The 115,343-nt window shown below is 69.4% G+C and carries 93 protein-coding genes and 7 pseudogenes (1 of these 100 running past the window's edge); 52 read left to right on the top strand and 48 right to left on the bottom strand.

The genetic code is table 11. The features are described 5' to 3' along the window. The 4 genes from ACFY0T_RS19785 to ACFY0T_RS19770 form a co-directional block, all read right to left on the bottom strand. On the bottom strand, positions 1-213 hold the beginning of the coding sequence (locus ACFY0T_RS19785; protein ID WP_388871822.1) for a family 43 glycosylhydrolase. Its footprint begins 1,269 nt before the window's first position; the window shows 213 of its 1,482 coding nt (coding positions 1-213); the start codon lies at positions 211-213; its stop codon lies beyond the left edge, outside the window. Between the two features lie 161 nt (positions 214-374). Further along, positions 375-1,097: an FAD:protein FMN transferase gene (locus ACFY0T_RS19780; protein ID WP_388871819.1), complete on the bottom strand. Its 723-nt coding sequence runs from the start codon at positions 1,095-1,097 to the stop codon at positions 375-377. A 1-nt stretch (position 1,098) separates the two neighbouring features. Continuing rightward, on the bottom strand, positions 1,099-1,527 hold the full coding sequence (locus ACFY0T_RS19775) for an FMN-binding protein (RefSeq protein ID WP_388871815.1): 429 nt from the start codon (positions 1,525-1,527) through the stop codon (positions 1,099-1,101). Positions 1,528-1,537: 10 nt separating this feature from the next. Next, positions 1,538-2,875, bottom strand: a complete 1,338-nt coding sequence (locus ACFY0T_RS19770; protein WP_388871812.1) for a ferric reductase-like transmembrane domain-containing protein — start codon at positions 2,873-2,875, stop codon at positions 1,538-1,540. Between the two features lie 91 nt (positions 2,876-2,966). On the opposite strand from ACFY0T_RS19770, the gene ACFY0T_RS19765 reads away from it, so the two are divergent. Both ACFY0T_RS19765 and ACFY0T_RS19760 read left to right on the top strand, forming a co-directional pair. Further along, positions 2,967-3,725: a response regulator transcription factor gene (locus ACFY0T_RS19765; protein WP_388871809.1), complete on the top strand. Its 759-nt coding sequence runs from the start codon at positions 2,967-2,969 to the stop codon at positions 3,723-3,725. Next, positions 3,722-5,203, top strand: a complete 1,482-nt coding sequence (locus ACFY0T_RS19760; RefSeq protein ID WP_388871806.1) for an ATP-binding protein — start codon at positions 3,722-3,724, stop codon at positions 5,201-5,203. The genes ACFY0T_RS19765 and ACFY0T_RS19760 overlap by 4 nt, the downstream gene beginning before the upstream one ends. Here ACFY0T_RS19760 and ACFY0T_RS19755 read toward each other — a convergent pair. Next, positions 5,190-5,726 (bottom strand): Rieske (2Fe-2S) protein, encoded by a 537-nt coding sequence (locus ACFY0T_RS19755; protein WP_388871803.1) that lies wholly within the window; start codon positions 5,724-5,726, stop codon positions 5,190-5,192. The two genes, ACFY0T_RS19760 and ACFY0T_RS19755, sit on opposite strands and share 14 nt — an antisense overlap. Before the next feature lie 286 nt (positions 5,727-6,012). Between ACFY0T_RS19755 and ACFY0T_RS19750 the strand changes: the two genes are divergently transcribed. The 5 genes from ACFY0T_RS19750 to ACFY0T_RS19730 all read left to right on the top strand — a co-directional run bounded on the left by ACFY0T_RS19750 (position 6,013) and on the right by ACFY0T_RS19730 (position 11,476). After that, positions 6,013-7,266: a sensor histidine kinase gene (locus ACFY0T_RS19750; protein ID WP_388871800.1), complete on the top strand. Its 1,254-nt coding sequence runs from the start codon at positions 6,013-6,015 to the stop codon at positions 7,264-7,266. 23 nt (positions 7,267-7,289) lie between these two features. Then, positions 7,290-7,991: a response regulator gene (locus ACFY0T_RS19745; RefSeq protein WP_388871797.1), complete on the top strand. Its 702-nt coding sequence runs from the start codon at positions 7,290-7,292 to the stop codon at positions 7,989-7,991. A gap of 208 nt (positions 7,992-8,199) precedes the next feature. Then, entirely contained in the window at positions 8,200-9,153 is a 954-nt protein-coding gene (locus ACFY0T_RS19740; RefSeq protein ID WP_388871794.1) for an ATP-binding cassette domain-containing protein, read from the top strand. Next, complete coding sequence (locus ACFY0T_RS19735) at positions 9,150-10,703, top strand: ABC transporter permease subunit (RefSeq protein WP_388871792.1); 1,554 nt, start codon at positions 9,150-9,152, stop codon at positions 10,701-10,703. Before ACFY0T_RS19740 ends, ACFY0T_RS19735 begins: the two co-directional genes overlap by 4 nt. Then, positions 10,700-11,476, top strand: a complete 777-nt coding sequence (locus tag ACFY0T_RS19730) for an ABC transporter permease (RefSeq protein WP_388871790.1) — start codon at positions 10,700-10,702, stop codon at positions 11,474-11,476. The genes ACFY0T_RS19735 and ACFY0T_RS19730 overlap by 4 nt, the downstream gene beginning before the upstream one ends. A gap of 22 nt (positions 11,477-11,498) precedes the next feature. Here ACFY0T_RS19730 and ACFY0T_RS19725 read toward each other — a convergent pair. Next, positions 11,499-11,849, bottom strand: a pseudogene (locus ACFY0T_RS19725) (hypothetical protein); the annotation flags it as partial. On the opposite strand from ACFY0T_RS19725, the pseudogene ACFY0T_RS19720 reads away from it, so the two are divergent. Next, positions 11,780-12,338, top strand: a pseudogene (locus ACFY0T_RS19720) (FAD-dependent monooxygenase); the annotation flags it as partial. The pseudogenes ACFY0T_RS19725 and ACFY0T_RS19720 sit on opposite strands and share 70 nt — an antisense overlap. 141 nt (positions 12,339-12,479) lie before the next feature. Here ACFY0T_RS19720 and ACFY0T_RS19715 read toward each other — a convergent pair. The 5 genes from ACFY0T_RS19715 to ACFY0T_RS19695 form a co-directional block, all read right to left on the bottom strand. After that, entirely contained in the window at positions 12,480-12,671 is a 192-nt protein-coding gene (locus ACFY0T_RS19715; RefSeq protein ID WP_388871787.1) for a hypothetical protein, read from the bottom strand. A 134-nt stretch (positions 12,672-12,805) separates the two neighbouring features. After that, on the bottom strand, positions 12,806-17,188 hold the full coding sequence (locus ACFY0T_RS19710) for a hypothetical protein (RefSeq protein ID WP_388871784.1): 4,383 nt from the start codon (positions 17,186-17,188) through the stop codon (positions 12,806-12,808). A gap of 134 nt (positions 17,189-17,322) precedes the next feature. Next, positions 17,323-17,490, bottom strand: a complete 168-nt coding sequence (locus tag ACFY0T_RS19705; RefSeq protein ID WP_388871781.1) for a hypothetical protein — start codon at positions 17,488-17,490, stop codon at positions 17,323-17,325. A gap of 733 nt (positions 17,491-18,223) precedes the next feature. Next, positions 18,224-19,075 (bottom strand): RNA polymerase sigma-70 factor, encoded by an 852-nt coding sequence (locus ACFY0T_RS19700; protein ID WP_388871778.1) that lies wholly within the window; start codon positions 19,073-19,075, stop codon positions 18,224-18,226. Further along, positions 19,072-19,650, bottom strand: coding sequence for a carboxymuconolactone decarboxylase family protein (locus ACFY0T_RS19695; RefSeq protein WP_388871775.1), 579 nt, complete (start codon positions 19,648-19,650; stop codon positions 19,072-19,074). The genes ACFY0T_RS19700 and ACFY0T_RS19695 overlap by 4 nt, the downstream gene beginning before the upstream one ends. A 293-nt stretch (positions 19,651-19,943) precedes the next feature. Here ACFY0T_RS19695 and ACFY0T_RS19690 point away from each other — a divergent pair, with 293 nt between their 5' ends. From ACFY0T_RS19690 to ACFY0T_RS19675, 4 genes are all read left to right on the top strand, one after another. Beyond that, positions 19,944-20,378 carry a Zn-ribbon domain-containing OB-fold protein gene (locus tag ACFY0T_RS19690; protein ID WP_388871773.1) on the top strand — a complete coding sequence of 145 codons (435 nt, stop codon included), beginning with the start codon at positions 19,944-19,946 and terminating at the stop codon, positions 20,376-20,378. A 59-nt stretch (positions 20,379-20,437) separates the two neighbouring features. After that, positions 20,438-21,679: a CaiB/BaiF CoA transferase family protein gene (locus tag ACFY0T_RS19685; RefSeq protein ID WP_388871770.1), complete on the top strand. Its 1,242-nt coding sequence runs from the start codon at positions 20,438-20,440 to the stop codon at positions 21,677-21,679. A 59-nt stretch (positions 21,680-21,738) separates the two neighbouring features. After that, entirely contained in the window at positions 21,739-22,914 is a 1,176-nt protein-coding gene (locus ACFY0T_RS19680; protein WP_388871767.1) for an acyl-CoA dehydrogenase family protein, read from the top strand. 78 nt (positions 22,915-22,992) lie between these two features. Then, the gene (locus ACFY0T_RS19675; RefSeq protein ID WP_388872447.1) at positions 22,993-23,493 is read left to right on the top strand and encodes an electron transfer flavoprotein subunit beta/FixA family protein; all 501 of its coding nucleotides are present in this window, start codon (positions 22,993-22,995) and stop codon (positions 23,491-23,493) included. 438 nt (positions 23,494-23,931) lie between these two features. Here ACFY0T_RS19675 and ACFY0T_RS19670 read toward each other — a convergent pair whose 3' ends face one another. From ACFY0T_RS19670 to eno, 6 genes are all read right to left on the bottom strand, one after another. Continuing rightward, positions 23,932-24,798 (bottom strand): 3-hydroxybutyryl-CoA dehydrogenase, encoded by an 867-nt coding sequence (locus ACFY0T_RS19670; protein WP_388871764.1) that lies wholly within the window; start codon positions 24,796-24,798, stop codon positions 23,932-23,934. A 291-nt stretch (positions 24,799-25,089) separates the two neighbouring features. Beyond that, positions 25,090-25,998: a LysR substrate-binding domain-containing protein gene (locus ACFY0T_RS19665; RefSeq protein WP_388871761.1), complete on the bottom strand. Its 909-nt coding sequence runs from the start codon at positions 25,996-25,998 to the stop codon at positions 25,090-25,092. 121 nt (positions 25,999-26,119) lie between these two features. After that, the gene (locus ACFY0T_RS19660; RefSeq protein ID WP_388871758.1) at positions 26,120-27,226 is read right to left on the bottom strand and encodes an alcohol dehydrogenase catalytic domain-containing protein; all 1,107 of its coding nucleotides are present in this window, start codon (positions 27,224-27,226) and stop codon (positions 26,120-26,122) included. Positions 27,227-27,355: 129 nt separating this feature from the next. Continuing rightward, a complete protein-coding gene (locus ACFY0T_RS19655) occupies positions 27,356-27,907 on the bottom strand; it encodes a carboxymuconolactone decarboxylase family protein (protein WP_388871756.1) in 552 nt (183 codons plus the stop codon). A 23-nt stretch (positions 27,908-27,930) separates the two neighbouring features. Next, positions 27,931-28,935: a VOC family protein gene (locus ACFY0T_RS19650; RefSeq protein ID WP_388871753.1), complete on the bottom strand. Its 1,005-nt coding sequence runs from the start codon at positions 28,933-28,935 to the stop codon at positions 27,931-27,933. A 60-nt stretch (positions 28,936-28,995) separates the two neighbouring features. Continuing rightward, positions 28,996-30,306 carry a phosphopyruvate hydratase gene (gene eno, locus ACFY0T_RS19645; RefSeq protein ID WP_388871751.1) on the bottom strand — a complete coding sequence of 437 codons (1,311 nt, stop codon included), beginning with the start codon at positions 30,304-30,306 and terminating at the stop codon, positions 28,996-28,998. 503 nt (positions 30,307-30,809) lie between these two features. Here eno and ACFY0T_RS19640 point away from each other — a divergent pair. After that, the gene (locus tag ACFY0T_RS19640) at positions 30,810-31,376 is read left to right on the top strand and encodes an NADPH-dependent FMN reductase (protein WP_388871749.1); all 567 of its coding nucleotides are present in this window, start codon (positions 30,810-30,812) and stop codon (positions 31,374-31,376) included. Positions 31,377-31,456: 80 nt separating this feature from the next. Here ACFY0T_RS19640 and ACFY0T_RS19635 read toward each other — a convergent pair whose 3' ends face one another. Continuing rightward, a complete protein-coding gene (locus tag ACFY0T_RS19635; RefSeq protein WP_388871746.1) occupies positions 31,457-32,488 on the bottom strand; it encodes a LacI family DNA-binding transcriptional regulator in 1,032 nt (343 codons plus the stop codon). A gap of 184 nt (positions 32,489-32,672) precedes the next feature. On the opposite strand from ACFY0T_RS19635, the gene ACFY0T_RS19630 reads away from it, so the two are divergent. Next, positions 32,673-33,452, top strand: coding sequence for a fumarylacetoacetate hydrolase family protein (locus ACFY0T_RS19630; protein ID WP_388871743.1), 780 nt, complete (start codon positions 32,673-32,675; stop codon positions 33,450-33,452). Positions 33,453-33,531: 79 nt separating this feature from the next. On the opposite strand, the gene ACFY0T_RS19625 is transcribed toward ACFY0T_RS19630, so the two are convergent. Then, positions 33,532-34,800 (bottom strand): MFS transporter, encoded by a 1,269-nt coding sequence (locus tag ACFY0T_RS19625; protein ID WP_388871740.1) that lies wholly within the window; start codon positions 34,798-34,800, stop codon positions 33,532-33,534. A 743-nt stretch (positions 34,801-35,543) separates the two neighbouring features. Between ACFY0T_RS19625 and ACFY0T_RS19620 the strand changes: the two genes are divergently transcribed. The 3 genes from ACFY0T_RS19620 to ACFY0T_RS19610 all read left to right on the top strand — a co-directional run bounded on the left by ACFY0T_RS19620 (position 35,544) and on the right by ACFY0T_RS19610 (position 38,239). Further along, entirely contained in the window at positions 35,544-36,548 is a 1,005-nt protein-coding gene (locus ACFY0T_RS19620; protein ID WP_388871737.1) for a C-terminal binding protein, read from the top strand. Continuing rightward, positions 36,545-37,609 carry a phosphotransferase family protein gene (locus ACFY0T_RS19615; protein ID WP_388871735.1) on the top strand — a complete coding sequence of 355 codons (1,065 nt, stop codon included), beginning with the start codon at positions 36,545-36,547 and terminating at the stop codon, positions 37,607-37,609. Before ACFY0T_RS19620 ends, ACFY0T_RS19615 begins: the two co-directional genes overlap by 4 nt. Before the next feature lie 99 nt (positions 37,610-37,708). Next, a complete protein-coding gene (locus ACFY0T_RS19610; protein WP_388871732.1) occupies positions 37,709-38,239 on the top strand; it encodes a cupin domain-containing protein in 531 nt (176 codons plus the stop codon). Between the two features lie 1,082 nt (positions 38,240-39,321). Here ACFY0T_RS19610 and ACFY0T_RS19605 read toward each other — a convergent pair. Genes ACFY0T_RS19605 through ACFY0T_RS19585 form a run of 5 tightly spaced genes read right to left on the bottom strand, consistent with a single transcriptional unit; the run spans position 39,322 to position 43,935 of the window. Beyond that, on the bottom strand, positions 39,322-40,500 hold the full coding sequence (locus ACFY0T_RS19605) for a NosD domain-containing protein (protein WP_388871730.1): 1,179 nt from the start codon (positions 40,498-40,500) through the stop codon (positions 39,322-39,324). 28 nt (positions 40,501-40,528) lie between these two features. Beyond that, positions 40,529-40,729 (bottom strand): hypothetical protein, encoded by a 201-nt coding sequence (locus ACFY0T_RS19600; RefSeq protein WP_388871727.1) that lies wholly within the window; start codon positions 40,727-40,729, stop codon positions 40,529-40,531. A 34-nt stretch (positions 40,730-40,763) separates the two neighbouring features. Further along, positions 40,764-41,675 carry a carbohydrate ABC transporter permease gene (locus ACFY0T_RS19595; RefSeq protein ID WP_388871724.1) on the bottom strand — a complete coding sequence of 304 codons (912 nt, stop codon included), beginning with the start codon at positions 41,673-41,675 and terminating at the stop codon, positions 40,764-40,766. Continuing rightward, a complete protein-coding gene (locus ACFY0T_RS19590; protein ID WP_388871721.1) occupies positions 41,672-42,547 on the bottom strand; it encodes a carbohydrate ABC transporter permease in 876 nt (291 codons plus the stop codon). The genes ACFY0T_RS19595 and ACFY0T_RS19590 overlap by 4 nt, the downstream gene beginning before the upstream one ends. A 47-nt stretch (positions 42,548-42,594) precedes the next feature. Beyond that, on the bottom strand, positions 42,595-43,935 hold the full coding sequence (locus ACFY0T_RS19585; protein WP_388871718.1) for an ABC transporter substrate-binding protein: 1,341 nt from the start codon (positions 43,933-43,935) through the stop codon (positions 42,595-42,597). A gap of 441 nt (positions 43,936-44,376) precedes the next feature. Here ACFY0T_RS19585 and ACFY0T_RS19580 point away from each other — a divergent pair, with 441 nt between their 5' ends. From ACFY0T_RS19580 to ACFY0T_RS19570, 3 genes are all read left to right on the top strand, one after another. Beyond that, a complete protein-coding gene (locus ACFY0T_RS19580; RefSeq protein ID WP_388871715.1) occupies positions 44,377-45,381 on the top strand; it encodes a LacI family DNA-binding transcriptional regulator in 1,005 nt (334 codons plus the stop codon). A gap of 87 nt (positions 45,382-45,468) precedes the next feature. Continuing rightward, positions 45,469-46,848 (top strand): glycoside hydrolase family 172 protein, encoded by a 1,380-nt coding sequence (locus ACFY0T_RS19575; protein ID WP_388871712.1) that lies wholly within the window; start codon positions 45,469-45,471, stop codon positions 46,846-46,848. Then, positions 46,841-48,316 (top strand): glycoside hydrolase family 32 protein, encoded by a 1,476-nt coding sequence (locus ACFY0T_RS19570; protein ID WP_388871710.1) that lies wholly within the window; start codon positions 46,841-46,843, stop codon positions 48,314-48,316. Before ACFY0T_RS19575 ends, ACFY0T_RS19570 begins: the two co-directional genes overlap by 8 nt. Positions 48,317-48,351: 35 nt before the next feature. On the opposite strand, the gene ACFY0T_RS19565 is transcribed toward ACFY0T_RS19570, so the two are convergent. The 4 genes from ACFY0T_RS19565 to ACFY0T_RS19550 all read right to left on the bottom strand — a co-directional run bounded on the left by ACFY0T_RS19565 (position 48,352) and on the right by ACFY0T_RS19550 (position 52,454). Continuing rightward, positions 48,352-49,383, bottom strand: coding sequence for a LacI family DNA-binding transcriptional regulator (locus ACFY0T_RS19565; protein WP_388871707.1), 1,032 nt, complete (start codon positions 49,381-49,383; stop codon positions 48,352-48,354). A 75-nt stretch (positions 49,384-49,458) separates the two neighbouring features. After that, entirely contained in the window at positions 49,459-50,295 is an 837-nt protein-coding gene (locus ACFY0T_RS19560; RefSeq protein WP_388871704.1) for an ATP-binding cassette domain-containing protein, read from the bottom strand. Further along, on the bottom strand, positions 50,292-51,287 hold the full coding sequence (locus tag ACFY0T_RS19555) for an ABC transporter permease (RefSeq protein ID WP_388871701.1): 996 nt from the start codon (positions 51,285-51,287) through the stop codon (positions 50,292-50,294). The genes ACFY0T_RS19560 and ACFY0T_RS19555 overlap by 4 nt, the downstream gene beginning before the upstream one ends. Before the next feature lie 144 nt (positions 51,288-51,431). Next, entirely contained in the window at positions 51,432-52,454 is a 1,023-nt protein-coding gene (locus tag ACFY0T_RS19550; RefSeq protein WP_388871699.1) for a sugar ABC transporter substrate-binding protein, read from the bottom strand. Positions 52,455-52,703: 249 nt separating this feature from the next. Here ACFY0T_RS19550 and ACFY0T_RS19545 point away from each other — a divergent pair, with 249 nt between their 5' ends. The 3 genes from ACFY0T_RS19545 (at position 52,704) to ACFY0T_RS19535 (ending at position 56,781) form a co-directional block, all read left to right on the top strand. After that, the gene (locus tag ACFY0T_RS19545; RefSeq protein ID WP_388871696.1) at positions 52,704-53,666 is read left to right on the top strand and encodes a carbohydrate kinase; all 963 of its coding nucleotides are present in this window, start codon (positions 52,704-52,706) and stop codon (positions 53,664-53,666) included. Between the two features lie 231 nt (positions 53,667-53,897). Then, positions 53,898-56,459 carry a GH32 C-terminal domain-containing protein gene (locus ACFY0T_RS19540; RefSeq protein ID WP_388871693.1) on the top strand — a complete coding sequence of 854 codons (2,562 nt, stop codon included), beginning with the start codon at positions 53,898-53,900 and terminating at the stop codon, positions 56,457-56,459. 28 nt (positions 56,460-56,487) lie between these two features. Further along, a complete protein-coding gene (locus ACFY0T_RS19535; RefSeq protein ID WP_388871690.1) occupies positions 56,488-56,781 on the top strand; it encodes a putative quinol monooxygenase in 294 nt (97 codons plus the stop codon). Between the two features lie 545 nt (positions 56,782-57,326). Here the strand turns inward: ACFY0T_RS19535 and ACFY0T_RS19530 are convergent. The 5 genes and pseudogenes from ACFY0T_RS19530 to ACFY0T_RS19510 form a co-directional block, all read right to left on the bottom strand. Next, positions 57,327-57,524, bottom strand: a pseudogene (locus ACFY0T_RS19530) (CorA family divalent cation transporter); the annotation flags it as partial. A gap of 230 nt (positions 57,525-57,754) precedes the next feature. After that, positions 57,755-58,690, bottom strand: a complete 936-nt coding sequence (locus tag ACFY0T_RS19525; RefSeq protein WP_388871687.1) for an NADP-dependent oxidoreductase — start codon at positions 58,688-58,690, stop codon at positions 57,755-57,757. Between the two features lie 24 nt (positions 58,691-58,714). Beyond that, a complete protein-coding gene (locus tag ACFY0T_RS19520; RefSeq protein WP_388871684.1) occupies positions 58,715-60,301 on the bottom strand; it encodes a Na+/H+ antiporter in 1,587 nt (528 codons plus the stop codon). Between the two features lie 34 nt (positions 60,302-60,335). After that, positions 60,336-60,707 (bottom strand): DUF2255 family protein, encoded by a 372-nt coding sequence (locus ACFY0T_RS19515; protein WP_388871681.1) that lies wholly within the window; start codon positions 60,705-60,707, stop codon positions 60,336-60,338. Positions 60,708-60,793: 86 nt separating this feature from the next. Continuing rightward, entirely contained in the window at positions 60,794-61,810 is a 1,017-nt protein-coding gene (locus ACFY0T_RS19510) for a zinc-dependent alcohol dehydrogenase family protein (protein WP_388871678.1), read from the bottom strand. 345 nt (positions 61,811-62,155) lie between these two features. Here ACFY0T_RS19510 and ACFY0T_RS19505 point away from each other — a divergent pair, with 345 nt between their 5' ends. The 7 genes from ACFY0T_RS19505 to ACFY0T_RS19475 all read left to right on the top strand — a co-directional run bounded on the left by ACFY0T_RS19505 (position 62,156) and on the right by ACFY0T_RS19475 (position 67,815). Beyond that, entirely contained in the window at positions 62,156-62,905 is a 750-nt protein-coding gene (locus ACFY0T_RS19505) for a helix-turn-helix domain-containing protein (RefSeq protein ID WP_388871675.1), read from the top strand. A gap of 132 nt (positions 62,906-63,037) precedes the next feature. Next, the gene (locus ACFY0T_RS19500) at positions 63,038-63,637 is read left to right on the top strand and encodes a flavodoxin family protein (RefSeq protein WP_388871673.1); all 600 of its coding nucleotides are present in this window, start codon (positions 63,038-63,040) and stop codon (positions 63,635-63,637) included. A gap of 36 nt (positions 63,638-63,673) precedes the next feature. Beyond that, positions 63,674-64,063: a nuclear transport factor 2 family protein gene (locus tag ACFY0T_RS19495; RefSeq protein ID WP_388871670.1), complete on the top strand. Its 390-nt coding sequence runs from the start codon at positions 63,674-63,676 to the stop codon at positions 64,061-64,063. A 29-nt stretch (positions 64,064-64,092) separates the two neighbouring features. Continuing rightward, complete coding sequence (locus ACFY0T_RS19490) at positions 64,093-64,794, top strand: type 1 glutamine amidotransferase domain-containing protein (RefSeq protein ID WP_388871667.1); 702 nt, start codon at positions 64,093-64,095, stop codon at positions 64,792-64,794. A gap of 48 nt (positions 64,795-64,842) precedes the next feature. After that, positions 64,843-65,181, top strand: coding sequence for a hypothetical protein (locus ACFY0T_RS19485; protein ID WP_388871664.1), 339 nt, complete (start codon positions 64,843-64,845; stop codon positions 65,179-65,181). A gap of 92 nt (positions 65,182-65,273) precedes the next feature. Next, positions 65,274-66,143: a helix-turn-helix transcriptional regulator gene (locus ACFY0T_RS19480; protein ID WP_388871661.1), complete on the top strand. Its 870-nt coding sequence runs from the start codon at positions 65,274-65,276 to the stop codon at positions 66,141-66,143. A gap of 250 nt (positions 66,144-66,393) precedes the next feature. Then, positions 66,394-67,815: an MFS transporter gene (locus tag ACFY0T_RS19475; protein ID WP_388871658.1), complete on the top strand. Its 1,422-nt coding sequence runs from the start codon at positions 66,394-66,396 to the stop codon at positions 67,813-67,815. A 62-nt stretch (positions 67,816-67,877) separates the two neighbouring features. On the opposite strand, the gene ACFY0T_RS19470 is transcribed toward ACFY0T_RS19475, so the two are convergent. Beyond that, positions 67,878-68,108 carry an alpha/beta hydrolase gene (locus ACFY0T_RS19470; protein WP_388872466.1) on the bottom strand — a complete coding sequence of 77 codons (231 nt, stop codon included), beginning with the start codon at positions 68,106-68,108 and terminating at the stop codon, positions 67,878-67,880. Between the two features lie 257 nt (positions 68,109-68,365). On the opposite strand from ACFY0T_RS19470, the gene ACFY0T_RS19465 reads away from it, so the two are divergent. Continuing rightward, a complete protein-coding gene (locus ACFY0T_RS19465) occupies positions 68,366-68,503 on the top strand; it encodes a hypothetical protein (protein ID WP_388872463.1) in 138 nt (45 codons plus the stop codon). Here ACFY0T_RS19465 and ACFY0T_RS19460 read toward each other — a convergent pair. Continuing rightward, positions 68,446-68,625, bottom strand: a pseudogene (locus ACFY0T_RS19460) (alpha/beta hydrolase); the annotation flags it as partial. The gene ACFY0T_RS19465 and the pseudogene ACFY0T_RS19460 overlap by 58 nt on opposite strands. A 292-nt stretch (positions 68,626-68,917) precedes the next feature. Next, positions 68,918-69,073: pseudogene (locus ACFY0T_RS19455) on the bottom strand (alcohol dehydrogenase); the annotation flags it as partial. A gap of 403 nt (positions 69,074-69,476) precedes the next feature. Here ACFY0T_RS19455 and ACFY0T_RS19450 point away from each other — a divergent pair. The 5 genes and pseudogenes from ACFY0T_RS19450 to moaA all read left to right on the top strand — a co-directional run bounded on the left by ACFY0T_RS19450 (position 69,477) and on the right by moaA (position 75,530). Continuing rightward, positions 69,477-70,115: a (2Fe-2S)-binding protein gene (locus tag ACFY0T_RS19450; RefSeq protein ID WP_388871655.1), complete on the top strand. Its 639-nt coding sequence runs from the start codon at positions 69,477-69,479 to the stop codon at positions 70,113-70,115. A 10-nt stretch (positions 70,116-70,125) separates the two neighbouring features. Then, a complete protein-coding gene (locus tag ACFY0T_RS19445; RefSeq protein ID WP_388871652.1) occupies positions 70,126-71,106 on the top strand; it encodes an FAD binding domain-containing protein in 981 nt (326 codons plus the stop codon). Then, positions 71,103-73,295 carry a xanthine dehydrogenase family protein molybdopterin-binding subunit gene (locus ACFY0T_RS19440; RefSeq protein WP_388871649.1) on the top strand — a complete coding sequence of 731 codons (2,193 nt, stop codon included), beginning with the start codon at positions 71,103-71,105 and terminating at the stop codon, positions 73,293-73,295. The genes ACFY0T_RS19445 and ACFY0T_RS19440 overlap by 4 nt, the downstream gene beginning before the upstream one ends. Before the next feature lie 148 nt (positions 73,296-73,443). Beyond that, positions 73,444-74,553 carry an XdhC family protein gene (locus tag ACFY0T_RS19435; RefSeq protein ID WP_388871647.1) on the top strand — a complete coding sequence of 370 codons (1,110 nt, stop codon included), beginning with the start codon at positions 73,444-73,446 and terminating at the stop codon, positions 74,551-74,553. Next, positions 74,543-75,530, top strand: a pseudogene (moaA, locus tag ACFY0T_RS19430) (GTP 3',8-cyclase MoaA). Before ACFY0T_RS19435 ends, moaA begins: the two are co-directional and overlap by 11 nt. Positions 75,531-75,625: 95 nt before the next feature. Here moaA and ACFY0T_RS19425 read toward each other — a convergent pair. Next, complete coding sequence (locus ACFY0T_RS19425) at positions 75,626-76,324, bottom strand: TetR/AcrR family transcriptional regulator (protein ID WP_388871644.1); 699 nt, start codon at positions 76,322-76,324, stop codon at positions 75,626-75,628. A gap of 165 nt (positions 76,325-76,489) precedes the next feature. On the opposite strand from ACFY0T_RS19425, the gene ACFY0T_RS19420 reads away from it, so the two are divergent. Further along, on the top strand, positions 76,490-77,167 hold the full coding sequence (locus ACFY0T_RS19420; RefSeq protein WP_388871641.1) for an SDR family NAD(P)-dependent oxidoreductase: 678 nt from the start codon (positions 76,490-76,492) through the stop codon (positions 77,165-77,167). 144 nt (positions 77,168-77,311) lie between these two features. On the opposite strand, the gene ACFY0T_RS19415 is transcribed toward ACFY0T_RS19420, so the two are convergent. Continuing rightward, complete coding sequence (locus ACFY0T_RS19415) at positions 77,312-77,899, bottom strand: TetR family transcriptional regulator (RefSeq protein ID WP_388871638.1); 588 nt, start codon at positions 77,897-77,899, stop codon at positions 77,312-77,314. Between the two features lie 99 nt (positions 77,900-77,998). Here ACFY0T_RS19415 and ACFY0T_RS19410 point away from each other — a divergent pair, with 99 nt between their 5' ends. Further along, positions 77,999-78,937 (top strand): aldo/keto reductase, encoded by a 939-nt coding sequence (locus ACFY0T_RS19410; protein ID WP_388871635.1) that lies wholly within the window; start codon positions 77,999-78,001, stop codon positions 78,935-78,937. Positions 78,938-79,039: 102 nt separating this feature from the next. Here the strand turns inward: ACFY0T_RS19410 and ACFY0T_RS19405 are convergent, their stop codons facing one another. After that, entirely contained in the window at positions 79,040-79,723 is a 684-nt protein-coding gene (locus ACFY0T_RS19405; protein ID WP_388871632.1) for an N-acetylmuramoyl-L-alanine amidase, read from the bottom strand. Positions 79,724-79,762: 39 nt separating this feature from the next. Then, on the bottom strand, positions 79,763-80,644 hold the full coding sequence (locus ACFY0T_RS19400) for a helix-turn-helix domain-containing protein (protein ID WP_388871629.1): 882 nt from the start codon (positions 80,642-80,644) through the stop codon (positions 79,763-79,765). A 197-nt stretch (positions 80,645-80,841) separates the two neighbouring features. Between ACFY0T_RS19400 and ACFY0T_RS19395 the strand changes: the two genes are divergently transcribed. The 3 genes from ACFY0T_RS19395 to ACFY0T_RS19385 all read left to right on the top strand — a co-directional run bounded on the left by ACFY0T_RS19395 (position 80,842) and on the right by ACFY0T_RS19385 (position 82,856). Then, a complete protein-coding gene (locus ACFY0T_RS19395) occupies positions 80,842-81,507 on the top strand; it encodes an SDR family NAD(P)-dependent oxidoreductase (RefSeq protein ID WP_388871627.1) in 666 nt (221 codons plus the stop codon). 203 nt (positions 81,508-81,710) lie between these two features. Beyond that, positions 81,711-82,058 carry a cyclophilin-like fold protein gene (locus ACFY0T_RS19390; protein WP_388871624.1) on the top strand — a complete coding sequence of 116 codons (348 nt, stop codon included), beginning with the start codon at positions 81,711-81,713 and terminating at the stop codon, positions 82,056-82,058. 30 nt (positions 82,059-82,088) lie between these two features. Further along, entirely contained in the window at positions 82,089-82,856 is a 768-nt protein-coding gene (locus ACFY0T_RS19385; RefSeq protein WP_388871621.1) for a glucose 1-dehydrogenase, read from the top strand. A 580-nt stretch (positions 82,857-83,436) separates the two neighbouring features. Here the strand turns inward: ACFY0T_RS19385 and ACFY0T_RS19380 are convergent. Continuing rightward, complete coding sequence (locus ACFY0T_RS19380) at positions 83,437-84,663, bottom strand: magnesium and cobalt transport protein CorA (RefSeq protein ID WP_388871618.1); 1,227 nt, start codon at positions 84,661-84,663, stop codon at positions 83,437-83,439. 146 nt (positions 84,664-84,809) lie between these two features. Between ACFY0T_RS19380 and ACFY0T_RS19375 the strand changes: the two genes are divergently transcribed. Continuing rightward, complete coding sequence (locus tag ACFY0T_RS19375; protein ID WP_388871616.1) at positions 84,810-85,916, top strand: winged helix DNA-binding domain-containing protein; 1,107 nt, start codon at positions 84,810-84,812, stop codon at positions 85,914-85,916. A 112-nt stretch (positions 85,917-86,028) separates the two neighbouring features. Here ACFY0T_RS19375 and ACFY0T_RS19370 read toward each other — a convergent pair whose 3' ends face one another. After that, positions 86,029-87,618 carry a methylmalonyl-CoA mutase gene (locus ACFY0T_RS19370; protein WP_388871613.1) on the bottom strand — a complete coding sequence of 530 codons (1,590 nt, stop codon included), beginning with the start codon at positions 87,616-87,618 and terminating at the stop codon, positions 86,029-86,031. A 218-nt stretch (positions 87,619-87,836) separates the two neighbouring features. Between ACFY0T_RS19370 and ACFY0T_RS19365 the strand changes: the two genes are divergently transcribed. Genes ACFY0T_RS19365 through ACFY0T_RS19350 form a run of 4 tightly spaced genes read left to right on the top strand, consistent with a single transcriptional unit; the run spans position 87,837 to position 91,998 of the window. Then, positions 87,837-88,667 (top strand): hypothetical protein, encoded by an 831-nt coding sequence (locus ACFY0T_RS19365; RefSeq protein WP_388871610.1) that lies wholly within the window; start codon positions 87,837-87,839, stop codon positions 88,665-88,667. Between the two features lie 28 nt (positions 88,668-88,695). Next, entirely contained in the window at positions 88,696-89,562 is an 867-nt protein-coding gene (gene rfbA / locus ACFY0T_RS19360; RefSeq protein WP_388871607.1) for a glucose-1-phosphate thymidylyltransferase RfbA, read from the top strand. Between the two features lie 13 nt (positions 89,563-89,575). Next, complete coding sequence (gene rfbB / locus ACFY0T_RS19355; RefSeq protein ID WP_388872444.1) at positions 89,576-90,631, top strand: dTDP-glucose 4,6-dehydratase; 1,056 nt, start codon at positions 89,576-89,578, stop codon at positions 90,629-90,631. Further along, a complete protein-coding gene (locus ACFY0T_RS19350) occupies positions 90,628-91,998 on the top strand; it encodes an NDP-hexose 2,3-dehydratase family protein (RefSeq protein ID WP_388871604.1) in 1,371 nt (456 codons plus the stop codon). Before rfbB ends, ACFY0T_RS19350 begins: the two co-directional genes overlap by 4 nt. 13 nt (positions 91,999-92,011) lie before the next feature. Here ACFY0T_RS19350 and ACFY0T_RS19345 read toward each other — a convergent pair whose 3' ends face one another. Beyond that, a complete protein-coding gene (locus ACFY0T_RS19345; RefSeq protein WP_388871601.1) occupies positions 92,012-92,782 on the bottom strand; it encodes an NAD-dependent epimerase/dehydratase family protein in 771 nt (256 codons plus the stop codon). After that, positions 92,782-93,759: a Gfo/Idh/MocA family protein gene (locus ACFY0T_RS19340; protein ID WP_388871598.1), complete on the bottom strand. Its 978-nt coding sequence runs from the start codon at positions 93,757-93,759 to the stop codon at positions 92,782-92,784. The genes ACFY0T_RS19345 and ACFY0T_RS19340 overlap by 1 nt, the downstream gene beginning before the upstream one ends. A gap of 241 nt (positions 93,760-94,000) precedes the next feature. Between ACFY0T_RS19340 and ACFY0T_RS19335 the strand changes: the two genes are divergently transcribed. The 5 genes and pseudogenes from ACFY0T_RS19335 to ACFY0T_RS19315 all read left to right on the top strand — a co-directional run bounded on the left by ACFY0T_RS19335 (position 94,001) and on the right by ACFY0T_RS19315 (position 109,089). Then, entirely contained in the window at positions 94,001-94,786 is a 786-nt protein-coding gene (locus ACFY0T_RS19335) for an FkbM family methyltransferase (RefSeq protein WP_388871595.1), read from the top strand. Between the two features lie 26 nt (positions 94,787-94,812). Further along, positions 94,813-96,009 (top strand): macrolide family glycosyltransferase, encoded by a 1,197-nt coding sequence (locus tag ACFY0T_RS19330; protein ID WP_388871592.1) that lies wholly within the window; start codon positions 94,813-94,815, stop codon positions 96,007-96,009. Positions 96,010-96,085: 76 nt separating this feature from the next. Further along, positions 96,086-97,315: a macrolide family glycosyltransferase gene (locus tag ACFY0T_RS19325; protein WP_388871589.1), complete on the top strand. Its 1,230-nt coding sequence runs from the start codon at positions 96,086-96,088 to the stop codon at positions 97,313-97,315. A gap of 117 nt (positions 97,316-97,432) precedes the next feature. Next, positions 97,433-108,601 (top strand): annotated as a pseudogene (locus ACFY0T_RS19320) (SDR family NAD(P)-dependent oxidoreductase); the annotation flags it as partial. A gap of 212 nt (positions 108,602-108,813) precedes the next feature. Beyond that, complete coding sequence (locus ACFY0T_RS19315; RefSeq protein ID WP_388871586.1) at positions 108,814-109,089, top strand: PqqD family protein; 276 nt, start codon at positions 108,814-108,816, stop codon at positions 109,087-109,089. A gap of 86 nt (positions 109,090-109,175) precedes the next feature. Here ACFY0T_RS19315 and ACFY0T_RS19310 read toward each other — a convergent pair whose 3' ends face one another. The 3 genes from ACFY0T_RS19310 to ACFY0T_RS19300 form a co-directional block, all read right to left on the bottom strand. Continuing rightward, on the bottom strand, positions 109,176-110,315 hold the full coding sequence (locus tag ACFY0T_RS19310) for an acyltransferase family protein (protein ID WP_388871583.1): 1,140 nt from the start codon (positions 110,313-110,315) through the stop codon (positions 109,176-109,178). A gap of 174 nt (positions 110,316-110,489) precedes the next feature. Then, positions 110,490-111,245, bottom strand: coding sequence for a transposase family protein (locus ACFY0T_RS19305; RefSeq protein ID WP_388871580.1), 756 nt, complete (start codon positions 111,243-111,245; stop codon positions 110,490-110,492). A gap of 324 nt (positions 111,246-111,569) precedes the next feature. Continuing rightward, positions 111,570-112,313, bottom strand: coding sequence for an SDR family oxidoreductase (locus ACFY0T_RS19300; RefSeq protein WP_388871577.1), 744 nt, complete (start codon positions 112,311-112,313; stop codon positions 111,570-111,572). Positions 112,314-112,417: 104 nt separating this feature from the next. Between ACFY0T_RS19300 and ACFY0T_RS19295 the strand changes: the two genes are divergently transcribed. Then, complete coding sequence (locus ACFY0T_RS19295) at positions 112,418-113,266, top strand: LysR family transcriptional regulator (protein ID WP_388871575.1); 849 nt, start codon at positions 112,418-112,420, stop codon at positions 113,264-113,266. 443 nt (positions 113,267-113,709) lie between these two features. On the opposite strand, the gene ACFY0T_RS19290 is transcribed toward ACFY0T_RS19295, so the two are convergent. Continuing rightward, the gene (locus ACFY0T_RS19290; RefSeq protein WP_388871572.1) at positions 113,710-114,840 is read right to left on the bottom strand and encodes a DUF4241 domain-containing protein; all 1,131 of its coding nucleotides are present in this window, start codon (positions 114,838-114,840) and stop codon (positions 113,710-113,712) included. Positions 114,841-115,343: the final 503 nt, after the last annotated feature.

Below are 115,343 nucleotides of genomic sequence, written 5' to 3'. Positions count from 1 at the left end.
CGACTTGCGCATGGTCAGCTCGTTGGTGAACGAGGTCGTCACCAGGTAGTAGTTGCCGTTGTAGTACTCCAGCCAGGGGTCCGCGCCCTTCTGCGACTTGATCGGGTTGGTATACGGCCGTCCGTCGGCCGCGACGGCGGGCTGGCTGACGAACGAGGCGAGCAGCGCCAGTAGCGCTGCTCCCAGGACGAACCAGTGGCGGGTGCGGAACACGGCGAGTCCCCTTTGACGGCCCAAATGTTCGAAATCTCGTACGCTGTACGGAGGTTCGACCAGAAGATAGGTTTCAGGCAGGGGCACGTCAACGCTTCTGACAGGTTTCGATTCCGCTTCGACGCACGGGACGTACGGACCGCCCGCAAACCTCCAGGCGGTCAGCCGGCGACAGGGAACCCGGCGGTGCGCAGCACCCGGCGCTCGGCGTCCACGGCGAACACCTCACAGCCCTCCCGCGCGGCAGCCCACTCGACGCCCTCCGCGCCCAGGGCGAACGCCGCCGTCGCCGTCGCGTCCGCCTCGGTCAGCGACGGCGCCACGACGGTCACGCTGAGCAGTCCGGTCGCGGGCCGGCCGGTGCGCCCGTCGAGGATGTGGTCGCCCCGTTCATAGCGCGCGGAGGTGGCCACCGCGCCGTCGGTCAGTTCCAGCACGACGCAGAGCCGGTCGGCCAGCTCGGGGTGGCGCACGCCCACCCGCCAGGGACCGCCGTACGTCACCACGTCGCCACCGGCGTTCAGACAGAACCTCGTCGCCCCGCGCGCCGCCAGCAGCTCCGCGGCCCGCTGCACCGACCAGCCCTTCACCATCGCGCAGGGGTCGAGCCCACGGCCGGGCAGCCGTACGTCGAAGGCGCCACGGCTCGCGACCCGGTACTCCTCGCACAGATCGAGGACCTCGACCAGATCGGGGCTGAGGTCCTCGGTCTCCAGCTCGCCCCGGTCGAGCCGGGACACCTCGCTGTCCGCACGGAAGGGGCTGAACCGCGCGTCGACCTCGCGCAGCCACGCGAACACCGGGTCCGCGGTCCGGTCGTCGGCGAAGTCGTCGTCGACCCTGAGCGAGACCGGGAACCCCATGACGTGTTCGACGCGGCGCACCTCACGAACCCTTCGCGTCGAGAGCGGCCTGGAGCGACTGGACGTATCCCTCGCTGGTGATCGTGGCGCCGGACACCGAGTCGATGTCGGCGCTCTGCGCCTGCAGCGTCTCCTTGATCAGCTTCGGCACGGCGGCCGTGGTCTGCGGGTGGTTCGGCTGCTGGAGCATGCGCACGAAGCTGATCTTGTCGCCCTCGAAGATCACCTCCACCTGCACGACCCCCTTCGAGGTGGTGACCGTGGAGCCCTGCACGACCTGTGAGGCGGCGGCCGAGGACGACGAGGAGGAGGTCGCCGACGGCGACGCGGAGGCCGACGGGGCGGGCTCGGCGACCTCCGTGGTCGTCGTCGTACCGCTCGACGGCTCGTACCGCCACAGCGGGATCAGCCCGGCGACCGTCAGGACCACTACGGACACTGCTCGCTTCATGACGTCCCCCTCATCCGGCCAGGCTGAAGCGCTCGGCGTGTATCTGCTGCTTGGGCACGCCCAGGTCGCGCAGGGTGCGCAGGACGGCTCCGGTCATGCCGGGCGGCCCGCAGACGAAGACGTCCCGGTCGGCCACGTCCGGCACGAGCCCGACGAGCTCCCGGGGCGCCAGCTTGTCGGGTGTGGCGGGGCCGGTGATCACATGCAGCTCGGCGCCCTTGGCGTCCGCGAGTTCCCGCAGCTCGTCGTAGAGCACCGCGTCCCGGTCGGTGGCGACCCGGTAGATGAGCACCACGTGGCCGTGCAGCTCCTCCAGCAGGGCCCGGATCGGCGTGACGCCCACGCCGCCGGCGATGAGCAAGGTCTCGGGGCGGGTGCGGTGCAGGGTGGTGAAGGCGCCGTAGGGCCCCTCGGCGAACACGCGCGTGCCGACCTTCAGGTGCCGCAGCGCCGCGGTGCCGTCGCCGGCCGTCTTCGCGGTCAGCCGCAGCGTCCGGCCGTCCGGCGCGGCCGACAGGGAGAACGGATTGGCCTGCCACCAGCGGTCCTTGGTGAGGAAACGCCACAGGAAGAACTGGCCCGCCCGTGCCGGCAGCCGGTCCAGGTCCCGTCCCGTGACGTAGATCGACACCACGGTGTCGGACTCCGGCACCACGGCCGAGACGCGCAGCTGGTGCCGCAGGTTCCGCCACACCGGAAGGACCAGCCGTCCGACGAACACCGCGCCGAGCGCGACTCCCCACAGCCCCCACCAGTAGGCGGTGGCCGCGGACGACGTGGTGAAGGTCGTCCCCACCCCGACCTGGTGGGTGAACGCCAGCACCACGGCCACGTATGTGTAGAGGTGGATGAAGTGCCAGGTCTCGTAGGCCAGTCGGCGCCGCGCGTAACGGGCCGACATCGCGCCGATCACCATGATCAGCACCAGTGCGACGATCGCCCGCAGCACGCCCTCGATGGTCGTCGCCAGCTCCACCAGCTCGTCCACCGGCCCCATCGACGACGACTGGGCGTAGCCGAAGGTGATGAACACCGCGTGCCCGACCAGCGTCCACAGCAGGCCGAAGCCGACCCAGCGGTGCCAGGAGGTCAGCCGGTCCATGCCGATGCGGTGGTCGAGCCACGGCAGCCGGGCGACGAGCAGCAGCTGGAAGGCCATCAGCAGCGCGCCGTACAGCCCGGCGAGCCGGCCCAGCACGATCAGCGCGTTCGAGGCGAACCCGGCCTGCACGAAGAACACGGTCACGACGACCGCGTTGGCCGCCAGCAGGGCGTACAGGCCGGTGCGGGCCACCACCTTCGGGCGCACCGCCGTGGGGGGCGGCTGGACTCGTTCGACAGTGGTCACGGAGGGCAGCTCCTCGTTCGGGTGTGGGGACACCGAGCCTGCCCGGTGGGAGCTGTCGTTTTCCTGTCGGTCCACTTTCAACTCTTTATCGATGTGGATCACGGGGGGACGCGGCTATGGCGTCCGCGGACACGTGACGCACTATGAGCGGGTGGAAAAAGTGCGCCTTCTGGTCGTGGACGACGACCCTCCCATCGCCGATCTGGTGGCGACGGTCGCCCGTTACGAGGGCTGGGAGGCGGTCACCGCGTACTCCGGCGAGGAGGCGCTGCGCCGCGCCGCCGAGTTCCACCCCGACATCGTGGTGCTCGACCTGATGCTGCCCGGCCTCGACGGATTCGCCGTCCTCGACCGGCTGCGGCAGTCCGGGACGATGGTGCCCGTCGTGTTCCTCACCGCACGCGACGGCGTCGCCGACCGGGTCGCGGGCCTCACCCGGGGCGGCGACGACTACCTGGTCAAACCGTTCGCGGTGGAGGAGCTGATGGCGCGGCTGCGAACCGTGCTGCGGCGCAGCGCCGGCCCCGGCTTCCAGCGCTCCGTGCTGCGGGTCGCGGACCTCACCATGGACGAGGACACCCGGGAGGTGCGCCGCGGCGACCGGCTGCTCACGCTCACCCCCACCGAGTACGAGGTGCTGCGCTACCTGATGCGCAAGTCGCCCACCGTGCTGACCAAGGCGCAGATCCTCGACCACGTCTGGGAGTACGGCTTCGGCGGCCGGTCCAACGTCGTCGAACTGGTCGTCAGCCGGCTGCGCCGCAAGCTCGACGGCGTCGACGACAGCAGTGCACCCCTCATCCACACCGTGCGGGGCGTCGGATACGTGGTGCGGCAGGTCGCCGAGTGATCCGCCGCCTGTGGGGGAGCTACCGCAGACTGCGCCTGGGCACCCGGCTGGCCCTGGGCATGGGCGTGCTGTCCCTTGTCGTGTTCGCGGTCGTCGGCACCGCGCTGACGACGTACATGCGGGACTACCTGGATCGCCAGCTGGGCGAACAGATGAAACTCGTCCAGGTCGCTCAGTCCAAGGACGCCCAGGCACACAGCACCGTGCAACGGCAGCCCTACTACGGCTGGTACACCGCTGTGTACGACGTCAAGGGCGGCACCGCCGTGCTCCGCAAGCCCGCCGACGTGCCTGCGGACTCCGCCGTGCTCGCGGCCACCGCCGAGGCGCTGCCGCCCGCGGGCTCCGACGAGATCCTGCGCACCGCGGACATCTCGGGGAAGGGCAGGTACAAGCTGCGCGCCTGCGAGGTCGAACCCGGAGTCGTCCTGGTCACCGCCGCCCCCATGAACAACCTCCAGGCCACCATGCGGCAGCTGATCACGGTCCAGGTCATCGCCTTCGCCGCCGCCCTGCTGACGCTCGTCGTGGTCGGCCGGGCGGTGCTGCGGCGCGGCCTGAAACCGATCAGCGACATGGCGCACACGGCCCGCGGCATCACCTCGCACGACTTCACCGACTCCGCGCGGCTGCCGGTGCGCGCCGACGGCGGCAGCGGCGGCCCGGAGGTCGAGGAGCTGCGCAGCGCGTTCAACACCATGCTGGAACACATCGACGACTCCCTCGCCGTCCGCACCGAGGCCGAACAGCGGCTGCGCCGGTTCGTCGCGGACGCCTCGCACGAGCTGCGTACGCCTTTGATGTCCGTACGGGGCTACGCGGACCTCTTCCAGTACGCGGCCGCCAACGAGCCCGAGGAACGCGAGAAGCACCTGGCCCGCCTGCGCGCCGAGGCGGCCCGGATGGGCGTGCTCCTCGACGATCTGCTGCTGCTGGCCCGCCTCGACGCGGCCGAGGTCGAGACACCCCTGCGGCTGGAGGACGCCGACCTGGCGGAGCTGGCGCGGGAGGCGGCGGACGCCTTCCGCGCGGGCCACCCGGACCACGAGCTGACGGCGACCATCGGCCCCGATCCCGTGCGGCTCCGGCTGGACCCCCTGCGCATCCGCCAGGTGCTGGACAACCTGCTCACCAACGCCGCCGTGCACACCCCGGCCGGTACGAAGGTGAGCGTGGAGGTGTCCGTCGCCTCCGGCGCGGCGGTCGTACGCGTCGCCGACTCGGGGCCGGGCATTCCGGCCGCCGAGCAGGAACACGTCTTCGACCGCTTCTACCGTGTCGACAAGGCCCGCAGCCGCGACCGCGGCGGCAGCGGCCTGGGCCTTGCGGTCGCGCGCTCACTGGTCCGGGCGCACGGCGGCACGGTCGATCTGACCAGCCGCCCGGGCTCGACGGCGTTCGTCATCAGGCTCCCTCTCGTGGGAGGCGACGACATCGCGGGCCGGCGCGACGCGCCGTGGATCGTCAGGCCAGCGTGATGGTTCCGTCCGCCACGGTCACGTCGGCCGACGGCAGCGGTTTGGGCGCCGGGCCCGATGCCACGCTGCCGTCCGCGATGCTGAAGTGGCTCTTGTGGCAGGGACATACGATCTCGCCGTTCTCCACTTTGGCCACCGTGCAGCCCTGATGCGTGCACACCGCGGAGAAGCCCTTGAAGTCGCCCGACGTCGGCTGGGTGACCACCACCTTCGCGTTCGCGTAGATCATGCCCCCGCCGACGGGGATGTCGGACGCCTTGCCCAGCACCGTGCCACCGCTGCGGGCCGACGGAGCGGCGGACGACTCGGCCACCTGTGAGGGGGCCGCGGACGACTCGGCCCCTTGTGACGGGGGCGCGGACGACTCGCCCCCTTGTGAGGGGGTCGCGCTGTCTTGAGGGGACGCCTGTTCCTTGTCGTTCTTGCCACACGCGGCCAGCGCGGCGCCGAGGCCCGCGGCCCCCACCCCGGCCACGGCGGTACGGCGGGTCACAGCTCCCGGAATGCCGGACGTCTCGGCCATGCGTCACTTCCTGTCACCTCGTCTGGGGCCGGTTGGCGAGACACCGCCAACCGGAGCGTGGGATTACGCTTTCGCCCACCGTATGGATCAGGGGCGCCCGTTGCTCAACAACCGGGCGGCACACGGCACAAGTGAGACAGTACGAACGGGACGAAACCCCGCGGCCGAGCCCTTGACGCCCCGTCGGTCACCCACGCCGGGGACGACGCAGTCCCTCGCTCGGGGGACGGCGTCATGGCTGGCCGGAGGGACGATCCGAACGGCACCGACTGCGATAATGACCGTCGTGCACCGTGCGACGGCTTGGCGTGACACCTGGATCGGAACGCGACGGCGGCGGGTGGCGGAACTCCCGCACGTGAGTGCCGTGTCCGGTGCGGTGCTCGGGCTGCTCGCCGTCATGGAATCGCTCGCCGAATTCGTCGCCGCCCACGGATCGATTCCGCGCATGTTCGCCGACGCCACCACGAGAACCGGCCAGCACGGCGGCGCGGGCGGCGTGCAATTCGCCATGGTGGTCGGCCTGTTGTGCCTGTCCACCGCCTTACCCCTGGCCTTCCTGCGCCCCCTGATGGCCGGGATCACCGTCACCGCGGCGAGCGTCGGCTCGCTCCTGATCTTCGAGACGCTGACCCTGGCGGGCCTCGCCGCCCAGCTCATCGCCCAGTACCGGCTCGGCCGCAGCAGCTCCGTCCTGCCGGCCGCGCTGCTCGGGACGCCCTTCCTCGTCCTGGCCCTGACGGCGTCCGACGGCACCGACTACCGCGTACGGGTCGTCCTGGTCGCGGTGCTGGCCCCGCTGGCGGCCTTCGCCGGACTCGCCGGCCGGTCGAACGAACAGAACCGGCAACACAGCGCCATCCGCGAGGTCATGGACGGCACCCAGTGGGAGAACGCCGCACGCGAGGAGCGCATACGCATCGTCCGTGAACTCCACGACGTCGTCGGCCACCACATCTCCATGATCGCCGTGCAGGCCGAGACGGCCCGGATGGCCACCGCGGGCATGCCCGCCGAGGGCGCCGAACGGCTGCTCGGCATCGGGGACACCGCCCGCGCGGCCCTGACCGAGATGCGCCGCCTGCTCGGTGTGCTCCGTGCGGACACCGCGTCGGTCACCGGCGGCGACCGCAGGCCACAGCCCGACCTGCACCGGCTCAACGAACTGCTCGACGAGGCCCGCAAGGCGTCCCTCACCTCCATCCGCCTCATCCTGAGCGGATCCCCGCGCGCACTGGACCCCGGCATCGAACTCGCCGCCTACCGCATCGTCCAGGAATCCCTCACCAACGCCCGCAAGCACGCCACGGGCGCCGCCGTCGACGTGGAACTCACCTACACCGACGACGCCCTGCACATCCGCGTCCGCGACAACGGTCCAGGACCGCCGCCCGACCGGCCCGCCGGCGGACACGGCCTGCTCGGTATGCGGGAACGCGCCGGTGCGGTCGGCGGCGACGTACGTACCGGTTCGGCGTTCGACGGCGGCGGGTTCGTCGTCGAGGCACGCTTCCCCGCCAAGACGGAAGAGGCCCCATGAGCACCCCGGACGGAACAGAACCCATGAGCACCCCGTCCTCACCGATCCGGGTCGTCGTCGCCGACGACCACGTGGTCGTCCGCACCGGGTTCTCCGCGCTGCTCGACAGCCAGCCGGACTTCACCGTCGTACAGACCGCTTCCTCCGGAGTCGAAGCGGTTCGCGTCTGCCGCGAAGTGTCGCCGGACGTCGTCCTCATGGACATCCGCATGCCCGAGATGGACGGCATCGAGGCCACCAGACACCTCGTCGGCTCCTCGCCCGGCGGAGCGGACGTACCGCGCGTGCTCATCCTGACGACGTTCGACCTCGACGAGTACGTGTACGACGCGCTGCGCGCCGGAGCCAGCGGCTTCCTGCTCAAGGAGGCCACCGCCGAACGGCTCTTCGACGCCGTGCGTGTCGTCGCCGCCGGGGACGCCCTGCTCGCGCCCAACATCACCCGACGGCTCATCAGCGAGTTCGCCCTGATGCCCGCCAGGCCGGACGTCGCGCCTCCGCCCGGCATGAAGTCCCTGACCGCACGCGAGACGGAAGTCCTGCTGCTCGTCGCCGAGGGACTCTCCAATCCGGAGATCGCCGCCCGGCTCGTCCTCAGCGAGGAGACGGTGAAGACACACGTCAGCCGCATGCTCGGCAAGTTGGCGCTGCGTGACCGTACCCAGGCCGTCATCGCCGCGTACGAGACGGGACTTGTCGTTCCCGGCACCCGCAGGTCGGAATAGCCCGCTCGACCGGCGCCGCCCGGGTGTTCACCTACGGCACGGCGTCAGTCGGACAGCGCTGATCACGCACGGCCGTCATCCCCGAGGAGGACACCGCCCGTCCCTCCCGTGGGGGACGGGTGGTCCGCGTCGTGGCTCCTGCGAGTGCCATCGAAGTTGGCTCTTCGCCGTGACGACCCGGGCACCCCCTTCTTCCTAGTCTGCTGGCATGGAGAAGACGATCGATGGGTCGCAGGCGACGATCGAGGTCAGGAACGTGCGCAAGCGCTTCGGGAGCACCCAGGCGCTGGACGGCATGACGTTCACCGTCGCCCCCGGGCAGGTCACCGGCTTCGTCGGTCCGAACGGCGCCGGCAAGTCCACCACGATGCGCGTGATCCTCGGCCTGGACCGGCCCGACGAAGGGACCGCCCTGGTCGGCGGCCGTCCCTACCGGGAACTGCGCACCCCGCTGACGCACATCGGGGCGCTGCTGGACGCCGCGGCCGTGCAGCCGAGCCGCACCGCCCGCCACCATCTGCTGTGGCTCGCCCACTCCCAGGGGCTGAGCGCGGGGCGGGTCGACGAGGTGATCCGGCAGGTCGGCCTCCAGGACGTGGCCCAGCGCAAGGCGGGCGGCTTCTCCCTGGGCATGCGCCAGCGCCTCGGCATCGCGGCGGCACTGCTCGGCAACCCGCCGGTGATCATGCTCGACGAGCCCTTCAACGGCCTGGACCCCGAAGGGTTCATGTGGATGCGCGGCTTCCTGGCCTCGCTGGCCGAGCAGGGCCGGGCCGTGCTGGTCTCCAGCCACCTGATGAGCGAACTGCAGGACAGCGCGGACCACGTGGTGGTCGTCGGACGCGGCCGGGTCGTCGCCGACATGAGCGTGCGGGACCTGCTGGCGTCGGTGTCCCAAGGGCGGGTGACCCTGCGGACCTCGGCGCTCACCCAGGCGATGACCGTCCTCGCGCGCGCGGGCGCCACCGTCAGCTCCACCGGAGCCGACACGATCAGCGTGACCGGGATCCCGGCCGAGGAAGCGGTGTCGCTGCTCGGCGGGAACGCGGTGCCGTTCTCCGAGATCTCCGAGCACCGCGCGTCGCTGGAAGAGGCCTACATGGAGCTCACTCGGGATGCCGTGCAGTACCGCGGCGTCGTTCCCGAGGAGGCCGGTCGATGACCTCCACGATGACGCCGCCGCGCGCCACGGCACGCCCGGAGCGCGGCGGCTTCGGCCGGCTGCTGCACGCGGAATGGACGAAGTTCCGCACCGTGCGCGGCTGGGTGCGGAGCACCGTCGGCGCGCTGCTGGTCATCTGCCTGGTGGGCCTGCTCGCCACGGCGGCCGGCAACACGTCCCATCCGGACGGCAGTTCCGCCCTGCCCGTCGGCCCGGGCGGCGAAGCGGTCAACGACAGCTTCTACTTCGTGCACCAGCCGCTGCGGGGCGACGGCACCATCACCGTCTCCGTCTCCTCGCTGGCCGGCATGGTCTCGACGAATCCGAACGACAGCAAGACAGGCCTCGCCCCCTGGGCCAAGGCCGGCATCATCGTGAAGGACAGCCTCGACCAGGGGTCGGCGTACGCGGCGATGATGGTCACCGGCGCCCACGGCGTGCGGATGCAGTACAACTACACGCACGACACGGCCGGGATGACCGGTACGGCCTCCCAGGAGTCGCCACGTCGGCTGCGGCTGCAGCGCTCCGGCGACACCCTCACCGGCTACCAGTCCACGGACGGCTCCAAGTGGACCGAGGTCGGCCACGCGGATCTCTCCGGACTGTCGGCGACACCGCAGGTCGGGCTGTTCGTGACCTCCCCGTCGATCAAGGACTCGACCGGAACCGGAACGGGCTTCGCCCCGGCCGTCGCCACCGGCACCTTCGACCAGGTCGCCCTCGGCGGTCAGTGGACCAACGGCTCCTGGCAGAGTCGGCAAGTGGGCAAGGACGCCGGCACCTCCGCCAGTTACAGCCAGGACACCAAGGGCGGGGCCACCGCCTCCGGCAACGGCTTCAAGATCACCGGGGCCGGTGACATCGCGCCCGTCGTCGGTGGTCCCGCCACCAGCGGCGTACGGACCATCGAGAACTTCCTCGTCGGCGCGTTCGCCGGGCTGATCATCATGGTCGTCGTGGGGGCGGGCTACATCACCGTCGAGTACCGGCGGGGCATGATCGGCGTCACCCTGGCGGCGAGCCCGCGCCGGGGCCGCGTCCTGGTGGCGAAGGCCCTCGTGGTGGGCACGGTCGCCTTCGCCGTCGGACTGGTCGCCGCCGCCGTCATGGTCCCCCTCGGGAGATCGAGGTCGGAGTCGAACGGCTTCCCCGTCCTGACGGTGCCGACGACGACCGAACTGCGCGTCATCGTCGGCACGGGCCTGCTGCTCGCCGTGGCGAGCGTGTTCGCCCTCGCGGCCGGCACCATCCTGCGGCGCAGCGCCGTGGCCATCACCGTGGTCGTTGTCGGCATGGTCCTGCCCTACCTCCTCGCGACCGCGTCCGTACTGCCCGACGGGGCCTCGGAATGGCTGCTGCGGGTCACTCCGGCCGCCGGGTTCGCCATCCAGCAGAGCGTCGAGCACTACGACCAGGTCGTCACCGTCTACGCGCCGTCGTCCGGCTACTTCCCGCTGGCGCCGTGGGCGGGCCTCGCCGTCCTGTGTGCCTATGCCGCGGCCTCGTTCGCCGCCGCCGTGGTCCTGCTCCGCCGGAGGGACGTATGACATGCGCCGGACGTGCCGAGTGGACGAAGCTGCGGACCGACGCGAGCAACGGTTGGCTGACCCTCGGCGTGATCGCCCTGACCGTGGCCGTCAGCGCCGCGGTGGCCATGACGTCCCGGTGTGACGCCACCGGCTGCGGCGGGGACCCGACGCGGCTCAGCCTCACCGGCGTGATGGTCGGACAGGTCGTCGTCGCGATCGTGGCGGTGCTGATGGTGGGCAACGAGTACAGCACAGGCATGATGCGCACCACGCTCACCGCCGTGCCGCGCCGGCTCACGGTCCTCTACGCGAAGTCGGCCGTGCTGACCGCGGTGATGCTGGTGGCCGGCACCGTCTCCGTCCTCGGATCCCTGCTGATCGGCCGCCTCGTGCAGGCGGGCCGCGGCTTCACGAAGGAACACGGCTTCTCGGCCATGTCGTTGGCCGACGAGCCGACGCTGCGGGCCGCAGTGGGTTCGATCCTCTACCTCGTGCTGATCGGCCTGCTCAGCCTCGGCATCGCGCTGATCGTACGGAACTCGGCGACCGCCATCGGGATCGTCCTCGCCCTGCTGTTCGTCTTCCCGATCCTCGCGCAGGTGGTCGCCGACCCCGACTGGCAGCGCCACCTCCAGCAGATCGCGCCGATGACGGCGAGCGTCGCCGTCCAGACGACCGTCGACGTCGACGGCCTTCCCCTCGGCCCCTGGCAGGGCCTCGGCGTGGTGGCCCTGTGGGCGGTCGGCGCGATCGCCGCCGGCGGCTGGCTGCTGCGCTCGCGGGACGCATGACAGACGGCGCGCCGCCTGTGCCTCAGTCGGTGCCGGGTTGGACGAGCTTGAAGAAGAGGCGGTCGGCGGCCCGTTGGGCGGACTGGCGCAGGCGTTTCGGGACCGGACCGCCCGGAGTCGGTACGGGGGCGCCGGCCCGGCGGGCAAAGAGGGCCTCGGCATTGGTGCGGTTGACGGCCGTGAGACCTGCCGGGTCGAGGCCGTTGGCGAAGTACTGGCCCGCCGCCGTGGGAGCGAAGGGCCAGTCGCTGCCGAAGAGGATGTGCCCGGGGCTGGCGAAGGCGAACAGGGTGGGCAGGGCGCGGAGTCGCCCGACATCCGAACGTGGAGATGCTGCTGCGGCACGAGTGCCTGCGACTGCGCCAGGACGCGGACGGGGTCGAACTGACCGTGGTCGGTGCTGACGACTCCGTACGGCGACTCCGGGCTTCCTACGTCATAGCGGCCGACGGCGGCTCCAGCCTGAGGCGGGCGCGGCTCAATGTGGGCTACGAGGGGCGGACGTATGAGGACCGCTGGGTCGTCATCGACACCGAGACGCTCAAGCCCTGGCCGGATCACGACCGGTTGCGCTTCCGCTGCGATCCGGCCCGGCCCGCGGTGGACTGTCCGACCCCGCTCGGCCACCACCGCTGGGAGTTCCCGATCCTGCCGGGCGACGACGAGAAGTACCTGACCACCGACGAGGCGATCTACTCGATGGTGTCCCGGTACGGGATCAGCCGGGACAGCATCAAGATCCTGCGGGCGACGGTGTACAGCCACCACGTCCGCTTCGCCGCCCGCTTCCGGGTGGGCCGGGTCTTCCTCGCCGGCGACGCCGCCCTGGATCGGCCAGGGCATGGCCGCCGGCGTACGCGAGGAGCAGCATCCTCGACAAACTCGACCAGTTCCGCCTCGGCGCCCCCTCCCTCACCCGCCCGGAGGCCACCGTCCCCGCCCTCAGCGGTACCGGCATCCCCGACGACTGACGGCTGTACCGCACGAAAACGGCACGGCGCTCCTAACCTTGGCCCCCGTACTCGTACAGGGCGCCGACAACCAGTAGCGCGGCCGGAGCGAAGATGAGCCCCGTTGCCATGAGCCAGCCCATCTTCCTCGACGTCTTGTCCGCGACCTTGGCGCACAGCCACCAGGCAGGCCCCAGGTACAGGACGAGGAAGACGAGGACGATGAAATCGGCACCTGAACCCATGACCGCTTGCCTGCTTTCTTTGCTGTGCCCATGCTCTGTGCGCCGGCCGCCGAGGACCGGGCTCGCCGCGTACCCGTTGTCGCGGGGACCGCTCCGGAACCAGCGGGCGGCCCCCGCGACATGAACGTCACACGCTACTGAGTGATGTTGTCCGTGAACCTGTTCGCCGGTGCGTCACAGTGGACAACGCTCGACGGTCGGTTGCCGGGTCCGTCCCCGATGACCGGGACGGGCGGCTCGACATTCCAGGGGTTGCCTCCGCTTCCACGGCCGGCGGCATCGCAGGTGCCGTAGGCGTTGCCGTTGGGAGCTGTCAGCGGGAAGTTGGAGAAGTCCTTCCAGTCACCCCCGCTGATCCTCGTGGCCGACGGACGGCCGAGGTTGTCGGTCATCTTGTCGTCGACGTAGAGGTACAGGTCGGGCATGTAGCTCTGGAACACGATGCCGTTGTGCGGCACGGCATCCCCGTTCTCCTCCTGATGCATCGGCTTGACGCTGCCGTCCGCGCAGAACGCGGCAGCGACGTCCTGCCAGATCGGAGGCGCGTTACCGATCATGCTTCCGAAGACGTTGTTGTCCCCGCTGTTCTTGAAGAACATCGAGTAGATGTCCCCGGCGAAGTTCTTGACAGCGTAGTTGGTTTCGAGGTTGGAGTTGATCTTGTCGACCCAGGCCTTGACGTTGTCGTTGATGTACTTGTGCGCGACCATCGGCCGGTAGCCGTGGACGCCGCCGCCGACGGCGCGGAAGTCCACGCACGAGCGGTCCGCGTTCAGGCGTGCGCCTCGGAAGTGCGGGAAGTACGCCTGCCCAGGGGTGTCGCCGTCGGTGTACGGGTGTGAGGTGAGGACGTTCCCGTACTCGAGGGCGTCCTGGGTGGTGTAGTCGATGTTCGGCTTCGGGATGCCGTAGTCGGCTTCGATGGCCTTCATGATGTTGGTCACGAAGTACGGAAGGTGGGCGTTGCCGACACGGACCCGGTAGCTTGCCCCTTCACTGCCGGAGATGATCTTCCCGCTGTCGTCGGAGACGAACGTCACGTCGACTTCGCTCTTGATCTTGTAGCTGTTGTCGCCCTTCAGCGCCACACTCGCGGGCTGCGAGGGATTGGGCCGCTGATTGGACATACCCATCCATACAGGGATCGACATGGCGGGCGCGGAGCCGTCCGAGGTCGGCTTCTCCCCGCCGGCCTTGATGTCCTTGTACCACTGCTCGGCCGCGTCCCAGGTCTTCTGGCCGGTGCACTCGCCCACCGCCTGGGGAGTCGGGCAGCGTGCCTCGTAGCTGAGACCGCGCGCGTCCGCCCCGGGGTTGTCCCAGCGGGGGCCTTGATAGGCAAGCCCCATACCCCAGTCGTGCAGGGTCTTCGCGTTCCGCAGAGGGGTGTACATCTCCTCCGGCATGTTGGAGTCGAGGTTCTGGTTCGGGTCGAAGACCGCGGCCGCGGTCAGTGAGCGGTGAACGAACTTGCCCTTGACGGGCTGGAAGGCGACGGCGCCCCAGGCGATGTCGTCGTCGGCGGTGCCGGTGGGCGAGTAGCTCGACAGGCTCACGCTCGGGGTGGAGGTGAACTTGTAGGCGCCGAGTGACACCCACTTGCCGTTGTTGCCGTCCTGGTTGACGTACCGGTCGTAGGGTCCGCCGACCGCGCCGTTGACGACGTAGTGGGCCCGCCGGGTCTGCGCCCCGGTGTCGGGAACGTGCACGTACACCTGGGCCAGATCCATGCTCTCGCCGAGGGTCCAGGTGCCGTCGATGGTCATGTAGCCGCCTGGGCCGCCGAGATGAGCCTTGTCGCGGGTGTGGGCGTACCAGAAGTGGCCGCCGTAGCCGCCGCCGACCTGGTGCAGGTCCGCCTTCGCTTCGTAGCGACCCTCGGTGCCGGGGTAGAACGTGAACTGGAAGCTGCCCGAAGAGGTCACCTGCCCGCAGTCGCCCCACGATTCGGTTCCGTTGGGGACGGAGGCGACGACGTGGGCGCCGGTGGGGGCGCCGGAGCACACGGGCATCCCGTTCTTGAGCCGGTAGCCGCGCCCCGGCTCTGGGATCTCCGTCTGGTACTTGATGTTCTCGTGCCCGCAGTCGTTGGCGCAGTTGGTCTTCCACGACGCGTTGGGCTTGTTCCACCAGTACTTCGCGTAGCACGCCTCGGTCTTGCAGTCCGGCGGCGTGCTCGGGTCGCAGTTGTTGTTGCCGTTGCAGAAGGTGCTCAGCGGCGGCGAGACCTGGCTGCGCTGGCCAGGGGAGGTCCACCAGGCGGGCTGGAAGCCGGCCGAGGAGAACCCGGACTCGCCCTTCCAGTCCTGACGGCCCGAGGTGCCGTAGGAGAAGCCGGTGTCGATGGACCAGGCGGACCAGCCCATCACCTTCTCCTCGTACGGCCAGTCCTGCGGATGCGCCGCGTCCTTGTTGGCTTCCGAGCCGTCCACGGAGGTGTCCATGAACGGGTGGCCCCAGCTCTTCTTGTAGAGCGGGTTGGCCGGGTTGTTGTACCAGCCCAGGCCCCAGTGCCCGTCGTGTTTCGACGCTTCGGACGGCGGGTTGAAGCCGAGGTTGTAGTTCCACACGGCGGTGAACCAGTTCTCCACCATGGACGGGTCGTCGTTGTTGACGGTGACCTTCTGCCCGTCGGTGTGGACCTCGTTCCACTTGCTGGCGAGTATCTTCATGGAGGCGGCGATGTTCGTCGCGTAGTCGACCGCCACGGCCTTCTGCAGGGCCGGGGACAGGCTCGTCTCGTGGTCCTTCTCGTGCCCCGCGAGGCGCATGCCGTCGGTGACCTGCCCGACGCCGTAGCCGCAGTCCGACTTGTCCCAGTTGATCTGCCAGTAGGCGTCCGGGTCACCGTCCACGGCCTTGTGGCCGTAGTAGCCGTCCACGGCAGCGAGGGGGCTGCCCATCTGGCCAGGGATCGAACCCCCCTCGGCCTGCCACAGGTTCGACTCCTGGGCCATGATGCCGAGGAGCACGTTGGCCGGGATGCGCCCCTTGCCGTCGCCGCCCTTCAACGTCGGCGGGGGAAAGAGGCCCTGCGGGTCGATGTTGCTGATGCCGGACTGGTTGCGGTAGCCGCCCTGCCGGATCACCCCTGCGCGCAGCTTGCCGCGTACGGCCATGTCGACGGCCCATTCGACCTGGTTCGGGGTCGGCTGCAGCGCCTGGACTCCGGTGTCGTTGCGGGAGACGGAGCACCAGCGGTCGGTGTCGACCGGAGTGTGTGACACAGCGGCCGCGGTGCGCGCCAGCCGCTTCTGCTTGCCGTGCGACCCGCCGGCGGTGAGGGCGGGCGAGAAGGTGTTCTTTCCGGTGGGGGCCGTCGTGTCCTGGACGGACTGGGTGATCTTCTCGCCGGTGGTGGTGGCGGTGGAGGTCACCGTCGTCGGCGCGTCCGCCATCAGGGTCGCGGGGGCCTGCGCGGCCCCGTCCTTCGGGGAGGGTTCGGCCTTGGTGAAGCCCTTGCCCGCGTTCTTGACCCGTTCCAGGCCGGCGCGGACGCCGGGAGTGAGGACCGGGTGGACGGCGAGACGCCCCAGGCTCGAGACGTCTGTGTTCGCGGGGGCGTCGATGCGGGTGACCCCGGTGCCCTTCGTATGGGGGGTACTGGTGGGGTGGCCGGTGAGGAACACCCGGCCCGCCGCGCCCTGCATCAGGTCGAGGTCGCCGAGCTTGCCGGAGGCGATGACGGCCGGTTTGGCGTGCCCCGTGAAGAGCTTGGCGTGCGCGGTGGTGTCGTTGCTGCGGTCGACGAAGGCGATCTGCCCGTGTGCGGCGGGGCGGATGTCGAACGGGACGGTGTCCGCAGCAGTCAGGTTCTTCACCTTGCCGGACCGGTCGATGTGGACCAGGTTGCGGCCGCGTGCGGCGACCGTGCCGTCCTTCACCGGAACGGCGCTGGTGACCTCACCACCCGTCACCGTCGCGCCGGTCGTCTTCCCCGCCGTGTTCACGGTCATCACGCGCGTCTTCGTGCTTTCGGGGTCGTTCATGTCCCGGTAGGCGGTGAACGCGGCGGTGTGGGTGTCCGGGTTGCAGGTCGGGTCGAAGTAGGCCAGCGAAGCCGTGAACGGCAGCTTGGTGACGTTCCCGGTGTCGAGGTTGACGATCGCGGCGAACGCGCCGCCCTGCATCAGGTCCGGCTTGTTCGTGAACGTGCGGGGCGCGTAGACGACGGCAGCGTGCGTGTGGTCGATGACGCACTGGTTGCCGATCCACGAATCCGCGGGCATGCCGGGCTCGGCAAGGATGGTGGCGGTCTTCCACTCGTACGCCTTGGCACTGTCGGCGACGAGGATGTGCACGCCGTCGGAGTCGGCGGCAAGGGTGACAGCCCGGTCCCTGGAGGTGTTCCAGCCCTTGCCGAGCTTGCTGCCCGGATGGGTGACCCGGCTGGTGGACGCCGGCGGTGCGGCGTGGCCGGGATTTGCCGCCGTGCCCACATGCTTGGGTACGGCGGTGGCGGGCGCTGCTTGCAGCAGGCCGCCGGTCAGTGCGGCGCAGGCCACTACAGCGGCCAAGGGCGCGCGTGTTCGTCTTCTGAGTCTCAAGGAGAGTTTCCCCGTTTCTCGTTGAGTGGTCTCCCGTGCCTGGTCGGGGCACGGCTCGGCCCGCCTTCGGGCGCAAGGGCCCGAAGGATGGGCGGTCTTGGTGGTCAGCCGGTTGCGTCGGGAACCGCGCGGACGACAGCACCGACGGTCTCCGTACGGTGTGCCTGCTCGGGGGCGGTGGCGGCGATGGCGAGGACCCCGCGGAACGCGGTGAACCGGCCCACGATGGGTTCGTCGCTGTCGCTGGACTGGTCGGCGACGCCTCCGAACACGGCCCCGCCGATGCCGGCGGTGTGGCCGTAAGTGCGTGTCAGCGTCCGCGGATCGGCCGCTACGTGGTCGGGAAGGGGGCGGTGTTCACGGGCCGGGGCCTTGCCGCTGGCGCCCGCGTCGACGAACGGGGGCTGCTGATGTCCGCAGATGCCGGACCAGTCCCGTACAGAACGAATGAGTCGACGGCCGCCAGAGCAGCGGCGGCCGCACCGATGTTTCCGAAACGCATGAGTTCCCCCTCAAGTCCCACGGCAGACGCAGGCAGCGCGGCCTGTGCGACTCGAAACATTTCCCCGCTGATGGTCACGCGTCGGTGGCGGGATGAGGACTGGTCAGGTCCGTACCCGCCGAACGCGTGGCTACTGTAGGCGCAGCATGGACACGCCAGGTAACGATTTGACTGGAACGTGACGGAAAACCGCCTCGCAGCCGATGCCCAGGACGGCTCTATGCGGGGTTCAACACGTCTTCCCGCAGCTGGTGTTCGTGAGTCGGTGAGGCGCTGCCCGTCAGCAGGCTTGATCAATGCGGCTTGTTCCAGCCCCTACGAAATCCCTGCTCTATGGGTCAGAACACGACGAGCTCCAGCGCCTCCGCCGCGAGCTGAGGGCGTTCAGCCAGGCGGAGTGGGCCTGTATCGACGTGCTTCGACGTCTGATCACGGTGCAGTCGTGTGTGTTCCGGGCGGTTCGAACCGCCCGGAACACACACAACGCCAGAGCAGTAGCGGGCCTACCGGGCGAGTTCGGCCGGATCATCCAGCCGCGTCAGCTTCCGCGGGTTCGCCACCGCGTGGATCCGGGTGACCCGCCCGTTCTCCACCACGAGGCTCACCGCGGCCAGTTGGCCGTCGACCTCGATCCGGCCCGCAGGCGCGCCGTTGAGCCACACGGCCGACACCATCCGGTCCGGGCGCGCGAGCAACGCCGCCACGAGTTCGGCCCCGTAAACCGGAGCCCGAGCGGCGGCCGCGAGCCCGCCGCCGTCGGCGACCAGGACCACGTCCGGCGCCAGGACGTCCAGCAGTTCCCGCACCTGCCCGGTGCGCAACGCGGCCAGGAACCGCTCCACCACGGCCTGCTGCTCCGACCGGCTCACCTGCATCCGGGGCCGCCGGGCCGCCACGTGCTCGCGTGCCCGCCGCGCGATCTGCCGCACCGCGGCCGCGGACTTTCCGACGGCCTCGGCGATCTCGCCGTACGGCAGCTCGAAGACCTCGCGGAGCACGAACACCGCCCGCTCGGTCGGCCCGAGCGTCTCCAGCACGGTCAGCATCGCGATCGAAACGCTCTCCGCGAGCTCGACGTCCTCGGCGACATCAGGGCTGGTCAGCAGCGGCTCCGGCAGCCACTCGCCGACGTACTCCTCGCGGCTGCGCGACAACGTTCGCAGGCGGTTGAGCGCTTGCCGTGTGACGACCCGGACGAGGTACGCCCTCGGGTCGCTCACCTGTGAGTGGTCGACGTCGGCCCACCGCAGCCAGGACTCCTGCAGCACGTCCTCCGCGTCGGTCGCCGACCCGAGCATCTCGTAGGCGACCGTGAACAGCAGGCTGCGGTGGGCGACGAACGGGTCCTCCGTCATGCCGTCGACGCTGTGCCGGACGGCTCAAGACGCGTGGCCAGCGGGATCTCGCAGGCATCGGAGTAGCCCTGCGACGTGACCCCGTTCGCATTGTTGTTCCTGGTCGCCATGTTGACAAAGGCGATGTACGCGGTGAGTTCGACCATCGCCGCCGGGCCGAGCCGGTCGAGCAGGCTCGCGTACAGCTCGTCGGTGACGGTCGGCGGGGTGTTCGTCATGGCCTCGGCGTACTCGAGGACGTCCCGCTCCAGCGGCGTGAAGACCTCCGAGGTCCGCCAGCGGGGCACCTGGCTCGCCTTGGCCAGGTCCAGGTTCTGGTTCTGTGCCTGGAAGTAGCCGACGTCGAGGCACCAGCTGCAGCCGACCTGTGCCGCGACGGCCATGTGCGCGAACGACTTGAGGCTCGCGTCGGCCGCATCCCACTCGCCCAGCTTGCCCGAGAACTCCAGATTGGACGTGGCGACGGCGGGGTTGTGCCACACCACCTCGACGGGCTCGGGCACTTCGCCGAGCTGCTTGATCATGTTCTCGCGCAGCTCGGTGGGAAGCTCCGCCTTCGGAACGCGTAGTGACATGGTGTTGTTCTCCCTCTTCGTTTGCCTGTTCGGCATGAAGACACCGCCGACCCCTCGAATGTGACAACGGGGGTTGAGCAGTGATCCGGTTGCCGGTGCGCCGGCCGGGAGGGCTCCACCGTGAGAGTAGCGCCGGGAAACCAGCTCTGACCTCAGCGAATGGAACGCGTTCCGCGCACAAAGATGCGTCAGCTCGTCGTTGACCGGCGATCCGCGGCAGGGCCAGGGTGGTGGGGTCATATCGGATTCCGATCACCCGTTGCCGGTCACCGGACTGAGTGCAGGAGGCCGTGATGCTCCAGACAGACACCCGTGAACACACCGAGTTCCGGGAAGACCAGGAAGCGGCTACCGCCGCCTCGACCGCGTCCGCCGTGCAGAGCGCACCGGCGATCGGCAGCGAACTGTTCTTCCAGCGCTGCCTCTGGTGCGGCACTGCGGCCTACCGCCGCTCGTTCTGCCGTGTTTGCGGGTCCATGGCCTTCACACCGGAACGCAGCGCGGGCGTTGGAGTCGTCGTGCGCCGCAACGGCCACGCCCCGCACACCACCTGGTGTGTCGCGATGGACGAGGGCTTCAACCTGGTCTGTCAGGTCACCAGGACGGCGCCGGTCGCGGTCGCGATCGGGGCCAGCGTGAGAGTCGTGCAGGCCGTCGCCCCTCTCGGTCAGGGCCTTCCCGTCGTCGAACTCACCAACCCGGCGCCGCCTCCGGAGCGTTGGTGGTGACAGGAAACGGCGAGACGCAGCCGCGCTCGCGTGGGCGGGACGATCAGAGAGGAGGGTGCGTGGGCACCCAGGACAACGCGTCGGACGGATGGGCCGGCGTTCTCGACGGAGCGGGGCGTGGCGCGCTGGATGGTCTGCGCATCGCCGACTTCTCCCGGGTTCTCGCGGGGCCCTATGCCACCATGCTCCTCGCCGACCTCGGCGCCGACGTGGTGAAGGTCGAGCGGCCGGGCATCGGGGACGACACCCGGGCCTGGCACCCTCCGGCGGACCACGACGGCACGTCGACCTATTTCCTCAGCATCAACCGGAACAAGAGGTCCGTCGTCCTGGACCTCACGACGGAGGACGGCCTCGAACAGGCCCGCGCCCTGATCGCGGAGTCCGACGTCCTGGTGGAGAACTTCCGTCCCGGCACCATGGAACGGTTGGGGCTCGGCCATAGCGAACTCCACTCCCGGCACCCGGGGTTGATCTACTGCTCGATCAGCGGTTTCGGCAGTGGTGCGGGCGCGGCGATCCCCGGATACGACCTGCTCGTGCAGGCCCTCGGCGGTCTGATGAGCGTGACGGGGGACGCGGCCGGGGAGCCGGTGAAGGCAGGCGTGGCCCTGGTCGACGTGATCACCGGCCTGCACGCCTCGCTCGGCATCCTCGCTGCCCTCCGGCATCGGGACGCCACAGGCGAGGGGCAGCGGGTGGAGGTCAACCTGCTCGGCTCGCTGCTGTCGGCCATGGTCAACCAGGCGTCGGCATTCGCCGTAGCCGGTGTGGTCCCGGGCCGCATGGGCAACGCGCACCCGAGCATCGCCCCGTACGAGACCTTCCCGGCCGCCGATCGTCCGATCGCGATCGCGGTGGGCAACGACCGGCAGTTCGCGGCGCTCGCCGAGGCCGTCGGGGATCCCGGTCTCGCTCTCGACGACCGCTTCCGCACCAATGCCGACCGGGTGGCGCACCGCGCCGACCTGCGGGACATCCTCGCCGAACGGCTGGCCGCCGCCGGCGCCGACCACTGGTCGGCCGTCCTGCTGGCCGCGGGGGTGCCCGCCGGACCGGTCAACACCCTCGACGAGGCATTCGACTTCGCCCACAAGCTCGGCCTTCCCGGCATCGTCGACATCCCCGCAGAGCCGGGCGGAGCAGGCGGCAGGCCCTCCCGCCAGGTCGCGAGCCCCATCGCGCTGAGCGGCACGCCGGCGCAGTACCGCCTGCCGCCGCCGCGCCTGGGCCAGCACACCGCGGAGATTCTCCATCGCTGGTCCGACCACGCCTCCGCGCCGAAACGAGCGGTCACATGAGCGTTCCCGGCGCAGGCACCCACGACCGAACCGACCACCGCAACCACCAGGAGCCCCCGATGAGCCGCAAGCCGCTCAAGGACCCACTCGACCTGCTCGACCTCTCCTCCACCCTCACCGACGAGGAACGCGAGATCCAGGCCACCGTCGCCAAGTTCCTCGCCGACCGGGTGCGCCCGCACATCGGCGAGTGGTTCGAGAACGCCCACTTCGCCCGCGAACTCGTCCCGGAACTCGGCAAGTTGGGGGTGCTCGGCATGCACCTCGAAGGGTACGGCTGCGCCGGCACCAACGCCGTCAGCTACGGCCTCGCCTGCATGGAACTTGAGGCGGCGGACTCCGGCTTCCGCAGCTTTGTCTCGGTGCAGGGCTCGCTGTCGATGTTCTCCATCTGGAAGTGGGGCTCGGAAGAGCAGAAGGAGGAGTGGCTGCCCCGGCTCGCCGCCGGCGAGGCGATCGGCTGCTTCGGCCTGACCGAGCCCGACTTCGGCAGCAATCCCTCCGAGATGCGCACCAGGGCCGTCCGTGACGGTGCCGACTGGATCCTCAACGGCTCCAAGATGTGGATCACCAACGGCGGCATCGCCGATGTGGCCACCGTCTGGGCGCAGACCGAGGACGGCATCCGCGGCTTCCTCGTACCGCGCGGCACGCCTGGCTTCACCACGCAGGACATCAAGCAGAAGATGTCGCTGCGCGCGTCCATCACCTCGGAGCTGTACTTCGACAACGTACGGCTGCCCGACTCGGCGCGGCTGCCGCACGCGGAGGGCCTGCGCGGACCGCTGTCCTGTCTGAACGAGGCCCGCTTCGGCATCCTGTTCGGCGCCGTCGGCGCTGCCCGCGACTCGCTGCAGGCGGCCATCGAGTACGCCGACTCCCGGGTGCAGTTCGACAAGCCGATCAGCGCCTTCCAGCTCACCCAGAAGAAGCTGGCCGACATGACCGTGTCCCTGAGCAGTGCCGCACTGCTCGCCGTCCACCTGGGCCGGCTCAAGGACCAGGGACGTATCAGGCCCGAGCAGATCAGCGTCGGCAAGCTCAACAACGTGCGGGAAGCGATCGCTATCGCGCGGGAGTGCCGGACCGTCCTGGGGGCCAACGGCATCTCCCTGGAGTACTCGCCGCTGCGCCACGCCAACAACCTGGAGTCCGTCCTGACCTACGAAGGCACCAGCGAGATGCACACGCTGGTCGTCGGCCAGGCGATCACCGGCCGGCCGGCGTTCCGCTGATCACCGAAGGCCGAGGGAAGACACCCAAACATCGTCGTACTCGTCAAGCAGGTCCCGGACACCGGCGCCTAACGCACCCTGTCCCAGGCCGACCACACCCCCGACCGCGAGGACGCCGAACTCGTCCTGGACGAGATCAACGAGCGCGCCGCCGAAGAGGCCCTGAGGCTGAAGGAGATGGCGGACGCCCACGTCACCGTCGTCTCCAAGGGACCCGACTCCACACTCGACGCCATCCGCAAGATCCTGGCGATGGGCGGAGACCGGGGAATCCGCATCTGCGACGACAGGCTCCGCGGCGCGGACGTGCTGACCACCGCGAACGTACTGGCAGCCGCGGTGCGGACCGTGGAGGACGTCGACCTGGTACTGGCGGGCAACGCGACCACCGACGGACAGGCGAGCGCGGTCCCCGCCGTCGTCGCTGACCTGCTCGCCCTGCCGCAGCTGACCCATGTGCGGAAGCTGGACGTGGACGTGGACGTGGACGCGGGACGGGTGCGCGCCGAGCGCGAGACCGATGACGGCCAGACGACGCTGGACGCGCCACTGCCCGCCCTGGTCGGCGTGACCGAGTAGACCAACGAGCCGCGCTACCGTTCCTGAACACTGAGCGGAGTGAGTCCTGTTGCCAGGACTGCTGCTGGCGCTGCCCCGGACGGTGTTGGGCAGGCTGGTCCCCGCGTTCGCTCCACCACCGGTGACACGCATCTGGTACGTGGTCCGAGTGGGTGGGGGCGGGTTTCCTCACGCCTCCGGGCGTCCGGTCGGGCCTGGGCGGTCCGATGCCCAGCTCGATCACTCTGGTCGGGATGGGGCGGTGCCGTCCGCCGCCGGATCGGGTGTCCGAGGGCGCGTCGCCCGACCGCGATGCTCGCCGCATCGCTGCTCGACTGCGACGTCCTCATCGTCCCCGGCGCCGACCTGCGCATGGTCACCTACACGGCAGCGACCGGAAGCAGCGACGCGGGGAAAACTCGACCTTCTTCGCGTCACAGGTGGCCGTACTGCCGACCCTCAGGCGGCCCCGTAGCTGAAGAATCCCTGTCCCGACTTACGGCCCAGCAGACCCGACTCGACCATGCGGCGCAGCAAGGGGGGAGGGGCGTACAGCGGTTCCCGGTACTCCTCGTACAGTGCCTCGCCTATCGCCGCCACGGTGTCCAGGCCGATCAGGTCGGCGAGGCGCAGCGGGCCCATCGGGTGGGCGCAGCCCGCCGTCATCCCCGTGTCGATGTCCTCCGCCGTCGCCGTGCCGGTGCCGACCATCCGTACCGCTGCCAACAGGTAGGGAACCAGGAGGGAGTTGACGACGAAGCCCGCGCGGTCCTGCGTGACGATCGTCTTCTTGCCCAGGATCTCGCCCGCGAAGGCACGCACGCGCAGTTCCGTGGCTTTCGAGGTCTGCAGCGAGGGGATCACCTCGACCAGTGGCATGACGGGGACCGGGTTGAAGAAGTGCAACCCGACCACCGCCTCCGGCCGTCCGGTCGCCGCCCCGAGCCTTGCGATGGGGATCGAGGAGGTGTTGCTGGCCAGTACGGCGGCCGGGTCGGTGACCACCTCGTCCAGTTGCCGGAACAGCGCCGTTTTGGCCGGCTCGTCCTCAACGGCGGCCTCGATGACCAGGTCCGCACCGGACAGCCGGGCGAGATCGGCGGTGACCGACACCCCGGCCAGGGCATGTGCGCGGTCTTCCGGGGCGATGGCCCCGCGCTTCTCCGCCTTGAGCAGGGAGTCCGCCACGCCCGCCAGTCCTGCACGGGCCCTGTCCTCGGTCACATCGCACAACGTGACGTGCAGCCCGGCCCGGGCGCAGACCTCGGTGATGCCCCGGCCCATCTGCCCGGCGCCGACGACTCCCACATGCTTGATCGATGTCATGTGCTCCTCCGCCTGTCCTTCCGTCCAGTGGCGGTCGACCGACGCCGGACGGTCTGTGGTGCCGTGTTGAGCCTAGGCCGGGTACAACCCCTCTGACCTGCTCAGACAGTGCGCTTTCCGCGCACAAACATGTGTCGGTTCGTCGTTGACCGGCCGTGCCGGGCAGAGCCGCGCCGATCACGACCAGAGCGGGTTCGACGGTCGGAGAGGCGAGCACGAGGAGGAGGTCGGGGGCATCGAGGGACGGCACGCCCGGACGGGCCTGACGGTGCTGCCGGGGGCACCGTGGCATCAGCCGACGGCGGTCGTCGCGGCGGCCGCCTCCCGCAGACGGCGGATCACGCCGCGCACCGCGGGCGAGGTTTCGCCCCTGCGGTGGGCGCCCACCAGCCGGGTGGTCAGCGTCACGTCCGCCAGCGGGCGGTACGCGACACCCGGTATCTGTACGCGGCGCAGCGAGTCCGGCACCAGTGCCACGGCAAGACCGCCACCCACCAGAGTGAGGGCGGCGATGAAGTCCCGTACCGGAGGCGCGCACTGCGGGGTGAAGCCCCCCTGCTCGGCCACCTCCAGGATCTGGTCGCGGCAGCCGTACTCCTCGTCGAAGTGCGGGGCCACGAACCGCTCGTGGCGCAGCTCCGCCGCCGGCACCGCCTCGTACGCCGCCAACGGGGCGCCGTCCGGCAGCGCCAGCACGACCTCCTCGGTGAGCAGGCAGGTGGCCGTGACCCCGGCCGGGTACTCCGGCCGCCAGCGCAGGAAGCCGACGTCGATGTCCCCGCAGGCCAGGGCCTCCAGCTGGGCCGGTGTCTCCAACTCGCGCACCTGCACAGTGAGGTGGGTGTCGGGGGCCGCGCACCGGGCGAGGACGTCGGTCAGCACACCGGAGAAGGCGGCAGAGGCCACGTAGGCGATCTCGGCGTGCCCCAGCTCCCCGCGACCGGCACGCCGGCCAACCGCCTCCGCCCGGGCGGCCTGCGCGAGGGTCAGCCGTGCCTCTTCGAGGAACAGCCGCCCGGCGCTGGTGAGCGCCGGGCGAGTGCGTCGTCCGCGGTCGATCAGGCGGACCCCCAGGTGCGACTCCAGCGCCCTGACCTGGGCGCTGAGTGCCGAGGGAGCAAGATGCAGCCGGTCCGCCGCCCGCGCGAAGTGCAGTTCCTCCGCGACGGTGACGAACGATTCCAGCCAGCGCAGTTCCACCGGCTCCTCCGTCCTGCCGGGCCTGTACTGACGAGAGCACCGGCCGTCCATGCCCTGTCGGAAGAACAACCCGCGGCGGCATCAGGGCAGAACAGGTCCGCCGCGGGGTGAGTAGGGGACTTCAGGGGATGACAACGTAGTTGCTGAATCCGCCGTCGCGGTCCTCGAGTCCCGAGATCGCTTCGTTGACGCGGGACAGAGGGAACGGCTTGGCCTGCAGGTAGGACAGATCCAGGGCGCCCGTGGCCACCATGTCGGCGAGTTCCTGCCCCTGCGCGGTGCTGAACCAGTTGGAGCCGATCAGCTGGACCTGCTCGTCCATGAGCCACTTCACGTCCACGGGCAGCCGGTCCGCCACTCCGCCGACGTTGACCACCTTGCCGCCCCTGCGGACGCCCTGCATGGAGTCGAGCATCGTCTCCACCGGGGCCTTGGCGCCCAGGGCGCTGATCACGTAGTCCGCGCCCTCGCCGCCGGTGCGGGACTTCGCCCACTCACCGGTGGAGCCGTCACCCAGCCGGAAGACCTCGACGCGCTCCGGGTCCAGTTCCTTGACGCGCTTGAGGAGCTCCTCGTTGCGGCCGGTCCCGAGGATCCGGGAGGCGCCGGAGGCCAGCGCGAGCACGGTCGACGCGACACCGAGGGTTCCCGTGATCCCGTCGATCAGCGCGACCTGGCCGGGGCCTGCCGCGGCGTTCTTGAGGGCCCCGTAGGACGTGCCGATGTAGCCCAGCTTGCCGGCCTGCTCGAACGTCATGTTGTCCGGGATGTTGACGATCGAGTACTGCGGAGCCGTCATGTACTCCGCGAAACCGCCGTAGGGGTAGAGGTCGAAGATCCGCTGCCCGTCACGGGAGGTGCTGAAGTAGCCGTTCAGGGTGAAGTAGCGGCACCGGCTCAGTGCACCGCCCCGGCACACCTGGCAACTCCCGCACCCACGCAGGGGGTTGACGTACACCCGGTCACCGGGCCTGGTGTTCAGCACCGCCTCGCCGACCTGCTCGACCACGCCCGCGGCGTCCAGGCCGAAGATGGCGGGGAATTTCGGCAACGGCTGGTGCGGGAACCAGGTCGGCCAGTTGTTGATCACGTTGGCCATGTTCGGCACGATCCCGCACGCCCTGACCCGCACCAGCACGTCGGTCGGCCTCGGGGTGGGGACGTCGATCGTGTCCACGGACATCGGCTCACCGAGCGCGTGCAGTCGTGCAGCGAGCATTTTCGCCATTGAAATACTCCTTGAAACTGCTCCGTCCCGATGACCGGGGACGGAGGCATTCTTTGCGGCGACCGAGGCAGCGGACCGGCGGCTCGGTAATCACATCTCACGTATTGACGGGCCCTACGGCGCCGAGTCCTACGAATTCGGGAAAGTGTGCGGGTAATTGTCCTCGAGGTCGATGTCCAGCAGCCCCATGATGCGGACGCCGGAGTTGTACCAGGCGATGGACAACGACAGTTCGACCATCTGCTGGTTTGTCAGGTGGTCGGCGGCGGCATGCCACGTCTCCTCCGAGACGTCCACCAGGAGCGTGGACTCCTTGGCGAGGCGCATCACCGCCTTCTCCGTTCCGTCGAACAGGTCGGACGACTCGAAGTCGGCCACCGCCGCGAGCTGTTCCTCGGTGAGCCCGGCCTTGAGCCCGTGCGACTGGTGGTGCGCGACCTCGTACGCCGACCGGGTCGCGTACCCCACGGTCAGGATCGCCAGTTCACGCAGCTTGGGGCTGAGGTCGGCGGCCCGCAGCGAGTTGGCGTAGGTCAGGAAGGCGTCCAGCTGGGTCGGCGCGCCCGCCAGAGCGAGGAAGATGTTCGCCGTCGGCACCTTGCGCTCGGCTTCCAGCCGGTCGTACAGGGGCTTCTGCGACTCGTCCGCGTCCTCGCGGCGCAGGTAGGGGACTCGTGCCATGGCGTCTCCTGGGGACGGAAGGGTCAGTGTGCGGACTGTTCGAGCAGGAACCGCTCGAGCGACATGGGCTTCGGCAGCTCGGCCGGCGGGATCTGCGGCGCGCCGACGAAGGGCGACGCCTCGAAGTACCACTTCTCCAGGGCCGGGAGGCCCCAGCGGGCGTTGGTGCTCAGCGATCCCGCGTCCCAGCGCACCGGCTCGATCTCGGTGTCGATCGTCTGGTAGTGGCTGTTGAAGACCTCCACCCGGTGCCCGTCGGGGTCGCGGAGGTAGGCGAAGAGCATCCCGCCCGGACCGTGACGTCCGGGGCCCCGCTCCACGCCGTCGCCGTAGCCGAGGATCCCCGCCCAGTCGCAGGCGGTGAAGAGGTCACGGCTCTCGGAGACGGTGTAGGCGAAGTGGTGCAGGGCGGGCCCGGTGTTCTCGACGATCGCGAGGTCGAGGCAGGTGCCCTTGCGGTACATGAACGCACCCAGCAGCTTGTCGCCGTGCTCCAGGTACTCCGAGTTGCGGAAGCCGAGTTCGCTGTAGAACGCGCACAGCTCGTAGGTGTCGGGCGCGAAGATCTGGTAGTGGTCCAGCCGCTGCGCGTGGGCACCCTTGTAGAGCTCGAAGTTGATGTGCAGCCGCGGTCGGGTCTCCATGTGCGCGCACAGTTCGAGCGGCGTGCCGATGGGGTCGCTGACGTGCAGGGTGCGGCCCTGGTACGGGACGTCGACCCACTCGGCGGGCAGTCCTCGCTCGCGGAACCAGGCGTACGCGAGGTCGAGGTCCTCGTCGAAGAAGACCCGGAAGCCGATCCTCTTGCTCATGCCCGCACCCTCTTCGTCCAGCTCCAGGACGAGGCTGTGGTGGCAGGCCTCGGCCAGGCCGCGCAGGTAGCAGGTGCGCTCGTCCTCGTCGCTGACGACGAGCCCCAGCACGTTCACGTAGAAGTTCCGGCTCTCGTCCAGATCGGCGACGGTGAGACGAACGTGACTGGAGCGGGTGATGTTGAAACTCGGGCGCAGATTGACGGGTGGCAGCATGCTGGTCTCCGTGCTCGGATCGGCTCTGGATTTCGATGACTGTAATACTTCGAGGCCGTTTTACGGCTTGGTCGTAAAGGACCCGGACCCGGCGAACGGGAATGCGGACCATCCGCTGAATTCCGCGGATTCGCCGAGGGACTCCTCGATGCGCAGGACTTCGTTCCACTTGGCCATGCGTTCGGAGCGGGTGAACGAGCCCACCTTGAGTTGGCCCGCGTCCCAGCCGACGCTCAGATGGGCGATGGTGATGTCCTCGGTCTCCCCGGAACGCGCCGAGACGATCGTGCCGAAGCCGGCATCCTTTCCGGCCCGCAGGGCCTGGAACGCCTCCGTGACCGTACCGGCCTGGTTCGGTTTGACGAGGACCGCGTTCGCCGCTCCGCTGGTGGCCGCGGCCTCCACCCGCTTGGCGTTCGTGACCAGGTAGTCGTCGCCGATCACCTGGCAGCGGTGGCCGTAGCGCCGGGTGAACTCCACCATGCCCTCGTGGTCGTCCTCGCCCACCGGGTCCTCGACGGACAGGATCGGATACTGCTCGATCCAGTTGCCCAGCATGTCGATCAGCGCGGCGGTGTCCAGGGTGCGGTCGTCCAGGGCCAGCGTGTACTGCCCGGCACTGCCGAACTGCGAGGCAGCGACGTCCAGCGAGATGCCGACCTGAGCCGAGGGCGCGAAGCCCGCGGTCTCGATCGCCTGGGTCAGCGTCTCCAGCGCCTCCTCGTTGGAGTCGAACGCCGGCCAGAAGCCGCCCTCGTCGGCGACGCCCTGGGCCTTGCCCGCCTTCCGCATCAGACTGCCGGCGGCCCGGTAGATCTCCGCCGTCCAGTCCAGGGCCTCGGAGAAGCTCCGCGCCGCGGGGCAGACCACCATGAAGTCCTGGACGTCGACGCGCCGTTCCGCGTGGGCGCCGCCGCCGAAGATCTGGATCTCCGGCAGCGGTATGCGGACCGGCCGTCCCCCCGCCAGGTGCTGCCACAGGGGTACGCCCGCCGACGCGGCGGTGGCGTGCAGGACCGCCATGGACGTGGCCACGATCGCGTTGCCGCCGAGACGGCTGCGGTCGGGGGTTCCGTCGAGGTCCACCAGAAGCCGGTCGACGGCTTCCTGATCGGTCGTGTCGAGATCCAGGAGGGCGGGCGCGATCTCGTGGTTCACCGAGCCCACCGCCCGTTGGACGTCGAGGCCGCCGAAGCGGCTGCCGCCGTCGCGCAGGTCGAGCGCTTCGCCCTGGCCCGTCGAGGCCCCCGCCGGTGCGATGGCCCGCCCGATCGCGCCGTCCGCGAGGTGGACCTCGACCTCGACGGTCGGCCGACCGCGTGAGTCCCACACCCTGCGGCCGTAGAGCTTGGCGATCCGCGCGTCTGTCATTGCGGTGCAACCTTTCGGAGTGCGGACGATCGGGGTGATGAGCGGGGGTCTGTGCCTGTCATCGGGGGACGCACCTTCCAGCAGCCGGAGGTGTGGGGAAGTCCTCGCCACGTCCTCGCCGAACGAGCGCGGACGGACCCCGCGGGGCGGCACCCGGGTCGGCGCGGCGGTGCTGGGCGCGAGCGAAAAGGAGATGACGAGGGTTGCTCATCCACTGCGACTCTTGTCGTGCTAACGATAGCGCAATCGTGCGAAGTGTCGGCAGCTCTGTCAAGAGGTGGGTGGCGCTCCGATCCCGTGGTCGCGTCGTTCGTTTGCGTCCCCTTGGTTCATCGGGACGCTAATGCTATCGTTCGCACACTCCATGACGCTCTGGCAAGAACTCCGGCGGACCCGCGCTCTCCTGGACGGACGGACAGCACAGGCAGCGTGGGTCCGCCGGGCTGGATCGCGGCCGACAGGAAAGCGAGCCCGACATGACACCCCAGCCCTCTGTGGCGCCCATGACCCTCACCACCGTGGTGGCCAGCACTCGCCCCGGACGTGTGGGCAGATCTGTCGCGGACTGGTTCACCGTCCGGGCCGCGGAGTGCGACCAGTTCGAGTCGCATACCGTCGACCTGTACGAACTCGCTCTGCCCTTCTTCGACGAGCCGCATCCGCCCGCCCTGCAGCGGTACACGAAGAGCCACACCAAGGAGTGGAGCCGGATCGTCGACGCGTCGGACGCGTTCGTCTTCGTCACCCCGGAGTACAACGGCGGCTTCCCCGCCCCGTTGAAGAACGCGTGGGACTACCTCGTCGTGGAGTGGCAGCACAAGCCGGCCGGGTTCGTCGGCTACGGAGGCGTCTCGGCGGGCACCCGGGCGGTGCAGATGGCCAAGCAGGTCGTCGCGAACCTCAGGATGCTGCCCATCGGTCCGACCGTGAGCATCCCGTTCGTCAACGAACTCGTCGAGGGCGGCGATTTCAGGCCCGGCAAGATGCACGAGGCCGCCGCTGAACAGATGCTCGACGAACTCGCGCGCACCGCCCGCGTCATGCGGCGGCTGCGCGGCGGAACGTACTGACCTGGTGCGGCACAGGCGAAGGCGCCCCGAGCGATGTGCTCCGGGCGCCTTCGGCGTCTGCGGGTGAGGCTGCCCATGGCTCAGTCGGACTTTGACGGAGCCTTTCCGTCAGGGGGCGCCGTGCTGCCGCGCAGGATCAGCGATCCGGGGGAGACCGACGTGTACGGGCCGTCGTTGCTCGGCTTGGTCTTGAGCCGGCGCATCAACCACAGTGCGCAGCCGGTGGCCATCTCCTGGATCGGCAGACCGATCGTGGTGAGTCCGGGGCCCCACCAGGAGAACCCCGGCTCGTCCCCGAACCCGACCACGGACAGTTCCCCGGGCACCTTCACGCCCTGATCGGACAGTTCCTCCAGGACCCCCAGGGTGAGCTGGATCGATCCCAGCACGAGCGCGGTGGGCGCATCCGGGCCCTTCAGCAGTCGGCGCGTCGCCTGGCGGCCGTGGTCCACGGACGATGGCGGCCCCAGCTCCGTGCGCCCGGCATCGTCCGGCAGGCCGCCTTCGCTCAGGGCGCTGCGGAAGCCGCGCAGACGCTCCGCACCCGTGGGCAGCTCCTCGGGGCCGCCCAGATAAGCGATGCGGGTGTGGCCCAGCGCCACCAGGTGGGCCGTGCCCTGGCGCAGTGCCTCGTGGTCGTCCACGCCGAACCACTGGGAACCGAGCGACGGGTGGCGGCGCAGCAACTGAAGGTGCGGCAGGCCGCGCAGGAGCTTGACGGAGTCGCCGTGCGGGCGTGCGGTGGGCACGATGATGACGCCCGCCACGCGGTTCGCGGACAGCTCCCGCAGGTGGCGCAGCTCCACCATCCGGTCGTCGTCGGTCTCCGAGAGCATCAGCTGGAAGCCCTCGGCCTCCATGTTCTTGGACAGCTCGTGCGCGATGGTCGAGTAGAAGCTGTTGCGGATGTCCGGGATCACCAGCGCGACCACGTTGCTGGACGCCCCCCGCATCATCCGCGCCGCGCGGTTGCCGACGTACCCCATCTCGGAAGCGGTCTGGCGGACCCGGAACTTGGTCTCCTCGCTGATGCGGGGATCGTCGGAGAGTGCCCGGCCGACCGTCGAGACGGAGATCCCGAGGCGTTCGGCGATGTCCCTGGTGGTGATCACGTAAGGGCCCCCTCGAGCTGACTGATCCCGTTGCCGTCACTTTCTGTATGCCAACGATAGCACTCTCGTCGCGCTCCGTGGTCGGCGAAGTGGGGCGCCGGGTTGATCATCATCGTCATGCTAACGTTAGCACTGCTGGATGGGCCGTGCAGCCGCCCGCGGCTGCCTAGTTGCGGAGGTGTCCGTGCGGATCGTCAGGTATGCCGTCGGCGGCGTGCGTCACTACGGAGAAATCGAAGCCGGTGACGCCGGGATCGCGAGATTCGAGGGTGATCCCTTCACCGGACTGTCCCCTACAGGCCACGTCGACAAAGTCGGCGACGTGGTCATTCTTCCGCCGCTGGAGCGACCCCGGATCTTCGGGTTCGCCTACAACTACGCCTCGCACGTCGACGAGACCGACCGCGAGGTTCCGGAAGTTCCCGTGTGCTTCATGAAACCGAGCACCGCGGCGATTGGACCGGATGACGCCATCGTCTATCCGGCGGACGGTGAACTGATCCATTTCGAAGGCGAGTTGGTCGTCGTCATCGGAAAGGAAACCCGCCATGTGAAGCCCTCCGAGGCTCATGAGTACATCCTCGGCTATACGTGCGGCAATGACGTCAGCGACCGCATCGTCCAGCGCAAGGAAAGCACATTCGGAACGCTTCTGATCGGCAAGGGACAGGACACCTTCGCTCCCCTCGGACCGGTGATAGCGACCGAACTCGACCCCTCGGCACTGTCGCTGACGACCCGTGTGAACGGCATCGTCGTGCAGTCGGCGAGCACCGCCGACCTGCTGCTCTCCGTTCCCGACATCGTCAGCTACCTCAGCCGCTACGTGACGCTGCTGCCCGGAGACGCGATCATGACCGGCACGCCTGCCGGCGTCGGGCCGATCCGCCCCGGAGACGAGATCGAGGTCGAGATCGAGGGCATCGGCGTGCTGCGCAATCCGGTCGTGGCCGAGAGTCTCTGACTCCGGACGTCCGCCGGGCGACCTCGCAGCGGGGCCTGCCCACCGCTCGGCGGTGGGCAGGCCCCGGCGGGTCGGCTTGCTAGCGGACCGCGTTGTTGAACTGCGAGGGGCGGACGAAGACCAGCGCCAGGACGCCTGCCAGCGGCAGGACCGTGACCTGCAGCAGCCCTGCCCGGCTCCAGCCGAAGGAGTCCACCAGGGTGGCGAAGAGCAGGCCCGAGAACGCCGCCGTTCCGTAGTAGCTGGTGACGAAGAGACCGGAGGCGCGTCCGATCTGTTCGGGACGGACGGACCGCTGCATCGCGCTGTTGGTGTTGGGGTAGACGAAGCCCAGGCCGAAGGCGCCCATGAGGAACGCGAGCCCGCACTGCACGCCGACTCCGGCGTGCGTCTCGTAGACGCACACGCTGATGGCGGAGACGGCGAGCAGGCTCAGAATCAGCAGGTTGCGCTGGTTCACGCGGTCGCCGAGCCAGCCGCCGAGAAGGGCCAGCATGCCGCCGAAACCGAGGAAGCTCATGGCCAGTGCGGCCTGCTCGGCGGTGTAGTGCAGCGAGGTGATGAGGAACGTCGGATAGAGGCCGAGGAACCCGTAGATGGCCACCCCGCTGACGACCGAGTGGACGGCCAGCGCAAGGGAGTTGCGGTTGTAGGCGGAGGCCGGCATGTACTCGTAGGTCTTGGCCGCGACGACCTTCTCGGCGGAGTGCTCGGTCAGGCCGGTTTTCACGAGGAACAGGGAGGCGGCGGCGATCAGCAACCCGGCTGTGCCGAACAGGTAGAAGGGCGAGTGCCAGGTGCCGTGCATGCTCATGAGGCGGACGCCGACGAGCGGGGCGATGAACACGCCGACGGAGTAGCCCAGGCCGATGACGCCGAAGGCGAGGCCGCGCCGGTGGACGAAGAAGGCGCCGATCGCCGCGAAGATGGCGGCGGACTGCATGCCCTCTCCGAAGCCGGAGATGACCCGGTACAGGGTCATGTCGGCGAAACCGGTCGCCAGCGGCGTGGCCATCGTGCCCAGGGAGTAGATCACGATGCTGACCAGCAGCACGGTCTTGCGGCGGAAGCGGTCCAGGAGGTAGCCCGCGGGCAGACCGGCCAGGGCCATGCCGAGGGTGAAGTTCGTCGCCAGCAGCCCGCCCTGCTCCAGGGAGAACCCGTACTCCGCGCGGATGTTGGGCAGGAGAGGGGGGAAGACTTGGCGGTCCATCGCGTTGACCATGTAGGACAGGACCACGAGCAGGAAGCCCATGCCGATCATGACGCGGGAAATGGGGACACGGCTGCTTTCCTGCGTGTCGCCGACGGGCACCGCACTGGTGTCGACTTGCGCTGCGTGAGTCATAGCGGCTCCTGAGGAGGAATGGGCCGCGGCAGGCCGCGGCGGATCCATCGCCGTACGGGGCCGTACGGGCGATGACGAGAAGCGGTGAGCTGAACACGGACTCGAGTCGGCGACGGCAATGGCGTCGTCGACTGGCGGAATGGGAGCGACGGGCTGCCGCGCGGTCGGACACCGCATGCGGAATTCAGCCGTATATCGCCCGTCGGGGACGTCCGTGGCTATGGCGTCTTCGACAGCCGGACCTCGTGCGGACACTTATCGGTCACACGGTCGGCGCTGGCAGAAACCATGAAGGGGAAGTCTCGGGCGCGTCAAGATGTGAACACCGGATTTCTTCCGCGTTCCTCGTTTTCCCGTGATGGCGGGGTTCCTCGGCTCGGAACGGACCGTGCCGCGGGGGTGTCGGTGCTCGGGTGTGCGCCGTGCTCTTGACGTGTCGAAGGCACTGAATGCTATCGTTAGCACGACGTGGCTGTGACAGAGTGATTCGACGTGCCCCGGCATCTCGTGACCCGTTCCAGGGGCGTACTGCGGCGCCCGCCCCGACCACAAGTCGGCGAGCGCCGGCGACACCCGACCTGAGCCCCAGCGACCCCCTCCACCACCCCCATGGCGGCCGACGGCCCCATCGGACAAGCCGACGGCCGCCTTCCGGGTGGCGATCAGACCCGCTCATCGGATGCGATCGGGCGCGACGCCCGGCCGTCCGCTGCGACCGCACGATTCTGCGAGGACGACCTGCCATGAAACCACCGAGCCGCCCAGGCACCGTGCTGCTCACCGACTACGCCTGGCCCGACGACTCCGTCGAGCGATCGGTCATCGAGGAGGCGGGCCACACCCTGGTGACCGGCCCCGCCGACCCCGCCTCCGCCGAGGCGATCGAGGAACTGGTGGCCGAGCATCGGCCCGACGGGATCCTCACCTGCTGGGCGCCCGTCTCCGCCACCGCGATCGGCACCGCGCCGGATCTGCGGATCGTGGCCAGGCTCGGGGTCGGGCTCGACAACATCGCCGTGGACGCCGCCACCGAGCGCGGTGTGTGGGTCACCAACGTGCCGGACTACTGCGTCGAGGAAGTCTCCGACCACGCCGTCGGCATGGTGCTTGCCTGGACACGAGGCCTGGCCCTGTCCGACCGGGAGGTCCGCGCGGGCCGTTGGAACCCCGCCGGCGCCCGGCTGCGCCGCCTGTCGACGCTGACCTGCGGCGTCATCGGATACGGGCGCATCGGACGCGCCACCGTGCGCAAGCTCGGAGCGTTCGGCTGCCGGATCCTGGCCCACGACCCGCACCCGCCGAAGGACGCTCCCGGAGTGGAGATGGTGGGCCTGGAGGAACTGCTGCGCCGCAGCGACGTGGTGATCCTCCACGTGCCGCTCACACCCGGCACGCACCACATCATCGGCGCCGAGCAGCTGGCGCTGATGCCACCGGGCGGCCTGCTGGTCAACGTCAGCCGGGGCGGTCTGGTGGACACCGACGCGGTCCTCAAGGCGCTGGACAGCGGGCACTTGGACGGAGCCGCCTTCGACGTACTGGAGACCGAACCGCACGTCCCCGCCGGGCTGTTGGACCAGCCGGGCGCTCTCCTCACCCCGCACATCGCCTTCTCCTCCGACGCCTCGGTCACGGAACTGCGCCGCCGCGCCGCCGAGGAGGTCGTACGGATCCTGGCGGGCGAGGCACCGGCCCACGCCTGCAACAGCCCCCTCGGTCTGACCACGGGGTCGGGTGACCGGCGATGAACTCGCCCTCCGCGCAGGTGAATCCGGGCCCCGTGCCCGACACCGCGCTGGCCGATTTCCTGATCGCCCACCAGCTCGCAGGACCCGGCGAAGCCGCACGCTGGACGCCGCTGGCCGGCGGTGTCTCGTCCGACCTGTGGCGAGTGGACCTGGCGGGACGCTCCCTCTGTGTCAAACGCGCCCTGGCCAAGTTGAAGGTCGCCGCCGACTGGCAGGCGCCGGTCTCGCGCAACGCCTACGAATGGGCGTGGATGCGGTTCGCGTCCCGGCACCGCCCGGACAGCGTGCCCGAACTGCTGGCCCACGACCCCGATGCCGGCCTCTTCGCGATGGCATACCTGCCCCCCGACCGATACCCGATGTGGAAGGCGCAGCTGCTGCGCGGCGAGGTACGGGTGGCGACCGCGGCGGCCGTCGGCGAGCTGCTCGGCAGCCTGCACGCGGCGAGCGCGGGCGACGCCGCCCTCGCCGCGGAGTTCGCCACCGACGACAACTTCCACGCGCTGCGCATCGAGCCGTACCTGCTGGCCACCGCCGCCGCGCACCCCGGTCTGAGCGACATCCTCCAGGGCCTCGCCGACCGCACGGCCACGACACACCTGGCCCTGGTGCACGGTGACGTCAGTCCCAAGAACATCCTCGTCGGCCCGTCGGGGCCCGTGCTGCTGGACGCCGAGTGCGCCTGGTACGGAGACCCGGCCTTCGACCTCGCTTTCTGCGTCAACCATCTGCTCCTCAAGAGCCTGGTGGTGCCCGGGAGCCGAGCCGATCTCCTGCGGTCCGCCCGGGTGCTGACCGAGGAGTACGTCCGGTGCGTCGACTGGGAGCCCCGGCCGGCCCTTGAGGCGAGGGCCGCGTCACTGCTGCCGGCGCTGCTGCTCGCGCGCGTGGACGGCAAGTCCCCGGTGGAGTACCTCACGGACGACCGGCACCGGCTGTTCGTACGTACGGTGGCCTCGGCCCTGCTCCGGGCACCCGCCTGCACGGTGGCGGGCGTCGTGGACGCCTGGGCGACCGCGCCCGTGCCCTCGACCGAGCCTGGCAGCCGCCGACCCGACTGACCCAGCCGATTCGACGGACCCAGCCGATTCGACGGACCCAACCGATTCGACGGACCCAACCGATTCGACGGACCCAACCGAGGAGATGGGGAGAGAGGCATGCGCAGAGTCGTCACCGGCCATGACGAGAACGGCAGGTCGGTCGTCGTCAGCGACGGCCCCGTCCCGCGCAGCCGGGAGTTCACCAGTCTGCCGGGCTGGGTGTCCCGTCTGCCGTGGGCCACCGAACCGGGTGAGCACGTCAGCCGGACCGGGGAGGACCCCACGCCGAAGGTCACCAGCCTGCTTCCGGCGCCGGGCGGCACGCGGTTCATCGTCCTGACCTTCCCGCCGGACGCCGCGATGGCCGACCCGGCGTTCGACCCCGTCGCCTTCGACCGGGAACAGCGGGCCGACTCGCCCGGCATCGCCGACCTCATGGAGCCCGACGGCATGCACACGACGCCGACCGTGGACTACGGCATCGTGCTCCAGGGCGAGATCGTCCTCGAACTCGACGACGGCCAGTGCACTCGGCTCTCGGCAGGGGACATCGTGATCCAGAACGGGACCCGCCACGGCTGGCGCAACCGCAGCGACCAACCGGTCACGATGGCCTTCGTCCTCGTCGGCGCGGAGCACGAAGGCTGACGGGGCCGGAGCCGCAGACGACGCCGCAGCCGGTTCACGGCCCGCGGGCTCCGCCGTTCCGCCGCCGGGCGAACGGGGTTGCCGCCATGCGGAGTCGCGTGGCCACTCCTCAACTTTCGCTACCGGTGGTTCGTTACACCCAGCTGTCGTATCGGGTTTGACGGTGGTGTGGCCCGGTCGCGAGGCGGTGACAGAGGCAACTGCCCTGCTGGGAGCTGAAGATGACGGTGCGCTCGTTGTCCGGTCCGCGCTGGGACCGTCGAAGCAGTACGGCCCGCTTCGATAACCTGCTGTGCGTGCCACGGGACCGGAACGAGACGAGTGACCTGCTTGGCTGGGCCAGTAGGTGTCGGTGGGGGCTCGGCGGCGGTGCAACGGCTGTGGCTCTTCTTTTCGGAGTCCGCTCACCGAGCGCCGCTCGCTCGGCTCGAGTCGATGCGGCGCGGCCCTGGGCGTGGCCGTACCGGGCTGTCAACCGGTCGGTTCCCCGGCACTGGCGCTGGCGCGCGGCGCGTTACTCGTGATCATGTCCGTGGGCAGGCGCCGACGCCGTGGTTACGGCGTCGGCGGTCGGTAGGGCTGAAGGCGTCGTCCGGCGTGGCTTCCCGCGGGGGGCCGGAGCCCCTGTGGGAAGTGCGGCGCCGTGGAGGGGCGAGCGGCGATGAACGCCCAACGGCTGTCAGTCGGTTGTCCGTGGTACGTCCGGACCGGCGAGCGTGTCCTTGGCGTACTGGAGGAAGGCACGCGCCCCCGATTCCGACGCCTGGCCATCTCATAGGCAGGTGCCGCCGCGCGGGCTGACGATGCCCGCCTGTTTCCCGATGTCCTGAGAAATCACCCGCGGCGATCCAACTCGCCGCGGGTGAGCCTTTATTGCCGATGTGAACTCCGCCGCTTCGAGACTGCGTGCCATCACCGCCGGATACGACCGACACACCTCCTCGGTCTCCCACCTCCCAGCCGTCCACGAACCTGGTGGACCCAGCCGTCTTCCTGCGTCCGAACCGGAACAGGCTCGACGTGCGCCTGCTCGGGTACGGATGTTCTGCTGCTGCAGTTCTGTGCCCGCGCAGGCAGCCCGCTCAAGGCGTGGCCACGAGTGAGTAGTTGTCGGTGTACGCCTGCAGCTCGGAGCTCTGGGCGCTGTAGAGGATTTTCGTCTCGGTGGAGGAGGCGTCGAGGACGACCTTGACGCCCAGGTTGCTGGTGATGTTGTTGGTGGCCAGGAAGTTACGGGCGCCACCGGCGACCAAAATGATCGCCGGGTCGGCCCCCGACGGGGTGATGTTCGCGGCGGGCACGGAGAAGGAGAACTGGTTGGCGGTCACGGCGTTGTCGTCGCCGTTGATGTGGACCAGGCCGTAGAGGTCGTCGAAGCGGGTGCTGGTGCCGTCGCCGTACACCCGGCGGAAGTGGTTGCCGGAGATCAGGCTGCCCGAGCTGCCGCTCAGCAGCGCGATCATGCTCGGGAAGTTGCTCTGCAGCTTGTTGGCCGAGATGGTCGAGCGGTTCGAGTTGGTGAGGGTGATGTTGCAGGCCCACAGGATGGTGTTGCCCGAGATGAGGACGCCCTCGGCGTTCTCCGCGAAGACCGAGTAGCCCGCCCAGGCGCTGATGAGGTAATTGTTGGTGATCTTGGCGACCTGCGAGGCGCCGGTGAGCTCGATGCAACTGCCGCATTCGGCGATGAAGTTGTTGGTGAAGTTGCAGGCGTCCGCGCCCCCCACGACCATGGCGTGTTCGAGGTAGACGAAGCCCATCCCCTCGAAGCGGAACGCGTCGTTGTCCGACTGCACGGAGATGCCGATCTTGGAATTGCCCGGCGTGTACGGCTTCGAGGACGACACACCGTCGAGGCAGAAGTCCTGGAAGACGATGGAGTTGAGTCGGCCGACATCTGCGGGCGACCCGGAGCGCTGCACCAGGAATGCCTCATTTTTGCCGTCGGTGTTCTTCACCCGGATGTGGCTCGAGCCCGGCTGAACCTCGATCCAGGACCCCGTGGAGGAGTCGTCCCGGATCGCCTCGGACAGGAAGCCGTGCCCGGAGCCCTTGATCGTCAGGAAGCTGACGTCGATGTGTACCCGGGTGAGCAGGTCGTAGTGGCCCGGCGGGATGTAGATGACGGCGCCGGGTCTGGTGTTCTGGGTGGTCTGCCGGGACTTGATGTCCGCGATGATTTCGTTGATCACCTTGCCGATGTCGGTGTACGGGGAGACGCTGCCCGGGAAGGTGGTGACGTCGTAGACGGTGTCCGCCATGGGGTGTCCTTCCGGTCGAGGGTTCTGGTCAGAGGAGGCCGGCGATCGCCGAGTACGACGGATGCGGCTTGTCCTCGGGCTCGCGAGGTTCGGGGCGGTCCTGGGCGGCGGCATGCGCTTGCCGAGACGGTGTCGCGTTCAGGAACGCCACTGTGGTCAGCGCCGAGAGCGCGGCCCCCCTCAGCAACGTGCGCCGGGATGGGGTGAGTGGTTGGGCAGAGTCCTCCATGACGGCTCCTCAAGAGGTGTGTGGCATGCGGAGGTCAGCGGACGGCGCCCGCGGTCATACCCGCGATGACCTGCTTCTGGAAGGCCGCGTAGATCACCAGCTGCGGCAACAGGACGAGGGTGGCGGACGCCATCATGGCGCCGTAGTCGACGCTGTAGACGCCCTGGAACTGGGAGATCCCCAGGGACACGGTGGTGAGTGTGGGGTCGTTGATGAGTGTGACCGCGAAGGGGAACTCGTTCCAGACGTAGATGACGTTGAGGATCGCGAGGGTGGCGGCGACCGGCCGCATGAGCGGGAAGACGACCTTCCAGGCCATGCGCCACAGCCCGACGCCGTCCATCACCGCGGCCTGCTCTATCTCTTCCGGGAAGTCCCGCAGGAACCCGGTCAGCAGCAGGATGTTGAAGGGAATCGTGACGGCGATGTACGGCAGGATCAGGGCGAGGTAGGTGCCGAACAGGCCGAAGGCGATGTCGATCCGGTACACCGGGAACAGCAGGATGTAGACGGGGATGGCGAGTCCGGCGAGGAAGTAGTACCGGAGGGCGTTCTGCGTGCGGTGACCGCCTCTGCGGAAGACCATGCGGGTGAGCGCGAACGCCGCCATGTAGGAGATGACCAGTCCGACCGTGACCGAGACGACGGCCAGGATCAGGGTGTTCTTGTACATCACCAGCAGGTTGAGGGTCTTCAGGGCCTGCTGGTAGTTGGCCAGGGTGAGGTCGGAGAGGGAGAACGGGTGGGCCAGGATGTTGTCGTTCGTCTGGAACGACAGCAGCATGATCCACAGCAGCGGGAACAGGATCACGAAGGTGATCAGGTAGGCGGCCGCCGAGGCGACGATCACGCCGCGGCTGCGGCGCCGCGCCGTGCGCGGGAGGTCCTTCCGGACGGGTGCGGGCGCCGGCCGGGTGCGGACCCCGGACTCGGTGTCGGTGCTCAACTCTGCGTCTCCCTTCGGCGGTTGCCGAGGAACGTGGCCGCGGAGGCGAGCGAGCCGACCACGAACACCACTACCGCCAGGGCCATGCCGTAGCCGTACTGCTGGGTGGTGAAGGTGATGTGGTACATGTAGCTGACCATGACCTCGGAGAGGTGGACGGGGCCGCCGCCGGTGAGCGCGTAGGCGAGTTCGAAGACCTTGAAGACGCCGGTGACGACGAGGGCGGTCACGATGCCGAACGTCTCGCGCAGCATGGGGATCTGGATGTGCCGCAGCTGCTGCCATCGCGACGCGCCGTCCAGGCTGCCGGCCTCCAGCACGTCGCGCGGCAGCATGCGGATGCCCGCGTAGAAAATGGTGAGCACGAAGCCGATCTGCTGCCAGAGGTAGACGAAGGCGATCGAGTACGGACTCAGCGTGGGACCGCCGATCCACTGCGGGTGTGCGGGCACGCCGATCGCCAGCAGGAACGCGTTCACCAGACCGATCTGCGGGTCCAGGATGAAGATCCAGATCAGTCCGACGAGGATCGGCGCGACGATGGCCGGGGCGAAGACGAGCGCCCGCAGTGCGCCGCTGCCCCGGACCCGACCGCTGAGTAGCACCGCGAGCAGGAAGCCCAGGGGGATCAGCAGGAACAGGGCGATGCCGAGGATGATTCCGGTGTTGCGCAGGGAGGTCCAGAAGGCGTCGTCCTGCGCCATGTGCCGGTAGTTGTCGAGGCCGGTGAAGGCGGTGGCGGAGACGCCGTCGTAGTTCGTGAAGCTGTAGTAGAGCGAGTACAGGATCGGGTAGATCATGTACACGCTGTAGATGAGGAGGGCCGGCGCGACCATGAGGGCGAAGTGTCGGCGCGTGGTGAGCCAGTTCATGCCGTTCCTGTCGTTCCAGGCATGCCGGGGTGGGCTGCTGCGGACGGCTACTTGATGGTCTTCTGGACGTTCCGTGCGGCCTCTTCGGGGCTGAGGCTGCCGCCCATGACCCCGTAGAAGCTGTCGTACATGGCGCTGGCGGTGGCCGCGGAGACGACCAGGTCGGGCTGGGCCTTGGGGCTCTTCCAGCCGGACTTGGCCGCTTCGGCGAGGACGGCGGCGAAGACGGGGTCCTTCGCGCTGTCGATGTCCGGCTTGTACGTGGTGACCGGCGGCTGGGCGTTGTCGACGAGGATCTTCTGGCCCGCGTCGCTGTAGTAGAACTGGATGAACGCCTTCACCGCGGCGTACTTCTTCTTGTCCTCCTTCACCTTGGCGCTCACCACGAACGGCGCCGAGGGGACGTTCATGACGAGCTTCTGGTCTCCGACGCCGTCGGAGAAGGTCGGGCCGGCCCAGAAGCCGGTGCTCTTGCCCACCTGGCTCTTCTGGATCTTCTCCGCCTCCCAGACACCCGCGTCGAGGAATGCCGCCTTGCCGGCCGTGTACGAGGCGACGGCCTGCGCGTACGTCTGGGTGCTCATGTTGGCCGGGAAGGCGCCCGCCTTGGCGAGCTCGCGCACGTGCTCGTACAGGCGCAGGAAGTCGGCGTTGTCGTAACGGGCCTTGCCGGCAAGGATGTCCGGGTACTTCTGCTCGTATCCGAAGCGATCGAGCATGGTGAGGAAGGCCCAGACGCTGAACGAGGAGTTGTTCGCTCCCTGCGCGATCGGCACCACGCCCGCGGCCTTGAGCTTCTTCACCGCGGCGAGCAGGTCGTCGAACGTCTCGGGGACGGCGACCCCGTGCTCGCGCAGTACGTCCTTGTTGTAGTAGAAGCCGGTGATCAGCGCCTGGTACGGGACGCCGTACTGGATGCCGTCCTGTCGGAATCCGGCGAGCATGCTCGGGGCGAAGTTCGCCTTGAGGCCGTTCTCGGCGAGGATCGGGGTGAGGTCCAGCAGGTTGCCGTTCTTGACCATGGTCTTCGCGAGCGTGTCGTACACCCAGAAGATCTCCGGCAGCGTGCCGCTCTGCGCCGCGATGGTCATCCGCTGCTCGTGCTGGTCGACCGGCTGGCCCTCCAGCTTGATCTTCATGTCGGGGTGCTTCGCGTTGAACTCCTGGACCAGCTGGTAGGTCGCCGGGTCCTGCGTCTTGCTGTCCGGGTTGTGCATGGACAGCGTGATCAGACCGTCCGACGACGACTCGCCTGTGGTGTTCACCGCCGAGCCGCAGGCCGTGGCGGTGGCGAGCAGGGCGCTCGCGGTGGCGGTGATCAGGAGTCGGCGCGAGATGCCGGAGCGCTGTCTCGGCGGGAGGTGCGCGTGCTGAGGAGAGGTCGCCATGGTGCTGCTGCCTTCCGGGAACGGGGTGAGGCGGAAACCGGCGTGGGGGAGACGAGGGCTCCGGGGCGCTGATCTGTACGGGCCGTCGGGTCCGGGATGGAGGTCCGGTGCGCTCGGGCGTTCGTCGTGAGGACCGTCGTACGGCCCTGACGCAAACGTTTCGATGAAAGGTACTCGGGACGTCTGGGCTGTCAATACCGTGTGTCGGAGAAGTTTCCGAGATGGGAAGTCTCTTCGCTGGTCATGGCCATTGACGGCCATCGTCGGAGCGTGCGAAGGTCTGCGCAATCGTTTCGATGAGCCCATGGGGCGGACGCAGCGAATGGACGGCGGACCCACGGACCGATAGATCGTAGGGAAGCGTGGACCGACGGAACCCATGGAACGGACGGACTGGATCGCGGATCCGGTCCGATGACTTGAGGAGGTGTGGAGGCGGCAGTGGCGACGATCTCCGATGTCGCACGGATGGCTGGCGTTTCCACGTCCACCGTGTCGCACGTCATCAACGGCACGCGGCCGGTCCGCGACGAGACCCGCACCCGCGTCGAGGAGGCGGTCAGGGCTACGGGCTACCGGCGCGACAGCCTCGCTCGTGCTCTGCGCCGCTCGCGCACCGACTCCATCGGACTGATCCTCACGGACGTGGCCGAGCCCGCCTTCGCCGCCATGGCCCGCGGTGTCGAGCGGGAGGCCATGGGCGCCGGCTGCACCGTGCTGCTGGCCAACTCCGGCGAGGACGCCGAACTGGAGGCCCGCGCGCTGGAGGTCCTCGCCGAGCGCCGGGTCGACGGCCTCCTCATCGCCCCGGTCGCCCGGTCCCACCGCGAGGCCATCGCTGCGGTCATCGACCAGGGCACCCCGGTCGTCCTGATGGACCGGCTGGGCGGTGTCCGGGCGGATCAGGTGGGGGTGGAGAACACAGCACCCATGCGGGAATTGGTGCTGCACCTGGTGGCGCACGGCCACCGGCGGATCGCGCTGGCCGCGGGCGACACCGGTGTGTCCACCATCGCGGAGCGGCGGCGAGGCTACCTCGAAGCGCTCGACGAGGCGGGTATCACCGCTGACGACGCCCTGATCGTCACGGGCAGTGGCCGTGCGGACGACACCCGCGAGCGCATGCTGGGCGTGCTGCGGCAGCCTCAGGCGCCGTCGGCGGTGGTCGCCTCCAGTACCGAGACCGCCGTGGGCGTGCTCGAAGCGGCGAAGGGGCTGGGGCTGGCCACTCCGGAGGACTTCGCCTTCGCCACCTTCGACGGCTTCCCCCACACGGACCTGTTCCGCCCCGGCATCACCACGGTCACCCAGCCGGCCCACGAGATCGGTGCCACGGCGATGCAGCTGCTGCTCAGCCGCATCGCCGGCACGCTCACGTCTCGTCCCCGGACCATCCGCCTGGAGCCGGAGATCACGTACCGCGAATCCTGCGGTTGCCCGGCCTGAGACCCATCTCGAAGGGGCCGCGGGAGAGGTCCAGTCTCCCGCCGCCCGAGTTCAGCGACGAACCATCACTGAAGGGACCAGTTTCCCATGCCTTCCTCTGCCCTCGAACACCTCACCCGCCCCACGACGGCCCGCACCGCCCGCGTCTCCAGCTGGGACCAGCGCGGCCGCAACCAGGACTACTGGACCACTCCCGCCCACTCCAGCCGAGTCCTCGCCGACCTCGAGGGCCCCGGCCGGATCACCCACATCTGGATGACCCAGTTCTGCCGTCGCGCCCTCGGCCCCGGCCTGATCGACCCGCTGGAGGCCGACACCGTGGCCCCCGTGATGGAGATCCACAACGCGCTCGGCGTCAACTGGGAGGAACCGGATCCCGATTACTACCGCAAGGTCCTCATCCGGATTACCTGGGACGACGAGGAGGAGCCCGCCGTCCTCGTCCCGCTCGGCGACTTCTTCGGTATCGGCCACTGCCTGCCCAACAGCTACCAGTCGGCCCTGTTCACCGTGTCCGCCAAGCCGGAGGAATCACTGATCTTCGGTGGCAGCGCGGCCCTGAACTGCTGGGCGCCGATGCCCTTCAACAGGCGCGCGCGGATCGAGCTGGTCAACGAGAACGACCTGCCGATCCAGCAGTACTTCTACATCGACTACGAGCTGTTCCCGGACCCTCTGCCGGACGACACCCTGTACTTCCACGCCCGCTGGAACCGCAACAACCCCTGCAACGGCTGGGCCCCCGACATCCAGACCAACAGCCCCGAGGTCAACATCGCCGACCTCACGGGCGAGGACAACTACCTCATCCTCGAAACCGAGGGCCGTGGCCACTACGTCGGCTGCAACCTCTCCGTCCACCACCGGCAGGGCAGTTGGTGGGGCGAGGGCAACGACATGATCTGGATCGACGACGACTTCCTGCCCGACGGCTCCACCAGCTGGCCGCCCTCCCTGCACGGCACCGGCACCGAGGACTACTTCAACCACGCCTGGGGGATGCAGAAGAACGCCTACCTCTACCACGGCGCGATCGTCCACGAGGCCGACGTCCCCGGCTACTCGGTCAACTACCGCCTCCACGTGGCCGATCCGGTCCGCTTCGAGGAGCGCATCAAGGTCTCGATCGAGCACGGCCACGGCAACCACCTCGCCGACGACTGGGCCTCGACCGCGTACTGGTACCAGACCCTGCCCTCCCCGAAGGCCACCATCCTGCCGCTGGAGCAGCGCCTTCCCGTGCGCCCCGCCGGCCAGCCGATGCCCGCCGCCGCACCACGCACCGGCACGGTCGCCGAGGAGATCGCCGTGATGCGCGAGAAGTACCAGGCCCGCTTCGAACGCCACCTGGAGCACCTCGCCGAGCGCACCCGGCAGCGCGGCGAACGCTCGCTCCAGGAGTCCGAGGCCAACATCAAACAGGCCGCCGTCGTCCGCCGCCGCTACGACGAGCGTGCCCATGGCTGACACCCGACCCGCAGCCCTCGCTCCAGAGGCCGCCGCTTCCGGCGGGCGCCCGTCCACAGCCGACCCGCACTTCCCGGCCGTCCACCTGCGCCCGCCGGCGCACTGGGTCAACGACCCCAACGGCCTGGTCTTCCACGACGGCCACTACCACGTCTACTTCCAGCACAACCCGCACAGCGCCCGCCACGCCGACATGCACTGGGGCCACTTCCGCAGCTCGGACCTCATCCACTGGGAGCTCATGCCGGTGGCCCTGGCCCCCACGCCCGGCGGCGACGACCAGGGCGGGGTCTGGTCGGGCAACGCGGTCTCGCACGACGGCCGCCTCACCGCCTTCTACTCCGCCCGCCACCCCGGGCGTTGGCATCAGCCGGTGACCTCCGCGGTCTCCTACGACGGCGGTACGACGTTCACGAAGCGCGGCTGGCTGCTGGTCCCCGAACCGCCCGCCGGGACGACCATGTTCCGCGACCCCTACGTGTGGAGGGACGGTGACCGATGGCGGATGCTCGTCGGCGCCGCCCTCGCCGACGGGCGCGGAGCCGCCCTGGAATACGCCTCCGACGACCTCGACGACTGGCACTACCAGGGGGTCTTCCTGGCCCGCCCACCCCATCTGCTGCCCGGTGGCCGCAACACCGAGGAAGGCTGGGAGTGCGCCCAGTACGCCGCCTTCCCCGACGGCACCGGGGCCGTCCTCGCCAGCGCCTGGGACCCGGAGGACGGTGCGAGTTGCGTCGTCTACTGGCCAGGCCGCGAACAGGACGGTGAGTTCCGCGCCACGGCGCCCAGGCTCCTCGACCACGGCCCCGACTTCTACGCTCCCGCCTTGCTCCGGGCGCCCGATGGGCGCTGGCTGATGTGGGCCTGGATCTGGGAGGCCAGGGACGAAGAACGTGTCGGCGCCCCCAGCACCTGGACCGACGAGGCCGGCTGGGCGGGGATGCTGTCGCTGCCCCGTGAACTGGCACCGGGCACGGGCGGCGAGTTGATCCACCGGCCGGCCCGCGAACTGCTCGCCCTGCGCGGCGAGCGCAGGATCGCCGCCGCCGGCGAGGCGCGTGCGGGGCAGGGGGAGGACCTCGGCGAGGTGGCCCGGGCAACCGACCTGACGGTGACCCTGGAACGCGGCGGACACTTCCGGCTGCTCACCTCACCGGACGGAACGGAACACCTCGATGTCCTCCACGATCCGGCCAGCGGTGAGTTGGTCGTCGACCGCGACCGCGCCTCCCTCGACCCCCGTGCGAAGGGCGGCCGTTGGCACCTCCCGCCGGAAGGGCGCACGGCGACCCTGCGGATCCTGCTGGACCACTCGGTCGCCGAAGTCTTCACCGCCTCTGGCCGCACCCTCACCGTGCGCTTCTACCCTGTCGGCGAGGGCCCTTGGCGCGTGCAGATGGGCACCATGAGCGTGGCGTCCGCCGCGTACGCGGTCGAGGCGTGGGATCTGACCGCACCGGTGTGAGCCGAACTGGCAAGCGGCGCTTCCCGCCGAGAGGATCAAGCCTCCGGCAGCACCGGAGCAGGGAGCTCGGCCGAGCCCCGGACGATCAGTCGGGTGGGGACGGTGATGGTGCGGGCGCGGGAGCGGTCGCCGTCCAGGCGGGCCAGGGCGGTCGTCGCTGCCGATCGGCCGATTTCCTCGGGGTCCTGGGCGACGACCGTCAGGGCCGGTTCGAGTGCCTCGGCAAGCTCCACGTCGTCGAAGGCGACGACGGCGACGTCCTTCCGCTTGCTGCGGGCGAGTTCGGCGACTATCCCCAGCGCGACGATGTTGTTGCCGGCGAACAGCGCGGTGGGGGGATCCGCCAGGCCCAGTAGCTGGGACGTGGCGGCGGAGGCCCCGTGCTGGTCGTGGGCGTTGGTGACCAGGGAGCGGTCGTAGGGGAGGCCGGCTTCCTGCAGGGCCGCGCGGTATCCGGCCAGGCGCTCGCGGCGTGTGTAGAGCTTGGTGGGAAGGTCGCCGATGAAGCCGATGCGCCGGTGGCCGTGGGCGATGAGGTGGGCGACGCCCTCGTGGGCGCCCGCGCGGTTGGTGCTGACGACGCTGTCCGTGGCCAGGCCCGCGCCCGGACGGTCGACGAAGACGACGGGCAGGCCCGCGGTGCGGTGGCTCTTGAGGTGTGAGTGGTCGGCGCCGACGGACGGCACGACCATCAGGATGCTGACGCGGCGCGCGAGGAACTTGTCCGTCAATGCGCGTTCGCGGTCGGGATCGTCTGCGGAGGAGCCCATGAGCAGGGTCAGGCCGCGGTCGCGGACCGTGTCCTCGATGCTTCTGGCCACGGCACCGAAGAAGGGGTTGCCGAGGTCGGGGATGACCAGTCCGATGGTGGTGTCCGGTCCGCCGACGCGGATGTTGCGGGCCATGAGGTTCGGCTGGAAGCCGAGCTTGGCCACGGCGGCGAGAACCTGTTCCCTGGTCCGGGCCGAGGCGGGTCCGTCCTCGTTGAGGACACGGGAGACGGTCTTGGCGCTGACGCCCACTTCTCGGGCGACGTCTGCCAGGGTGGGGCGGCGGTTCGCTGCCATGGAGGAAACAGTCTCCTGTGCTCGTCGGTTCCGGCCGCGGCCTCGGCCGGAACCTGTGAGTGCTTCAGCTGTACGTCAGTTGGCCTGGACGCCTGCGGCCTTCGCCGCCTCGGAATCCGCTACGACAGTACCTCCGGCCTCATCGACGGTGAGCGCGCCGGTCATGATGGCGACGACCTCCGCCATGGAGTAGTCGGAGGGCTTGATCATGGCAGCGCGCCGGCCGAGTCGGTGGACGTGGATCCGGTCGGCGATCTCGAAGACGTGCGGCATGTTGTGGCTGATCAGGACGACCGGCATGCCCTTGTCCCGGACGCGGCGGATGAGGTCCAGGACCTGGCCGGATTCCTTGACACCGAGGGCGGCGGTGGGTTCGTCCATGACGACGACGCTGCGGGCCCAGGCGACGGAACGGGCGACCGCGACGGCCTGCCGCTGTCCGCCGGAGAGGGTCTCGACCGACTGTGTCAGCGAGCGCAGGCCGATCTTCAGGTCGGCCATGTGCTCGGCGGCCTCCTGGCGCATGCGCTTCTTGTCCAGCATGCGGAAGACACTGCCGAGGACGCCGTGGCGGCGGAGCTCGCGCCCGAGGAACATGTTCGAGGCGATGTCCATGGAGGCGGCCACGGCGAGGTCCTGATAGACCGTCTCGATGCCGTGGGCGCGTGCGCTTTGCGGACCGGAGAACTGGATGGGTTCGCCGTTGAGGCGTATCTCGCCCGCGTCGGGGACCACCGCGCCGGTGAGCGCCTTGATCAGGCTGGTCTTGCCGGCTCCGTTGTCGCCGATGACGGCGAGGACCTCGCCGGGCAGCAGGTCGAAGTCGGCGCCGTCGATGGCGGTGACGTGGCCGTAGCGCTTGACCAGACCGCGGGCCTGTAGCACGGGGGTGGGGGAGGACGTGGCGGTCATCGGGCCTTCTTCCGGGAGATCTGGTCGACGGTCACCGCGAGGATCACCAGGATTCCGGTGATCAGGGTCTGGTAGATGGAGGCGACGCCCATCAGCTGCAGACCGTTGCGGAAGACGCCGACGATGAGGACGCCGATGAAGGTGCCCAGGACCGATCCGCGTCCGCCGAAGAGGCTGGTGCCGCCGAGGACCACGGCGGTGATGCTGTCGAGGTTGTCGGTCTGTCCTGCCTGGGGGTCGCCGACTCCGGTGCGGGAGATGAGCAGCAGGGCGGCGATGCCGTAGAGGAGGCCGGCCACGGTGTAGACGCCGATGGTCAGCCGGGAGGTGCGGATGCCGTTCAGCCGCGCCGCTTCCTGGCTGTTGCCCAGCGCGTAGACGTGTCGGCCCCAGCCGGTGCTGCTCAGCGCGTAGGCGAGGAGGAGGAACAGGGCGATGGTGACCAGGGAGCCGTAGGTGATGTCGGTGTGGCCGAGCGGGAAGGTCTGCCCTAGGGCCGTCAGCGGGCCGGGCAGGCTGGTGACCGTCTGCTCCTCGGAGTAGATGTGGGTCAGCGCGAACGCCACGTTGAGCATGCCGAGCGTGACGATGAACGGCGGCAGCGGGATCTTCTGCACCAGCAGCCCGTTGAGCAGCCCGAAGCCGCCGCAGACGGCTATGCCCAGAGCGATGGCGACGAGCGGGGGCAGGGAGCCCTCGGCGGCCATCTTGGCGATCACGATGCTGCCGAACGCCATCACGGCACCGCACGACAGGTCGATGCCCGCCGTGAGGATGATCAGGGTCTGTCCGATGGCGAGGGTGCCGACGACCATGACCTGCTGCACGATCAGCGAGAAGTTGCCGCCCGTGAGGAACTGGTCGGTCGAGAGGGAGAAGAAGACGCAGGCCAGGAGGAGGGCGACCAGCGGGCCGGTGGTCGGTGCCGTGAGCAGTCTGCGGGCCGTGGTCGGTGCTTTGAGCTCGGCGTACGGCGTGGTCGTGGCTGTCATGCGAAGTCCTTGTCGGAAGACAGAAGTCGTTGTCACTCCTTGTCGGAGGACAAGAGGACAAGGGGGCGGTCGTCCCCGGTCGGGGAGGAGGGGCCGGCCGCCCCGCTGAGGGGAGAGGCGGTGTCGTACGGTCCTCGGGGCGGCTCAGCCCCAGCAGTTCTCCAGGCCGTAGGCGGTGTCCTTGGACGCGACCCCGTCCTGCGCCTTGTCGGAGATCAGGGTGACGCCCGTGTCGGTGTAACCGGACGCCTTCTTGCCGTCCTTGGCGTACGTCACTACGGCCTTGACGCCCTCGGCGGCCATCTTCAGCGGGTACTGCTGAGACGTTGCGGCGATCTTGCCGTCCTTGACCGCCTGGGTCCCGGTGCAGCCGCCGTCGACGGAGACGATCAGCACGTCCTTCTCCCGGCCCTTGGCCTTGAGCGCGGTGTACGCGCCCAGCGCGGCAGGTTCGTTGATGGTGTAGACGACGTTGATGTCCGGCTCCTTCTGGAGGCAGTTCTCCATCGCCGTCTGGCCCTTGGCCTGGTCGCCCCCGGTGTCCTGGGAGCAGACGACCGCCGGGTCCTTCTCCTCGATGCCGAAGCCCTTGAGGAAGCCGTTGTGCCGCTGGACGCCGACGGAGACACCTGGCGCGAGGTCGAGGGTGGCTATCTTGGCGGCCTTGCCCTTCATCGCTGCCTTGGCGTACTCGCCGATCAGCTCGCCGGCCTTGAGGTTGTCGGTGGCGAAGAGGGCGTCGACCGCGCTGTCCGGCTCGGTCGGGGTGTCCAGGGCGATGACCAGCACACCCTTGGCGCGGGCCTTCGCGATCGCGGGCACGATGGCCTTGGAGTCGCTCGGGGTGATCAGGATGCCCTTCACGCCGGAGGCGACCATGTTCTCGATGGCCGTGACCTGACCGGCGTTGTCGCCGTCGAACTTGCCTGCAGCGGTGACCAGTTGGGCGCCGTTTTCCTTGGCGGACTTCTCCGCGCCCTCCTTCATCTTCACGAAGAACGGATTGGTGTCGGTCTTGGTGATCAGACCCACCTTCACGCTGCCCGAACCGGTGCTGGCGGAATCGGATCCGGAGCCGGATCCGCAGGCCGTCAGGGTGAGGGCTGCGATGCCCGTGCACGCAGCGACTCTGAGGAGAGAGAGGGGCAGACGAGGGGTGCGAGACATGAACGACTCCTGCGGGATTGCGAGCGGCGCGGCCGGCATCGGAGCATGCCGTCCCGAGGTGTCATCGTTGACTTATGTCATCGTTGACACTGCATGGCGAGGATGATGGACTCCGTCTCCCGGAAACGTCAATGCCCTGCACTCGTCACAAATCGGCAACGCCCGCGGCCGCCACCCACCCGTAGCCGTCCGGCAGCTGTGCCACGACGCACCCGGTTCGCCCGTACGTTCGTCAGAGAAGAGCAGCCCATGACCTCGCGTCAGATCACCGTCCTGGGAGAGTGCGTCGCGGACGCGTTCGCCGAACCCGCAAGCACCTCGAACGAACTCGCCCTGCGCGTGCTGCCCGGCGGCGGACCTGCGAATACGGCGGTGGCCCTGGCCCGCCTTGGTACCCCGGCCCGCTTCCTCGCGCGGTTGTCCGGCGACGTGTTCGGCCGCCTGTTCCGCGCCCACTTGGAGGCGTCCAGGGTGGACCTGTCGAGCGCCGTCCCGGCCGCGGAGCCCAGCACACTGGCCGTGGCGGAGCTGGACGCCCAGGGGCAGGCCGCGTTCTCCTTCCATGCGCAGAACACCGCCGACTGGCAGTGGACGACCGAGGAACTGGCGCGGGTGGACCTGTCCGGAGCCGCCTGTGTGCACACCGGATCCCTGGCCCTGGTCCGGGAGCCCGGGGCGGCGGCGGTGGAGGACTTCCTGGCGGCGGCCGCCCCTCAAGCAACCATCAGTATCGACCCAAATGTCCGGCCGCTACTGGTGCACCCTGACGTCTACCGCGCCCGGCTGGCGCACTGGTGCGCCCTCGCCGACGTGCTCCGGCTGAGTGAGGACGACCTGGAACTCCTGCTGCCGGACACGCCCCCCGAGCAGGCGTGCGACATCTGGCACGCGGCCGGGGCGCGGCTCGTCGTGATCACGCGCGGTGCCGACGGCGCCGTGGCCTCACTCGACGGCGAACGGATTCAGGTGCCCGCGGTGGCGACGAAGGTCGTCGACACGGTCGGGGCGGGGGACTCCTTCACCGCCGGGCTGCTGCACCACCTCGGCGCCCGCGGACTCCTCGGTGGCCGGCTGACGGAACTCCCTCTGGACGATGTCGCGGAGGCCTGCCGGTTTGCCGCTCAGGTCGCGGCTCTGACCTGCTCGGTTGCTGGTCCCAATCCGCCGTGGCAGAGCCAGTTGACGCAACTCGCCACAGCCGACGGCGTATGACGGGCAGGCGGGCCGCGTAGGGGTACATCACGCCCGAACCGGTTGACGCATGGGCCGGATTGCCCCCATCATCGGGCCACTTGATGTCATCGATGACACAAGTCAACGATGACACCCCTTGTCGGCGTCGCGGACGACGGCGCTGACAAGACGTCACTCTTCGGTCGGTCCGCGCCGTGCAGCAGGCTCCGCTGCGCGGACGGCCGCGGCACAGGAGACACAGGAGACACCATGAGCTCTGGACGTGTATCCCGGCATGCCCGCACACGGATGATCGCGGCGGTGGCGACCTTCTGCGCCCTGTCCGCAGCCCCGCTGGCCCCCCGGGCCGCCGCTGCCGACACCCCGCCGTACTCCGAGACCTACAGACCCCAGTTCCACTTCACCCCGGAGAAGAACTGGATGAACGACCCCAACGGCCTCGTGTACTACAAGGGCGAGTACCACCTCTTCTACCAGTACAACCCGCGCGGCAACTCCTGGGGCGACATGTCCTGGGGCCACGCGGTGAGTACGGACCTCGTGCACTGGAAGGAGCTGCCGCTCGCCCTGTCGTACGACGACAAGGAGATGGTGTTCTCCGGCAGCGCGGTCGTCGACTGGAACAACACCACCGGATTCGGCACGAAGAAGAACCCGCCCATGGTGGCGATCTACACCAGCTACGCCAAGGACACGGGCACGCAGGCCCAGTCGCTCGCCTACAGCACCGACCGCGGCCGCACCTGGACCAAATACCAGGGCAATCCCGTCCTCGACATCGGCTCCAGAGAGTTCCGTGACCCCAAGGTCCAGTGGTACGAGCCGACCAAGAGCTGGCTGATGACGGTCTCGCTGTCCACCGAGCACAAGGTGCAGTTCTACTCGTCGAAGAACCTCAAGGACTGGAACCTGCTCAGCGAGTTCGGGCCGGCCGGCGCGACGGGCGGCGTGTGGGAGTGCCCCGACCTGTTCCCCCTCGCGGTCGGCGGGGACGAGAACGACATCAAGTGGGTCCTGGTCGTCAACATCAACCCCGGTGGTATCGCGGGTGGTTCGGGTGCCCAGTACTTCGTCGGCGACTTCGACGGCAAGAAGTTCACCGCCGAGGACAAGGGCACCTACACCCCGCCCGCCGGCACGGTGGTGCAGGACTTCGAGAGCACCGACTTCGGTACGTGGACGACGACCGGCAGCGCGTTCGGCGAGGGACCAGCGGCCGGGGCGCTGGACGGGCAGGGGACCGTCGACGGCTTCGACGGCAAGGGCCTCGCCAACAGCTTCCACGCAGGTGATGGCACCACCGGCACCCTCACCTCACCCGAATTCACCGTCGACAGCTCCTACCTGAACTTCAAGGTCGGCGGCGGACGGCACCCGCACGAGCCCGGAACCGTCATGGAGCAGGGACCTCCGCCCGAGGGGACGGTCCTCGCCGACTTCGAAGGCGGCAGCTACGGCGACTGGACGACGACCGGGGACGCCTTCGGCACGGCACCGGCCACCGGCACCCTCCCCAACCAGCAGGAAGTCTCTGGATACCTGGGCAGCGGCCTGGTCAACACCTACCTGAACGGAGACTCCACCACCGGCATCCTCGCCTCCCATGAATTCACCATCGACAAGGACTACGTCAACTTCCTCGTCGGTGGCGGCAACCACCCCGCCGGCTCCGCCGACCCCACCGCTGTCGAACTCCTCGTCGATGGCCAGGTGGTGCGCAGCGCCACCGGAAAGGACGCCGAGACGCTCAACTGGGCTTCCTGGGAGGTCAAGGACCTCGCGGGCAAGAAGGCGCAGATCAGGATCGTCGACGACAACACCGGCGGCTGGGGGCACATCAACGTCGACCACATGATGCTGTCCGACACCAAGGCCCAGCCCGTCTCCCAGGAGACATCCGTCAACCTGATCGTCGACGGTCAGGTCGTCCGCAGCGCGACCGGCTCCCACAGCGAGACCCTGGACTGGGCCTCCTTCGACCTGCGTCCCTACGCCGGCAAGACGGCGCGCATCCAGATCGTCGACATGAACACCGCCGGCTGGGGCCACATCCTGGCCGACCGGTTCACCGCCGCCGAAAAGCCCGCCAAGTCCGTCGTGCAGCGCGCCGACTGGGCCGACTACGGCAAGGACTACTACGCGGCGGTGTCCTGGGAGAACGTGCCGGGCGGCAAGCGGTACATGATCGGCTGGATGAACAACTGGGACTACAGCGGCGCCATTCCCACCTCCCCCTGGCGCGGCGCGCAAAGCGCCCCCCGGGAGATGGCCCTGCGCACCGTCGACGGCCGGATCCGGCTGACGAGTGAGCCGGTCAACAGCCTGGCGTCCCTCCGGGAGGAGAGCCCGGCGACGGCGGCCGGCGTCACCGTCACAAGCTCCTCACAGCCCCTGATCGGCTCTGCGGCCAGGGGCAAGGCACTCGACATCGAGGCGACCTTCTCCCTCAAGGACGCCGAACGCTTCGGGCTGAAGGTGCGCACCGGCGCCGGGGGCGAGGAGACCGTCATCGGCTACGACACCACGACTCAGGAGTTGTACGTCGACCGAACCCGCTCCGGTGCCGTGGACTTCAACAGCGCCTTCCCCGGCGTCCAGCGAGCACCGCTGCAGGCCAAGAACGGCAAGGTGAAGCTGCGGATCCTCGTCGACTGGTCTTCCGTCGAGGTCTTCGGCGGCAGCGGCGAGGCGGTCATCACCGACCAGATCTTCCCCGACCCCGCCAGCCAGGGAGTGCAGGTCTTCGCCGGGAACGGCTCGGTGAAGTTGGACCAGGCCCGCGTCTGGCGCCTCGACTCCTACCGCGACTGACCCGACCGACCACAGAGGACACATCACCGTGAACAAGACCCTGCTCGCCGAGTTCACCGCCCGCGAGGGAGCGGAGGACGAGGTCGCCCGCCTGATCCTGGACTACGCCCAGAAGGTACGCGAGGAAGACGGCAACCTCGCCTTCGACGTCTACACCAAGGCATCCAACGCGCGCGCCTACTGGATCTTCGAGGTGTACCGGGACGAGGACGCGTTCCAGGCGCACCTGAAGGCCCCGTACGGCGGCCCGTTCAACGCCGCACTCGCCCCGCTGATCGAAGAGGACGCCTCCGTGCTGACCTTCCTCGATCAGGTGGCCTGAGTGTGCCGGGCCCACTTTGCGGGCCCGGCCACCACAACGAACCGTTGGGGCTGATGCGGGCCGCGGCCGAGCGCTTGAGAAGCCTCACGCCACGCCGCGCGGCCCGGTCCGTGTCCCGCCCCTGGTGTACTTCCCCCTTGAACAGTCCGTTGGCGACCATCGAGCCTGCCGCGCCTGCGCGCCCGGGAGAACCGCTGCCTGCGAGGCAACGGCAGGACGCATGAACGAAGAGTGGTCTGGGGAGGAGGCGGATTTATCACTCTCCGTTATGTCCTCGGGCGTGGGGGCGAGGTTGCTGAGAGCAGGGAAGGGAAGACTGACCTGCCCCCGTGATGGGCGCTGGCGCCGTCGACGCGAAACTGAGTCTACCCGGACTCTCCCCAGCGTCGCCGGTTGCCTAAAAACCCTGGTCAGGGGCTCGTTGGGGGGTGAGGAGAGCACCCGCATCACTTCTCCCCAGGGGCTCCCCGGAGCCTGTTACGGCTCCACTTTCAGGAGGTGCGAGAGCGAACAGCGCGAGTGGCTTGAGGAGCGATTGCCTGACTCTAGAGCCAGTCCCGCCGCTTGAAGATCACGTACAAACTGACGCAGACAACCCCCATCAGGCCGATGGCGAAGGGGTATCCGAAGCTCCAGCTGAGCTCCGGCATGTGGTCGAAATTCATGCCACAAATGGTCCCGACGAGCGTGGGAGCAAAGAGAATCGCCGCCCAGCTGGAGATCTTCTTGAAGTTGTCTGCCTGGTGGCGCTGACCTGCAGCGATGCCGCTGATCAAGTCTCTGGCCTGGGCTGATCCGTCTTTCTGGGTCTTTCAGGCTGGCGCCGGGTTACGCAGTCGGTTCTCCCCACGCGCTCCCCAGAGCCGCTCGTACTCCCCAGATTCTCCCCAGAGAACGGCCCTGCCTGCGGTCGGTTGGGCGCGCTGCGGAAGCTCCTTCGATTCGTCTGGCGGTCACAAGCCCGATCGGATGCTCAGAAAGTGACCACCACTCGCCCCCGGAGGCCGCCTGCCTCCAGCAGCCGGTGCGCTTCGGGGGCGTGCTCGGCCGGCAGGGTCCGCGCGACCCGCGGGGTGAGGCTGCCCTTCTCCGCCAGTTCGCGCAGACGGTCGAGCTTGGCGTGCTCGCGGGCGTACTGCGGGACGAAGGTGTTCCGGGTCTCGATGCCGCGTTCGGCGGGTACCTGGACGCCGCCGACCGACGATGCCACCCGGCCGCCGTCGCGTACCGCGCGGATGGCGAGGGCGGCGATGCCCACGGTGTCGACGAGGCCGTCGACTCCGTCGGGTATCTCCTTGCGTACCAGTTCTGGGAAATCGGTACCTCGCAGCAGGACGACGTCGGCGCCGAGGTCCTTCACCAGCTGCTCGTCCTTCGGTGCCGCGTCGGCGATCACCCGGAACCCGTCCGCCTTGGCCAGCTGGACGGCGTAGCCGCCGACCGCGCCGGCCGCTCCGGTGACCGCCACGGTGGCGCCCGCGGGAAGTTCCAGCAGGTCCAGCGCCATGTGGGCCGTCAGTCCGTTCATCGGGAGCGTGGCGGCCTCGATGTCGGTTGCGCCCGCAGGGGCGCGGACCACCGACTCGGCGGGCACTACCACGTGCTCGGCGTACGCTCCGTGCGTCCCGGAGACGACCACGACGGCCATGACGTGGTCGCCGACGGCGAGGTCGGTGTCGACTCCCTTGCCGATCTGGTCGACCACGCCCGCCGCGTCCATCCCGGGAACATAGGGCGGCTCGGCGTCGGAGACGAAGGCGATTCCGCGGCGTACCAACGTGTCGACGGGGTTGACCGTCGCCGCGTGCACCCGTATTCGTATCTCGCCTGGCCCGGCCTCGGGGACCGGAAGCTCCAGGACCCGCAGTACCTCGGGCCCGCCGAATTCGGTCAGTCCTATCGCCTTCATGGAAAGTCCTTCCTCAGGGATGGGTCATTCGACCGCCGCGCCTCCCGACAGGCGCACCTCTTCGCTGTCGAGGGTGGCCTGCAGGCGGCGCAGTACGGTGTCGTCGATCCGGCGCTCGTCGCGGAGCCGTACGACGGTGGAGCGTTTGTTGGCGATGAGGGCCAGGCGCAGCGCGAGGTAGTCCTGGTGCTGGAGCACGGCGGGGTCGTCGTGGGCGCCCGCGCTCCTGGCCTGGACGGATGCCAGGTGGGCTTCGTACTCCTGGCGCAGCCATTCGGTGATCTTCGGATCGCTCCGCAGGTCGGCGGCGAGCTGGGGCATCGCCTTGATCGCCTCTTCGATGGCGGTGGTCTCGGCGAGGTCGTGTTCTTCGTCGACCGAGGTGTCGGGTAGCAGCTTCGCCCAGCGCACCGCCACCGGCAGCAGCAGTCCCTGCACCACCAGGGTCACGAGGATGACGCCGGAGGTGACGAAGACGATGAAGCTGCGGTCGGGGAACGGCTCGCCCGAGTCGAGGGTCTGCGGCACCGAGAGCACCATCGCGAGCGAGACCGCGCCCCGGAAGCCGGCCAGCCCGTTGACGACACGGGTCCGGTGACCGACGCGGAGGATGCGTTGCTGGGGGCGGCGGTCGAGCGCGCGGACCAGGTAGGTGGAGGCGTACAGGAACGCGAAGCGCACGGCGACGAGCACCACGCAGATGGCACCCACCGCGATCAGCGCGTCCTGGAGATCGGCGCGGCCCAGGTCGCGGACCGCGTACTGCAGTTCCACCCCCACCAGGACGAACAGCGCCCCATTGATGATGAAGGTGGCAAGCGGCCAGAACGCCAGTGCCTGCGTGCGGTGTTCGGCCTGGATGATGCGCGGGGCGACCTGGGACATGATCAGGCCGCTGACGACCACTGCGAGGACACCGGAAGCCTCGACCAGTTCGGCCAGTAGGTATGCGGTGAAAGGCGCGAGGATCATGACCAGGTTGCCCAGCAGGGGATCGGTCAGGCGGCGCCGCAGGTTCATGTTGACCCACGCGACCGCCACCCCGACCAGGGCTCCGCCGCCGTAGGCGAGCAGGAACAACCCGCCGACGTGCGGGATGCTCAGGTGTTCCTCGCCGACCGTGATGCCTACGGCGAGACCGTAGACGACCAGGGCCGTACCGTCGTTGACCAGGCTCTCCGCCCGCAGGACGGTGACCTGACGGCGTGGCAGGGCGCGGGCCAGGACACCGACGGCCGTCGCGTCCGTGGGCGCCATGGCAGCGCCGAGCACCCAGGCCGGCCCCCACGGCAGTCCGAGGGCGTGTCCCGTCGCGGCGACGGCCCAGGCGGTGAGGATGACGAGTACGGTGCTCAGCTGCAGGATGCCGCGCAGGTTGGTGCGGATCTCCCGCAGGGAGGTGGTCAGGCTCTCCCAGTACAGCAGCACCGGCAGGAAGAGCAACAGCACGACTTCCGGCGGCAGTTGGGCGTTCCGTACGGCCGGGATGAACCCCAGGAGCACACCCGTCACGAGCAGGACGACGGGCGGCGCGATGCCGAGGCGCTGGCCCACGACGTTGCCCACCAGCACGGCCACGCCCAGGACCACGACGAGTTCGAGACCGAGCAAGGTGCTTCTCCTGGAGGGGTGAAGGTGCCGCTGTTCAACGGGGTGCGAGCTTCAGGGTCGTGTTCCGCGAGGCCACCATGGGATCGATGTAACTCGTGCCGTAGCGGCCGTACTTGGTGCCGTAGGCGGTGTCGATACGGTCGTTGACGCCGGGGGCGGTGACCTCGATGAGGGTGACGTCCTTGTCGACGCCGCCGGAGCGGATACGGCCCTCGTGGCTGGCCCGGGCCGCGCGGTACCAGGCGCCGGCGCTGCCGCGGAAGGAGCGGACGTAGAGGTCGTCGCCGTCGCGGACGACCCAGATCGGCACGGGTGTGCGTGGCGTTCCGTCGCTGCGCGAGGGGGTCATCTGAAGTTCCTCGGCGTGCTCGATCCGGGTCAGTTCGTCGTTCGTCCAGGTCGTCATGGGCTTGCCTCCTTCACGACCGTGCGGCGGGGGCCCTCGTGGGCGTGAGCGCGGCCGGCGCAGCTCACGCCCACGAGGCGATCGGGTCAGGGCTTGAGGAGGGCCTTGATGGCGCGGCGTTCGTCCATCGCCTTGTAGCCCTCGGCGACCTGCTCCAGCGGCAGCGTGAGGTCGAAGACCTTGCCCGGGTTGATGTGGCCGGACAGCACGCGGTCGATCAGGTCGGGCAGGTAGCGGCGGACAGGCGCCGGGCCGCCGCGCAGGCCGACCTGGGAGAAGAACAGCTCCTGGCCGTCGACGGCCACCTCGTGCGGGACGCCGACGAAGCCGACGTTGCCGCCAGGGCGGGCGGAGTGGAGAGCCTGGCTCATGGACTGCGAGGTGCCGACGCACTCCAGAACGGAGTCGGCGCCGATGCCGCCGGTCAGATCCTTGATGCGGGCGATGCCTTCCTCGCCGCGCTCGCTGACGATGTCAGTGGCGCCGAACTCCAGGGCGAGCTTCTGCCGGGACTCGTGCCGGGACATGGCGATGATCCGCTCCGCGCCCAGCTCCTTCGCGGCGATGACACCGCACAGGCCGACCGCGCCGTCACCGACCACGACGGCCGTCGAGCCGGGCTTGACCTCGGCGGCGAGGGCCGCGTACCAGCCGGTGCCCATCACGTCGGACACGGCCAGCAGGCTCGGCACCAACTCGCCGGAGGGGTGCTCGTCGGTGGCGACCAGGGTGCCGTGGGCGTTGGGGATGCGCACGTACTCGGCCTGGCAGGTGCCCATGAACTCGCGGTTCAGGCAGGAGGACTGCCAGCCCTTCTGGCAGTTCGCGCAGGTGTTGTCGGAGGTGGCGAAGGAGCCGACCACGAACTGGCCCGGCTTGACGTTGCCGACCTCGCTGCCCACTTCCTCGACGATCCCGACGTACTCGTGCCCCATAGGGTGCGGATCGCCGACCGCCTCCAGGCCGCGGTACGGCCACAGGTCCGAGCCGCACACACAGGTGGCGACCGTGCGGATGATCGCGTCCGTCGGCTTGAGGATCTTGGGCTCGGGGGCGTCCTCCACCCGGATGTCACCGGGGGCGTGGATCACGGTTGCGCGCATGACTTTTCTCCTGATGCGTTTCTCGGGCAGCGGTGTCACCCGGACGTGCCGGATTCGTCGACGATGGTCAAAAGGGAAATGGTGTACAGAAGCGCCGACGGCCTGTGAAAATAATTGCCGGTCTCTGACTCTGTCACCGCCCGCAGGGCCCGTACAGAGGAGAATTACACCCCCGGAGAGATGTATCCAGGGATAAAACCTTCCTACCCAGCCGAGTGGCAGACAGCGCAGACTGGCCAGTATGAACAGCAGTGCGCACCGTAAGGAGCTGGGTCAATTCCTGAAGGCCGGGCCGAGCTCAGCCCCCGCACGGTCGGTCTGCCCGAAACCGACCGGCGCCGGCGTGTGGCCGGCCTGCGCCGGGACGAGGTGGCCGTGCTGGCCGCCATCAGCACCGACTACTACACCCGTCTGGAGCAGGGCCGTATGGCCCCGTCCGCGTCCGTGCTGTCCGAGCTCGTCCGGGTCCTGCACCTGAGTGACGACCAGCGGGACCAGCTGTTCGAGCTGGCCGGGAAGGAGGCCGGTCGGGCGCGGCGGCGGGCGCCGCAGAAGGCGCACCCCCGGCTGCGTACCGTGCTGAACGAGCTCAGCGTGGCCCCCGGCGTGATTCTGGGCCAGCACCTGGACTTCCTGGCGTGGAACCCGATGGCCGCCACTCTGTTCTGCACCGATTTCGCGAATGTCCCCAAGCCCCAGCGCAACTACGTCCGGCAGCTCTTCACCGACCCGGCTATGAGAACGCTGTACGCCGACTGGGAGGACTCCGCCCGCAACGCCGTGGCCGTCCTGCGGCAGCAGGCCGCGGCCTGCCCCGGCGACCGGAGACTGGCCGACCTCGTCGGTGAGCTGTCGGTGCAGGACGGCCAGTTCCGCCAGTGGTGGGGAGGCCGCCCTGTGGTGCCCCGGACCGGCGGCACCAAGGTGTTCCACCACCCGGTCGCCGGTGAACTCTCCCTCGCCTGGGACGCCCTCACCTGCGTGGCCGACCCCGACCAGCAGCTGATCGTCTGGAGCGCCGAACCCGACTCGCGTACGTACGAGGGCCTGCGCTTCCTTTCCTCCTGGGCGGCGACCTCCGCCATGAATTCGTAAAATCGGCAGACGATTCCCGGCGTAAAGCCAGGGATAAATCCTTCCTACCCTCGCTGTTGAATTCCGTGCCATGCTTCCAGAGCACGATTCACGCAATCCCTTTCGAGATCCTTTTCGAGGAGCAATACCCCCATGTCCTCCACCTCCCGCCCCACTGTCGCCGTCGCTTTCCATTCCGGCTACGGCCACACCGCCGTCATAGCCGAGGCCGTGGCGCGCGGTGCCGCGGAAGCCGGTGCCGAGGTGATCTCCATCCCCGTGGACACGATCACCGACGAGCAGTGGACGCAGCTGGACGCCGCCGACGCCATCATCTTCGGTGCCCCCACTTACATGGGCACCGCCTCCGCCGCCTTCCACACCTTCGCCGAGGCGAGCAGCAAGCGCTGGTTCACCCAGACCTGGGTCGACAAGATCGCCGCCGGTTTCACCAACTCCGGTGCCAAGAACGGCGACAAGTCCTCGACCCTGGGCTACTTCTTCACCATGGCCGCCCAGCACGGTATGCACTGGGTCAGCCTCGGCGTCCAGCCGGGCTGGGCCTCCACCGAGGGCAGCGAGAACGACATCAACCGTCTGGGTTACTTCGTCGGTGCGGGCGCGCAGACCCCGGTCGATGCCGGCCCGGAGGCGGTCCACAAGTCGGACATCGCCACCGCCGAGGGCCTCGGCGCCCGCGTCGCGCAGCAGACCGCCTTCTTCCGCGCCGGCCGCGCCGCTCTCGCCGCCTGAGACAAGCCCCCCTGTAGATCCCCAAGGAGCACCCTCATGTCCGATTCCCCGAACCTCGCTCTCGTCCGCCGCCTCTACGACTCCGGCATGGCCCCGGACGTCGTCGCGGAGGTCATCGACCCCGAGATCGTCTGGGACATCACCCCCGGCTTCCCCTACGGCGGCGTCTACAAGACCTGGGCGAGCGCCGGCGGCGACTTCTTCGGCCGGCTCGCGCCGCGCTTCACCTCCTTTGGCGCGGTGGCCGAGGAGTTCTACGACGCCGGTGAGCACGTGTTCGTGCGCGGTCACTACCACGCTGTGGCCAAGTCCGGTGAGGAGTCGGACGCCCGCTTCATCCACCTGTGGACGGTCGGCGACGGCAAGCTCACCCACCTCGTACAGGCCGCCGACAGCCACGTCGTCCAGCAGGCCGCGAACAACTGACCGCCCGCACTCACCCCTGGGAGCACCCCATGGCGAAGATCCTCTTCCTCATCACCGCCGCCGACCACTGGACCCTGGCCGACGGGTTCGAGCAGCCGGCCGGCTTCTGGGCCGAGGAGGCCATCGGCCCGTACGGCGTCTTCAAGGAGGCCGGCTACGAGATCGCCGCGGCCACCCCCGGTGGCGTCCCGCCGACCGCCGACGACCTCAGCCTCACCCCGGACTTCAACGGCGGCGAGGAGGGCGCCGAGCAGATGAAGACCGCACTGCGCGAGGCCACCGAACTGGCGAACCCCATCCGTATTGAGGACGTGAACATCGACGACTACGACGCCGTGTTCGTCCCCGGCGGCTGGGGCCCGATGGAGGACCTGTCCGACGACCCCGCGGCCGGCAAGCTGCTCGGCGACTGGCTCGCCTCCGGCAAGCTCGTGACGCTGGTGTGCCACGGCCCGGCCGCGCTGCTGTCCACCGTGGACGCCGACGGCAAGTCCCCGTTCTCCGGCTACCGCCTGACCGGTCTGTCCAACTCCGAGGAGATCCAGAACGGCCTCGCGGACCGGGCGAAGTGGCTGCTTGAGGACCGTCTCGTCTCGGACGTGGGCGCGGACTACCACAAGGGTGAGGAGAACTTCGCCCCCCACCTCGAGGTGGACCGCAACCTCATCACCGGCCAGAACCCCGCCTCGGCCGTCCCGCTGGCCCAGGAAGTCGTCAAGACCCTCGGCTGACGACACCCCGCACCGCCGCTCAAAGGTTCAAAGAAAGAGGTAGTACCGATGGACAGCAACGCGACTCTCCCCAGCGTCGGCCAGACCTGGCTGGCGGACCTCGGCCCGGACACCCCGCTTGGCCACTTCACGGTGGAGATCACCTTCGACTCGGCGACCCAGGTCAGCTTCGAGGTGACGGGCGGCGCCATCAAGGGCCGTAAGCAGACGATGGAGTACACCACCACCCAGCTCCGCCACGGCCTGTTCGTCGTCCGCTGGACCGAGCCCGACGCTGGTGACCACGTCACTCACATCGAGGACTACACCGAGGGCACCTGCATGGCCAGCTCGGTCATCGGTGGCGAGTTCGTCCAGCTCCACGGGAAGTGGACCCGCGTCCGCTGATCCCACAGGGCAGCGCGCTTCTCGACGGTGAGGACTTCCAGGGACAAATCTCTCCCCCTGACAACACCGCTTTCCGGTGTCAGGGTGATGGCATGAACCGCGATCCTCACCGCCACGATCTGGGGGAATTCCTCAAGGCGCGCCGTGCCGAGCTCGACCCGGCCGCCGTCGGCCTGCCCGACGGCGGCTCGCGTCGCGTCGCGGGCCTGCGCCGTGAGGAGGTCGCTGTACTGGCGGCCATCAGCACCGATTACTACGCCCGCCTCGAACAGGGCCGTATCCAGCCGTCGCCGTCGGTGCTGGAGTCCCTGGCCCGCGTGCTGCGCCTGGACGAGGATCAGCGCGCCTACCTGTACGAGCTCGCGGCCAAGGACGAATTCCGCCCACCCCGCCGGCAGCCGCGCCTCAAGGCGCAGCCGCAGTTGCAGCGCATGCTCGACGACATGGCGCACACTCCCGCGTTCGTGATCGGGCCGCGCACCGAGATCGTCGCCTGGAACGCCATGGGCGCCGCCCTGATCACCGACTTCGGCAAGATCCCCGAGAAGCAGCGGTACTACATCAGGCTGCTCATCACGGACCCCGCGATGCGCGAGCTGTACGCGGACTGGGAGGGCGTCACCCGGCTCGCCATCGCGCAGATGCGGATGCACAACGCGAACAACCCCGGTGACCCGCAGCTGACCTCCTTGGTGGGCGAACTCTCGGTCCGGGACGAGCAGTTCCGCCAGTGGTGGGGTTCCCACCACGTCGCCGTCCGGGACACCGGGACCAAGCACCTGCGCCACCCCGTCGTCGGCGACCTGCACCTCGACTGGAACGCCGTCACCTGGGCCGCCGTCCCCGACCTGGCGATCATCGTCTGGACCGCCGAATCCGGCACCCCGACGCATGACAGCCTGCGCATGCTGGCTTCCTGGGCAGCGGACCCGAGCCACTCGACCAGCGACAGCCCCGCCTGACCGCCACTCGGGCATTCCCTTCGTCGCCCAGGTATTCCCTTCAAAGGGGGAGCCTCCTCCTACGCGCCCCGCGCCTAGGAAGAGGCTCTCCCTTTCGTGTACGGCTCTCCTGGCACGCTCGTCACGAGGCCCACCGCGCCGCGCGTCCCCGCCCGTGGTCCGGCCTTCTCCCCACCGACAGAACCGGTTTCCTCAGCGCCGAGGCGTCCGACCTGCCTGCTCATCCGCCAGGAAAGAGACCCCTTTCCCCATGTCCCTGACCCAGTCCCGCCCCGGGACGCTGCCCTCGGCCGCCCCCGAACCGCGCTGGACCGCCCGCCTCTGGGCCGTCCTCGCCGTGCTGTGCCTCGTGCTGTTCCTCGACGGCCTCGACGTCTCCATGGTCGGCGTCGCCCTGCCCTCCATCGGCCACGACCTCGGCATGGCCACCGGCTCACTGCAGTGGATCATCAACGGCTACGTCCTCGGCTACGGCGGCCTGATGCTGCTCGGCGGCCGCACCGCCGACCTGCTGGGCCGCCGCCGGGTCTTCCTCGTCGCGCTGGCCGTCTTCGCCGCCGCCTCGCTGCTCGGCGGGTTCGTCGACAGCGGTTCGCTGCTGATCGCCACCCGCTTCGTCAAGGGCGTGGCCGCCGCCTTCACCGCGCCCGCCGGCCTGTCGATCCTCACCACGACGTTCCCGGAGGGCCCGCAGCGCAACCGGGCGCTGTCGGTCTTCAGCCTCTTCGGCGCCCTGGGCTACTCCTCGGGCCTGATCCTGGGCGGTCTGCTCACCGGGATCGGCTGGCGCTGGACCTTCCTCATGCCGGTCCCGCTCGCCCTGCTCGCCCTGGTCGTCGGCCTGATCCTGATCCCGCGCGACCGCCGCACCGAGACCGGCGGCCAGGACCCGGCCGGAGCGGTCACCCTCACCGCGGGCATGCTGCTCGCCGTCTACGCCGTGGTCACGGCCCCGCAGACGGGCTGGACCTCCGCGGCGACGCTCGCCGCCTTCGGCTTCGCCGCCCTGCTGTTGCTCGCCTTCGTCCTGATCGAGCAGCGGGTCCGGCATCCGCTGGTCCGCTTCGGCATCCTGCGCAAGGCCACCACGGTCCGGGCCAACCTCAGCATCGTCGCGCTGATGGGCTCCTACCTCAGCTTCCAGTTCATGATGACGCTGTACCTCCAGGACGGGCTCGGCTGGTCGCCCCTGCGCATGGCCTTCGCGCTGCTGCCGGTCGGCCTGATCGTCGCCGTCGGCTCGCCCCTCACCGGCAGACTCGTCAACCGCTTCGGCACAGCACCGCTGATCATCGCCTCGATGACCTCGCTGACGCTCGGCTACGTGTGGTTCCTGGCGACGGCCGGCTCCTCACCCGACTACCTGCTCGCCATGCTCCCGTCCCTGCTGCTCCTGGGCGGCGGCTTCGCGTTCGGCTACAGCGCGATCATGTCCCAGGCCACCGAGGGCATCGACGACTCCGAACAGGGCCTCGCCTCTGGCCTGGTGCAGACCTCGGGCCAGGTCGGTGCCGCCCTCGTCCTCGCCGTACTCACCGCCGTGGTCGCTCAAGCGGGCGACAGCGGCGGCGACTTCACCGCCTTCCGGCCCGGCCTGAACCTGGTCACCGGCGTCGCGGCGATCGGGCTGCTCCTGAACCTGGTCCCCGTGCTGCGTCTGCGGCGGCGCTGAGCCCCGACAGACCGAAAGCCGACCCGGGGCCAGCCCCGGGTCGGCTTTTCTGCGAGCACCGCTCACGCGAGGTTCTTGGTGAAGAACTCCTCCAGCTTGTCGAACGGGATCAGGTCCGTCTTGTCGTACAGATCCACGTGGTTGGCACCCGGGACGACGTACAACTCCTTCGGCTCCGCGGCGAGTTCGCAGGCATCTTCGCTGAAGTAGCGCGAGTGCGCGTGCTCGCCCACGACGAACAGCAGGGCCCGCGGCGAGATCGACGCGATGTGCATCAGCAGCGGGAAGTTCATGTACGCCATGGTGCTTGGTCAGCGTGAACTGCGTGATGGCGTTGGGGTGGTAGCCCCGCGGGGTGGAGTAGAACTCGCCGAACTCGCGACCGATCGGGTCGGTGTTCTCGTCGAAACCGATCGGGGCCCCGCGCGGGGCCAGTGCGGGATGCCCGGCCTCGAAGTCCGCGTACCGCTGCTCGGCGAGCTCGTCGAGAATGTGGATGCGGTCCTCCTCGGTGATCGAGTCCTGGTAGCCCTTCGAGTAGGCCCGGGCGATGTCGTACATGCTGGTCGTCGCGACCGCCTTGATACGCCGGTCGACCTGGGCGGCGCTGATGGCGAACCCGCCGCTGCCGCACATGCCGATCACGCCGATGCGCTCGCGGTCCACGAAGTCACGCGTGCCCAGGTAGTCGACCGCCGCGCTGAAGTCCTCGGTGAAGATCTCCGGCGAGGTGATGTGCCGCGGCTCGCCGCCGCTGTAGCCGTTGAACGACGGGTCGAACGCGAGCGCCACGAAGCCGCGCAGGGCCATGGTCTGGGCATAGATGCCCGAACCCTGCTCCTTGACCGCGCTGTGCGGCGCGCCGACGATCAGCGCCGGATCCCGCTGAGAGGCGTCGAAGTCCCGGGGCCGGTACAGGTCCGCGGCGATGGTGACGCCGAACCTGTTCTTGTACGACACCGGGGTGCGGGTGACGTTGTCGTCGAGGTCGAAGATGTAGTTGTCCGTGGGGGCCATGTCCCTGTCTTTCCTGGGCTGTTCGTCAGCGGACGTGGCTGTCGAACCAGTCGACAGCGACCTCGGGGTGCTCGCTGAAGTAGTTGTAGCCGTCGAAGCGGCGGGTGCTGTCGGAGTGACAGATACCGGCGAACTTGATGTCGATCAACATGTCGAATTCGCCGACCGGGCGCCGCTCGATGGTGGTGCGCTCCAGCGGAGCCTTCGCGGCGGGAGCGGCGTAAGCAGCAACGGTGGTCATGTGGGGGATCTCCTAGCGGTGCTCTCGCGCCCGGCTGCCTTCCGGCAGGCACGGTGACGAGCATGTCTCGCCACCGGGAAATCACCCAGGGCAGGAATGTGCCTACGTTCGCGGTTCCTACTACCGGCAGGGTCAGGCTCCAGCCCGGCAGCGCGCGAAATGCGCCATGCCTTCAAGAATCCAGTTCGCTCACCGCCTCCTTGCCATGGAGAAGACCACGAGAAGGCAAAGGGGGGATAAAAGTCTCCCTGCCGCGAGTGCCGCCGGTGATGCAAGACTTCCGGCGTGATCGGCCGCCGCTGCCAAGGCGCGCGGTCGCCCTTTCCTCGCGGCGGCGTTGATCCCGCGCCTGCTGCCCCGCTGTTGTTCACGTCTGTCCCGTCCGTGATGCGAAGGCGTACGTATGTCTGCTGACCTCTCTGAATCCGCAGTTCCACCCTCGACGGAATCGGGTGAGTCCCCCTCGGGGCCCAGCCGGCGTACCGTCATCGCCACCGGTGTCGTGGTGGGCGGTGCCGTGGTGGCCGGAGGGACGTTCCTCGCCGGCTCGGAGGAGGCCACCGCCGCGGAAGCGGCGCCCTCCAGCCAGGTCTCCCTGACCGTCAACGGCACCCGCCGCACCGTGACGGTGGACAACCGCACCTCGCTCCTCGACCTGCTGCGCGAGCACCTCGACCTGACCGGCTCCAAGAAGGGCTGCAACGCCGGGGCCTGCGGGGCGTGCACGGTGCTGGTCGACGGGCAGCGGGTCAACTCCTGCCTGACGCTGGCCGTTCGGCTGGAGGGTGCCGAAGTCACCACGATCGAGGGCCTGGCCAAGGGCGACCAACTGCACCCGTTGCAGCAGGCGTTCATCGACGAGGACGCCTTCCAGTGCGGGTACTGCACTCCGGGCCAGATCATGTCCGGCGTCGGCTGCATCCAGGAGGGCCACACCAACTCGCCGGAGGAGATCCGGGAGTACATGAGCGGCAACGTCTGCCGCTGTGGCTGCTACGTCAAGATCGTGCGCGCGGTCGAGCAGACCGCCGCCCGGAAGTAGGGAGCGGCCCGTGTATCCCTTCGCCTACACCCGCGCGAGCAGCGTCCGGGAAGCCCTGGACGCCGGCAGGCGCGGCGGCCGCTACATCGCCGGCGGCACCACGCTGGTCGACCTGATGCGTGAGACCGTCGAGACCCCCGACACGGTGGTCGACATCAGTGCGCTGCCCCTGCGTGAGATCACTGCCACCAAGGGCGGGGGCATCCTCATCGGCGCCCTGGTCCCGATGTCGGTGGCCACCGCGGACTCGAAGCTGAACTCCCTCTACCCGGTGGCCGCCCAGGCCCTGCGGGGCGCCTCGGCCCAGCTGCGGAACATGGCCACCATCGGCGGCAACATCATGCAGCGCACCCGCTGCACGTACTTCCGTGACGTGACCGCCGACTGCAACAAGCGCGAGCCCGGCTCCGGTTGCGCCGCCCTGCACGGCTACAACCGCGGTCACGCGATCTTGGGCGGCTCCGATCACTGCGTGGCCGTTCACGCCTCCGACTTCGCCGTGGCCCTCACCGCCCTGGAGGCGACCGTCCATCTGCAGGCCCCGGACGGCAAGGAGCGCAGCCTGCCCTTCGCCGACTTCCTGCTCCGGCCCGGCAGCACTCCGCAGCGCGAACAGAACATCCGGCGGGGTGAGTTGATCACGGCGGTCCAGATCCCGGCGTATCCGCGCCCGCTCAAGTCGGCCTACCTGAAGATCCGCGACCGGCAGTCCTACTCGTTCGGGCTCGCCTCGGCGGCCGTCGCGCTGCATGTGCGCGGCGGAGTGATCCGCGAGGCGAAGGTCGCGGCTGGCGGTGTGGCCACGGTGCCGTGGAAGCTGTCCGCCGTCGAGCGGGCCCTGATCGGCGAGCGCCCCTCGGACCGACTGTGGACCGAAGCCGCCAGTCACGCGGCCGACGGCGCCCGCCCCCTCCAGCACAACCGGTTCAAGGTCGAGCTCCTGAAGCGAACCGTCGAACGCCAGCTGCGCACTGTAGGAGAAATGGAATGAGCCCCCAGCCGCAGGCAGCCGTAGGTGCGCCGCTGTCCCGGGTGGACGGTCGGCTGAAGGTCACGGGCAAGGCGGAGTACGCCGCGGAGCACGACATCAAGGGTGTCGTGCACGCCGTCATCGTCGACGCGAGCATCGGACGCGGCCGCATCAGGTCCATCGATACACGCGCCGCCGAGAAACACGCGGGCGTGCTACGGGTGATCCACCACGGCAACGCCCCGAAGCTGGCCTACCGCGACAACGCCGGGTCCAACAACCCGGCCGGGCGCAGACTGCGCGTCTTCCAGGACGACCAGGTGCTCTTCCACGGCCAGCCCGTCGCCGTTGTGGTGGCCACCACCCTGGAGGCCGCCCAACACGGCGCCAGCCTGGTCAAGGTCCGTTACGACGCCGAAAAGCCCTCGACCGACATCACCAAGGCCAAGCCGGGCGACCCCACGAACTACGCGCGCGGGGACGCGGAAGCAGGGCTGCGCTCGTCCGCCGTACGGCTGGACCTGACGTACGAACTGGCCCGAAACCACCACAACCCGATGGAGCCGCACGCCACCGTCGCCCGCTGGGACGGCAACCGGCTCACGGTGTGGGACAAGACGCAGTGGGTGATGGGCACGCACGACGAGATCGCCGCGGTCTTCGACCTCCCGGCGGACGCGGTGCGGGTCATCAACCCGTTCGTCGGCGGTGGCTTCGGCAGTGGACTGCGCTGCTGGCCGCACACGATCGTCGCCGCGCTGGCCGCGCGGGTGACGCGGCGCCCGGTGAAGCTGGTGCTGTCGCGCAAGCAGATGTACTTCGGCACCGGATTCCGGCCGGCCTACGAGTACCGGCTGCGCCTCGGCAGCGACCGGCGCGGTCGGCTGAACGCCGCGATCCACGACATCGACCACGAGACCTCGTCGTACGAGACGTTCTTCGAGGCCGTCCTGGGCACGGGCCAGATGATGTACAGCATGCCCAACGTCCGCCAGGCGTACCGGCAGGTGCCGTTGGACGTGAACACCCCGATCTGGATGCGCGGACCCGGCTTCGCCCCCGCGTCGTTCGTGATCGAGTCGGCCATGGACGAGCTCGCGCACGAACTCGGCGTCGATCCGATCGAGCTGCGTCGGCGCAACGAACCGGCCGAGGACGAGTCGACGAACGAGCCGTTCTCCACCCGGCGACTGAGCGAGTGCTACACGGTAGGCGCCCGCGAGTTCGGCTGGGACCGGCGTAACCCCGAGCCGCGCTCCACACGGGACGGGAACCTGCTGATCGGCCTGGGCATGGCCGCCGGGGCCTACGACTGCGGGCGGTATCCGGGGCAGGCCAGGGCGCGGCTGGATGCCGACGGCACGGCGGTCGTGGAGGCGGCCACCACCGACATGGGGCCGGGCACGTACACCTCCCAGACCCAAGTCGCCGCGGACGCCCTCGGGTTGACCATGCGCACGGTCACGTTCCGGCTGGGGGACTCGGAGTATCCGTTCACCTCGCCGCACGGCGGTTCGTCGACCATGGCCAGTGTCGGCTCGGCCGTCGTCGACGCCTGCAACAAGGTGCGGCAGCAGGCGATCAAGCTGGCCGTGGAGGACCGGGAGTCGCCGCTGTACGGAGTGAACGCGGACGACGTCGTCGTGCGCAACGGCCGACTGCACGACCGGAACAACACGGCGCGCGGGGAGACGTACAAGAGCCTGCTGGCCCGCAATGACCGCTCCCACCTGGAGGCGAACGGTTCCTACGAAGGGCCTGGATCCGAGCGGTCCGCCTACTTCGCCTACAGCGCGACCTTCGCCGAGGTATCGGTGGACGCGGACCTGGGGCTGGTGCGAGTGCGGCGGATGCTCGGCGTGTACGACGCGGGGCGGATCATCAGCCCCAAGCTCGCCGAGAGCCAGGCTTTCGGCGGGATCGTGGGCGGCATCGGCCAGGCTTTGTTGGAGCACACGGTCACCGACCACCGCGACGGGCGGATCGTGAACTCCGGCCTCGCCGACTATCTCGTGCCCGTGAACGCCGACGTCCCCGAGATCAGGTCGATCTACCTGGAGGGCGAGGACAACGCCGGCAACCTGCTGGGCGTCAAGGGACTCGGCGAGGTCGTCCAGGTGGGTGTGGCGGCCGCGATCGGCAACGCGGTCTTCAACGCCACCGGCCGACGGATCCGCCAACTGCCCATCACCGCCGAGGCGTTGCTCTGACGACACCGCCTCCATAAACGGGTCCGGCAGCCGACCCCCCCGTACGGCTGCCGGACCTCCAAGGGTCGCCGCCGCGCATGCGCCCCCGTGGACGCGGCGGCGGCCCGACCCACCTTCTGTGACAGCGATCGTCTGTTCTGGAGCCCCCATGCTGAACATCGCGGACACACTGCACCGTTGGTGCCGCGAGGAACGCCCCTTCGCCCTGGCCACCGTCGTCGACGTCACCGGCAGCGCACCCCTGCCCATCGGGACGTCGGTGGCGGTCGACGAGGACGGCAACGCCATCGGCAGCATCTCCGGTGGCTGTGTCGAGGGGGCGGTGTACGAGCTGTGTCGGCAGGTGCTGCAGGACCAAGGGCCTGTCCAGCGGACCTGGTTCGGCTACTCCGACGACGACGCCTTCGCCGTCGGGCTGACCTGTGGCGGTGAACTCGGCGTTCTCGTCCAGCGCATCGACCCCGGCGCCCAGCCGCAACTCGGCGCCGCGTTCGCCGAGGCAGTCGAGGGACGGCCCGCCGCCATCGCCCAGGTCGTGGACGGGCCTGAGGGATTGCTCGGCGCCACGTTGAGCGTGCTCGGCGACAGCTGGATCGCCGACCGCGCGCTCGGCGACGGGCCGACCGGCCGGGCCGTGGGAGACCGCGCCACCGCCCAACTCCGCAGCGGAAGCACCGGACTTGTCTCTCTCGGCGGAGACGCCGACACCTGCCCCGAGCAGCTCACCGTCCTCGTCCACGTGGCCGCCACCCGCCCTCGCATGCTCATCTTCGGCGCCATCGACTTCGCCGCCGCCCTCGCCCAGGCCGGCCGCTTCCTCGGCTATCACGTCACCGTGTGCGACGCCCGCTCCGTCTTCGCCACCGAAGTCCGCTTCCCGCACGCCGACGAGGTGGTCGTCGACTGGCCCCACCGCTATCTGGCACGGGCGGCCGTGGACAGTCGTACGGCCGTGTGTGTGCTGACCCATGACGCCAAGTTCGACATCCCCTTGCTGCAGCGGGCACTTGACCTGCCTGTGGGCTACGTCGGTGCGATGGGCTCGCGACGCACACACGACGAACGCCTCCGCCGCCTGCGTGAAGTCGGGGTCATCGAAGGGCAGTTGGCCCGGTTGCGTTCCCCGATCGGCCTCGACCTCGGTGCCCGCACCCCCGAGGAGACGGCCATCTCCATCACCGCCGAGATCATCGCCCACGCCAACGAGAGCACCGGCCTGCCTCTGGCCCGGGTCACCGGTCCGATCCATGCTCATTGACACCTACGGCCGAGTGGCCACCGACCTGAGAGTCTCGCTGACCGACCGGTGCAATCTGCGCTGTACGTACTGCATGCCCGAGGAGGGCCTGCAGTGGCTGGCCAAGCCCGACCTGCTCACGGACGACGAGATCGTCCGCCTGATCGACACCGCGGTCACCTCCCTCGGCATCGAGGAGGTCCGCTTCACGGGCGGCGAGCCGCTGCTGCGCCCGGGCCTGGTGGGCATAGTGGAGCGCGTCGCGGCGTTGGAGCCCCGCCCGCAGATGTCGCTGACGACCAACGGCATCGGCCTCAAGCGCACCGCCACCGCCCTGAAGGCGGCGGGCCTGGACCGGGTCAACGTCTCCCTGGACACCCTCCGCCCGGACGTCTTCAAGACCCTCACCCGCCGGGACCGCCACAAGGACGTCATCGAGGGCCTCTACGCCCCGCGAGGCGGGCCTGACCCCGGTGAAGGTCAACTCGGTCCTCATGCCGGGCCTGAACGACGACGAGGCCCCGGACCTGCTGGCCTGGGCGGTCGAGCACGACTACGAGCTGCGTTTCATCGAGCAGATGCCCCTGGACACCCAGCACGGCTGGAAGCGCGACGGCGTGATCACCGCTGGCGACATCCTCACCTCGCTCCGTACCCGTTTCGAGCTGACGGAGGAGGGCTCGGAGAAGCGCGGCTCGGCCCCGGCAGAACGCTGGCTGGTGGACGGCGGCCCGCACGTCGTGGGCGTCATCGCCTCGGTCACCCGCCCCTTCTGCGCCGCCTGCGACCGCACCCGCCTCACCGCCGACGGCCAGGTACGGACGTGCCTGTTCGCGCGCGAGGAGACCGACCTGCGGGCGGCGCTCCGCTCGGACGCCGGGGACGAGGAGATAGCCCGCATCTGGAAGGTGGCGATGTGGGGCAAGAAGGCAGGCGCGGGCCTGGACGACCCGACGTTCGTCCAGCCGGACCGATCGATGTCAGCGATCGGAGGCTAGACAGTTCTCTCCCAGGAGAGAGGCTTCCTTGGAGAAGCAGTGCCACTGATCGCCGCCGCGCCCGGCTCCGGCGGCTGACGGAGGGGCCCAGGGGGTCAGCTGTTCTGCTGCGACTTCCGCGCGGTGTCGCCTGCCGGGACGGCGCGGAGCATGGCCCTGTAGAGGGCGTCGTGCTCGGGCGAGGCGGGAAGGGGGGCCCGGGCCGGGGCCTCGAAGGACTGGATCATCAGGGCGACAACGCGTCGCCAGGCGTCGGGAGCGGCATCGCCGCAGGCGTTCACGACGCCGAGGTTGGCCATGTGCAGCAGTACCAGGTCCGAGGGGTCGAAGTCCTCGCGCAGCCGGCCCGTGGCCTTGGCGTGACCGATGAGCTGCACCATGCCCTCGTACGCCTCGTTCCGGCGCTGCTCCATGGCCTTGGCGGTGGGGAAGGTCATGGTCAGGACGTCGGCGAAGCCGTTGTCGGCGGCCTGCATCGCGCACGCGGCCTCGATGTAGCCGGTGAAGCCATGCCAGGGATCGGGGTCTTCGAGTGCGGCGGCGACCGCGTCGGCGTAGGCGTCCATGCGGTCGGCGAAGACGGCGGCGACCAGGTCCTCTTTGGCCGGGAAGTGACGGAAGACGGTGGCGATCCCGACGCCTGTCTCGCGGGCCACGGAGGCCATGGAGGCGCCCAGGCCGTCACGTCCGAACACGGTGCGTGCGGCAGCGAGGATCCGCCCCCGGTTGCGCTCGACGTCACTGCGCACGGGCTGGGCGGCGGGGGCGTCGAAGTGCTGGTCGCCGGGATTCATGGGGGCAGTCTAGCAATCGGAAAGCCCTATCCATTTCGTCTGCTACGGTGGTGGCAGTGAACCGGAAAGGGCTATCCGGATCTCGAAACGGATAGTCCTTTCCGCGTCGCCCCGTCTCTATCGACGCTGTCCATCTCCTCGACGGCGTTCTACGAAAGGATCGCTGTGACCAGCATCGCCATTGTCGGAGCCGGCCCTCAGCTGGGCCTGGCCATCGCCCGTACCTTCGGCTCCCACGGCTACGACATAGCCCTGATCTCCCGTAACCGCACCAAGCTCGACGATCTCGTCGCCACACTCACCGCCGAGGGCATCACCGCCGCCGCGTTTCCGGCGGACGTACTCGATCGCGACGCCCTCACCCAGGCGCTGAAGGACGCCGCCACGCGGTTCGGTGGGATCGACGTCCTGGAGTACTCCCCGGTCGGCACTTTCGGCTCCACCGTCCTGACCACTCCTGTCGACACCGAACCATCCCATGTCCAGCACGAGATCGAGTTCCAGCTCTACGGAGCCATTGCCGCGACCAAGGCAGTTCTGCCCGCGATGCGGGAGGCCGGCGCGGGCACCCTGCTCTACACCACCGGCGCCGGTTCCATCGACCCCGTCCCGCAGGTCGGCAATGTCAACGCGGCCGCGGCGGCGCTCCGCAACTGGGCGATCAACCTGCACAAGGAGCTGGGCGGCACCGGCATCCAGGCCGCCCATGTCGGCATCGACGTGTCGATCGGCATGTCGGTCATCCCCGACTTCCCGACGGCCCGGCCCGAGGAGATCTCCCCCGTCTACTGGGGCCTGCACACCACCAAGCGCGATCAGGCCGAGCTCGTCTTCAAGCGCTGAGATCGCCCGGCTCTCTCATCGAACCCCGATCGCGCCGCGGTGTTGCGGCCGTGGCGCGATCCCGGCAGAAGGTTCCGCTGCCCTGCAGGACTCGCAGGAACACGTTCATCGGAGCGCATCACCCGTCGGGTCGCTACTGCCGGTTCATGCCGTCGCAGGGAAGAGGCGCTGGACGGCGGCGACGATGGCTGCCCGGCGGGTCGCCAGGAAGGCGGCACGTTCCTCGCCGAGGGGAGCGAGGTCGGTCTGGCCGGCCCACGACAGAGCCAGCTGGCTGACGAACACGAGGATGTCCTCCGGCTCCCATGCGGGATCGAGGTGACCGGCCTCCTGTGCCATGCGTACCAGCTCGATCTTGCGGCGCAGGGACTCCTGTACCGGGTCGTCAGAGGGAGCCTCCCCGGCCGGCAGCTCCAGTTGGCCCCACATCATCAGCCGGTGGCGTTCGGGGTGGCTGATGGCGTGGTCATGCATGCGGCCGGCGTAGCCCGGAAGGTCGGCGGGATCCAGGGGAACGGCTTCGGCCATGGCCGCGAGCTCCCGGCCGGCGACGAACCGGTAGAGCGCCTCCTTGCTGCGGAAGTACGCATAGACGCGTTCCTTGCTGGTGCGCGCCGCCTTGGCGATCCGCTCCACCCGTGCTCCCGCGATGCCGTGACGGGCGAATTCGGTGGTGGCCGCGGAAATGATGCGGTCACTGGTGGCGTCGGTGACGCTGCTACGGGAGGCCATGAGGCCCAGCTTACCCAACCGAACCGTTTGGTTTGGCAGCGGCGGCTCATGGCTGTATGGTCAAACCGAACCGTTTGGTGTGACTTACAGGAGTAGAACATGCAGCAGCGCAATCTGGGTCGCCAGGGCCTGACAGTCTCCGAGATCGGCTACGGCGCGATGGGTACCGCCGTCGGCTACGGCCCCTCGGAGGACACCGGGTCGATCGCCGCGATCCGTCACGCTCACGAACTCGGCGTGACCCACTTCGACACCGCGGAGATGTACGGCTGGGGAGAGGGCGAGAAGCTGCTCGGCAACGCCCTGGCCCCGATCCGCGACGAGGTGACGATCGCGACGAAGTTCGGCCTCACCCCGACCTTCGCTCCGAACTCGAAGCCGGAGCACATCCGGGAGGTCGTCGACAACAGCCTCCGCAACCTGAACGTCGACGTCATCGACGTGCTCTACCAGCACGGCCCCGACCCGAGCGTCCCGATCGAGGACGTGGTGGGCACGATGAAGGAGTTCGTCGAGGCTGGCAAGGTCAAGTACCTCGGCCTGTCCAACACCGACACCGACGCCATCCGCCGCGCCCACGCCGTGCACCCGATCTCGGTCCTGCAGCACGAGTACTCGATCTTCGCCCACGACTCCGAGCAGTTCTTCCCCGTACTGGAGGAGCTCGGCATCGGGCTGGTCGCCTACTCCCCGCTCGCCCGCGGTTTCCTCAGCGGCGCGGTCAAGTCCCGTGAGCACTACGACGCGAGCGACTTCCGCCAGATGATTCCCTGGTGGGCCCCGGAGAACTTCGACCAGAACATCTCCATCGTCAGCGAGCTCACCAAGCTTGCGGAGAGCAAGGGCGTCAGCCTGTCGCAGCTGGCTCTGGCCTGGCTGCTGGCGAAGAAGGACTACATCGTTCCGATCCCCGGCTCGCGCAAACCCGAGCGCGTCGCGCAGAACATCGCCGCCGCCGACCTCAAGCTGACCGCCGACGACCTCGCCCGCATCGACGAGATCGCACCCGACGGCGGCATCGGCGGACGCGGTATGTGACACCCGCACCCGCCCACCCGCTCACCGCCCCACCGGAGCCCGCTGACCGCTACGGGCAGGCAACCCGCACTCATCGTTCAACTCGTGTGTAACGGGCGCCTGTTACCTGGCGGCGCGTACCAGGCGCAGGTAGCGTCCCCAGTCCCAGTCCCAGTCCCAGTACGGGCCCGGGTCGGTGTGTGTGGCGCCGGGGACTTCGTTGTGGCCGACGATGTGCTCGCGGTCGACGGGGATGTCGTAGCGGGCGCTTATGGCTGCCGCCAACTCGGCGGAGGCGCGGTAGGCGGCATCGGTGAACCAGCGGTCCGGCGCGTCGACGAAGCCCTCGTGCTCGATGCCGATGCTGCGCTCGTTCCACTCCCGGTTGCCCGCGTGATACGCCACGTCCGCCTCCCGGACCAGCTGTGCGACGTGTCCGTCGGAGGCGCGGACCAGGTAGTGGGCGGAGGCGCGGTGCCCCGGGTCCTGGAAGGCCCGGGCGGCCGAGGTGAAGCGGGACTGGGTGACGTGGATGACGATGCGGTCGATGGTGTAGTTGCCGGGCCGGTCGGCGTAGCGGTAGTTGGCGGCCGACGCGGCGATCCACTGGGCGGAGGACTGGTCGACCGTTCCGTCCCGCAGCGCGCCACGCTGTCCCGGAAGGTCGTCGCCGACGCGGGCCGCCGCGCTGCCGAGGCCGACGACCAGCGCGGCTCCCGCACCGAACAGCAGGGTCCGGCGGGTCGCGGTGGGGCGGGAGAGCTCACGCCGGGGCGGCGGCAGTTGGGCGCTGGGAATGTCGTTCATGGTGAAGTGCCTGCTCGGCGAATAGGGGCCCGGCCGTGATCAAGCCAGAGGGGGAGAGGCCGGCAGGTTCTGGTCGGCGGCCCAGGAGGCGAGGATGCGCAGCCGCTCGTGGGTGGGGGAGCCGGGTGCGGCCGTCCAGACGGTGAGGTGCTGGTCGGGGTCGGTGTTGGCGGTCAACGTGTCCCAGTCCAGGACAAGTTCGCCGACCACCGGGTGGTTGAGGGTCTTCGTGCCCACCGTGCGGGCCGCGACCCGGTGGTCGCCCCACCACTGGGCGAACTGCTTGTCACGCAGGGACAGTTCACCGACCAACTCGATGAGGCGAGGGTCCTCGGGATACTGCGCGGCTTCCATCCGCAGCTGCGCCACGGCGAGCCGTGCGGAGGTCTCCCAGTCGGCGTACAGCGTGCGCATGGCCGGATCCGTGAAGCTGATCCGCGGGTAGTTGCGGTGCTTCTCCGGGATCCGGGAGAAGTCGGTGACCAGCGCGGCCGCCAGCGCGTTCCACGCCAGGATGTCCCCGCGCCGACCCTGCACGATGGCCGGGGTGGCGGTGAGGTCGTCCAGCACGCGCTGCAACTGCGGCTGGACCTTCTGCCGCCCCCGGCTGCGGGCGCGGGTGGTGGTCTTGCCGGCGAGCTGGAAGAGATAGCCGCGTTCGTCGTCGTCGAGGTGGAGCACCCGGGCGAGCGTGTCCAACACGGGTGCGGACGCCTGCATACGGCCCTGTTCGAGACGCGTGTAGTAGTCGGTGCTGATGCTGGCGAGCTGGGCGACCTCTTCGCGGCGCAGCCCGGCGACCCGGCGGGGGCCGCCGTTGTCGGGCAGGCCGACGGTGCGCGGGCTCAGCTCGGCGCGGCGCTTCTTGAGGAATTCTCCCAGTTCGTTGAGGGGAACGTTGCCGGTCATGCCGCTCAGCATGACACCGAACGGACCAGAGGAAGGAGGGAGAGTTTCCTCCCCGGATGTCTCCCTCCCCGGATGTCTTTCTCCGCTTTTGGCCCTTGCCTCGGCGTGTGAGGCTCGACATACAGCAGCCTGCACGACGATCCCGAGCGCTGTGCCAGCAAGATCCTCCCCACCCCTGATGGAAGCTCCTCCACCCACAAGGACTCACCATGACGACCTTCGCCCTCGTCGGCGCCGGCCCCGGCCTGGGGCTCGCCACCGCCCGCCGCTTCGGAACCGCCGGCCACACCGTCGCCCTCATCTCCCGCAGCGCCGAGAAGCTGGACGCCCTGACCGCCGAGCTGGCTCGCGACGGAATCCAGGCGCGGGGCTTCACCGCTGATGTCCTCGACATCGAGTCACTGGACGCGGCACTGTATGCGGCGGCAGCCGCCCTGGGGCCCATCGAGATCCTGCAGTACAGCCCCGTCCCTCGCGCCGACTTCATGAAGCCGGTCCTGGAGACGACCGCCGACGACCTCGACGCGCCCCTCGCCTTCTCCGTCAAGGGCCCGGTCACCGCGGTGAACGCCGTCCTGCCCGGCATGCGCGAACTCGGCCGCGGCACCCTGCTGTTCGTCAACGGCGGCAGCGCCGTACGCCCCAACCCGAAGGTCGCCGGCACCTCCATGGCCTTCGCGGCCGAGAGCGCCTACGCCCACATGCTCCACGACGCGCTCGCCCCGGAGAACATCCACACCGCCCAGCTGATCATCCCCGGCGCCATCCGCCCCGACGCCGAGCACAGCAGCCCCGAGGTGCTGGCCCACCGCCTGTACGACATCCATCTCAAGCGCGACGGCTTCCGCCACTACGCCGAGCCCCTGCCCGACTGACACCCCCGGAGGATGCCGTGAGCCCGACCACCCGTTCCAGCCTCGCCCGTGCCGTCCCGACCGTCTTACTGCTCGCAGTGACCGCCTGCACCGACGAGGCGCCACCGTCCCCGTCTTCCCCGTCCCCGTCCGCCGCGTCCGCGTCACAGCGAACGCCGACGGCCACGGCACCAGCCGCACCGTCCGATGACAAGGGCACCGCCATGAACCTCCGGCTCACCCTCGACGGCCACCGGGTCGACGCCACCTTGAACGACAGCGCCACGGCCCGCGACTTCGCCGCTCTGCTCCCGCTCACCCTGAACCTGAGCGACTTCCACGAGACCGAGAAGATCGCTGACCTGCCCCGTCGGCTGTCCACCTCCGGCGCCCCGGACGCCGCCGAGGCCAAGCCCGGTGACCTGGCGTACTACGCCCCCTGGGGCAATGTGGCCCTCTTCTACCGAGGCAGCGGCTCCAGCGACGCCGGCCTGATCATCCTCGGCAGCGTGAACGGCGACACCGAACGCCTCGCGACCGCCTCCGAGGTCACCATCGAAACCGCCTCCTGACCAGGCCCACTCTCAACGGCAGGAAGACACGTGAACCCCACCTACGACTTCACCGGCCAGGTCGCCCTCGTCACCGGCGCCGGTTCCGGCATGGGCCTGGCGACCGCCCGCGCCTTCGCCGCATCCGGGGCCGCCGTCGTCCTCACCGACATCGACGAAGCCGCCCTGGACGCAGCCGTCAAGGAACTCACCGACGCTGGCCACCGGGCGCACGCCCTCACCTGCGACGTCAGCGACGAGGACCAGGTGGCGGCCGTGGTCGACCGCACCGTCGAGATCTTCGGCCGCCTCGACATGGCCTACAACAACGCCGGCATCCAGATCCCGCCCAGCGACGCCGCCGACGAACCCGCCGAACGCTTCGACCGCGTCAACGCCATCAACCTCCGCGGCGTATGGGCCTGCATGAAACACGAACTCCGCCACATGCGCGCCCAGGGCAGCGGCGCCATCGTCAACTGCTCCTCCCTCGGCGGCCTGGTCGGCCTCCCCGGCCGTGCCTCCTACCACGCCTCCAAGCACGGCGTGATCGGCCTGACCACCAGCGCCGCCCTGGAGTACGCCCCACGCGGCATCCGCATCAACGCCGTCTGCCCCGGCACCATCGACACCCCGATGGTCAGCGACATGATCGCCAAAGGGGAGCTGGACCGCGCCGAGGCCGAGGCCAACCAGCCCATCAACCGCCTCGGTACGGCCGAGGAGATCGCCCAGGCGGTCCTGTGGCTGTGCAGCCCGGGAGCCGGTTTCGTCGTAGGCGTCGCCCTCCCCGTCGACGGCGGCTACGTCGCCCGATAGCGAAGTGGGAGCCGCCGTCACGCAACGGACGGCGGCCCTCACGGCAGCATCAGGCATCAACAGCCGGCGAAAGAGCCCACCATCTTCGAGGACAGGGCCCGTGCCGTCGCGAGGTCGGCCGGCGCGGTGAGCGTACTCGGCGGATGCCCGGTAGCGGGCGGTGCGGGAACGGACGGACTTTCAGCCACAGGACACGGCCGTCACCGTGCCTGCCGAAGGAAAGCCCTCCAGCACTACAGTCCGGCCGACATCGAAGGTGGACTTCACAGGGTCGTCGTCCGAAAAATTGTCACTGTCTGTGATGTGCCGCAGCGGCGGCGACGTCGCGCGGGGGTGCCGAACAAGAAGCCATGCGGGCCAGTTGCCGAAAGCTCAAAGCGCGGGCTGCCGTTCGTTTCTCCCCGGATTCTCCCCAGCGGCCGCCGACGCGCAAAAGACCTGGTCAGGGGCTCGTTGGAGGCAGGGCGAGGAGATCGCCCGCATCACTTCTCCCCAGGGACTCCCCACGGCCGTTCCTGGCTGGATTTGCAAGGGGTGCGCGAGCAAAGTGTGAACGGGTACTGAGCGTCACGTCAGGATCCTAGAGCCAGTCCCGCCGCTTGAAAATCACGTACAGACTCACGCAAACCACCCCCATCAAGCCGATCGCGAAGGGGTACCCGAAGCTCCAGCCCAACTCGGGCATGTGCTCGAAGTTCATGCCGTAGATCGTTCCAACGAGCGTCGGAGCAAAGAGAATTGCCGCCCACGACGAGATCTTCTTGATCTCCTCGTTCTGTTCGAAGCCCGCCTCCGCCAACGCGCGCATCTCGGCGTTCTGCTGCTGGGTCACCAGCGTCGCGTTGACGGTGAGGATGTCGGTGAGGGCCTGGCGGAAGCCGTCGACGCGTTCGCTGGTGTGGGTGACGTGGTCGGCGACGTCGCGGAGGTAGCGCTGGAGTTCCTCGTCGGTGCCGTACTTGGCGAAACCGGCCATCAGGCCGTGCAGCATGCCGACCAGCGGGCGGGTGGCGCGCTGGAACTCCACCATCTCCCGGGAGAGTTCGTAGATGCGGCGGGAGACCTCGGGGTCGCCGCGGAAGACCTCGGTCTCGATCTCGTCGATGTCGATCTGGACGCCCGAGACGACCGGGACGTAGCCGTCGACGACGGCGTCGAGGATCGCGTAGAGGACGGCCTCGGGGCCAAGCTTCAGCAGCTCCGGGCTGTCCTCCATGCGACGGCGCACCGCCGAGAGGTCCGGCGCCGCGCCGTGCCGGACCGTGATCACGAAGTCCGGGCCCACGAACACATGCAGCTCGCCGAAGTCGACCTCCTCCGGCGCGTCCAGATAGCGCGCGGCGCGCAGCACCACGAAGAGCGTGTCGCCGTAGCGCTCCAGCTTCGGACGCTGGTGCGCCTCCATCGCGTCCTCGACGGCGAGCGGGTGCAGGTCGAACTCAGCGGCCAGGGAGAGGAGTTCGGCTTCCGTGGGGCGGGCCAGGCCGATCCACGCCATGCCGTGCGGCTCGTCGCGCAGCTCGCGGAAGGTGTCGGCCAGCGACGCCGGAGTCGAGACGCGGACGCCGTCGCGGTACAGGGCCGCCTGTACGACGCTGGCGACCTCGGCGGGTTCCGGCGCCGACAGGTCCGGGCCGGGCGACGGAGGCTGCGCGGGCGGTGCGGCGGCCGGTGAGGTCAGGGCGCGTCGCCACACGGATTTCCTGGTGGCCTTCGAGTTCCCCGCGGTGCCAGGATTCTCGGTGTTCCCGGTGTTCCCGGTGTTCCCGGTGTTCTTCGAGGCTGAGCGGGCGCGTCGCTCGGACATCGCGGCTGCCTCCCGTGTCGAACGTACGTCTGCGTGATCACGGAGCAGGATATACGGGGCAAACGACCTGAGCGCGCCCCGTCGCCTCGGGATCCGGTGAGAGTTGCGGACAGAAGGTGTCCGCAAGCGTCGCTAGCGTACGGAGCATGACGAAGACGACCACGACGGCCCCCGTACTCGGCACCCGCGCCCTCAACCGCGCGAGCCTCGACCGTCAGCTCCTGCTGCGCCGCTCGCCGCTGTCCGCGCAGGCCGCCGTCGAGCACCTCCTCGGCCTCCAGGCGCAGAACGTCAAGCCGCCGTACTACGCCCTCGCGGCCCGCCTCGAAGGGTTCCGGCCCGATGAGCTGTCGGCGGCCATGGAGGCACGCGACGTCGTCCGCATCGTCACCATGCGCTCCACCATCCACACGCACACCGCCGCCGACGCCCTCACCCTGCGCCCGCTCGTGCAGTCCGCACGCGACCGGGAGCTGGGCACCTTCCGCAAGGGGCTCACCGGCGTCGACCTGGACCGGCTCGCCGCGATCAGCCGTGAGCTGGTGGAGGCCGAGCCGCGCACCATGAAGCAACTGCGCGAGGCCCTGCTCGCCGAGTGGCCGGACGCCGACCCGTTCGCGCTCTCGGTCGCCGCCCGCTGCAAGCTGCCGCTCGTCCAGGTCACCCCGCGCGGCCTGTGGGGCCGCAGCGGCCAGGTCGCGCTCACCACCGCCGAGCGCTGGCTGGGCCGCCCGGCCGAGCCGGCACCCTCACCCGACGCGGCCGTGCTGCGCTACCTCGCCGCCTTCGGGCCCGCCTCCGTCAAGGACATGCAGACCTGGGCGGGCCTGACCCGGCTGCGCGAGGCCTTCGAGCGGCTCCGGCCCCAGCTGATCACGTTCCGAGACGAGAACGGTGTCGAGCTCTTCGATCTCCCCGACGCACCCCGCCCGGACGCGGACACCCCGGCCGCGCCGCGCTTCCTGCCCGAGTTCGACAACCTGCTCCTGTCCCACGCCGACCGCACCCGGGTGGTGCCCGCCGACCTCAAGGGGCGCCACTGGCAGGGCAACCAGGCGTACCGCACCCTGCTCGTCGACGGTTTCCTGGCCGGTGTCTGGAAGCTGGACGCGGGGGCGCTCGTCATCGAGACCTTCGGCACGCTCACGAAGACGCAGCGGGACGAGGCCACCGCGGAAGGGGAGCGGATGCTCAAGGTCATGCACCCGGGGGAGGCTTACGACATCCGGTTCGGCGGTGTCGTACGACCCTGAGGCCGTCGTACGACCCTGAGGCCGTCGTACGACCCTGACGCCGTCGTACGGCCCTTGAGGACGTCGTGCACCCCTCGGCTCTCCGTCCTTCGCACCGCCGGGCTCGCGTCCGTCAGAACGTCTCGCCCGGCACGTAGGTCCCCCACACCTCCCGCAGCGCGTCGCAGACCTCGCCCACCGTCGCCCTGGCTTCCAGGGCGTCCTTCATCGGGTAGAGGACGTTGTCCGTGCCCTTGGCGGCCTTCTTGACCAAGGCGAGCGTGTCGTCGACGCGGGACTGCTCCCGCCAGGCCCGGAGTTTGCACAGCCGTTCGGTCTGCTGGGCCTCGATGGCCGGGTCGACGCGGAGGGGCTCGTAGGGCTCTTCCTCGTCGAGCTGGAAGCGGTTGACGCCGACCACGACCCGCTCAGCGGAGTCGGTCTCCTGGGCGATGCGGTACGCGCTGCGCTCGATCTCGGACTTCTGGAAGCCGTGCTCGATGGCGTTGACCGCGCCGCCCAAGTCCTCGACCTTGGCCATGAGTTCGACGGCGGCGGCCTCCACGTCGTCGGTCATCTTCTCGATGACGTACGAGCCCGCGAAGGGGTCGACGGTCGCCGTCACGTCCGTCTCGTAGGCGAGGACCTGCTGCGTACGCAGGGCCAGTCGCGCGCTCTTGTCCGTCGGGAGCGCGATCGCCTCGTCGAAGGAGTTGGTGTGCAGGGACTGCGTACCGCCCAGCACTGCGGCCAGGCCCTGGACGGCGACGCGGACCAGGTTCACCTCCGGCTGCTGCGCCGTCAGCTGCACGCCCGCCGTCTGCGTGTGGAAGCGCAGCATCAGCGACTTGGGGTTCTTCGCACCGAACTCGTCCCGCATCACCCGGGCCCAAATGCGCCTGGCCGCACGGAACTTGGCGACCTCCTCCAGGATCGTCGTACGGGCGACGAAGAAGAACGACAGGCGCGGGGCGAAGTCGTCCACGTCCATGCCGGCCGCGACGGCCGTGCGCACGTACTCGATGCCGTCCGCCAGCGTGAACGCGATCTCCTGCGCGGGCGAGGCACCCGCCTCCGCCATGTGGTAGCCGGAGATCGAGATCGTGTTCCACTTCGGGATCTCGGCCTTGCAGTACTTGAAGATGTCCGCGATCAGGCGCAGGGAGGGCTTCGGCGGGAAGATGTACGTCCCGCGCGCGATGTACTCCTTCAGCACGTCGTTCTGGATCGTGCCCGTCAGCTGGTCGGCCGGCACCCCCTGCTCCTCGCCGACCAGCTGGTAGAGAAGGAGTAGCAGCGCGGCGGGCGCGTTGATCGTCATCGATGTGGAGACCTTGTCCAGCGGGATCCCGCCGAACAGCACCCGCATGTCGTCGATCGAGTCGATCGCCACGCCGACCTTGCCGACCTCGCCGTGCGCGATGGCGGCATCCGAGTCGTGGCCCATCTGGGTGGGCAGGTCGAAGGCGACCGACAGCCCCATCGTGCCGTTGGCGATCAGCTGCTTGTAGCGGGCGTTGGACTCCACGGCGGTGCCGAACCCGGCGTACTGCCGCATCGTCCACGGACGGCCCGTGTACATCGACGGGTACACGCCACGGGTGAAGGGGTACGAACCCGGCGCGCCCAGCCTCTCGGCCGGGTCCCAGCCCTCCAGAGTCTCCGGCCCGTACACCGGTTCGATGGGCAGACCGGACTCGGAAGACCGACGTTTCTCCGTCAAATCTCGTTCACATCCTCGGTTGTCGCCGTCCTGCGTCGCGCCCCGACGCGAGGACAGTACTGAGGACGAACTGGCTGACGGAATCCCCTTATTCACCCCTGCTCTCGTCCGGAGGTTAGGGGATGGTAGGGGTTATGGGCCGGGAGGCACGTCCATATCTTGGGTGAGTGCGAGCGGCATTGAAGGTCCCTACCCGTGTTGCAGGATCAGGAGGAGGCATGCATGATCTCGGGTTTTGGGAAGAAATCCGGGCCGGCGACTCGGGTGAGCTGATACTGGCGATCGACACGCCCGTCACCATGGAATCCGGAGAGGGTTTTCGCGAGCTGGTGTCCCACCTGGAAACCCGGCACGCTGTGTGGTGCGCACGCGAACGGCCCGTGAAAAAGGCCGCGGTGACGGATGCCATCACCTTTGCCGAGCCCTGGATCAGCGAAATACGAGACAGCGGTCGGCGGATTCGCGCGGTCCTGGGGTACGGAGTCGGCGGGATCTTCGCCGGCGTCATGGCGGAGGCGGTGGCGCGCTGGCAGCACACCGCGCCGCACGTCCTGCTGGTCGACCCGGAATTGGTGGACACGGAGACCGTCTGCCGCCAGTTCTGCGACATGCTGTCCGCCCTTTCCGAGGTGCTCACCGCCGAGGAGTTTGAGGAACTGCGGAGGGCGGGCGCCGCTGTGTCGGACGCGTATGACGACGACCCGAGGACGCTGGCCGGCGAGCTCTCCCGGCTCGTATGCCGCGTTCGCGATGGGGCGCGCACCCGTGACGTCCCCGCGCGCGGCACCGCACGGACCGTACTGGGCACGGCCGGAGCCCGGCTGTTTTCGCTGGCCATCGCCGAATCGGCGAACATCACGGCGTCCTGGGCGCAGGGTACGGCGCTGTGCTCCTCCAGCCCGGACAGCGGGCTCAACCGGGCCCGGGCGGCGTTGCTGCTGCCGGAAGCGGCCTTCGTACGCACGGAGATCACGTTCGAGGATGAGCATGCCGATGTGCTGAAGAGCCCGGCGGTCGCGCGTGCCGCTTCAGAGATCATCGCTGGATGACAGCGTCCCGCAATGGACCGGAGCTGGAATGAAAGGGATCGTGCTCGCCGGAGGAAGCGGCACACGGCTGCACCCGCTGACCCATGCGGTGTCGAAGCAGATATTACCCGTCTACAACAAGCCGATGATCTACTATCCGCTGTCCGTGCTCATGCTCGGTGGTATCAGGGAAATCCTGGTGATATCGACACCGGATCACCTGGAACTCTTCCGTGTGCTGCTGGGTGATGGAAGCAGGCTGGGGATCAACATTGACTACGCGGAGCAGCCGACCGCCAATGGAATCGCCGAGGCCTTTTTCATCGGCGAGAAACACATAGGCGATGACGCGGTCGCGCTGGTGCTGGGTGACAATATATTCCATGGTCCGGACATGTCGTCCATATTGCGGGGCAACATGCGGAACATTGACGGCTGCACCCTCTTCGGGGCCGCGGTGAAGGATCCCGAGCGGTACGGTGTCGGAGAGGTCGACGCCGCGGGGAATCTGTTGTCGATCGAGGAGAAGCCGAAGCGGCCGCGCTCGAATCTGGCCATTACCGGCCTCTATCTCTACAGCAACGACGTCGTGGAGATAGCCAGAGACGTTCAGCCGTCCCAGCGCGGCGAGCGGGAGATTACGGACGTCAACAAGGTCTATCTTGAGATGGGCCGGGCCCGATTCGTCGACCTCGGTTCCGGTGTCACCTGGATCGACACCGGAACGCATGACTCTCTGTTCGAGGCGGGGGAGTACGTGCGAGTCCTGGAGCGGAGTCAGGGGGTGCGTATCGCATGCCTCGAAGAGATAGCTTTCCGGTCGGGGTTCATCGATGCGGAAACCTGCTTCGGTCTCGGGCTCGATATGGGTGGATCGAATTATGGTCAATATCTGATGGAAATATCGAGCGAGTGATCGAGGGTGGATGATGCGTGTATTGGTGACCGGCGGTGCGGGCTTCATCGGCTCTCACTTCGTGCGAAGAATGTTAGCCGGGGCGTACCCGCAATTCGCCGATGCTGAAATCACTCTGCTCGACGCGTTCACCTATGCGGGAAGTATGGTGAACCTGTCCTCGGCCCATGGGGATCCGCGGCTGGATGTCATTCCCGGCGACATCTGTGACGCTCCCCTGGTGGCGGACGTGATGCGCGGTGTCGACTGTGTGGTTCACTTCGCGGCCGAGTCGCACGTGGACCGCTCCATCGCGGGTGCGCAGGAGTTCATCCGCACCAATGTCCTCGGTACCCAGACGCTCCTCCAGGCCGCACTCGACGCCGGGGTGGGCAAGTTCGTCCACGTGTCGACGGACGAGGTCTACGGCTCCATCGAGACCGGTTCCTGGGACGAGACACAGTCACTGGCGCCGAACTCTCCGTACTCCGCCTCGAAGGCCTCGTCGGATCTGCTGGTCCGGTCGTTCCACCGGACCCACGGGCTGCACACGTGCATCACGCGGTGCTCCAACAACTACGGCCCGTTTCAGCTCCCCGAGAAGGTCATCCCGCTGTTCGTCACCCATCTCATGGACGGCCGCAAGGTCCCGCTCTACGGCGACGGCGAGCACGTACGGGACTGGCTGCACGTCGACGACCACTGTCAGGGGATCGCGTTGGTCGCCGCGGGCGGACGCTCCGGAGAGGTGTACAACATCGGGGGCGGCACCGAGCTGTCCAACCGGGAGCTCACGGGCCGTCTGCTGGATCTGCTGGAGCTGGACTGGTCCATGGTCGAGTGGGTGGCCGACCGCAAGGGCCATGACCGGCGTTACTCGGTGAACACCGGCAAGATCTCCGCCGAGCTCGGGTACGCGCCGCGGGTGCCCTTCGAGGACGGACTCGCGGACACCGTCCGCTGGTACCAGGAGAACCGCGACATCTGGGAACCCCGCAAGTGGGCGCTTCCGGAACGGAAATCCGCCGCGCCGGACACCTCGGCGCTGGCCGTCGGCGCGGCCGGGGCCGGCTTCGGAGGTGGCCTGTGACGGGCACGGTGATGGACCGCATCGCCCGATCCGCGGCCACGGTCGATACGTCCGTGAGCTCTCTTGACGACTTCCACCGATGGTTCAAGACGCTCGCCGCCGCCGTCGAAGAATCAACCCGTGTACGGCCCATTCCTTTTGACGAGATGCGTGGCTGGCACACCCAGGCGGAGACGGGAAACCTCCAGCACGACTCCGGCCGGTTCTTCACGGTCGAGGGACTTGAGGTGCACGCGCCCGACTCCCCGACGGCGCATTGGTCGCAGCCGATTCTCTGCCAGCCGGAAACCGGGATTCTCGGCCTTGTGGCCAAGGAGTTCGACGGTGTGCTGCATTTCCTCATGCAGGCGAAGATGGAGCCGGGAAACATCAATGGGCTCCAGCTGTCGCCCACCGTGCAGGCGACGCGCAGCAATTTCACCCGGGTTCACCGGGGTGCTTCGGTTCCGTACGTGGAGTTCTTCCAGGACATGGGGCGGCACCGCGTCATGGTCGACGTACGGCAGTCGGAGCAGGGTTCGTGGTTCTACCGGAAGAGCAATCGGAACGTGGTCGTGGAGGTGAGCGGGGACTTTGAAGTCCTTGACGGGTTCCGCTGGCTGACTCTCGGCCAGCTGCACCGGCTCCTGTCCGTCGACGATCTGGTCAACATGGACTCGCGTACCGTCATGGGCTGCCTGCCCTATCCCTTTTCCGCCCCGCGTGGCGACGGTGCCGTACTGCCGGGCATCGAGACGCTGAGCTGGATCACGGAGATGCGCAGCAGCCGGTCGCTCGTCACAGGGCGCGTACCGCTGCGGTACATCGGCGGCTGGCACAGGGGCGACGACCTCATCTTCCACGAGAGCGGCTCCTTCTTCAGCGTGATGGCGGTGGACGTCCGGGCCGGCACCCGCGAGGTCGCGAGCTGGACCCAGCCCATGATCCAGCCCCACGGGACAGGCGTGGCGGCCTTCCTGATCAGGCGTCATGCCGAGGAGTACCAGGCACTCGTGAGCACGCGCACGGAGCCGGGCAGCACCGACATCCTCGAACTGGCTCCCACGGTGCAGGCCAACCCCCGCAACTACGCACACCTGCCGCAGGAGGCCCGGCCGCCCCACCTGGACGCGGTACTGGAGGCGCCGGCGGGCCGCATCCTGTTCGACACGGTGCTGTCGGAGGAAGGCGGACGGTTCCACCACGCCCGCAACCGGTATCTGATCGTCGACACCGACCCGGAGCACGAGCCGCGGGTGGCCCCCGGCCAGCGGTGGATCGGTCTGGCCGAGTTGAGCGCTCTGCTGCGACACAGCCATTACGTCAACGTCGAGGCCCGCACCCTGATGGCCTGCCTGCAGGGAGTCGTCGGCGCGGAGTTCCGCTAGGGGGCGTACGCGGTCATCGCGTCGTCCCCGCCGCCGAGGTCGCCGCGAGCAGGGGCACGTACCTGTCCAGGAGACGCCAGGGGTAGTCGGCGTCGAAGGCGGCGTGGTCCGCTCCGATCAGGCTGCGTAGTTTCGCGAGCGACACGGTGGGGCCCGGAGCACCGTGACCTCCCACCACGCGTTCGCGGACCGAGTGGGTGCCGAGCAGTGTCTCGATACGGTCGACGATCCCCTCGACCGGCACCGGGAGGCCCGAGACGACATTGACCACCTCGCCTGTGACTCCCGCGGTCAGCAGGGCATCCAGCGCGGCGACGGCGTCCTCGGTGTCGATCAGATCCCGCCTTGCTCCCCGGTGCACCCGGACGTGCCCGCCGAGGACTTGTTCCACCAGGGCCGGCAGCAGTTGGTGCGATCGCTGCCCTTCTCCGACGAGGTGCCCGAGCCGCAGGACCAGCCAGTCAGCGCCGGATGTCCGGGCGAGATGTTCCATCGCCAGCTTGTGGCGTCCGTACGGAGATCGGGGCGCGAGCGACTGACGCTCCGTACCGTCCGTGCCCGGCGCGTAGAGCGCTTCCGACGCCGTCGAGAACAGCACCGCCACACGGCGCGTGGCGCGACACTCCGCCAGGGTGCGGCGGACCAGCTCCGCCTCGCGGTCGAAGTCCGCCTGCGAGGCCGCCGTCGTACTCGACACCCCGGCGGCGAGGGCCACGACCCTCTCGTGCCGTGCGGCGATCGCCGACAGGTGCGCGGCCAGGACACCCCTTCCGATGACGTCCATCAGCGTCCTCCGTCCGAGGCCGCCTCGCGGACCGCTGCCACGAGTGCCGCCTGCCGCAGGATGTCCGCCCCGAGGCCGGTCATGTCCCCACCCTCCAGGATCGTGGACGCGAATCCGGCGACCACGGCGGCGAATTGGTCGTCCGCGGGGAGGGTGATCTCCTCGGTGCGGTCCTGCCGTTCGATGCGCAGCGAGGGACGGTGGGACGCCGGGGGACTGAACGCCCGCGACAGTGTGATGCCGCCCTCGCTGCCCCAGACCGAGCAGATGTTCCGGTAGGACCGGTCGAAGCCGAACGACACGTGAGCGGTTCGGCCGTCGGGGGAGCGCAGCAGGGCGGCGCCGCCGAGGTCCACTCCGGTCGCCGCGTCATGGCGCAGGGACGCGCCGGCGACCGTGACATCGGATCCCAGGTACAGGCCGGCGGCACGCAGGGTGTAGACGCCGGCGTCGAGCAACGCGCCGCCGCCGAGCTCCGCCTGGTAGCGGATGTCGGGTGCGGGCCGGGGAGGGAATCCGAACTCGGCGGTCAGCGAACGCGGTTCACCTATGGCCCCCTCCTCGATCAGGCGCCGTGCCGTCGCATGCTGACTGTGCCTCAGGAAGGCGAAGTTCTCCATCAGGAGCAGACCGGCGCCGCGCGCGGCGGAGACCAGATGCCTCGCCTCCTCGTAGGTGACGCAGAGCGGTTTCTCGGCGAGCACGTGCTTCCCGGCGGCCAGGGCCTTCGCGACCCACTCGAAGCGGAGGGCGGGGGGCAGCGGGATGTAGACCGCGTCCACGTCCGCGCGGTCCAGCAGTGCGGTGTACCCGGTGACCGCGGCGCAGCCGAACTCACCGGCGACGGCTTCGGCCTTCGACCCGGTCCGGCTGGCCACCGCGACCAGCCGGACCGACGGGTCGGCGACGAGCGCGGGAAGGGTGGCGCGCCGCGCGATGGCCGCGCAGCCCAGCACGCCGACGTTCAGCAGGGGCATGACGGAACTCCTAAGGCAGCCAAGGCGCGGTGATGCGCGCACGGTTCAACCACTACACATCTATCGGATCGAGCCGTAACTGCGAAGCCGCTACTACCCCTATCTTTTTCTCCGCACGCTATTCCGGAGTAGGGGCGGCAGGTCTCAAAACCCCAGACTGTGGCACGCGGGATGGATTCAGGATCGCGCACCGTCATACGTTGAAGTGCCCCATGGTCCCATGTGACTGAAGGAGTTGACGATGGCGAACGAGGCCGGGCAGGAAATCATTGAGTTCGCACTCCCAGAAGGTCCGGAGGTCGCCTGCATCAACCACTATGAAACGGTTGCGCTCTGGGAGGAGATTGACGGCGACTCGCCTTACGCCGCAGCGGTCGACGGTCTCACTCAGGACGAGATGATACTTGACGTCGGTGCCCACATCGGGCTCGCTTCGGTTTTTTTCGCGCAGCGCATACCGGGCGTGCGGATTCTCTCTTTTGAACCGGCCGGACCCATGGCCGAATGCCTTGAGCGCAACCTCGCTAAACACGTGGAGAACGGAACTCCGCTGAAGGTGGCGGTGGGCGCCGAGGAAGGCGAGCGCGAATTCTTCCACTACACGTTCATGTCCTCCAAGTCGACCATGTACACGGACGACGTGGAAGAGGAGCTGAACATGGAAGTATTCATGGCGAATGCCGGGTTCGACGAAGGCCAGAAGTCGATGCTCCGTCAGTACGACCGGGTGCGCGAGCGCTCGACGGTCGAAGTCACCACGCTCACCCGCGCCTTCGAGCAGTACGACATCAAGAACGTCGGGCTGCTCAAGATTGACGTGGAGCGCGCGGAACTGGACGTCCTCGAAGGCCTGGACGAGGAATTGTGGCCCCGCGTGCGGCGCCTCCTTGTGGAGGTGCACGACACAGAAGGGCGGCTGGGAAAGATCGTCGGCAGCCTCGCCGCGCGCGGCTACGAAGTCCGTGTGACGCAGGCGCCCGCGTTCTCCGGCGGCACCATCTTCATGGTCTTCGCCACGCGTGGCTGAAAGCGACTGAAGGAGTCGGTCAAGTAATGAGTCATTTCCTCTTCATGGCCCTGCCCGACCGCGGGCATGTGTATCCGCATCTGGCGGTGGTCGATGAATTGATAAACCGCGGGCACCAGGTCACCTATGTGACCGGCCCGGGCATGGTGGAGGCGGTCGAAGCCACCGGGGCGACCGTGGTGGTCTACGACTCCCAGTTCGAGCGGCTCGATCTCCTGGAGCTCGCGGCGACGGAGGGGTCGGACGTCTTCCTGTCCCTGTTCATCGACGAGGGCGCCGCCATGATCAAGGTCGCGGAGGAGCACCTCGGGCGGGAGCGCGCGGATGTCGTCGCCTACGACATGTTCGTCCTCGCCGCGGGGCGGGCCCTCGCGCGGAAGTGGAAGGTGCCCGCGATCAGGCTGACACCCGTCTTCGCCTCGAACGACGTCTTCTCGGTGTTCCCGACGATCGAAACGGACTCGGACGAGCCTGTCGAGGTTCCCCCGGGCTTCGAGGTGCCGATGGCGAAGGGCGCCGCCCTGCTGCGCTCGCAGGGCATCGACGATTCGATCGAGCGGTTCTCCGCGGAGATCGAGGCCTTCAACCTGGTCGCCCTGCCGCGTGAGTTCCAGTTCGCGGGCGAGAGCTTCGACGAGCGCTTCGTTTTCACGGGGCCCTGTCTGGGAGACCGGGCGTTCCTCGGCGAGTGGAAGCCCTCCGACGACGGGCTGCCGGTGGTCCTGGTGTCGCTCGGCACCGTGTTCAACGGGCAGCCGGAGTTCTTCCGGGCCTGTGTGGAGGCATTCACAGGTGCCCCCTGGCATGTGGTGATGACCGTCGGGGACGGTATCGATCCGGCGGACCTCGGTGCGCTGCCGCCGAACATCGAAGTCCACCGGTGGGTGCCGCATCTGGCCGTGCTGGAGCACGCCGAGGTGGCGGTGACACACGGCGGCATGGGCAGCGTGATGGAGGCGCTGTACTGCGGCCGGCCCGTCGTCGCGGTCCCGTGCAACTCGGACGTGGAGCTCCAGGTCCAGCGGATCACCGAGCTCGGGCTCGGCGGCGTACTGAGTCATGAGGAGCTCACCCCGGAGGGCCTGCGCCGGCTGGTGACGCGCCTCGCCGAGGACGAGGCGGTGCTCGCAGCCGTACGCGCGATGCGTGACCACATCCACAACGCGGGCGGGACGCAACGGGCCGCCGACGAGATCGAGAAGTACCTGGCCCGCGCCATCTAGTCCGCCGCGGGCCGCCCCGAAGCCCGCCGAATCCCACCCCACCCCACCTCGCCTCACCTCACTGAATGGGACTGAGATGCCGAAGCGATTCCTCTTCCTGTGCATACCGGATCGCGGCCACGCGTACCCGAATCTCGCCGTGGTGGCGGAACTCGTACGGCGCGGTCACCAGGTCACGTACCTGACAGGCCCGAGCCTGGCCGAGGCGGTCGCGGCGACCGGCGCCACGCTGTTGCCGTACGAGACCGCCTACGAGAAGGCGGACGTGCTGCACCTGGCCACCGATGAGGATCCCCTCGCCCTGCCGATCCTGTTGGCCGAGGAGAGCGAAGCCATGATCCGGGCCGCCGAGGCGCACTTCGGCGAGGATGTGCCGGACCTGGTGGCCTACGATCTGGCCACCTTGCACGCGGGCAGCATCCTGTCCAGGAAATGGGGACGGCCCGCGATCAGGCTGTCACCCGTGTTCGCCTCGAACGAGCACTTCTCGGCGGTCCAGGCGATGCTCGAACCCGACGCCGAGGAAGTCAGCGCGGTACCGGCGGGCTTCGAGGCGCTGATGGGCAAGATCGCCGGGATGCTGGAGGCGCACGGCGTCGCGATGACCGTGGAGGAGTTCTCGACGGGAATCGAGGACTTCAATCTGGTGCCCCTGCCGCGTGAGTTCCAGTTCGCGGGCGAGACGTTCGACGAACGGTTCGCGTTCGTCGGACCGTGTCTGGGCGACCGCTCCTTCCTCGGCACCTGGAAGGAGCCGGACGACGGGCTGCCCGTCGTACTCGCGTCCCTGGGCACCGTGTTCAACCAGCAGCCGGACTTCTTCCGCAGCTGCGTCGAGGCGTTCACCGACGTACCGGTCCACGTCGTCATGACCTTGGGGGACGGCTGCGATCCGGCGGACCTCGGGCCCCTGCCGGCGAACATCGAGGCGCACCGCTGGCTCCCGCACCGCGCCGTCCTGGAGCACGCCAGGGCCTTCGTCACGCAGGGCGGAATGGGCAGCGTCGTGGAAGCCCTGCACGCCGGGTGCCCCATGGTGGCGATGCCGCTCGCGGCGGTCGACCGGCCGACCGCACGGCGCATCACCGAGCTGGGGCTCGGACAGGTACTGGCTCCCACGGACATCACGCCCGAGCGGCTGCGCGACACCGTGCTGGGCCTGATCGCGGACGAGGACACCGCCCGCCGCGCCCGGACCATGCGGCAGCACTGCCTCGACGCGGGCGGTGAGGTGCGCGCCGCGGAGGAGATCGAGCAGTACCTGCACCGCGCGGGCTCCGGCCCCGGTCAGAAGGACACCCCCTAGCGATCGTTCCCGCCCCCGCAAGGCGAGACCCCGTTGGCACCTATGTGAGGAATGGAATCTGGGATGGCCAAGTCTGACGAGCGGCTTGTCGTGGCACTGCGCGAGGCGCTGAAGGAGTCGGAGCGGCTGCGCATACAGAACCGCACCATGTCGGCTGCCCTGCGCGAGCCCATCGCGATCGTGGGAATGGCATGCCGCTATCCGGGCGGGGTGTCGTCTCCAGAGGATCTGTGGCGGCTGGTGGCGGACGAGGTCGACGCGGTCTCCGAGTTTCCGGGCGACAGGGGCTGGGCCGTTGGCGAGTTGTACGATCCGGAACCCGGCAAGGACGGGAAGACGTACACCCGACACGGTGGATTCCTTTACGGAGCGGGGGAGTTCGACCCGGATTTCTTCGGGATCAGCCCGAAGGACTCGCTGTACATGGACCCGCAGCAGCGGCTGCTGCTGGAGACCTCCTGGGAGGCGATGGAGCGGGCCGGGATCGACCCCGCCCAATTGAAGGGCAGTTCGACCGGTGTGTTCACCGGGATGATGTACCACGACTACCCCTTCAGCAGTGCCGCGGGGGCGGTGGCGTCGGGCCGGGTCTCGTACGTCTTCGGGTTCGAGGGACCGTCGGTGACGGTGGACTCGGCATGTTCGTCCTCGCTGGTGGCGCTGCATCTGGCGATCCAGTCGCTGCGGTCGGGCGAGTGCTCGATGGCCCTGGCCGGGGGCGTGGCGGTGATGGCCTCCCCGGAGGTCTTCGTGGAGTTCTCCCGGCAGCGGGGCCTCGCCGGTGACGGGCGGTGCAAGTCCTTCGCGGCCGCGGCGGACGGCACGGGCTGGGGCGAGGGCGTGGGCATGCTGCTCGTGGAGCGCCTGTCGGACGCGCGCAAGAACGGTCATCCGGTGCTGGCGGTGGTGCGCGGCACGGCCGTCAACCAGGACGGGGCGAGCAACGGACTCACCGCGCCGAACGGCCCCTCCCAGCGCAGGGTGATCCGGCAGGCGCTGGCCAACGCCGGGCTGGACACCTCGGACGTGGACGTGGTGGAGGCACACGGCACCGGCACCACACTCGGGGACCCGATCGAGGCCCAGGCACTGCTGGCGACGTACGGCCAGGGACGTCCGGAGGGCAAGCCCTTGTGGCTGGGGTCCCTCAAGTCCAACATCGGGCACACCCAGGCCGCGGCCGGTGTCGGCGGCATCATCAAGATGGTCGAGGCCATCCGGAACAGGCGGCTCCCCAAAACCTTGCACGTGGACGAGCCGACGCCACAGGTGGACTGGTCGGAGGGGAACGTGTCCCTGCTGACCCAGGCCCGCGCGTGGCCCGGCGAGGAGGGACGGCCGCGCCGGGCCGGAGTCTCCTCCTTCGGGGTCAGCGGAACCAACGCGCACGTCGTCATCGAGGAGGCTCCGGCCGCGCTCGACGACGGATCCGGGGAGGATCCCGGTGGCGTGGCCCTCCCGGCGGCGCCGGTCCTGGTCTCGGGCAAGAGCGCGCAGGCGCTCACGGACCAGGCACGGCGACTGCTCACGCACCTGGAGCACCAACCGCGTCTGCGACCGGTCGACGTGGCGTTCTCGGCCGCGACCACGCGCGTGGCCTTCGAGCACCGGGCCGTGGTGGTGGCCGCCGACCGGACCGAGCTGATGAAGGGGCTCGAGGCGCTGGCCCAGGGCGAGCCCGCCGCGGGTGTGGTGCGGGGGAAGGCGGACCTGGAGGGCAAGACGGTGTTCGTCTTCCCGGGCCAGGGCTCCCAGTGGCCCGGCATGGCGGCGGAGCTGCTGGAATCCTCGCCGGTCTTCGCCCAGCGGATGGCGGACTGCGAGCGCGCGTTCGCTCCCTACGTGGACTGGTCCCTCATGGACGTGGTGCGGGGCACGGCGGAGGCACCGGACCCGGAGCGCGTCGACGTGGTGCAGCCGGTCCTGTTCGCCGTGATGGTGAGTCTGGCCGCGCTGTGGCAGTCCGTGGGAGTGCGTCCGGACGCGGTCGTCGGGCACTCCCAGGGCGAAATGGCCGCGGCCTGCGCCGCAGGGGCCCTGAGCCTGGAGGACGCCGCGCGGGTGGTGACGCTGCGGGGCCGCATCATCAGACCGCTGACCGGCCGCGGTGGCATGCTGTCGGTCGCCCGTCCGGCCGGGGAGGTGGCGGACCGGCTCACCCGCTGGGAAGACAAGTTGAGTGTGGCCGCCGTCAACGGCCCCGCCGCCACGGTGGTGTCGGGCGACCTGGCGGCCCTCGACGAACTGGCGGCCGAGTACGCGGCCGAGGGGGTGCGCCACCGCCGCGTCGCGGTGGACTACGCGTCGCACTCCGCGCAGATGGAGGAGGTCCGTGAGCAGGTCGTCGAGACCCTCGCGGGCATCCAGCCCCGCCGGTCGGACATCTCCTTCTACTCCACGGTGACGGGCGATCTGCTCGACACCACGGAGCTGGACGCCGCTTACTGGTACCGCAACCTCCGCAACACCGTGCGGTTCGACGAGACCGTCGAGGTGCTCCGGAACGCGGGGCACACCAGGTTCATCGAGATCAGCACCCATCCGGTACTGGTTCCCGGTCTCCAGGAGGGGGCGGCGGGCGCCGACGGGGACCGGCCGGGCGATGGCCTGGCAGTGGGCACGCTGCACCGGGGCCAGGGCGGTCTCGGCCGCTTCCTGACCTCCGTCGCCGAATACGGCGTACGGGGCGGAGCGGTCGACTGGGCGGCATGCTGCGCCGGCAGCGGCGCCCGCCGCGTCGAGCTGCCCACCTACGCCTTCCAGCACCGGCGTTACTGGACGGACGCCATGGGCCACGCGGGCGAGGCCGGCGCCGTCGGCGTCCGGGCGGCCGACCACCCGCTGCTGGGCGCGGTGGTGACCCTGGCGGATTCCGGCGGACTGCTGTTCACCGGCCGGCTGTCCACCGCGGCGCATCCCTGGCTGGCCGACCATGCCGTCGAAGGAACGATTCTCTTCCCCGGTACGGGCCTGGTGGAGCTGGCCGTCCGGGCCGGCGACCAGGTGGGCTGCGACGTCGTCGAGGAACTGACCCTGCAGGCACCGCTGGTGCTGCCGGAAGAAGGCGGGACGCAGCTCCAGCTGGTCGTGTCCGGTCCGGAGCCCGGCGGACGGCGAGCCCTGAGCATCTACTCGTGCGCCGAGGAGGACGGACCGTGGACGCTGCACGCCCAAGGCGTCCTGAGCACCGGTGCCGTGGCAGCGGACGCCGGTCCGGCCCAGTGGCCGCCCGCCGGTGCCGCCGAGATGGAGACCGAAGGCGCCTACGCCGGACTCCTTGAGCGCGGTTACGAGTACGGCCCGGTGTTCCAGGGCCTGCGAGCTGCCTGGCGTCGCGGTGACGAGCTGTTCGCCGAGGTCGCGCTGCCGGACGACGCCCACGCGGACGCCGAGCGCTTCGGCATCCACCCGGCACTGCTGGACTCCGCCATGCACGTGGCGCTGCTCGCCATGGACGGCCCCGGCAGCGGCGCTACGGTGCTGCCGTTCGCCTGGACCGGGGTCTCGCTCCATGCCCGTGGTGCCACGTCGTTACGCGTACGGATCGCACCGGACGCCGACCACCGGATCACGGTCGACGTCGCCGACACGACCGGCCAACCGGTGCTGCGCGTCGGCTCGTTGGTGTCCCGACCGGTGTCCGATCAGCAGCTGAGGGCGGCCCGCGGCACCGGAGCCGGATCGCTCTACCGGGTCGACTGGAACCCGCTGGACGCGCAGACCGGCAGGTCCACCCCCGCCTGGGCGAACTGGGCGGACCTGGACCCGGACGGCGCCGTACCGGACGTGGTGGTGCTGGACTGCGCGGCGGTGGCCGACCGCGTCCGCTCCCTCACCGGGGTTTCGGCCGACATCCCGGCCGACACATGGGCCGCCGCCGACATCTCTGCCGGCGCCCGGGCCTCCGCCGACGTCCCGGCCGCCCTCCGGGACGTCAGCGAGCAGGTTCTGACGGTGCTTCAACAGTGGCTGGCCGACGAGAGGTTCGCGGGAGCGCGGCTGGCGCTGCTGACCCGCAACGCCGTGGCCACGGCGGCGGGCGCGGACGTCGACCTCCTGCAGGCTCCGCTGTGGGGCATCGTCCGGGCCGCCCAGGCCGAGAACCCGGGACAGTTCGTGCTGGTGGACACCGACACCGACGAAGTCGGCGCCTCCGGACGTGCCGCGGCTCTGGTGGCCGACATCGCGGTGCTCGGCGAGCCGGAGACCGCGCTGCGCGGCGACCGGGTGCTGATCCCGCGGCTGGTACGGGACGTGCCCGCGCACCCCGAGCCCACGTCCCGCGAGGCCGCCCGCGCCACTCCCTGGGACGGCGAGAGCACCGTCCTGGTCACGGGCGGGACCGGCGGCCTTGGCGCGCTGGTCGCCCGGCACCTGGTGGCGGAGCACGGCGTGCGTCAACTGCTGCTCGTCAGCCGCAGCGGGCCCGCCGCGCCGGGGGCCGCGGAACTGCGGGCCGAGCTCGAGGTCATGGGGGCTCGTGTCACGACGATCGCCTGCGACGTCTCCGACCGCGCCGAACTGGCGGCCGTCCTGGACGCGATACCCGCCGCGCACCCGCTCAAGGGAGTGGTGCACGTGGCGGGCATCGCGGACAACGCCCTCGTCGGCGCGCTGACCCCGGACCGCCTGGACGCCGTACTACGGCCGAAGGCGGACGCCGCCTGGCATCTGCACGAGCTCACCCGTGATCTCGACCTGACCGCCTTCGTGATGTACTCCTCCACCGGCGGTCTGGTGCTCGCCGCGGCACAGGCGAACTACGCCGCCGCCAACGTGTTCCTGGACGCGCTCGCCCACCACCGTCGCGCGCGCGGACTGGTCGCCCATTCGATGGCGTGGGGCTTGTGGGGCACCGACACGGGTCTCACCCTGCAGCTGTCACAGGCCAACGTCGACCGGATCACACGGTCGGGCCTGCCCGCCTTCTCGGCCGACGAAGGCCTCGCGATGTTCGACGCGGCGCTCCTCGCCGACCACGCGCTCGTCGTCCCCGTGCGCGTGGACCTCGCCGCGCTGCGGGCCCGGACGGACGAGATCCCTGCGCTGATGCGCGCGCTCGACCCCACCGTGCGCCGTCGCACGGCGAGCGCCGCCGGCGACGCGGACTCGCTGCGTGGGCGGCTGGCCGCCGAGTCGCCCGAAGGGCGTGACCGCTTGCTGCTCGACCTGGTGCGCCGGCACGCCGCCGCGGTGCTCGGACACGACGCGGCCGACGCGGTCGATCCGGACCGTCCCTTCCAGGACCTCGGATACGAGTCCGTCACCGCGATGGAGCTGCGCAGCCACCTCAACGCGGTCACCGGACTGCGGCTGCCGGCGACCCTCGTCTTCGACCACCCGACCGCGCGCGCCGTTGCCGACCACCTCAAGGAGACGCTTGTCGGAGGGGAGCCCGAGGTCACCGCGGCGGCTGAGCGGGCCGTGTCCGACAGCGACCCGATCGCGATCGTCGCGATGAGCTGCCGTTACCCCGGGGGCGTCTCCTCGCCGGAGGACCTGTGGCGGCTCGTGGCCGACGAGGTGGACGCCACGGGCCCCTTCCCGTCCGACCGCGGCTGGGACGACGGCCTGTACGACCCCGAGCCCGGCAAACAGGGCAAGACCTATGCCCGTGCCGGTGCCTTCCTGCACGACATGGCGGACTTCGACCCCACGCTCTTCGCGATCAGCCCGAACGAGGCGACCGTCATGGACCCGCAGCAGCGCCTGCTGCTGGAGGCCTCCTGGGAGGTGTTCGAGCGGGCGGGCATCGATCCGACCCGGCTGAAGGGCAGCCGGACCGGTGTCTTCACGGGCGTGATGTACAACGACTACGGACTCGGCAAGGAGGCCGGAGTCAGCAGCGGCGGCAGCCTGGTGTCCGGACGCACCTCCTACGCGTTCGGGCTCGAGGGACCTTCGGTCACGGTGAACACGGCCTGCTCGTCCTCGCTCGTGGCGCTCCATCTGGCCTGCCAGGCGCTGCGTTCCGGGGAGTGCACCCTGGCGGTCGCCGGCGGCGTGACCGTCATGGCGACCGCCGACATGTACGTCTTCTTCGGCCGCCAGCGCGGACTGGCCCCGGACGGACGCTGCAAGTCGTTCTCGGCCGATGCGGACGGTGCCGCCTGGGGCGAGGGTGTGGGAGTCCTCCTCGTGGAGCGGCTGTCCGACGCCCGGCGCAACGGCCACCCCGTCCTCGCCGTCATCCGCGGCAGCGCGGTGAACTCCGACGGGGCGAGCAATGGTCTCACCGCGCCGAACGGCCCGTCGCAGCAGCGCGTGATCCGGCAGGCACTGGGCAATGCCGAACTCGCCGCCGCGGACGTCGACGCGGTGGAGGCGCACGGCACCGGAACGCCGCTCGGCGACCCGATCGAGGCGCAGGCGCTGCTCGCCACCTACGGCAGGGGCCGGCCGGAGGACCGCCCCCTGTGGCTGGGCTCGCTGAAGTCGAACATCGGCCACACCCAGGGCGCGGCCGGCGTCGGCGGTGTCATCAAGATGGTGCTGGCGATGAGGTACGGACGGCTGCCCAGGACCCTGCACGTGGACGAGCCGACGCCGAAGGTGGACTGGACGGAGGGGAACGTACGCCTCCTCACCCGGGCCCGGGACTGGCCGGCCGACGGCCGCCCGCGCAGAGCCGGTGTCTCCTCGTTCGGGCTGAGTGGGACCAACGCGCACGTGATCATCGAGCAGGTTCCCGGGGGCGACGCACGGCCACCGCGGGAGGGTTCCCGCGGGCCGGCCATCCCGCTGCCGTGGCTGGTGTCGGGCAGTACGGAGGATGCCGTACGGGCACAGGCCGGGCGTCTGCTCGCGCACCTCACGGAACGGGAGGACCTCACCGAGGCCGACCTCGCCTACTCGCTGGCCACCTCCCGGGCGGCGCTGGACCACCGGGCGGTCGTCGTCGGCGCCGACCGCGCGGACGTGGCTCGCGGCCTCGGCGCGCTCGCCGCGCACGAGCCGGCCCCCGCAGTGATCCGGGGCCGGGCACGGGCGGGCGGCGCAACCGCCCTCCTGTTCGCCGGACAGGGCTCGCAACGCCTGGGTATGGGACGGGAGTTGCACGGGATGTTTCCCGTCTTCGCCGAGGCCTTCGATGACGTGAGCGCGGAGCTGGACCGCCGGCTCGCCCGTCCGCTGCGCGAGGTGATGTGGGGCGAGGACGCGCGTCTGCTCGACCGCACGGAGTACGCGCAGGCCGCGCTGTTCGCCGTCGAGGTGGCGCTCCACCGGCTCGTCGCATCCTGGGGCGTACGACCGGACTTCCTGGTCGGCCACTCGATCGGTGAACTGGCCGCCGCCCATGTGGCCGGCGTGCTGTCCCTCACCGACGCCGCTCGGCTCGTGGCCGCGCGGGGTCGGCTGATGCAGAACCTTCCCTCCGGCGGCGCCATGGTGGCCGTACAGGCCTCCGAGGACGACGTACGCCCGTACCTGGACGAGTCGGTGAGCCTCGCCGCGGTCAACGGGCCCCAGGCGGTCGTGCTGTCCGGGACCGAGGACGCGGTGCTGGCGGTGGCCGCCCGTTTCGAGGCCGAGGGCCGCAGGAGCAGGCGGCTCCAGGTCACCCACGCGTTCCACTCCGCGCTGATGGAACCGATACTGGAGGACTTCCGCGCGGTGGTCGAGGAGCTGACCTTCGCGCAGCCGTCCCTTCCCGTGGTGTCGACGGTGACCGGTGGGCTCACCGACGAGCTCGCCACCCCCGGGTACTGGGTGCGCCAGGCGCGGGACACGGTGCGGTTCGCCGACGCGCTGCGCTTCCTCGAGGAGCGCGGCGCCACGACCTTCCTGGAGCTCGGCCCCGACGGTGTACTGACGGGACTGGCACGGCAGTCGGCCGGATCCCCGCACACGCTGTGCGTCCCCGTGCTGCGGACCGGGCGCGCCGAGGCGGCCGCCGCCGTCGAAGCCCTCGGCGGGCTGTACGCGGCGGGGACGGACGTGGACTGGCAGGGGTTCTTCGCCGCCATGGGGGCGCGGCGGGTCGCGTTGCCGACGTACGCCTTCCAGCGCGGTCGGTACTGGCTGGAGCACGACGGGGGCGACACCCCGAACGGAGTGCCGTCCGGTCTCGACGCGCTGGAACACCCGCTGCTCACCGCCAAGACGGTGCTGCCGGGGGACAGCGGCGCCGTGCTGACCGGCCGTCTGTCACTCGACGGGCAGCCGTGGCTGGCCGACCACCGGGTCGACGACACCGTGCTCTTCCCCGGTACGGGCTTCGTGGAGCTGGCGATCCGCGCGGGCGACGAGGTCGGCTGCGCGGTGCTCGACACCCTGGCGCTGCACACGCCGCTCGTGCTGCCCGAACGCGGCGGTGCGCAGATCCAGACCGTGGTGGGCGCGGCCGGGCCCGACGGGAGCCGGACGATCGTCATCAGGTCCCGCACACGCGGAGATCAGCCCTGGACGGACCATGCCGACGGCGTCCTCGTCCCGGGCGCGGCCGAACCGGAACGGGCTGCGCCCACCTGGCCGCCCGCCGGGGCGACCGTGCTGGACACCGAGGGCGCGTACGAACTGCTGGCGGACCGCGGATACGGTTACGGCCCGCTGTTCCAGGGCCTGCGGGCGGCGTGGACGCGCGGCGACGAGATCTTCGCCGAGGTCGCGCTGCCGGACCTGGCCCAGCTCGACGCACAGCGGTTCGGTGTCCACCCGGCGCTCCTGGACGCATGCCTGCACGCGATCCTCCTCGCCGGTGACGACGGCGGCCCGGCGCTGCTGCCGTTCTCGTGGTCCGGCGTACGACTGCACGCGGCCGGGGCGGGCAGCGTCCGCGTCGGCATCACGACGCACCGCGACGGCGCTGTGGCGGTCGAGGTGTCCGACACGAACGGAGCCCCGGTGCTCTCGGTCGGCGCGCTGGTGTCACGGCCGGCGACGGGCACGAGCGGTGCCCGTGGGACGGGCCAGGGCTCCCCGTCGCTCCTGCGGACGCAATGGGCGTCGGTGGCGGACCCGGTGGTCCACGAGGCCCGGGCCGACCGGACCCTCGACGCCGAGACGGTCACCTGCGGCTCCGGGACCGACGCGGCCGCGGTGCACCAGGCCGTCCACCACGCTCTCGGGGCGGTGCAGTCCTGGCTGGCGAAGGACCACGCGTCGCACGAGCGGCTGCTCGTCGTCACCCGCGGTGCCGTCGCCCTGCCCGGCGAGGACGTCACCGACCTGGCCGGCGCAGCCGTCTGGGGACTGATCCGCGCGGCCCAGGTGGAGAACCCGGACCGGATCGTCCTGGCCGACTGCGACGACGACCTGGACATCGCCCGGATCCTGGCGTCGGGGGAGCCGCAGGTCGTCGTACGGGGGAACACCCTGCACGCGGCACGGCTGGCCCGCGCTCCCCTCTCACCCGCCGCCGGGCAGGCCTTCGGCCCGTCGAGCCGGGTGCTGATCACCGGTGCCACCGGCGGTCTGGGGTCCCTGATCGCCCGTCATCTGGTCGTGCGGTACGGGGTCCGGCATCTGGTGCTGGCCGGCCGACGCGGTGCCGCCGCACCCGGCGCAGGTCAACTCCAGGACGAACTGGTGGAGTTGGGGGCCGACATCCACATCGTGGGTTGCGACGTGGCGGACCGGAAGGCACTCGCCGCGCTGCTGGCCGAGACCCCCGTCACGGCCGTGGTGCACCTGGCCGGGGTCCTGGACGACGGGCTGGTCGAGTCACTCACCGACGACCGGGTGGCCGCGGTGCTGCGCCCCAAGGCGGACGCGGCACTCCACCTGCACGAACTCACCGAGGGACTGGATCTGTCGGCGTTCGTCCTGTTCTCCTCGGTGGCCGGAGTCCTCGGCAACGCGGGACAGGCGGGCTACGCGGCCGCCAACGCGTTCCTCGACGCCCTCGCCGTGCACCGGCACGCCAAGGGGCTGCCGGCCCAGTCGCTGGCGTGGGGACGGTGGACCGACGAGGGCGGCATGGCGGCCACGCTGAGCGATGCCCAGCAACGGCGCATGAGCCGGTCCGGCATCGGTGAGCTGTCGGCCGAGCAGGGGCTGGCCCTGTTCGACGAGGCCGTCGCGTCCGACGCCGCGGTGCTGGTACCCATCCGCCTGGACAGGCCGGCGCCGGGCGCGGGCGGGGAAGTACCTCCGCTGCTGCGCACCTTGGTGCCCGCGGTACGACGGCGCGGTGCCGCTCGGGACGCGGCGCTGCGGCAGCGGCTGGCCGGCCTGGACGAGGCCGGGCAGCGAAGTGCCGTACTGGACCTCGTAGGTGAACTCGCGGCATCCCTCTTGGGGCACAGTGGGCCGGACGCGATCGACCCCGACCGGGAGTTCCTGGGACTGGGATTCGATTCTCTGGCCGCGATGGAACTGCGCAACGCGCTCGCCGGGGTCACCGGGCTGCGCCTGGCGCCGATGGCCGTGTTCGACGCCGGGACTCCGCGCGGGCTGGCCGATCTGGTGCGGGACGAGATCACCGCGTCGACGGCGGATGCCCCGGCCCACGCCCGAGGCGCGGATTCGCTGACCGGACTGTTCCGCACCGCCGTGGAGGCGGGGGAGTTCGAGGCCGGGTTCGATCTGCTGCGGGCGGCGGCGAAGGTGCGCCCGTCGTTCCGTACGGCGGCCGAGGCGGGCGCGGTGCCGGCGCCGGTACGGCTGCGCGAGGGCGGTGCCGGGCCACGGCTGGTCTTCCTGAGCAGCCCGGTGGCGACGGGGGGCGTGCACCAGTACGCCCGCCTGGTGTCCGGGCTTACGGGCGACCGGGAGGCATGGAGCGTGCCGCTGCCCGGGTTCGAGCGGGACGAGAGCCTTCCGGCGTCCGCCGAGGCGGCGCTCGACGTGCTCACCGAGAGCGTGCTGCTGGCCGCGCGGGGCGAACCGATCGTCCTGGGCGGATACTCCTCCAGCGGCCTGCTGGCCGGTGCCGTCGCCCGCCGCCTGGAGCGGAGGCAGGACGTCACGGTGTCGGGCCTGGTCCTTGTGGACACCTTCCGGCCGCGGGACGGCGAGTGGGGTCTGCCCCTGGACCAGCTCACGGTGGGGCTGCTGGACAAGGAAGCGGCGTTCGGCGGCTTCGACTTCGCCCGGCTGTCCGCCATGCCCCGGTGGGGCGAGATCCTGACCGATCTGACGCTGGACGGTCTGTCCACGCCGACGCTGTTCGTCCGGTGTGCCGTGCCGTCCTTCACGGACGAGCACGGGCGGGGCGCGATGGCCGAGCCGTGGGACAGCTCGTTCACCTCGCGCGACATCGAAGCCGATCACTTCTCGGTGATCGAGGACAAGGCGCACCTCACGGCCGGCGTGATCGACGGCTGGCTGAGCTCCCTGGGCTGAGGACCCATCTCGTGTTCCGGCGCACGGCGCGGACAGCACCCGCTGTCCGCGCCGTGCGCCGGATGCGGTGTGCGGATCCTGTCCGCACGGTGCGTGAGCCGCCTTGGAGAAAGCGCGCCGAGCATGTTTGGTCAGTCCCGGGAGTTCCGCCGCTTGGGTGCCCACCTTCGGACGCACCAGCCGACTCCTCGGAGCCGCCTCTGGAGGTATGTGTGCGTGTTCGACCGGTACTCGGGGTGAGCGTCAGTGTCGACGCCGACGGCTGTCTGCAGCTGGTGGCGGAAACAGGCGGTCGGCACCTGCGATACGAGTGCGGCCCCGTGGGTACGTCGATGTGGATCGCGTTGCGCCAGCACGACGGCAACCTCGACGCGGCGGCCCTGGTGTTGGCCGGACTCTGGGGCATGGCACCCAGCAACGTCCGCGCCGATCTGGACATCTGGGTGGAGGAGATGCGCGACGCGGGACTGCTGTGCGTCGAGCCGTGAGGCGAGACGGCCGCAGGCCCACCCGAGGGAACGGGTGGGCCTGCGGCTTTCCGTGTCGCCGTGCGGCGGAACTCGGTGACGGTGCGTCAGCCCGCCAGATCACGCTCCACGCCACGGCCGAGGGCGCTCGCCTCGCGACGCAGGGCGGGCGAGCGGCTGAACCGGCGCATCGCGGGGCGCTCGACGCTGCTGTACAGGAGCGCGGCCACAGCGACGCTCACCGCCAGCAGCCCGGCGAACCAGGCCCACTTCTCGACCGTGCCCGTGGTCATCGCGTTCACGTCGAAGGCCGCTCCGGCAGCCACCAGCACGGACTGGTGCACCAGGTAGAAGGCATAGCTGATCTCGCCCAGCCACACGGCGCGGGGCCGGCCGATCAGGGTCGGCCTCCGCGCGATGTCGGCGTTCGCCACGGCCACCACGGTGAGCGCGAGCGGTAGGGCCATGACAGCGCTGATGCTGTAGAGGTACGGCACCTGGGTCGAGACCGGCAGCCCGACGCAGAGCGCCACCAGGGCATGCCGCCGCCTGACGAAGGTGAGCTGCCCTTCCCGCACCATCCGGGCCAGCAGAATGCCGAGCCCGAATTCGAAGACGCGAGTGGCCGGCAGCGTGTAGGAGAACCAGAATTGCTTCCACGTGATGCCAAGGCCCGGCATTTGGGGGGAATTCGCGAAGTTGTGGCTCGCCACCAACGGGACGAGAACCACCGCGACGACGCTCAGCAGGGCCCACATCTTCAGCTGCGCGGGGCCGATCCTGCGGACGGCGGGCAGCAGCAAGGGGAAACACAGATAGAAGAACAGCTCGCACGAGAGCGACCAGGAGACCCCGTTGACGCTGCTGTACACGTCGTACTCCGGAATCCAGCCCTGGACGAGGAAGAGATTCGGGAAGAGCATGCCGGGCGACAGGGCGTAGCCCGCCCAGGCCATGGCCCCGAGACCGAGCGCCCACGCGACGACGTGATTCGGATAGATCTTCACGATCCGTCGCCGCCAGAAGGGGCCCACCGGTTCCCGGGTGTTCGCCGACCAGGTGAGGATGAAACCGCTGAGTATGAAGAAGAATTCGACTCCGGACATGGCCGCGCTGCCCAGCCAGCGGCTGATCTCCGTCGGTCCCCAGAGCATGAATTGAGCGTGACCGACGAACACCGCGAACGCGGCGAACGCGCGACAGCCGGTCAGGGTAGGCAGTTTTGTGCTGCCTGCAGAAATGCTCATCGAGCCGCCACCAATCTCTTGCCTGCTCTCGGATTTCTGGATGATTTCTGTGAATCTATCCAGCAGGGAGAGTGCGGAGTCGTGACGCTCGGCCTTGTAGGGGTAATAGGGGCTTTCTTAGGGGCGCTTGGAGAAGCCCGCGGACTGCGACCGGTCAGTCAGCCTCTTCCAACCTCATGTTGATGCGTGGTGAAGGACGAGGACGGCCTTCACGACGTCGGTGATCCGGTTGGTGCTGCAGCGGAGCTTGCGGAGCAGACGCCAGCCTTTCAGGACGGCCATGGCCTGCTCGCCGACGCAGCGGATCTTGGCGTGGGTGGTGTTGTGGCGCCGCTTCCATCGCTTGAGGCGACGGCCCCGGAACGGGACTCGGATGGGACCGCCGGCCCCCTGATACGCCTTGTCCGCCCAGCACTTCAGCTCTGCAGTGGTGAGCGCGTCGATGATCCCGTGGTGCCGGGCGGCCGTCAGATCGTGAGTCGAGCCGGGCAGCGCTGCTGAGGCCCACAGCAGACGTCCGAACGGATCGGCGAGGACCTGCACGTTCATGCCGTGGCGCTTGTGTTTCCCGGAGTAGTACGGGGTGTCGGCGGCGATCCGGTCGATCGGCAGCAGCGTGCCGTCCAGGATTACAAACGCCTTCGTCCGGGCCGTCGTCATCGCCTCGGCCAGGGTGGGAGCCAGTGTGGTCAGAACCTCGACAGCCTCGCGTATGTAGCGGTAGACCGTCGCGATCCCGATGCTGAACCCGGCAGCGAGCTGGGCATAGGTGTCACCGCACCGCAGGTGGGCCAGGGTGAGCAGGGCTTGACGCCCGGCCGCCAGCCGCCGCCACCGGGTACCGATCTCCCTGCGGCGGCCTGCGAGCTGCCCGGTCAGGTACCGCAGAGTGCGACTGGACAGGTCGATCGACGACGGGTAAACAAGCACGCGAAGCTCCTGGCGGTATGGGTGATCTTGGTCGAGAACCCGTCTACCAGGAGCTTCGCCGCTTCGCTGAACCGTCCAACTGTGCCGAGGCTCGATAGTTGTCACCGGCGGGGCCGAAAAGGCCGGCAGAAGGGCCGGGCCGAAGCAGCCTGGTTGTCACCTGGAAGGCAGGCTACTTGTCACAGACGCTCGGTGCCTTTCGATCCCTCACCTCGTGGTCCGCCGGCGGCTCGGGCTCGACGGCCGTACCGACATGGCGTGACGGCGCCGGTCACGAGGACGCGCATGCGCCATCTCCCCGGGGTGGCGCGAACCGGAAGCGCGTCACCAGGGCACCTCTCCCTCGTCGTCGAAGAAGCGGCCCGTCGGCCCGTCGGCCGATACGGTGGCCAGCCGGATCGCGGCGGCTGCGCCCTGCTGGGGGGTGCGCACTCCCCGGAAGCCGTTGAGGTCGGTCGCCGTGAAGCCGGGGCAGACGGCGTTGATCAGGATGTGGGTGTCCGCCAGTTCCTTGGCGTACTGCACGGTGACGGCGTTGAGGAACGTCTTCGACGGAGCGTAGGCGATGGCGATGGGGCCCGTCTCGGCGCCAGGCGTGGTCTGGAGTGTGAGGGAGCCGACGCTGCTGGAGACGTTCACAATCCGCGGCGACGGCGAGCGGCGCAGCAGAGGGAGCAGGGCGTTGGTGACGCGGATGACGCCGATCACGTTGGTCTCCACGGCCGCCCGTACCCGGTTCACGTCGACCGTGGTGGGCTCCTGCGGTCCGCCGCCGGTGATCCCCGCATTGTTGACGAGCGCGTCGAGCCGCCCAGCCCGCTCCTCCATCAGCCGAGCCGCCGCTGTCACGCTGGCGTCGTCGGTCACATCCAGCGGCACGCCGAACGCGTCGGCTCCGGCCGCGCGCAGCTTATCCACAGCGGCCTCGCGCCGCTCCTCGTTCCGCGCGCCGATTCCGACGGACCAGCCGAGGGCGCCGAGCCCGGCGGCGATCTCGTACCCGATGCCCTTGTTGGCCCCGGTCACCAGCGCGATCTTGTGGTGGTTCACGGTGTTCGTCTCACTCATGACATCGATACTTCTCCCCCGCCGGGCAGGGCGTCCAAGACCGACTGGGTGGACGGCGATACCGCTCGGGTATCGCTCCTGGCCGTCCCGGTTAGGCTGGCGGGGTGGAGACACGTGAGCTGCGGTACTTCGTCGCGGTCGCCGAAGAGCTGCACTTCGGCCGGGCCGCGCAGCGGCTCGGGATCGCCCAACCCCCGCTGTCGCGGGCGATCGGCGGGCTCGAACGGCGCCTGGGCACCCTCCTGCTGGAGCGCGGCAGCCGGGGTGTCGCCCTGACCGGGGCAGGGGCGGTGCTGCTGCGGGAGGCGCGGGCGGCGCTGGACGCCGTCGCAGCTGCCGAACGGCGCACCCGCCGGGCCGCCCTCGCGGCGACCGGCCGCCCCGCCGTGGTCCTGGCCGCGAAGGCGGGCGCCTCCGGTGAACTGCTGGCGAAACTCCTCGACGCCTACGCCGCCGAGCCCGGCGCCGTCGCCGTGGACGTCGTGCTGTGCGGGCCGGGCGAGCAGGCACGGTTGCTGCACGACGGCCGGGCCGACGTAGCCCTGCTGCATCGGCCATTCGACGACACGGCCGGCTTCGACACCGAGGACCTGCACTCCGAGGGTCAGGTCGCGATCCTCCCGGCGGGCCACCCTCTCAGCGCCCGCCCCCACGTGCGGCTCGCCGAGGTCACCGACCTTCCCGACCTGCCCCTGCCCCGCTGGCCTCGCCCTGACGGCACCTTCCCGGACGGCCCCGGACCGCAGGTGCGCGACCACACGCAACTCACCCAGCTCATCGCCCTCGGCCGCGCCTGCGCGGTCGTACCGGAGTCGGGCCGCACCGGCCTGCGCGAGGACCTCACCGCCGTACCGGTCCCCGACGCCCCCCACGTCACCACGGTCATCGCCTGGCCCCCACACAGCCGCTCAACGGCGGTCGCGGGGCTGGTCCGCGCCGCCACTGCCCTGTGACCGACGGCGGTGAACGCCGGGACACCGTGCTGGATTTCGGGGACAGCGTCCGGTCTGTCATCAGCTCCCGACACGGCGTACCGACGAAATGGGGCTGTGTGGGTGACGAAACGCAGTCCGTCGTCGGCCGGGCGATTGGGCTGACGCCGATCCCACCGAAGGCGGCTCCAGTGTGCGGGAACTTCTGCGTATCTGCGCGGGATACACGCCCTGCTGGACTTGCTGGCCCACCATGCCAGCGCATTGCGTCGGTGGCCCTATCGCCCATGTGCATCGAGGCGTAGTACCGCTGGCGAGCTTCCTTGACGTCCTCCAGGAAGGCGTCCACCAGGCCGAAGTCGGTGATCGAGTTGTCGAGCTTCTCAATCGCCGTGTGCACTCTGGAGGTTCGCCGCGGTCCCAGTCTCGGGCAGTGCGGCCTCGCGCCGATGGTCGGCGGCTCCTCACTCTCCCCCGTCGGTGGAATGGAGCTGGAAGTCGACGACGACGCAACCAACCTGTCCGTCATCGGTGCGGCCGATCCAGACGGGGTAGGCCCCGTCGCCCCGGCCGGCACGGAAGGCGATGAGGTTCGGCTCGGGCTCCGTGCTGGGCAGTTCGACGGTGAAATGGCTGTCGAGGGGTATGAACAGGTCCTCGTCCAGCTGGTCTTCGATCACCGTCCGAGTCGCATCCATGAAAGCCGCTGTGCCGGTATCCACGCCAACCCCGTAGAACTGGCCCTCGCCGAGCAGCCCCAGGTCCTCGTCGGGCCGGAGGGCCATTTCCCACTCGCGGGGCGGGATATCGAGGAACGTCACCCTGGCCGCGGCGACACCGGCCCCGCGTGTCGTGCGCAAAAGCGACAGCGTGACCGGGAACTCGCCCGGTGGCACAGCGACGGTCCGCGGGGTCTCTCCGATCCAGCCGGGGTCCGAGACCGCCAGCTGCCCTGACGTGATCCGCAGCAGGCCGGCGTCAACGGGCTCGACGACGGCCGGCCCATCCGGAGTGTCGCACGCGCCCGGACTGAACAGTTGCTCGATTCCGGTGGCGCGCAGCGGTCCCGATCCTTCGTCCACCGACACGTCGCTCAGGACTACGGTCGTGGCGGGCTCGTGGCCCTGCTGGGCGAGGAACGGCGCGAACACCTGCCAGTCGCCGAATTCCGGTACGGGGCAGAGGAAGCTTTCGACGGGCGCCGGGAACCGCCGCACGGGGACGCTCGACGGGCCGGATGTTCGAGCGTGCAGTGGCTCCGTCGACGCTCCCCTCGGCCCGGCGAACTCGGACCTCACCTCGACCTGCCCGTCAGCCGAGACGGTCGTGGTCTCCTGAACATCCCACTTCCAGGACGAGTGCTCCTGCTCGTTGGAAAACTGCCATCGGGTGTTCCGGTGAGCCAACAACATCCCCGTGCTGTGCGGCTTGAGGTCGATCATCTGCATGCGCCAGGACCTGTCGTCGAACAGATACACACGCCACATCCGGCGCGGCCAGTATTCGACCAGTGCCAGCGGTCTCGCCCGCGCGGACAGCAGAACCGCGTACTCCATCCCGGCAGCATGTCTGCGTGCCGCGACCGCGCGCGACATCGGGTCCGGATGGGTCATTCCCTGCTGGGAACCCCACATGTTGCCGTACGACACATCAAGACTGTCGAAGATCACAGCCGCGCATCTCCCCCCGTGGCACCAGCCGCCCCCGAGCAGTGGCGCTCGACGGGTGACCCTGCCGCATCGCCCTGCCCTTCCGGAGCTTCGTTGTGCCGCCAGTCTGCCACTGAGGTGTGACACATAGGATTGTGGGAGGCCAGCAACCTGGGGTTACCGACGAAATGGGCCGCCCCAGGTGACGAAACACAGTCGGTTCGGCGGGCCCCATCGGTGATGCGTGCGTTCGCGTCAGCGCCGACGCTCAGGGGCGGGAACGTGGGCACTCCTGCGCGGGAATCCAACCCGGCGGAAGCCACGTTACGGCTGGTCAACGAATTCCGTCGGTTGGTGTGTCCCGAACGCAAGGAGGAGTTCGATGTAGGTAGAGCACCTTGTTGCGGTGCTGCGTGGAAGATGAAGGACTTTGGCCCTTCGGAGTCGCC

Source organism: Streptomyces sp. NPDC001530, from assembly GCF_042894545.1.
Lineage (GTDB): Bacteria > Actinomycetota > Actinomycetes > Streptomycetales > Streptomycetaceae > Streptomyces.
Note: the sequence above shows the minus strand (reverse complement) of the source record. Positions and strands in the feature narration are given on the sequence as shown.

Bases quoted from the DNA above. Each gene is read 5' to 3' on its own strand.
- eno (WP_388871751.1), bottom strand. From the start codon at position 30,306: ATGACAGACGCGCGGATCGCCAAGCTCTACGGCCGCAGGGTGTGGGAC.
- ACFY0T_RS19500 (WP_388871673.1), top strand. From the start codon at position 63,038: ATGTCCTCCACCTCCCGCCCCACTGTCGCCGTCGCTTTCCATTCCGGC.
- ACFY0T_RS19335 (WP_388871595.1), top strand. From the start codon at position 94,001: ATGGCGAACGAGGCCGGGCAGGAAATCATTGAGTTCGCACTCCCAGAA.
- ACFY0T_RS19730 (WP_388871790.1), top strand. From the start codon at position 10,700: ATGACATGCGCCGGACGTGCCGAGTGGACGAAGCTGCGGACCGACGCG.
- ACFY0T_RS19565 (WP_388871707.1), bottom strand. From the start codon at position 49,383: ATGGCAGCGAACCGCCGCCCCACCCTGGCAGACGTCGCCCGAGAAGTG.
- ACFY0T_RS19695 (WP_388871775.1), bottom strand. From the start codon at position 19,650: ATGTCACTACGCGTTCCGAAGGCGGAGCTTCCCACCGAGCTGCGCGAG.
- ACFY0T_RS19650 (WP_388871753.1), bottom strand. From the start codon at position 28,935: ATGCTGCCACCCGTCAATCTGCGCCCGAGTTTCAACATCACCCGCTCC.
- ACFY0T_RS19660 (WP_388871758.1), bottom strand. From the start codon at position 27,226: ATGGCGAAAATGCTCGCTGCACGACTGCACGCGCTCGGTGAGCCGATG.
- ACFY0T_RS19570 (WP_388871710.1), top strand. From the start codon at position 46,841: ATGGCTGACACCCGACCCGCAGCCCTCGCTCCAGAGGCCGCCGCTTCC.
- rfbB (WP_388872444.1), top strand. From the start codon at position 89,576: ATGCGTGTATTGGTGACCGGCGGTGCGGGCTTCATCGGCTCTCACTTC.
- ACFY0T_RS19440 (WP_388871649.1), top strand. From the start codon at position 71,103: ATGAGCCCCCAGCCGCAGGCAGCCGTAGGTGCGCCGCTGTCCCGGGTG.
- ACFY0T_RS19655 (WP_388871756.1), bottom strand. From the start codon at position 27,907: ATGGCACGAGTCCCCTACCTGCGCCGCGAGGACGCGGACGAGTCGCAG.
- ACFY0T_RS19610 (WP_388871732.1), top strand. From the start codon at position 37,709: ATGCGCAGAGTCGTCACCGGCCATGACGAGAACGGCAGGTCGGTCGTC.
- ACFY0T_RS19545 (WP_388871696.1), top strand. From the start codon at position 52,704: ATGACCTCGCGTCAGATCACCGTCCTGGGAGAGTGCGTCGCGGACGCG.
- ACFY0T_RS19765 (WP_388871809.1), top strand. From the start codon at position 2,967: ATGTGGATCACGGGGGGACGCGGCTATGGCGTCCGCGGACACGTGACG.
- ACFY0T_RS19465 (WP_388872463.1), top strand. From the start codon at position 68,366: ATGTCGTACATGCTGGTCGTCGCGACCGCCTTGATACGCCGGTCGACC.
- ACFY0T_RS19735 (WP_388871792.1), top strand. From the start codon at position 9,150: ATGACCTCCACGATGACGCCGCCGCGCGCCACGGCACGCCCGGAGCGC.
- ACFY0T_RS19585 (WP_388871718.1), bottom strand. From the start codon at position 43,935: ATGGCGACCTCTCCTCAGCACGCGCACCTCCCGCCGAGACAGCGCTCC.
- ACFY0T_RS19550 (WP_388871699.1), bottom strand. From the start codon at position 52,454: ATGTCTCGCACCCCTCGTCTGCCCCTCTCTCTCCTCAGAGTCGCTGCG.
- ACFY0T_RS19575 (WP_388871712.1), top strand. From the start codon at position 45,469: ATGCCTTCCTCTGCCCTCGAACACCTCACCCGCCCCACGACGGCCCGC.
- ACFY0T_RS19290 (WP_388871572.1), bottom strand. From the start codon at position 114,840: ATGTCGCGCGCGGTCGCGGCACGCAGACATGCTGCCGGGATGGAGTAC.
- ACFY0T_RS19425 (WP_388871644.1), bottom strand. From the start codon at position 76,324: ATGAATCCCGGCGACCAGCACTTCGACGCCCCCGCCGCCCAGCCCGTG.
- ACFY0T_RS19600 (WP_388871727.1), bottom strand. From the start codon at position 40,729: ATGGAGGACTCTGCCCAACCACTCACCCCATCCCGGCGCACGTTGCTG.
- ACFY0T_RS19390 (WP_388871624.1), top strand. From the start codon at position 81,711: ATGAACCTCCGGCTCACCCTCGACGGCCACCGGGTCGACGCCACCTTG.
- ACFY0T_RS19540 (WP_388871693.1), top strand. From the start codon at position 53,898: ATGAGCTCTGGACGTGTATCCCGGCATGCCCGCACACGGATGATCGCG.
- ACFY0T_RS19515 (WP_388871681.1), bottom strand. From the start codon at position 60,707: ATGACGACCTGGACGAACGACGAACTGACCCGGATCGAGCACGCCGAG.
- ACFY0T_RS19470 (WP_388872466.1), bottom strand. From the start codon at position 68,108: ATGAACTTCCCGCTGCTGATGCACATCGCGTCGATCTCGCCGCGGGCC.
- ACFY0T_RS19380 (WP_388871618.1), bottom strand. From the start codon at position 84,663: ATGTCCGAGCGACGCGCCCGCTCAGCCTCGAAGAACACCGGGAACACC.
- ACFY0T_RS19415 (WP_388871638.1), bottom strand. From the start codon at position 77,899: ATGGCCTCCCGTAGCAGCGTCACCGACGCCACCAGTGACCGCATCATT.
- ACFY0T_RS19450 (WP_388871655.1), top strand. From the start codon at position 69,477: ATGTCTGCTGACCTCTCTGAATCCGCAGTTCCACCCTCGACGGAATCG.
- ACFY0T_RS19755 (WP_388871803.1), bottom strand. From the start codon at position 5,726: ATGGCCGAGACGTCCGGCATTCCGGGAGCTGTGACCCGCCGTACCGCC.
- ACFY0T_RS19775 (WP_388871815.1), bottom strand. From the start codon at position 1,527: ATGAAGCGAGCAGTGTCCGTAGTGGTCCTGACGGTCGCCGGGCTGATC.
- ACFY0T_RS19615 (WP_388871735.1), top strand. From the start codon at position 36,545: ATGAACTCGCCCTCCGCGCAGGTGAATCCGGGCCCCGTGCCCGACACC.
- ACFY0T_RS19495 (WP_388871670.1), top strand. From the start codon at position 63,674: ATGTCCGATTCCCCGAACCTCGCTCTCGTCCGCCGCCTCTACGACTCC.
- ACFY0T_RS19560 (WP_388871704.1), bottom strand. From the start codon at position 50,295: ATGACCGCCACGTCCTCCCCCACCCCCGTGCTACAGGCCCGCGGTCTG.
- ACFY0T_RS19435 (WP_388871647.1), top strand. From the start codon at position 73,444: ATGCTGAACATCGCGGACACACTGCACCGTTGGTGCCGCGAGGAACGC.
- ACFY0T_RS19640 (WP_388871749.1), top strand. From the start codon at position 30,810: ATGACCCTCACCACCGTGGTGGCCAGCACTCGCCCCGGACGTGTGGGC.
- rfbA (WP_388871607.1), top strand. From the start codon at position 88,696: ATGAAAGGGATCGTGCTCGCCGGAGGAAGCGGCACACGGCTGCACCCG.
- ACFY0T_RS19330 (WP_388871592.1), top strand. From the start codon at position 94,813: ATGAGTCATTTCCTCTTCATGGCCCTGCCCGACCGCGGGCATGTGTAT.
- ACFY0T_RS19395 (WP_388871627.1), top strand. From the start codon at position 80,842: ATGACGACCTTCGCCCTCGTCGGCGCCGGCCCCGGCCTGGGGCTCGCC.
- ACFY0T_RS19480 (WP_388871661.1), top strand. From the start codon at position 65,274: ATGAACCGCGATCCTCACCGCCACGATCTGGGGGAATTCCTCAAGGCG.
- ACFY0T_RS19490 (WP_388871667.1), top strand. From the start codon at position 64,093: ATGGCGAAGATCCTCTTCCTCATCACCGCCGCCGACCACTGGACCCTG.
- ACFY0T_RS19525 (WP_388871687.1), bottom strand. From the start codon at position 58,690: ATGAAGGCGATAGGACTGACCGAATTCGGCGGGCCCGAGGTACTGCGG.
- ACFY0T_RS19590 (WP_388871721.1), bottom strand. From the start codon at position 42,547: ATGAACTGGCTCACCACGCGCCGACACTTCGCCCTCATGGTCGCGCCG.
- ACFY0T_RS19670 (WP_388871764.1), bottom strand. From the start codon at position 24,798: ATGACATCGATCAAGCATGTGGGAGTCGTCGGCGCCGGGCAGATGGGC.
- ACFY0T_RS19690 (WP_388871773.1), top strand. From the start codon at position 19,944: ATGCTCCAGACAGACACCCGTGAACACACCGAGTTCCGGGAAGACCAG.
- ACFY0T_RS19620 (WP_388871737.1), top strand. From the start codon at position 35,544: ATGAAACCACCGAGCCGCCCAGGCACCGTGCTGCTCACCGACTACGCC.
- ACFY0T_RS19475 (WP_388871658.1), top strand. From the start codon at position 66,394: ATGTCCCTGACCCAGTCCCGCCCCGGGACGCTGCCCTCGGCCGCCCCC.
- ACFY0T_RS19300 (WP_388871577.1), bottom strand. From the start codon at position 112,313: ATGAGTGAGACGAACACCGTGAACCACCACAAGATCGCGCTGGTGACC.
- ACFY0T_RS19510 (WP_388871678.1), bottom strand. From the start codon at position 61,810: ATGCGCGCAACCGTGATCCACGCCCCCGGTGACATCCGGGTGGAGGAC.
- ACFY0T_RS19375 (WP_388871616.1), top strand. From the start codon at position 84,810: ATGACGAAGACGACCACGACGGCCCCCGTACTCGGCACCCGCGCCCTC.
- ACFY0T_RS19740 (WP_388871794.1), top strand. From the start codon at position 8,200: ATGGAGAAGACGATCGATGGGTCGCAGGCGACGATCGAGGTCAGGAAC.
- ACFY0T_RS19365 (WP_388871610.1), top strand. From the start codon at position 87,837: ATGCATGATCTCGGGTTTTGGGAAGAAATCCGGGCCGGCGACTCGGGT.
- ACFY0T_RS19555 (WP_388871701.1), bottom strand. From the start codon at position 51,287: ATGACAGCCACGACCACGCCGTACGCCGAGCTCAAAGCACCGACCACG.
- ACFY0T_RS19345 (WP_388871601.1), bottom strand. From the start codon at position 92,782: ATGGACGTCATCGGAAGGGGTGTCCTGGCCGCGCACCTGTCGGCGATC.
- ACFY0T_RS19605 (WP_388871730.1), bottom strand. From the start codon at position 40,500: ATGGCGGACACCGTCTACGACGTCACCACCTTCCCGGGCAGCGTCTCC.
- ACFY0T_RS19485 (WP_388871664.1), top strand. From the start codon at position 64,843: ATGGACAGCAACGCGACTCTCCCCAGCGTCGGCCAGACCTGGCTGGCG.
- ACFY0T_RS19325 (WP_388871589.1), top strand. From the start codon at position 96,086: ATGCCGAAGCGATTCCTCTTCCTGTGCATACCGGATCGCGGCCACGCG.
- ACFY0T_RS19680 (WP_388871767.1), top strand. From the start codon at position 21,739: ATGAGCCGCAAGCCGCTCAAGGACCCACTCGACCTGCTCGACCTCTCC.
- ACFY0T_RS19625 (WP_388871740.1), bottom strand. From the start codon at position 34,800: ATGACTCACGCAGCGCAAGTCGACACCAGTGCGGTGCCCGTCGGCGAC.
- ACFY0T_RS19715 (WP_388871787.1), bottom strand. From the start codon at position 12,671: ATGGGTTCAGGTGCCGATTTCATCGTCCTCGTCTTCCTCGTCCTGTAC.
- ACFY0T_RS19700 (WP_388871778.1), bottom strand. From the start codon at position 19,075: ATGACGGAGGACCCGTTCGTCGCCCACCGCAGCCTGCTGTTCACGGTC.
- ACFY0T_RS19405 (WP_388871632.1), bottom strand. From the start codon at position 79,723: ATGAACGACATTCCCAGCGCCCAACTGCCGCCGCCCCGGCGTGAGCTC.
- ACFY0T_RS19745 (WP_388871797.1), top strand. From the start codon at position 7,290: ATGAGCACCCCGTCCTCACCGATCCGGGTCGTCGTCGCCGACGACCAC.
- ACFY0T_RS19410 (WP_388871635.1), top strand. From the start codon at position 77,999: ATGCAGCAGCGCAATCTGGGTCGCCAGGGCCTGACAGTCTCCGAGATC.
- ACFY0T_RS19400 (WP_388871629.1), bottom strand. From the start codon at position 80,644: ATGCTGAGCGGCATGACCGGCAACGTTCCCCTCAACGAACTGGGAGAA.
- ACFY0T_RS19340 (WP_388871598.1), bottom strand. From the start codon at position 93,759: ATGCCCCTGCTGAACGTCGGCGTGCTGGGCTGCGCGGCCATCGCGCGG.
- ACFY0T_RS19310 (WP_388871583.1), bottom strand. From the start codon at position 110,315: ATGAGCATTTCTGCAGGCAGCACAAAACTGCCTACCCTGACCGGCTGT.